Below are 114,451 nucleotides of genomic sequence, written 5' to 3' on the forward strand. Positions count from 1 at the left end.
ACTTTCTCCCCGCTGTGGGTGCTTGATTTTCCGCTGCTCGAATTCAACGAGGAGGAAAACCGCTACTTCGCCATGCACCACCCCTTTACCTCGCCCAAGCCCGAGGATATTGCCTTGCTCGACAACCCCGAAACAATTGGTCAGGTGCGCGCCAACGCCTACGACATGGTAATCAACGGCGTAGAAGTAGGGGGCGGCTCCATCCGTATTCACGACCGCACAGTGCAGGCTCGCATGTTCTCGCTGCTCGGCTTCTCCGATGAGGAAGCCCAAGCCCAATTCGGCTTCCTGCTCGATGCCTTCGAGTACGGCGCTCCACCCCACGGCGGTATCGCCTTTGGCTTCGACCGCCTCTGCAGTCTCTTCGGCGGCGCCGACTCCATCCGCGACTTCATTGCCTTCCCCAAGAACAACTCCGGCCGCGACGTAATGATCGACTCGCCCTCGCCGATTTCTGGGGGGCAATTGAAGGAGTTGAGTATTGCTACGGCGGTAGTTCCAAAATAAAGGCAGTAGCTAATGTGTTAAGAATGAGAGCGGCGCCTGCAGATGCAGGCGCCGCTCTCATTTTACTAAATACCCGTAAAAGGATAAAATTTGCCCCCCAGAGCCCAAAAATGCTATCTTCGGCACTATAGCCCGCAAGCCACACCTATCCCATGCAGATTCTGCGCAAAACTCCGCTCGACCAAATCTTTGTCCTGGACATTGAAACGGTGCCGTGCGTGGGCTGCCACGACGAGCTGAATGACATGCTGCGCCTGCTCTGGGAACACAAATGCCACGCCCTGCGCCGCGATAAAGGCTGGCGCAGCAGCGCCGAGGAAGTAGAGCCCATGCCTTCCCACCTGGAGGCCGCCAGCTTGTTTGCCCAGGCCGGTATCTACGCTGAGTTTGGCCGGGTCGTATGTATTTCGGTGGGCTGCTTCAACTTTGATAAGCAGGAGGAAACCTGGCGCTTCCGCGTCAAATCCTTTGCCCACGAAGACGAGAAGCTGATGCTGCGCGAGTTTTCAGCGCTGCTGGCTCGTAAGCCCCAGTATTTGCTGTGTGCCCACAACGGCAAAGAGTTCGACTTTCCTTACCTGGGCCGCCGCCTGCTCATCAACGGCCTGCCGCTGCCGCCGCAACTGGATATTGCCGGCAAAAAGCCCTGGGAAGTCGCCCACTTCGATACCATGGAGCTGTGGAAGTTCGGCGACCGGAAATCCTACACGTCGTTGCCGCTGCTGGCGGCTATGTTCGGTATTCCCACACCTAAAGACGACATCAACGGCAGCGACGTAGCCCGCGTGTATTATGATGAAAAGGACTTGCCGCGTATCGTGAAGTATTGCCAGAAGGATATCATCACGACGGCGCGCGTGCTACAGAAATTTCGGGGTGACGAGCCCTTCCATGATGATGCAGTAGTGTACGCCGACGAAGTAGGTGCCGTGATGCGGCGGTTGTAATAAGCAATGTCCCGAAAACCCCAAATTAGTATTGTCGTCATTGGAGGGCGCTGACCCGTAATGAGTGCTGATAACGCAGGTGAGCTACTTGGTAATCTGGATAGAGTTCAGCCTTTGAGGCGAATTGCCGAGATAGAATGGTTAGGTTTCTATTGATAAATTGATAGAATGCGAGAAAGATTATATGGTATTGGCATTCAATGTTTTGTATTTTTAGGTATGGAATATATTCCATAAAAATTTGTATTATTATACCTTCTTTCGTTTACATATTCCTGAATAGCTATGACTTACAACTTACTGGAAGCCGTTAAGAATTGCTTCACTACGGAGGCTATGCGGCAAACTGGGGTAGCTGCGGTAGGAGAGAGCGATGCCAGCATTGAGAGAGCGTTGTCGAGGGTTACTGCCTTGGTAATAAATAGTCTGACGGGCTTGGCTGAGCAGGCTGGTGGAGGCGAGGTGCTGTGGAGTATGGCCCGGGAGGCACATGAGCAGGGCGTATTGCGGCCGTCCAGTGGTCGGTTGATAGGTGGGGGCGGATGGCAAAGCCGGGGCGCAGAACTGATGAGATCCTTGCTTAGTGACCGCTACAGCAGCACAGTGGAGAGTGTGGCTGATGGCGCTGGTAGCCAGAATACTACCGTGAATAATCTGCTGGGATTGACCACACCCATCACGCTAGGGATATTAGGCAGGCATGCTGCTGAGAATGAGTTGGATGCGCAGGGCTTAAGCCAGTGGTTGCAGGAGCAGCGCCGGATGGTAGGAGCTATTCAGCCGGATCTAGTGCGTCCTCATGCCCCGCAGCCTCAGTCCCAAGCGCAGGGGCTAGGCCAGGCTCAGACGATTCCTCGGCCGAGCCCTATGAGTTTTGACGTACGTGATAATGGGACGAATTATAGTCATGAAGTTGTGGGGGTGCAAAACCGTCGTGTGGCAGCCATTGGCGATTATTACCAGCCCGAAGCCGCGCCGGCCAAAGCCTCCATCTGGTCATCCAATTGGCTGGGCCTGGGGATATTGTTGGTTGCAGTGGCGGCCGCTCTCGGGTATTTTCTGGGGCAAGACCGTATAAATCTGGGCTTCAATCGTCTGACTGGTAATACCGAAGAGGTTGCAGCGGTGCCCGCGGCTACGGCTACTAGCACCAGCACTTCCCAGGGGCGCTACGACGAGGCTACCGGCAACTATATCTACGACACGGGCCTTCCCACGCTGATTAAGATGGGCGATGGCACGCGGCTAATGGTAGGCTCTAACTCAACCGAGCACAAGCTGTATCAGTTTTTAGCGAGTGATGTTGCTCAGGTTGATTCGGTGAATCGGACGAAGGGATGGATAAGCTTTGACCGGGTGTATTTCGCGCCATCCAGCGCTACGCTCACGCCGGAGTCGCAGCAGCAGCTGCAAAACGTGGCGGCTATCCTGAAAAACTTTCCCCGCGCCAAAGTGCGCATCGGCGGCTACACCGATAACAGCGGCAGCTTTGCGGGCAATATGAAAATGAGCGAGGACCGGGCAAATGCGGCGATGGCCGTGCTCGTGGACATGGGCATTGATGCTACCCGAATCACCAGCAAAGGCTACGGCCAGAAAATCCCGATTGCCAGCAACGACACTGAGGACGGCCGCGCCCTCAACCGCCGCATCAGCCTGCGTGTTACCCGTAAGTAGAGCCTGAATTTTACCGTTCCGTAAAAAGCCCCCTGATTGAATAAGGGGGCTTTTTTATGGACAATCGGGCACTAAAAAGCCCCCCAGAAGTTATTATAGTCAACGGATGACGAGTATTTATCCGGCAACGTGAATCAGGCCGGACGACGCGGTATTCAGGTAGATAGAATGATAGGAATGAGTATTAACTGGAGCGAAATTCTGGCAAATATCAGTGTGTATGCGCTGCTGATTGGAGCCACCTCGTGGGTGGCCAAGGCGCTGGGCGAGCAATTTCTGAAAATGCGGTTTCGGGCCTACGAAAGGGAGCTGGAAAGCAAGTCGATTGAATTCAAGGCCCAGCTTGACCGCAGTTTGGAGCAGTTTCGGGCCGAGCTACAGCTGGCCAACACCAAAGACTCGCGCCTCCACGAAAAGCGAATGCTCGTGCTGGAAAGCCTTTACCAAAAAATTGTGAGCCTGAATGTGGCGCTGAAAGAAATGACAGCCACGCTGAAATTCATTCACATCGACGCTGATCAGGAGGAGGACGAGCGCATCAAAACCGCCAGCCAGGCTTACGACGCGTTCCTGAAGTATTACACGGAGAACAAGATCTTCTTTTCACTGGAGTCGTGTGCCCAGCTGGATGCGCTGCGCAACAGCTATTTCGATAGTATGCAGCAGTATAATGCGTCGGGATTTATAACGGGAAATAATGGTTTTCGTCCGGACTTTGGCAAGGCACAAATGGCGTCGGAGATAGTGCGCAAAGCCATTCCGGTAGTCATGCAGAATATCGAAAGTGATTTTCGGCAATTGTTAGGCGTTAGATAAGAAATCAGGTGGAGGTAAATAAAAAAGGAGCGACTAATGAGCCGCTCCTTTTTGATGGATTACAATCAATCTTTTATAAGATTCCGTTTACCAGGCCCGGCAGCACACCCAGTACAACCGTGAGTAGCGCCAGTATAACCAGCACTGCCGATTGGAAGCTGCCAACTACTATGGGCGCGGCGGTGTCATCGTCGGCGGGCTTCATGTACATCGCGATGATGGGCCGCAGGTAGTAGTAAATACCAACCATCGACATGATTACCGCGAAGATAACCAAGCCGATATAGCCTTTGTCTACAGCTGCGCCGAAGAGGAAAAACTTGCCAAAAAAGCCCCCCGTGAGCGGAATGCCAGCCAGGGAAAGCATAGCAATGGTCATCACGAAAGCCAGCAGCGGATTAGTGCGGGCCAGGCCATTTAAGCCGTCGTAATCTTCACGCTGGCGCTGGTCGTGCACAAGCTTGAGCACCCCGAAGGCAGCGACAGTGGCGATGGAGTACGCTAGGGAGTAAAAGAAAATGCCGTTGGCAGAAAGTCCGCTGAGTGCGCCATTAAACGCTACCAAGCCGATAAGCAGATAGCCCGCGTGCGAGATGCTGGAATAAGCCAGCATGCGCTTCACGCTTTGCTGGGCCACGGCCCCCACGTTGCCGATGAGCAGCGTAAGGGCGCACATAGCCACAATAGTAGGAATCCAGAAGCCCTGAGCGGCGGGGAAGGCCTGCACCAGCAGCTTCAGAAATGCCGCGAAGCCAGCCGTTTTCACGACGGTACTCATGAAAGCCGCGAAGAAGGTGGGCGTGCCTTCGTACACATCCGGCGTCCAATAATGGAAGGGCGCCGCCGACACTTTGAAGCCTATACCAATGAGCATCAGCAAAATGCCGATGTAGAGCATGGGGCGCAGCGAGTCGTTGGCTGGATTTGTAACGGCCGTGCCGATTTCGCTGAGCTGGAATGCACCGGTAGACCCATACACCAAGGCAATACCGAAGAGCAGAATGCCGGTGGCAAATGAACCCATCAAAAAGTACTTCAGCGAGGCTTCGTTGGAGCGCACGTTGCGCTTATCGGAGCCAGCTACCACGTACATGGAAATACTCAGAATTTCGATGCCCACGAACAGCATGAGCAGGTTATCGTAGCTGACCATCATAATGGCCCCCACGAGTGAGAACAGCAGTAAGGAGTAGTACTCAGCGAGGTTGGCCTCGTTGTCGCGCACGTATTTCTGGGAGAACGGGAGCAGCAACAGCGTGGTAAGCACTACAATGCCCGTGAAAGCGACCGAAAACCGGTCGATGGTGAGCATGTTGTTGAAATACGACTGGGCCGGCGCGTTCCAATCATACAAATTAGCACCGAAGACGATCAGCAGAATAACCATAGCTGCGGGCAGCAGCATGCGGTTGGAGCGCAGAAAGCCTAAGAATAGATTGGCGATGCCAAGAACGGAGAGTAATATAATAGAGGCCATTGGCAGGATATAACACCAATCTCCAGCGTTGCTGTCCAGTTGGTGAGTCGTTGAATGAGGTCGTTCAAGAGAGGCGAACGACACTTAGAGCATAACCGCCTGTTTACCGCTGCATTAAGCTCAGAATCCGAATCACGCTGGGCTCTGACATTTGCAGGAAGGTATTTGGAAACAAGCCAATCCAGAAAATCATGAAGATCAAGGGTACTAGCACGGCTAGCTCCGCTCCATTCAAGTCGCGGAAGGCGGCAGTGAAGGAAGTAGCCGGGCCGAGCATGACGCGCTGGAACATGCGCAGCAAATAAACGGCCCCCAGAATGATGGTGATGCCCGCTACCGCGCCTAGCCAGTTGTTGTACTGGAATACGCCCGCTAGCAGCAGAAACTCACCTACAAAACCACTGGTCAGAGGCAAGGCCACCGTGGCCAGCAGCACTACCAGAAAGCTTACCGAAAGCAGGGGTGTGGTTTGTGTGAGGCCACCCAACTCGGGGATGAGGCGGGTGTTGGTGCGGCGCTGGATGATGTCGGCAATGAAGAACATGCCCACCACGTTCACGCCGTGGGCCAGCATTTGCACCACGGCGCCCTGCAAACCCATTTGGGTAAGCGAGAACACGCCAGCCGCCATCAGCCCGACATGGGAGAGGGAGGAATAGGCAATCAAGCGCTTCATGTCGCGCTGCCGGATGGCAATGATAGCGCCGTAGATAATGCCGATAACGGCCAGAATCATCACCAGCCAGCCCCACTGACTTACGCCCAACGGCGTAATAGGTAGCAGCCAGCGGAGGCAACCATAAATACCCATTTTCAGCATAATGCCCGATAGCAGCATCGTAGCCGGAGCGGGCGCTTCGGTGTAAGTATCAGGCTGCCAGGTATGGAAGGGGAAGATGGGCATCTTTACCGCGAAGGCAATGAAAATCAGCCAGAACAGCCACGACTGCTCCGCAGCGGTTAGGCTTAGGTCGTAAAAAGCCTGTAGGTCGGAGGTGTGCGCGGCCAGGCCGTTGGCGACGGGGCCGGTCTGGTAGTAGAGGTAGACGAAACCAGCCAGCATAAACAGTGAGCCGATAATGGTATACAGGAAGAACTTGAAGGTGACAGCCACACGTCGTTCTCCGCCCCAAATACCTGCCAGAAAATAAATTGGAATAAGGGCCACCTCCCAGAAGAAGTAGAATAGAAACGCGTCCATAGAGGTGAATACTCCAATCAGACCGGTTTCCATGAACAGCACCAGCGCGTAGAAAACCGAGGCATTCTTATAGTCGTGGCGAAAGGATGCCAGCAAAATCAGCGGCACGAGGAAAGTGGTGAGCAGCACGAGTAGCAAGCTCAGCCCGTCCATCCCGACGTGAAAGTTGATACCCGCCGAAGCAATCCAAGGCAAGTTCACTTCCAGCTGTTCAGCATTGCTGGCATCGAAAGTAACTGCTGCGTAAACCGCTATTACGAACTCTAGTAACGCCGCGCCAAAAGCAAATACACGCCCGGCGTTGCCTTTAACAAAGTGCAGCAGCAAGGCGGCGGCGAGGGGAAAGAAAAGGAGAAGAGCTGTGAGCATTAGCTACTGTACTACTGTAAGGTGCGAGTTGGTTACTAATAAATTATTTAATATTCTGCATTATATTTAACTATTTATTATAAATACTAATAATACTTAGATGCTTCTTGAGTTAAAGTATAGTTTAAGAATTTACTTGCCATCATTTTTCTTCTAACTTTTAGAATAGATTTAATCGGCTCAACTCTTGATATGTATGTAAATATTTTGCTTTTTCTTATGTAATCTATCTCGCTTTGGTCTCCTGCAGGCTGTGTTGGGTAAGGAAGTACAACTCGAACTTTATCGATCATTTTATTCCAATAAAAATGAGGCCAGGCATCAGCCGCAAATCTTATAGGTAGGATATTGTTTAAAAGTCCTCTAGCTGCTTTATTAGTAATAATATAAGCTCCAGCCCCACCCAAAGCATGAATGTCAATGGGATGATTTAACGTATATCCATTTCCTAATTCTTGTTGATTTTGAGTAGAAAAGATTGTCTTCATATACGTATTTATAGAATAAAGTAATATGACTTCATTTTTCAATTCTAGGCTGCTAATCGTATGCATGATACCGGGCAAATCTTTGGATAACTCAACATCATCCTCTAGTACTAAAGCACACTCTAAATTTTCTTCTATTATTCTTTTATAAACACTCAAATGACTCAATGCGCAACCATAAACACCTCTTCTTAATAAGTAAGGTTTCTTAGCTAATTCTTCAAAATCGCATACTGTAGATAAATACTCATCGGTTAAAGTACTGCCATCAATGCCTTCAACAATTTCATAAGAAATTTGAAGTTCTTCTAATTGTCGGATCATGAACTTCTTTCTGTTCTTAGACCGCTCCAAATTAATGAGGAATGCTTTCATAAGATTATGATCTGTACTACTCATTCCTTAAAACTTGCCAAAATTCAGGGCCAGAATCAGCACGATACCGATTACCATTAAAATCAAATACACGCCAATTGTGCCGGTTTGCACGAAGCGCATTAATTGCCCCCCACCGAGCGTCAATCGGCCTAAGCCATTCACAATTGGATCAATGATGCCTTGCTCAACGAAGCGGTAAAGCCCACGCGACAGGCCCATGATGGGACGCACGAAAAGGGCATTGTATAGCTCATCGATGTAGTACTTGTGGTACACTAAGCTCTCGGGCGCCGAGCGTTGCGCCTCGTCCGCCACGGGGCGTACGCCGCGGGAAACGTACTGGATATAGGCGAAGATGATACCGAGCACGCCGGCCGCTACGGAGGCGCCAATGAGCATGAGTTCGGTGCTGTGATCAATCTCGCCGGTGAAAGCGCCCGGATTAATTTGCCGGGAGTACGTGAAGATAGGGGCCAGGAAATCGGCGAGGTAATGTTTGCCCCCCAGGAACATAGGTGCGCCCATAAAACCCCCCACAGCTGCCAGAACAGCCAGAATAATTAGCGGTAGCGTCATCGAGGCTGGCGACTCGTGCAGGTGATGCTTCTGCTCCTCCGTGCCCCGGAACTCGCCGAAGAAGGTGAGGAAGAGCAGGCGGAACATGTAGAAAGCCGTCAGGAAAGCGGTAAACAAGCCCACGGCCCACAGGAGCTTGCTGTGCTCGTAGGTGTGGGCCAGAATCTCATCTTTGGAGAAGAAGCCCGAGAACGGCGGAATGCCCGAAATAGCCAGGCAGCCGATAAAGAAGGTGATAAAGGTGATGGGCAAGGCTTTGCGCAGGCCGCCCATGCGGCGAATGTCTTGCTCGTTGCTCATGGCGTGAATCACGGAGCCAGCGCCAAGGAACATCAGCGCCTTGAAGAAAGCGTGGGTCAGGACGTGGAACAGGGAGGAAGTGTAGCCCATTACGCCCAAAGCCAGGAACATATAGCCAAGCTGAGAAACTGTGGAATAGGCCAGCACCTTCTTAATATCATTCTGCGCCAGACCGATAGTAGCCGCAAACAGAGCCGTTGCCAGACCAATGATCCCCACTACCTCGAGCGTGGCCGGAGCAAGAGTAAACAGCACGTTAGCCCGCAGCACCATGTAAATACCCGCCGTTACCATGGTAGCGGCGTGAATCAACGCTGACACAGGTGTGGGGCCGGCCATGGCATCAGGCAGCCAGGTATAGAGCGGCAGCTGAGCCGATTTACCCATCGCGCCTACAAAGAGGAGCAGGGTAATGGCCGTTAGGATGCTGACGGTGTAGGGCCCGAACTGGCTGAGCGCGGCCTTCTGGAATACCTCAGCGTACTGAACAGAGTCGAATGTGAGGTAGATTAGGAAAATGCCGAGCAGGAAGCCTAAGTCACCTATGCGGTTGATAATGAATGCTTTCTTGGCGGCGTTGTTGTAATCGTGGTTCTTATTCCAGAAGCCAATGAGCAGGTAGGAGCAAAGCCCTACGCCTTCCCAACCAATAAACAGAATCACAAAATTGGCCCCCAGCACCAGCACCAGCATGCTGAAAATGAACAGGTTCAGGAAGCTGAAGAACTTGCCCACATTCTCATCATGAGCCATGTAGCCAATGCTGTACACGTGAATCAGGAAGCCCACGCCCGTTACCAGCAGCAGCATGATTAGGCTGAGCTGATCGATTTGATACTGAAATGGAATACGCATTGAACCTACCGTAATCCAGTCGAAGAGCTGCACAGTGTATTGGCGCTCGAAGGTGGTAAACAGGTAGATCGAAATTAGGAAAGAACCTAACACCGTAGCGCTACCGATCAGGCCAGCCACGGTGGCGGACAAGCGCTTGTTGAGCAACCCATTAATCAGGAAGCCCAAGAAGGGCAACAGCGGAATAAGAACGTACAGCAGCGTGGGGTGAGGAGCGCCGTAATTGGGTAAAACGAGTTCTTGCATAGGAGGTATGCTTATAAGCAAACACCTGTCGTTGTTATTCTGAGCTTGCGAAGGATCTTATGACCCAAGAACCACCTATTTTGGTGAGGTAAGGTCTTTCGCAAACTTAAGATGACAACGACGGGCGGGTTATATTACCACTTCAAACGGCTGAGCAGATTGACGTCGGTATTCTGAAAATTCCGATAGATCATCACGATAATGCCTAAGCCCACCGACACCTCGGCAGCGGCTACAGCCATGATGAAAAACACGAAAACCTGCCCGTTTGGGTCGGCGCGATAAGCGGAGAAGGCGGTTAGCAAAACGTTCGTGGCATTGAGCATCAGCTCGATACACATGAAAATAATAATGGCATTGCGCCGCGTGAGCACTCCAGTTACGCCAATGGCAAACAAAGCCGTGGCAAAGTAGACGTAATACTGAAGTGGGACGGTGCGAATGACTTCCGGGATGGTCTGTTCCATGCAGTTGGGCTAGCCGACAAAGCAAAAAGCCCCCCGAAGCTCGGCCGGGGCTAATTAGCTGGCAAAGGTATCCTGAAAATTGGAAAACGCACACTCTATAAGTAGGTAACCCGAAGCTCGACCATGCTTTAGGTGTTGAGATAATGGAGTTGAAATAAGTAGCCAGACCTTCTACTAATGTTTCGGCGCAATCGATGGAAAAAGCTCCCCAATGCCTACCCGTCGGGCAAAGGCCCTAAGCAGTAGGATAGGGGCTACTAAATAAACGCCCGCGGAGCGGCACAAAACCACGTCTTAGCCCTACTTTCAGCGAGCCTCACAGATACTTTGGCTGCCATAAAGTATTTTGCTATTTCATCCGTCTGTCTCGGCAGAATGGAAACGCTACCTCTCACGCTTGATGCGACGCTGGCAATGACCGCAGGCCACCAGGACCAGCAGATACAAGAAGCCGTGCGCGCACAGCGCGGCCGGCTGCTGCAGTTCATCCGTCGCCGTATCCCCAACGAAGCGGAGGCTGAAGATGTACTGCAGGACGTCTTTGCCGAACTCGTCGAAAGCTACCGCCTGCTCAAACCGGTAGAGCAAGCTGCGGCCTGGCTATTCCGGGTGGCACGCAACAAAATCACCGACCTCTATCGTCGCAAAAAGGCTGTTTCGCTAGAAAACGAGCTTGTCAGCGGCTTTGATGATGAGAATGACTCCTTGCTGCTCGCGGATGTGCTACCTGCGCCTGATGACTCACCGGAAAACCGCTTGCTGCGCGAAACGCTGATGGAGGCGTTGGCGGAAGCCCTGGAAGAATTGCCCCCCAAACAGCGCCAAGTGTTCGTGTGGCATGAGCTGGAGGAAAAAACATTCCGCGAGATGGAGCTTGAAACTGGCGTTCCACTTAAGACCCTGATTTCGCGCAAGCACTACGCAGTTCAACACCTGCGCAAGCGCCTGCAAAAACTGTACACTGAGCTATTTGCCGACTAAAAAGCCCCCCAGAATATGCTTATTCTTATAAGCTTCTTTTCGGTGACAAAACATACTTCATAAAACCACCCCCATGAATCGTTCATTCTGGCTGCTACGCGGCCTCAAGTTTCTCTTCTTTGCCACTCTATTTGTGGCCGCCGCTGGCTTCGTAACCATGAGCTTGTGGAACTGGCTGGTGCCGGTGCTATTCAATGGGCCTGCTATTAGTTTCTGGCAAACACTTGGTTTACTTGTACTCTCTCGCATCCTCTTTGGCGGCTGGGGCCGTGGCGGTCATGTCGGAAGCTGGGCACAGCGTCGCGAAGCGTGGCGCCAAAAAATGGAGACGCGCATGGCTCACCTCACACCCGAAGAGCAGGAGAAGTTTCGCCAGAAGATGCGCTCCAGCTGCGGCCCGTCGTGGATGCGGCGAAAGGAGGCTGAAGAAACCGCCACAGCTACCACAGCACAGTAGAAAAGCACAAAAAAGCCCCCTGAAATTTCAGGGGGCTTTTTTGTGCTTGGTTTTATGTGAGCTTACTCCAAATCTCCGCCGGCTGCCCAGCGCAGCGTGGCCTGGGTTTGCGCGTATTTGGCTTGCAGCTCGGCCAGTTTTATCCGGGCACTGACGAGTGAGGCTTCGCGGGAGTTGAGCAGGAATACGGAGCTTTCACCGTTTTCGAAGCGGATTTGTTCGCCGTTACGCAGCTTTTGTGAGTTCTCAACCACTTGCTCCTGCACGCGAAGCTGCTCACGCAAAGCTTCCCAATCGTTGGCAACGGTGCGCACGGTGGTTTGTACTTCCCGCGTGTCCTGCTGCAGATCCAGTTCGGCTTCGCGGCGCTTTAATTGGTTAAGCTGCAGCTTGCTCCGCTCTTGGCGCAGCAACAACGGATATTGGAAGCTTAGGCCCAGCTTATAATTGTTGGCAAAATAGGTATTCGTCCATTGCATGTCGCCCTCCGGTTGGAAAGGCTGACCAGTTCGCAATAAGTTGTAATCGACAGAAAGCTTGGGCAATAGTTTGTTCGACAAGAGCCGGCGTTCTATACCCAGCTGATTGAGCTTAGCCCGAGTCTTGGCCAACTCAGGATGTATCTGGCTGGCCAGGTTTACAAGCGCTTGCACCGAATCGGGGGACAATGAGCGCCAGGCGGTGGGGGCGGGTAAGGCTTCTGGGCGGGCAGTGGGGGGTAATTCCCGTGGCTGATTCTGCTCATCCCACAAATAATTGCTAATCAGAAGCGTCACGTTTTGCCACTGCACCCTTGCCTGTACTAGTTGCGCCTGTCGGTTCTGAAGCTCAGTCAGTGCTTCTACAGAGTCGATTGCAGCCAAGTCGCCCTGCCGGACTCGCTCGCGTACGGCCCTGAATCGTACCTCAGCCAGCTCGGCATTGAGGCGTAATAACTCTAAGCGCTGATGGCTTAAGCTCCACTCCCAGTAATCCTTCGCCGCCGAAAGCAGAAGCTTGTTGAGCGCGCCACGGCGTTCGGCTTCCGCCAGCCCTACCAAGGCCTGCGCTTGCCGAATGGCCGCCCTTCGCTCATCAATGAGCAAGCCCTGCGCCAGGGGCACCGATATGCCCAAATAGCTCAGGCCGCTTTCGGGCGTCCGTATTTGCTGGCTTACGTAGGTGCCCACATTGCGCTCAAAGCCAGCTTTTACATCGAAGCCAAACCACACAGGGACCTTTAGAGCATTGTCCCAGGTGTTAAAATAATCCTTGCTTCCCAACGTCTTGCCGTAGTATTTGCTGCTCACGGATGGATCGAGCAGGCCGCGGGCGTAGCGAATTTCCTGCTGGGCGCGCTCGGGCAGCAAGCCAGCTTGCCGAGCCACCGGGTGCCGCAGCGTGACGTGCGTAAACAAGTCAGTGAGCGTAAAGACAAGCTGCGTTGTATCGCGCGGCAATGGTTGCGCCGTCGCCCGCCCTACTGGCAACAACCCAAGCCCAGCCGCAAGGAGCACAACCAGCGAAATGACGTAACGAACCATTAAATGCAAAGGAAATTTATGCGGTGGTAACAGAATACTTGGTATTAACTGTGGTTACTCTTCAGCCGTAACATATTTTTCGGTTTTATCTGCTTTCACCAGCTTGTCAGTTTCCTTTGGTTTTCCCACAAAATTCGGTGGGAAGCCATTCAGCTGGCGCCACAGTTCATACCAAATGGGCACATCGTCGAGCAAGGCCCAGCCATACACGCCGCTGCCTACTCGCAATGGCTCGGGCCAGGCCTCCGTGTCAGGATCGGGAATAACGAGCACGCGGTACTGTCCCTGACTATCAATGTTATCGATAACGGCTACCACGCCCCCGAAGGTGCCGAAGCTCGTGCCGGGCCAGCCCGAAAATACCAGTGCTGGCCAGCCATCAAACTGTAGCCGGACCTTGCGACCCACCGAAAGCAGCGGAATATCCATGGGCTTCACGTAGAGTTCGGCGGCCAGCTGGGGCTTCGATGGCATTACCGTCACGATGGGCTCGCCTTCTTTAATAATCTCTCCAAGGCCCTGCTTGAGGGCTCTTACTACGTAGCCGTCCTGCGGAGCTGTAATGCGGTAAAAAGCGTCACGGATGCTCAGATTAGCATATTCGTTGCGCATTTTGGCTATTTGCCCCTCCGTGTCGAACTGGTAGGCGGTAGCGCTTCGCCGGTCACTCTCAGACTTTGCTAGCTTATCTTGATACTCCGCGCCGAGAGAAAGCAGCTCCAAACGGGCATTTATCAACTCCTGCTGGCTCACTCCCAGCTTGTTTGCCACCGCCTGTTGCTTAGCCGTCGATTCCTGAAACTTAAGCCGGCGCTGCTCTACTTCAGTCAGGGATTTCAGACCCTGCTGGTAAAGTTTTTCCTGCCGGTCGAGCTGCTGACGCGCAATAGCAAAATCAGTGTTAGCAGCTACTAGCTCAGCACTATCGCTCAGCACTTTCAGGCGGCTTTGACGCACTTTGTTTCTCGCTTTGTCGAGGCTTACCCGCAGGCCTTCTCGCAGTGCTACCTGTTGCTGGCTCAGTGCAACTGCCTTTGCGCTGTTCTCACGTAGCGAACCTTCTTTGGCTGCCAGCTGCTCACGGGTCCGAAGGAGTAGATCGGGATCGAAATACTTGTCTTTTATTTCCGCAATATCGACCAAGGTATCGCCGCGTTGTACTAGCTGTCCTTCCTTTACACGCCAGCGCATAATACGTCCGGCAATCGTGCTGGGAACCGTTTGAGGCCGGTCTTGGGGGCGCAGCGTGGTGAGCGTGCCCGTGGAACGAATGTTTTGAGTCCAGGGCAAAAATCCGAACAGTATCACCAATATTCCCATGCCTAAGCACCAACGAGCCAGTACTCGGCCAGTGCGCGGCGTTTGCACCTGTGCAAACGAAGTGAAGCGTTTGGCTTCCGGGTGGGTTTCAGGAACAGAATACTCAGCGAAAGGCATAGTATGAAAACTGTAAAATTCGTTTCGAAGCTTGCGGCCAGCGGGAGTCTTGGGTGCTGATAAAAGCTGGTGGCAAGACTACATGGGGGGCATTTTTAAGCAACAAATAGCTCTTGTAACTCCGGCTGCTGAGCAATGACTGCATAGTCGCCGGTAGCAACCAGATGACCGTCGCGAAGCACGGCAACACGTGGGCAAAGTGCCAGCAGGCGTGGGTCGCTGGAGGCTAGAATCAACGTCCAGGGCATGTCGGGAGCCAACAGGCGCTTCAGTATCCGCCGCCGCTCAGCTGCTTCTACAGCGGGCAGAAAGTGGTCGAGCAGAAGCAGCCGGGGGCGACGCACCAAGGCGCGGGCCAATAGCAGCTTTTGCTTCACATTGTCAGCCAGCGGTGTGCCAGCAGTCAGGTAGGTGCCCAAGCCCTGAGGCCAGGCATGGAGCTTGTCGCGCAGTCCTACTAAGTCAAGCGCCCAGGAGATATCAATGGGCTGAATTTCAGGTTGATTAAGCGTTAGATTCTCCAGTACAGAGCCGCTGAACAAGTGCTGATGCGAAAAATTTGATCCCATCGCACGCGACAACGTTTCGGGGGCAAGGTCACGCAGGGCGATATCATCATAGGTGATCACGCCCTGGTAAGTATCAAGCAATCCGCCCATAATTCGCAGGAGCGTGGTCTTACCGGAGCCATCGTAGCCAGCAAGTCCTAAATGTTCGTTGGGTTGTAGGCTTAATGATACATCTTGTACAACCTGGCGATTCGCGTTCGGATACTGATACGTTACGAGGCGCAAATCGACTGCTACCCCACGATTACTGGCTGAAAAGGTAAGATTGGCCCCTGGCTGTTTTTTGATGCTGGGCAACTCCAGCACATGACCAATTTTATTGATCGAGGTGAGAGCATCGTAGAGTACATCCAGCTTGATCAGGATTTTCTCAACCGCTCCAATAGTCAGGATGATGACGATTTCAGAAGCTACAAACTGACCAATGTTGATTTCTTTGGCTACCAATAGCCAGCAGCCAATAGTTAGCAATCCAGCCGTAATAAGGGTTTTGAAACCAACAAAGCCTAAATACTGCGTCATCAACACCCGAAAGTGCGAACGTCGGGCCATAAGGTACCCATTGACGTGATCATCGGTACGGTCGAGAACCATGGCATGGCGTGGAGCCAAGCGAAACGTATGGACCGTCCGGGCCACATCTTCGAGCCAGGACACTACCCGGTATTTGTATTTTGACTCTGTTAAGCTCGTTTCCAGACCTTTCCTCCAGGTCAGGCGTAACAGTAAGCCCAGAATTAAAACCAGGAACAGACCAAAAACAATGAAGGCCGGATGGTAGAAGGATAGCAGTAGCAACCCAAACAGAATCTGGACACCAGCCGAGGAAAAGTCGATCAATAGAATAGCCAATCCTTTTTGCAGGGTAGGCGTGTCGAGCATCCTATTCATAAGCTCTGGCAGGTACTCATCGCCTAGAGCTTCGGTGCGCACGCGAGGCAGATGTACCGCGAAATCGAAGGCAATCCGAGCAAATAAGCGCTGCTGCAGAAACTCCACCAGATAGATCTGCATGATCTGAAGGCCTCCGACTATTACCGTTCCCACCGTGATAAAAGCGATGAGCACTATTAGAGAGGTGCTCACTGCTCCGCTCGATACAAAGCCGATTACACTCTGCACGCCAAGTGGCAATGATAAAGTAATAAGCCCTGCTAGCGCTGCATATACATATAGGTAAGCGATATCGCGCCGTTCAGCCAGCAGCAGCTGCCATAAGCGTTGGCCCGAGGTTGGTCCAGATGAATTTTCAGCCATAATGGAGACTGTTGAGTGATAATTACTTGCTTAGCACTGAAAAGGCAATGTTCTCCAAAAACCCTAGAATATCTTGCTTCGCCGTCTCAGGAGTAGGTGTATCGGCCAACGAAGGCAGGTGCTGAGAGAAAAAGAGCTGCTTGCGCGCTGACTCAAGCAACGTGCTTACCAAGGCGTGCGGATAGGGATAGTGGGGGGCAATTTCTTGGACCACGGCCGTGATGTCGGCACATAAGCTTTTGTATTCACGATAAAAGCCATCATGATTTACTTGGTCAACCTCGCGGGTAAGGTAGGTTTTAGATGCCTCCGCCACCACCACGCGGTATAACGCCGCCTCGTCTAGCTCGGGGGTTGCGGCATTATCACGGTGAGCATTGGTGATAATACCCAGGATGAGCCGGAGTCGGGCGTGCGGGTCGGTAACATTGTGCGTGTGAAATCGAATTTGAAACCGAAGCCACGCCCAGTGCCACGAAATAAGATAAACGAGCAAACGGTGCTTGTTTTCAAAGTATCGATACAGCGACGCTTCCGTGGAGCCTATCTGCTGGGCCAGCTTTTTAAAGGTGAACAGTTCAAATCCTAATTCGTCAATAAGCTGTACGCTCGTAGCTATGATCTTCCGGCCAAGATCAGTTTCATGTGGATCGCGCAAAAAAAGCTTCTCATTAAGCTCTGGACGCAGGGTAGTTAACATTCTGGGAGGAATGATTGTGATGTTCAGGTTATTGAGCTTTGCGCTGCCTGATATTCTTTTAAAAACCGCTCCAAGGCTATAAAAGCACTCTCTATACACCGCTAAGCGCAAATGTAACTAGTTACTCCGGATAATAGTTTTACTACCATTTATAATTAATGTGCTTTTAATCCTGATACTTCTGCTATGTTGAGTTGTGGTTGAATAGTTTGTCAGATACTGTCTTTATTGGGCAGTTAGCTCAAGCTTAAAAAGGGAAAAGCGACAACCGATTGTTCAGTTGTCGCTTTTCCCTTTTTAAGCTTGAGCTAGCCTATCTAGAAGTTTCGTTCGCCCGTTTCCCGTTTACCCAACATCATCGCACCAACCATTGCCACGATAAACAAGACTGATACCAACTCAAATGGCAGCATGTATTGCTTATACAGCACCATACCCAGCCGGTCTACCATTCCTATTTGCGAATCGAAAGTAGCCGTATCAGCTCCGCCGGGCTGGATGTCGCGCAAAGCAGCAACCAGAATGAGCAGTAAAGAACCACCAGCAATGGCGGCTGCTATTTTAGACAAAGCCGACTTATGAGGCTCCGTATCAGCGTTCAGGTTCAGAAACATAATCACGAACAGGAACAGCACCATAATGGCCCCCGCATACACAATGATGTTCACAGCCGCCAAAAACTGCGCGTTTAGCAGCAAGTAGTGCCCTGATATCGTGAAAAACGTCAAAATCAGGAAGAGGACGCTGTGAACCGGGTTTTTGGCCAGTACCACGCCCAGCGCGCTAAACAGCGCTACAAACGACAGAAAGAAAAAGAGAGGAGACATAAGCGAAGGTAACACCAAGTGAAATAGCGGCGCTGATTTCACTTGGTCGTTGAGTAATCGGGGCTGGGAGGCTTTTTTATCGTTTCCAGCAAGTTGCAACCCATTCGGCCGCGACTTTAGCCTAGGCCGGTTGCTGAGCCATTTTATTGCGTAATACCTCCGCCTGCTCGGGCGTCAGCTGAATGCCACGCTGAGAGCGGGCATCGGGCGACACCGGCTCCACCAAACGGTCCTTGCCGTAAATGAACTCGTCGCGCTCGAAGCGTGGGGGAGCCATTTTATCGGCTTGCAGGTACACGGCGGCTTTCGGGCAGGCTTCCTCGCAGAGACCGCAGAAGATGCAACGCAGCATATTTACCTCGTAGCTGACGGCGTATTTCTCTTCGCGGTAGAGGCCTTCTTCGCCCTTCTTCCGTTCGCCGGCTACCATCGTAATAGCTTCGGCGGGGCAGGCTACAGCGCAAAGGCCGCAAGCAGTACACCGTTCCCGGCCCTGCTCATCGCGCTTGAGCACATGCAGACCACGGAAAATGGGAGAGAACGGCCGCGTTTCCTCCGGGTACCGAATGGTAGCCTTCTTGGAGAAGAAGTGTCGCATGGTAATGCTCAGACCTTGGAAAATAGCCGGCAAATATGCCCGCTCGGCGAGCGTCATTGGCTTCTTTGCCAGTATCTTGGCTCTATTGCTTAAGGGTTGCATGATGGTTAGTTTCTTAATCCGAGAATATCGGATGAGCAGCTTGGGAGTCTACTTACGAGCCGAATTACTGCAACAGCCACCACTTCGGCACCTGTGGGATAATGTTGAATACAATTAGCCCCCCAGTAAGCAGAATATTGAAAATGGCCAGCGGAATCAGGATGGTCCAGCCCAGGCGCATGAGCTGGTCGTAGCGGAAGCGGGGCAAAGTCCAGCGCACCCACATAAAGAAGAAAATGAAGGAGAAAATCTTAACAAAGATGGCTACCACTCCCAAGCCCGTCACAATGTTGTGGGCCGTAACCATTCCCTGCGACTCAGCCAGAAAAGCGCGCAACTCATACTGGAATGGGAAGTTGAAGCCGCCAAAGTACAGCACGCTCATCACGGCTGAAGCCACAAACACGTTGATGTATTCAGCGAATAAGTACAGACCCATTTTCATTGAGCTATACTCAGTGTGGTAGCCGCCCACCAACTCAGTTTCGCACTCCGGCAAGTCGAAAGGAGTACGGTTGGTCTCGGCGAAAGCGCAGACGATGAAGATGATAAAGCCCAGCGGCTGCTTCACAATGTTCCAGAATTGCCACTCGCCAGGTACCGACTGCTGCAGCGTGATTTCGCGCAACGACAGAGTCTCGCTAATCATGAGCACCGCAATCAGCGACAAGCCCATGGCCAACTCGTAGCTGATGTTCTGTGAGGCGGCACGAATGGCCCCCAGCAAGGAGAATTTATTGTTGGAAGCCCAGCCGCCAATCATAATACCATACACACCCAGCGAAACCACGCCGAACACATACAGCATTCCAATATTTACCTCAATGCCTTGCAGCCAGATGATGGTACTGCCGAACTGCAAGTAATTGCCGAAGGGAATTACGGCAGATGCCATCAGCGCTGTAACCATAGCTAAGCACGGACCGAAAACGAAAAGCGCACGGTTAGAGCCAGCCGGGAAAAACTCTTCTTTGGTGAACAGTTTCACAGCATCAGCCAGTGGTTGAAGCAGGCCAAAAGGACCCGCCCGGTCAGGGCCGACCCGATCTTGCAGGAAGGCCGCAATAACGCGCTCCGCATAAGTAGAATACGTGGCGATGAGCAGCGAAACGCCGAACACTACCAGAATAACGAGGGCTTGCCAGCCCAGTGCGGGAAGTTCCATGTAGTATATTACTAGTTTCAGATACTAAAAGTGTATTACTCACCTAGAGATTCTACACAACTAGCACCTACTTAATTACCCAGTTTCAGGGGAGGATTTTGTTCTAAATCGCGCACTGAGCTCTCCGGCAAATCTGCAATAATCTGCGGGTTTACTACGGGCAACTCATAGTGATTAGCTGAAATTACCGAAGTCCGATCAATGTGCGCAGGACCTTCAATGGTCCAGTCGGCAGTTTCTTTCTTTTCGAAGCGGCACTCGTTGCAAATCCATTCCTTTACTTCGCCATACTCGTTTTTACGAGCCGTAATGCGCAATACGTCTTTGCCTTTGTACCACAGCACTACGTTGCCAGTGCACTTGGGGCAGTCGCGGTGGGCGTTCACGGGCTTTGTGAACCACACGCGCTGCTTGAAACGCCAGGTTTTGTCGGTCAGCGCACCTACTGGGCACACGTCGATAACATTACCGGAGAAGTCATTGTCGATGATGTTCTCAATGTACGTACCGATCTCGGAAGCGTCGCCACGACCTAGTACGCCATGCACGCGGCCTGGAGTGAGCTGGTCGGCAGTGTATACACAGCGGTAGCACAGAATGCAGCGCGTCATGTGCAGCTGAATCAGCGGACCGATATCAATCTTTTCGAAGGTGCGGCGCTCTTCCTCATAGCGGGTGGTTGATACACCATGCTCGAAGGCAAAGTTTTGCAAGTCACACTCACCAGCTTGATCACACACAGGGCAATCTAATGGGTGATTAATAAGCAGCATTTCTACGATGCCTTTACGCACGTTGAGCACCTGCTCGGAGGTCGTATTTTCTACCACCATGCCGTCTTGCACGGGCGTGATGCACGAGGCCACCAGCTTGGGCATCGGCCGCGGATCCTTTGTGGAGCCAGCCGCAACGCGCACTAAGCACGCCCGGCATTTGCCCCCCGAGCCTTTCAGCGGAGTATAATAGCACATGGCAGGCGGCACGATACCGCCGCCGATGGTGCGAGCCGCGTTGAGGATGGTAGTTCCGTCTGGAACTTCTACCTCGATGCCGTCAAAAGTTATTTTAGCCATTTCAAAGTCAGCGAAGATTGGCCTTAGATACTACAGCGTCGGGCTCCTGTGAGGAAAACGCTGAGGTGTGCAGAGGTCAAGTCTTGAATTGTAAATCTCTTTTTTGATCGTTGCTAGGCCAAAACGGCTTTGCCAGGGTAAACCGCGCCAGCGCGTGTGGCCTCCTGAGGATGCTTTACATGCCACTCAAACTCATCGCGGAAGTGACGTACGGCCGCCGCTACGGGCCAAGCTGCTGCCTCACCTAGGGGGCAAATTGTGTTGCCTTCAATTTGCTTAGCTACGCTTACCAGCAAGTCTATGTCGTGCATAGCACCGTGACCATGTTCTAGACGGTGCAAAACTTTTTCGAGCCAGCCTGTGCCTTCACGGCAGGGTGAACACTGACCGCACGACTCATGGTGGTAGAAGCGCGAGAAGTTCCAGGTGTTGCGCACAATACAAGTTGTCTCGTCCATGGCAATAAAGCCCCCCGAGCCCAGCATAGTGCCGGTTACGAAGCCACCATCGGATAAGGACTCATACGTCATCAGACGAGGCTCGCCAGCGGCAGTTTTCAAGATGAGCTCAGTCGGCAGAATTGGTACGGAAGAGCCGCCAGCTACTACTGCTTTCAGCTCGCGCCCTTTCCAGATGCCGCCGCAGTACTCGTCTGAGTAGATGAATTCCTCGACTGGTACACCAAGCTCGATTTCGTAGATACCTGGCTTATTCAAATGACCGCAAGCGGAAATAAGCTTAGTACCAGTGCTTTTGCCAATGCCGATTTTAGCGTACTCTTCGCCGCCTTCGTTCACAATAACCGGTACAGCAGCAATAGACTCAACGTTATTGACTACCGTAGGCCGAGCATATAAGCCCTGCACAGCAGGAAATGGCGGCTTGTTACGTGGATTGCCACGTTTGCCTTCCAGTGATTCCAGCAAAGCTGTTTCCTCACCGCAGATGTACGCGCCACCACCGGGGTGCACATGCAAATCCAGTGAGTAGCCTGAACCCAAGATGTTTTCTCCTAAGAAACCAGCCGCATACGCCTCAGCAATAGCTTTTTCCAGAATGCGCAACACGTACAACAACTCACCACGGATGTAGATGTAGCTAGTGCGCGCGCCCAAAGCGTAGCTGCCCGTAATCATGCCCTCAATCAGCAAGTGTGGTAGCTTCGACATGAGTTGACGGTCCTTGAAGGTACCGGGCTCCGATTCGTCGGCGTTGCAGACGAGGTAGCGCGGCACACCTTCGGGCTTCGCCAAAAAGCTCCACTTCAACCCCGTCGGGAAGCCAGCGCCGCCGCGCCCACGCAGGCCCGACTTCTTGACTTCCTCCACCACCTCATCGGGGGTCATCGTCTTGAGGGCCTTTTCCACGGAGCGGTAGCCACCGTGTTTGCGGTAGACCTCAAACGTGTCGATTCCCTCGACGTTTATATGTTCAGTTAATAGCTTGCGTCCCATGATTTCTCCAGCGTAAGGGGTAGGAGTGAAGGGTTAATTGTGTTTGTCCTCTAAGGGAATTCTGTGCTTAGAAGCTAAGCGTTGTTTTTCTGCTCTTCCCACGGCAAGATCGGCCGATGGATCATACTACGGAGTTCGTTCAGCATAGCGTCCACGGCTTCCGGTGTTTCGAGGCTCTCGTAGTATTTCTCCCGCACCTGCACCACCGGCGCAAACCCACAAGCTGCTAAGCACTCCACCATCTTAATGGTAAACATCCCATCGGGTGAGGTTTCGCCTACCTTAGCTCCCGTAATGCGCTCCAAGTTCTCAGTCAACTCATCTGAACCGCGCAACATGCAAGGACCTGTGCGGCAGATTTCCAATACATGCTTACCAACCGGCTTGAGGTTGAACATGGTGTAAAATGACGAAACCTCATACACCTCAATTGGCTTGAGGTCTAGCGTTTCGGCTACCAAATCCTGCACTTCAGGGCTTACCCAGCCACCAAACTCTGCTTGCGCAATGTGTAGCACCGGCAGCAGAGCCGACTTCTTGCGGTCTTCAGGATAGCGCGTGATGATGCGCTTAATCTCGGCTTGGGCAGCGGCCGAAAATTGAGGCTTAGCGGGAGCAGTCGTAACTTCCATAGGGGACAAATTCAGCAAAAACTACGCGTCCAGCTCGCCGGCAATTACGTTCATCGAACTCAGAATCACGATGGCGTCGGAGAGGCTGGTTCCTACTACCATTTCGGAGTAGGCTTGGTAGTAAATAAAGCAGGGGCGACGGAAATGCAGGCGATACGGCGTGCGGCCACCATCCGAAACTAGATAGAAGCCCAACTCGCCGTTGCCGCCCTCCACGGAGTGATACACCTCACCCACCGGCGCTTCAATCTCACCCATGATGATTTTGAAGTGGTAGATCAGAGCCTCCATGTTTTTGTACACGGCCTGCTTGGGGGGCAAATAATAGTGCGGCGCGTCGGCGTGGTATGGGCCTTCGGGCAGGTTATCAAGCGCCTGGTTGATAATGCGCAAGCTCTGCCAAATTTCTTCGTTGCGTACAAGGAACCGGTCGTAGGTGTCGCCGTTGGTGCCTACAGGAATTTCGAAGTCGAAGTCCTCATAAGACGAATAGGGGTTCATGACCCGCACATCGTAGTCGACGCCGGCGGCCCGCAGATTGGGACCGGTGAAACCATAATTCAGTGCTTTCTCCGCCGTGATTGGGCCTACGTTTACTACCCGATCCATAAAGATGCGGTTGCGGGTAAACATGCTCTCAAACTCACGCATTACGGCCGGAAACTCCTTCAGCCACTTGCGCAGCTTCTCAATAGCCACCGGCGAAAAGTCGCGCTCCATGCCGCCTACCCGACCCATATTGGTCGTGAGGCGCGCACCGCATACTTCCTCGTAAATCTCGTAGACCTTTTCCCGCTCCTGGAACACGTATAGGAAGCCGGTAAAGGCACCCGTATCTACTCCCAGAATCGAATTACAGATTAGGTGGTCGGTAATGCGGGCCAGCTCCATCATGATCACGCGCATATACTGCGCGCGCTTCGGAACCGTAATGCCTAGTAGCTTTTCCACCGTCATGTGCCAGCCCATGTTGTTAATGGGGCTGGAGCAATAATTCATCCGGTCGGTGAGGGGCGTAATCTGGTAGAATGGCCGCCGCTCGGCAATCTTTTCGAAAGCTCGGTGAATGTAGCCAATGGTCGGAACGCCGGAAATAATCCGTTCTCCGTCCATTTGCAAGATGTTCTGAAAAATGCCGTGAGTAGCAGGGTGCGTCGGACCCAGGTTCAGCGTCGTCAGCTCCTGACTGAAGTCGTTGAGGGTGGGCACGAGCTGGTTATGCTGTTGCTCGCGGGCTTCTTGATGAATCTTATGGGTGCCTTCCAGCGTGTCGTTTACTGCCATGATAAGGGTATCAGGGGCCTAGCGGCCGAAAAACAAGTCAGTTTTGTCTTCGCGGGTGCCATCCTCCAGTGGATACTCGCGCCGCATGGGGTGGTAATCCATATCCTCCACATTCAGAATGCGGATGAGGTTGGGGTGGCCCGTGAAGATGATGCCGAAGAAGTCGAAAGCCTCGCGCTCCATCCAGTTCGCCGTAGCGTAGACGTCGGTGAGCGTAGGAACGGCCGGATCGGTAATCGGGAAGAAGATTTTTAGCCGCAGGCGCACATTGTGCACCAAGCTGTGAAGATGATAAATCATGCCCAACTCTTGGCCTTCCTGCTCGGGATAGTGAATCCCGCACATGGTGGTCAGAAAGCTGAACTGCATGGTGGGCTCGCCGTGCAGTGTCTGAATGATTTCGTGAATCCGCTCGCGCGTAGTAGTGGCCGTAAGCAAGCCGTAGGGCTCTTCTACATCGGTGAAAGCATCTTCGCCGAATAGCTGATGCAGGGTAGTGAGTACCCGAGCATTGGTCAACTTATTAGGGTCGGTTTCAGCTACAGCAGCTTGAGCAACAGTGGATTCTTCGTTCGATTCAGCCATTTTTGAGAGGAACTAGAAATAGGGAGCAGGAGCATTCAACTTGCAAATGCTCCTGCTCCCTATTTCTTACTTGATATTATAGGAGGCCAACAGCGCCTGATACTCGGGTGAGTTGCGGCGGCGAATAGACTCGTTTTTGGCCAGATCCTGTACCCGCATCAACCCATCGAGCACTTGCTCCGGACGGGGTGGGCAGCCGGGCACGTACACATCAACGGGGATGATACGGTCGATGCCTTGAAGCACGGAATAGGAGTCAAAAATGCCCCCCGAGCAGGCGCAAGCACCCATTGCCAATACCCAGCGCGGCTCAGCCATCTGCTCGTACACTTGCTTCACAATGGGCGCCATTTTCTTGGCGATGGTACCCATTACCATGAGCAAATCGGCCTGACGGGGCGAGAATGATGGCCGCTCCGAACCGAAGCGAGAGATATCGTAGTGGGAGCCCATGGTGGCCATGAACTCGATGCCGCAGCAGGAAGTGGCAAAAGGCAACGGCCAGAGCGAGTTAGCGCGGGCAATGCCCACCACCTTTTCCAAGGAAGTAGCAAAGAAGCCTGCACCCTCGATTCCATCCGGTGCCTCTACGGTTTTGATTTCTGGAACTCGTATATCAGTCATAAGAAAGAGTCAATTTCAAGAATGGGATTACCCATCTGACGAACACTGGCAAAGAGGCAAAAGTTTGCCTCTTACCGCTCTGTCCAGCGTAATACGCCCTTTTTGATAACGTACACGAAGCCTGCCATGAGCAGCGCCAGGAATACAATCATCTGTAAAAAGCCTTCTGTACCTAACGAGCGGAAGTTGACGGCCCAAGGATACATAAAGATTACTTCCACATCGAACAGCACGAATAGAATGGCTGTTAGGAAGTATTTCACCGAAATCGGCGTGCGGGCGTTGCCCACCGACTCGATGCCGCACTCGAAAGAGCTGTCCTTAACGGCGCTCTTGCGGTTCGGGCCTACTAAGTGAGATACAATCATCGCAAAAGCGACAAAAGCTATAGCAAACCCAAGCTGAACTAAGATGGGCAGATAGTCAGAAGGCTGATATTGCGCAGCCGGAAGAGCAAGAAACATAGTAGCTAGATTAGGGCTAGAGGTAAATCAGCACTGAAAAGCAAAGGTAAGGCGTACGGGTTTGGGAACAAAGGTGAAGCTGCGCTTGGCGGAGAAAGGTAAAGAAGTGGCAAGTCTGCCGCTCAGTTACAGTTAGAACAGGTGCTAAGCAGAAAAGTGAGTTGACAGAAGAGAAAAGAATTATGGAATAAAAAAGCCCCCCAGAAGTACTTCTGGGGGGCTTTTTACAACTTAGATAGCAAGATTAAAAACCACCCTGCCCAGTCACGTTCAGGTTTTCACCTGTTTCAACGCCCAGGAAAGGATAGCGATAATCCACCGGCGTCACGAAGGTTTCCTTGATGGCGCGGGGCGATACCCAGCGCAGGAGGTTCAGCATAGAGCCAGCCTTATCGTTGGTACCGCTGGCGCGGGCGCCACCGAAGGGCTGCTGACCAACCACAGCACCGGTGGGCTTGTCGTTGATGTAGAAGTTGCCGGCAGCATTCACCAAGCGCTTCGAAGCCAAGTCAATAGCGTAACGGTCTTGGCCGAAGATGGCGCCGGTCAAGGCGTAAGGCGAAGTACTGTCCACCAAGTCGAGCGTTTCTTCAAACTTATCCGCGTCGTAAACGTGCATGGTTAACACCGGGCCAAACAGCTCTTCGCACATGGTCACGTACTTGGGGTCGTTGGCCACCAGCACCGTTGGCTCCACAAAGTAGCCTTTCGACTTGTCATATTTGCCCCCCGCAATGATTTCTACCGCTGGGTCTTGCTTCGCGCCGTCGATGTATTTGGCTAGTTTGTCGAAGGAAGCTTCGCTGATAACGGCGTTGATGAAGTTGCCGAAATCTTCCACGTCGCCCATTTTCATCGACTTCAGATCCTCCTGCAAATAGGCTTTTACCTCAGGGTAGAGATTAGAAGGAATGTACACGCGGCTCGCCGCCGAGCATTTCTGGCCCTGATACTCAAATGCTCCCCGGGAAATAGCCGTAGCTACCTGGCGTGGGTGTGCCGAGTGGTGAGCTAGAATAAAGTCCTTACCACCCGTTTCGCCCACGATGCGCGGGTACGACTTGTACTTGTGAATGTTCTGGCCAATCGTCTTCCAAATATTCTGAAAAACACCCGTGGAGCCGGTAAAGTGAATACCTGCAAAATCCGGGTGATTGAAAATTACATCACCAGCGGTCGGGCCATCCACATATACTAAGTTGATAACGCCGGCCGGCACGCCTGCTTCCTGGAACAGCTCCATGAGCACGTGAGCCGAATAAATCTGGGTGTTGGCGGGCTTCCATACCACCACATTGCCCATCAGCGCCGCTGAAGTAGGCAAGTTGCCGGCTATAGAAGTAAAGTTGAATGGCGTTAGCGCAAACACGAAGCCTTCCAGCGGACGGTGCTCCAAGCGGTTCCACATGCCGGGCGCCGACTCAGGTTGCTGCTTATAGATTTCCTGCAGGAAATGCACATTAAAGCGAAAGAAGTCGATCAACTCGCAAGCCGCGTCGATTTCGGCCTGAAAAGCGTTCTTGCTCTGGCCCAGCATCGTGGCGGCGTTCAGGCGGGCGCGGTAAGGGCCGGCCAATAGCTCAGCGGCTTTTAGAAAAATAGCGGCGCGGTGCTCCCAGGGCAACTCAGCCCACTCGCGGCGGGCGGCCAAAGCGGCTTCAATAGCTTGGGCTACGTGCGTGCCATCACCCTCGTGAAACTGACCCAACACATGCTTATGGTCGTGGGGGGGCGAAATGGTTTTGGTTTTGCCCGAGCGCACTTCCTGCCCGCCGATATACATTGGAATGTCTACCTGCTGCTTCTTCAGGTTTTTGAGGGCCTGCTGTAACTCGGCGCGCTCCTTGGAGCCGGGCGCGTAGCCTTTAACAGGTTCGTTAATGGGGGTAGGAACGTTGAAAAAGCCGTTGGCCATAGTTTTAAGAAATGATGGTTCGGTGGGAGTGGGCAAAGGTACTATACTACCGATACCTCACTAAAATTTGTGAATTGATGCTACCTCATTGCCTGATTCGGTAAGCTATAAATACGACAAGCCCAAGGCTTATAAGCAATTGCCCAACGCCTGAGAATGAGGCATTAGCGAAATCGGCTTGGCTGACAAAGAATCGGTTGTAATGAATAGGGATTTTTTGACCAACAGAAGCATCATTGAATTGCTGTTGCGTAACCCGCATCTGCGAATAAGTCGAATCGGAGAATGGGGTTGGGTAAACTAAGCTTAAGTAATACAGATCGTTCCGTTGACTATAATTAGCCGTTTTACTTATTATTAAAGCAGTGCTTTCAGGACCATGTACGAATTCCCAGCTTACATAACATCGGATTAAAGAGACTATCAAGAACAAGCAAGCACAACCAAAAGTCAATATTTCTGCGTCTGATAGGCGAGTGGGTGATTCCAATCGTTTGCTTGCTTTTCGCATATGTAATCAAAGAGTAGCTGGATTATAAGCTTGCTAGTAGCGCCAGCACTTGCTCCTTTAATTCTTCCTGAGAGCCATTGTTGTGGATAATGGTAGCGAAGTGTGGATAAGCATCCATCACCGTTTCGCTGGGGTGATTATCGTCGCGGGTGCCGTCGCCACGCTGTTGGAGCGGGTCGCCTTCTAAGCGCAACATTAGACCGCCGCGCTCCCGAATAGGGTCGGCTTCGTTGGCAAAACGTACATCAGGCACGATGACGAACTGATCCTCGGGTAGGCGGGCAAAGAAGGCTTTTACCCAAATTTCGGGCTCCCAGGCTCGTAGGGCGTGGCCTACTTGTTGAAGCATTTCGCCGCGGGTGCGCTCGAAGATGGGAAGCAGTTGCGCTTTACCATCTTGGTAGTAATAGGGGGCAATTGCCTCGCCAGCCAAGGTGGCGCACACCGCCTTGATGGCGTCGCCGAAGGAAAGAATCTGCCAGTTGCGCTCTGGCTGAAGTTGTTGGATGAGGCGAGCTACGGTATCCTTGCCGCTGCCTCGCTTCCCCGAAATGCCGAGTAAGTGTATCATATCAGCACAAAGGTAGACGGCATTGGGGGGCTTTTTCTTCTACAAAATCTCCTTTAGCTCGCTCAAACAGCTAATCTCATACGTCACTTCGTTAAAATGACGTCGCTTCTCGGGGTTGAAGTATACCTGATCGATGCCGGCATTAAAAGCGCCCAGCACGTCGCATTCCAGGTTATCACCAATCATCAGGCTTTCCTCAGCGCTGGCGCCGGTGCGTTCCAGGGCGTGCTCAAACATGCGCCGGTCGGGCTTGAGGAAGCCGCTACATTCGGAGGTAACTATTTCCTGAAAGAAAGGTGTGAGCTGCGAGGAGTCGAGCTTGATGTATTGAATTTCCTTAAAGCCGTTCGTTATCAAATGCAGGGTGTATTTGGTCTGCAAATACTCCAGCATGTCATAGGTGAAGGGAAACACCGCCGATTTAGTAGGAAGCAATTCGGTAAAGTGCTGGGAAATGCCCTCCGGCACGTCGGCTTCAGCCACACCTAGCCGTACTAACGTGCGCGTAAAGCGCGTGCTGCGCAACTGCTGCTGCGTGATTTTGCCCCCCTGATACAACCGCCACAGCGCATGATTGATGTCGCGGTAGCGGTCAATAAACTCCTCCACCGTGAAGGTGCCGAAGCGGCCCAAATCATAGTGGGTAAAGAGCGTACGCAGGGTTTCGTCGGCGTTTTTCTCAAAATCCCACAACGTATGGTCGAGGTCAAAGAAGAGGTGACGATAAGCCTTGGCTGGACGAAATGAGTGGCTGGGGGGCATTTTTAATCAAGTAGGAGTTTAGATACAACGCGCCCGTGTAGCAGATGTTCGCGCACAATAGCGGGCGCGTCGGCGGGCTGTACGTCGCCGTAAATGGCGCCTTCGGGATATGCGATGAGGGCCGCACCGCATCCTTTTTTGCAATGCTTGCACTCATCAATGCAGCCGGTGGGAAAGGCACGGTTGAGCTTTTTGCTGAGTCCCTGCTTTTTAATTTCCTTTTTCAGGGCTTTCACCACGTCGCGGCCTACCTCACTTTTTTGGTTGGTGCAAACGAAAAGGTGATGTTCGTATTTCATAAACTAAACTAGCTAAGCTCAACCGCCGCGCAGGCCAACACCCTTATGCTGGTTGATAGCCCGTCCAGCGGCGATTCTGAAGCTTGTACGCGGCCAACTCCCGATTCGACCAGAGCGTTTGGTAAATCTGCTGATCGCGCATCAGTTGAGGGTCTTTTTCCATGTAACCCAAAAACTGGTGAACCAGGTCCGCCATTTCGTCCTTTATAAAATAGAAGGCCCAATTGTCGAGTCGCCGAAAGCTGACCAAGCCCGCGTTTTTCAGATACAATAATTGGCGGGAGGTTTTGGTTTGGGTGAAGTCCAAGACCTGTTCGAGGTCGGAAATGCACATTTCCTGGTTGCGCCAAAGCAAATGCAGCATGCGCACCCGCGACTCGTCGCCGAGGGCCTTAAATAGTTGCTGACCAAATGCAACGCTGAAGTGTTTAAGACGCATCCTTTACCGAACAAAGCTGGGAAATAGCCCCCGCATAAAACGAAACAAATTTACAGCCCGTCCGGCTTCGACCTGTCAAAGAGCCGTATTATTGCAGTATAGCACATCCAAGTATGTCTGATAAGAGTCGAATTTATGTTGTGGCCACGCTAGGGCTGCTGTTAGTGCTTTTTTTTCTGGCACCTATGGCAGGCCACGGGCAGGGGCAACGGCGCGTAGTGCAGTTCTCAGGTATTGTGGCCACTGGTGATAGTTTGCTGGGTGTGCCGGGCGCTACCGTATTTGTTCCTTCGGCGGGGCGAGGCACGGCTACCAATTTGTACGGTTACTTCTCGCTACCCGTACTCACCGGCGACAGCATCGTGATTCGCTCATTGGGCTACCGCAATCAATACGTCATCATCCCGCCTGATTATCCGCGGCAGAGCTACTCGGTTATTGTCTCACTACAAGAAGACGTGACAGTGCTGCCAGAAGTACGGGTATTCCCCTACGCCACAGAAAAGGAGTTTAAAGAAGCTTTTCTAGCCTTAAAGCTACCTAAGGAGCGCGGTAGCAGTGCCGCCAGAAACCTGAGCCCCGACGTGCTCCGCCAGATTTTCAATAATGCACCCGTCACCAGTGCCGGCAACTACCGGCAGACCCTTCAACAGCAGCAGCAGGGCTACGACCGGCGCATGGGTATGGGCCAAACACCTCAAACCAACAATCCTTTATTGAATCCTTTTAGCTGGCTGAAACTAATCCAGCAGGTGAAAGATGGGGAGTTCAAGAAAAAGGAAGGCGTAGACTACTAAGCAGCTAGCTTGTTAGGGCAGTAAAAGCCCCCCAGGCCGTCATGCAGAGCGCAGCGAAGCATCTCACGTGCGGTCGTCAGAGTTAGTATTGCAACGAAGCGAGCGAGATGCTTCGCTGCGCTCTATATGACCGACTTTAGAAGAAAGAGCCCACCAAGCTCAACTGTCTGAAAAACAGGACAACCAGTAAGTGGGTTTTACTGTAAAACCATCCGTGCTGGTTCCACGTGGGAACTGGCCATTGAGTGCTCAACGCAGCACCTTATACCTTGTTTTTCAGTATTATGGATACGAACCTCCCGGTTTCTTCCCATCCGCGCGTCGTTATTATCGGCTGCGGATTTGCGGGTTTGCGGCTGGCGAAAGAATTGCGCCACGCGCCCGTGCAAGTTGTCGTCATCGACCGCAATAACTACCACAATTTTCAGCCGCTTCTGTACCAGGTGGCTACTGGCGCCCTTGAAGCGGATAGCATCGCATATCCAATTCGCAAGATTTTCGCGGGCCAGAAAAACTTTTTCTATCGCATGGCCGACGTGCAGCGCGTCGTGCCCGAGCGCAACTTGGTGCACACCAGCGTGGGCGATATTCGCTACGATTATTTGGTAATTGCCACCGGCTCACTTACCAATTTCTTCGGCATCGAGAGCATTGAGAAGAATGCCATGCAAATCAAGAGCATTCCGAATGCCCTGAATTTGCGCAGCTTTATTTTCCAGAACTTTGAGAAAGCGCTGCTCACCGAAAACCCGGAGGAGAAGCAGGCGTTGCTGAATATCGTAGTAGTCGGCGGCGGACCTACGGGCGTCGAAATCAGTGGCTCTCTGGCCGAGATGCGCCGCCACGTGCTGCCCAAAGACTACCCGGAACTGGATTTGCAGCAGATGCAGGTTATTCTGGTGGAAGCCGGACCAGCCGTGCTTGGGCCAATGTCGGTGAAGTCGCAGCAGGAGTCGAAGCGCTACTTGGAAGAGCTCGGAGTGATTGTGCGTTTGAATACGTCCATCAAACGGTTTGAAAACTGCCGGGCCTATTACTCCGATACCGAATATATTCCAACTGAAAACCTGATCTGGGCGGCTGGGGTGAATGGGGCCGAAGTACCCGGTTTGCCCCCCGAAGTTGTAGCCCGCAATAAGCGCATCAGCGTGAACCGTTGGAACCAGGTGGAAGGCTTCCAAAATGTCTTCGCCATCGGCGACGTGGCCAATATGGTGACGGAGGAGATGCCCCGCGGCATGCCCATGCTGGCACCCGTAGCGCAGCAGCAAGCCGAATTATTGGCCGAAAACCTCCAGCGCATTATGCGTAACGAAACGCCCAAGAACTTCGAGTATGTTAATAAAGGCGTGATGGCCATTGTGAGCCGCAACAAAGCCGTAGTTGACTTGCCCAAAGACGTGCATTTCAGCGGTATTTTGGGTTGGTTTACTTGGTTGTTTGTGCACTTGATGACACTTGTTGGCTTCCGTAATAAAGTCGTAGCCTTCGTCGACTGGGCGTTCAGCTACTTCAGCTCCGATCAAGCCCTACGCCTCATTATTCGGCCCTTCAGCCGCCGCGATGTGAAGGACGATCAGGGGAAGAAAAAGGCTGAGCACCAGAATGCTACACCGGAGTATAACCCGACGCCGCCCGCTATTCAAACGCCCGTAACAAGGTAGCTAAAAGGTAAATTAACATACGAAAAAAGCCTCCCAACGGAATGCTGGGGGGCTTTTTATTGCGAAACCTCTACTAAAGAGCGTAGTCGGCAAGCGCTTTACTTACATCATAAATGTTGCGGTCGTTGCGGAAGGTTTTGCTGATGGCATCCGTCTGGCCGCGCACCCAGATTTTTAGCTCCGCATCGAGGTCGAAGTGCCCGGTGGTTTCCATTGAGAAGCGCTCAATGCTACGATACGGCACACTCAAAAACTCCTTCTTCTTCCCCGTAATACCTTGTTTATCCACCAAAATCAGGCGCTTATTCGTGAAAATAAGCTGGTCGCGGATAATGACGAAAGCTTTTTCAACCCGCTCGTCAGTGGCCAGCAGGCGACTGAGTTCTTGTTGCAATTCCTGGGCGTCGCTTTCCGAAGCATTGCCAATTAATCCGTCGAGAAGTCCCATAATCGGTGTGGAGTTGGTGGAAGACGAAGCTACAACGAAAAATTACTTGACTAGAATAGTTTTACCAGCTGTGCAAAAGGAGTCAGTAACCATAACCTGCGGTGCAGTATACATTATTTTGTTAGCTGTACAGAAGCGCTCAACCTTCTCAGCAGAAGTTGCGGGCCTAAGTCGGATAAATAACTGTTCACCTCGGCGCAGAGTAGGGAGGTTCTGAAAGGTTTGTACCACATTGGCGTAGGTAGCAGGAACGGCGGCTGGTCCTGGAATAGGCGCTCCCATATCGCCACTAAAATAAACGCTTGTCCCGATCGGTAAGGCCGTATCAATCTGTAGCAAAAACGCGCCTTCGCAAGTCGTCCCTAACATCGTGCTGCTCACGCATTCATTGCTAAAGTTGTCCTCTTTTTCGCACGCTACGGTGGTGACTATAATGCTGGCATATAATAGAATGATATAGGCTTTTCTCATTGGGATTGGGCTAAATTTGCTTGTGTGCAGATAGGAGCCTGATACCAATACTTAGGTTGCAACCATAGCTCAACCTTGATACTAATTTGTATTCAGAACGTACTTCTTCAACCAAAAAGAGCCACCCAATTTTGGGTGGCTCTTTTTGGTTGAAATGTGAAACGCTTCCTAATTCGTGCCGCCACCTGTAGCACCGCTGCTTGCTGGCACTGCCTGCGTAGCGCTCGGCTGCTGTTGCATGGGGTTTGGCTGCGTGCGCTGCTGCTGCTCAAACAACTCGAAGCGGCTGGGGGCCAATTTGCGCGGATAGGCGTTGTTGCTCAAGTCCGTATCGGCAGTTTGCAGGAATGGGTCCAGCGTAAAGGCTATTACGGGCTTATCCGTAACGAATACTTTCGTCACTTGCTCGTTGTTTCGACGCCAGATTTCGGCCGGAATGTTTACTACTTCCTGCTTGCCATCCTCATAAGTCATTTGCACAACCACAGGCATCACTAAGCCGCCAATATTGCGCAAACCTACTTCGTAGAAGTGAAGTCCTTCGTTCAGACGCTTCTGCTGCTCAGGCTTCAGTTTCTTCACGTATTCTTGGTAGCGTTGCTTGTCGGCCTCCGTCGTGGCGATAGGGTCGTAAGAATTATAGAAGTCCTTAAGGCCGGGCTTCTCATCATCTACCAGCGTGCGCTTGATGTCCTGAAGGTTGCGCTGCTGAGACAAAGTCTTGGGCTCCGCGTTTAGCTCTTGACGCTTGCGGGCATTTTCAATTTCAGGGTTTTTGGAATCGACGGTGTACCACTTCACGCCTTCAATAGCGATATCAGTGCGGTCGTTGGTGTAGAACCAGCCGCGCCAGAACCAGTCGAGGTCAACACCGGATGCGTCTTCCATGGTGCGGAAGAAGTCGGCAGGCGTGGGGTGCTTGTAAGCCCAGCGACGCGCGTATTCTTGAAAAGCATAGTCGAATAGCTCGCGGCCCATGATGGTTTCGCGTAGGATATTCAGGCCGGTTGCGGGCTTGCCGTAAGCGTTGTTGCCGAGCTGCAATACCGATTCCGAGTTGGTCATAATCGGGGTTTGCAGGCTCTTATCCATGCGCATATAATCCACCATTTTGGCGGGCTCACCGCGACGCGAAGGGTAGTTACGCTCCCATTCCTGCTCCGAGAGGTACTGCATAAACGTGTTCAGCCCTTCGTCCATCCACGTCCACTGCCGCTCGTCGGAGTTCACGATCATGGGGAAGAAGTTGTGCCCTACTTCGTGGATAATCACCGAAATCAGGCCGTATTTGGTGTTTGCCGAGTATGTGCCATCCTTCTCAGGACGATAGCCATTGAAAGAAAGCATAGGGTATTCCATGCCGCCAATCGGGCCGTGCACCGAAATAGCTACGGGGTACTGATACGGAATGGTACGCTTGGAATAGGTCTTGAGGGTGTGCGCTACGGCTTCCGTCGAGTATTGGCCCCATAGCGGGTTACCCTCTTTCGGGTAGTACGACATGGCTACAATTGGCTTGCCTTCAATCTTCAGACCCATGGCATCCCAGATAAACTTGCGGGAACTGGCGAAAGCAAAGTCACGCACGTTTTTAGCGGCGAAATTCCAGGTCTTGGTGCCTTTAGCACGGCCTTTCTCGGCTTGCTCAGCCTCCGCCTGGGTCACAATTACAACTGGCTTTTTGGCATCCATAGCTTGGGCCAAACGCTTGCGCTGCGTAGCCGACAGTACTTGGTCAGGATTCTGGAGAGTACCCGTCGCGCCGACCACGTGGTCGGCGGGGGCCGTGATGCTTACTTTGTAGTTACCGAAGGGCAAGGCAAACTCGCCGCTGCCCAGAAACTGCTTGTGCTGCCAGCCGTTTACGTCGTCGTACACGGCCATGCGGGGGTGAAACTGGGCGATTTCGTAGAGGTAGTTTTTATCCTCCGGGAAATACTCGTAGCCCGAACGACCACCAAGCTTAAGCACGTCGTTGATGTTGTAACGAAACGCAATGCTGAACGTGAACGACTGCTTGGGCTGCAAAGGCTGGGGCAGATCCACGCGCATCATGGTGTGGTTAACCACGTGCGGCAGGGCCTTACCACCTTTCTGCTTTACCGACTCAATCTTAAACCCACCATCGAAATCGGCGCGGGCCAAGTAGTCCATGGCTCCAAACGACATGCGCGGCTGCAACTCAGCCGTCTGCGTAGAAGTGGTCATGGAATTTTTATCGTATATATTCTGGTCGAGCTGTACCCACAAATAGGTCAGCACGTCAGGCGAGAGGTTGGTGTAGGTAATATCCTCAGTGCCCGAAATGGCTTGCTTCTCGTCGTCGAGGCGCACCTTAATATCGTAGTCAGCGCGCTGCTGCCAGTACTGGGAGCCCGGTGCGCCCGAAGCCGTCCGAAACGTGTTGGGGGTGGGTAGCTCGGTGCCGAGCTGGGCAAATTTGTCGGTGCCGGAATTGGTGTTCTGGATAGAAGGCGTTTGCGCCATCAGCGGCGCGGCGCTCAGTCCAATGCCACCGACGAGCAAGAGAAGATTTCTCAACATAAAAACAAACAGAAAATCAGGAAGGAGGAAAGCAAATTTAAGGAAATCCACTTAATGAATCCGTAACATATTGTCTGCTAATAATACCGCAGCTCAGGGGCAGATTTGCCCCCCACAATACGCTCTTAGTCAGCGAAGTTCCCTAGCAGGAGAATAAGGGCAATACCGGCCGCGGCGCCACTGACAACCAGCACCCAGTCGCGGCGGACCGCCCGAAACACGCGTAGCACTACAAAGCCCAGCACTAGTATAAGGGCTACAATGAGCAATTGGCCAAGTTCAACGCCAATGTTGAAGGCCAGTAGCTCCAGCACGGGGCGCGTATTCTGCCCAAGTAGCTCGCGCAGATAGCTGGAAAAACCGAGTCCGTGTATCAGCCCGAATATGACCGCCAAGGCATTGGGTAACGTGAGAACAATAGGCTGATTGCGCTTGAAATCGCGCCCAGCTCGACTCATGTTTACAACACAGGTGAGCAGAATGGTAACAGGAATTAAGATTTCAATCAGGCTGGAGCTGTACTGCACGAAACCCAGCGTAGCCAACGCCAGCGTGATACTATGCCCGACGGTGAAGCTTGTAACCAAAGCCACTACCCGTCTCCAGTCACTGAGTACGTAAGGCGCGCACAAGGCCAGCAGAAACACTAAATGGTCGTAGGCCTGCAGGTTAAAGATGTGAAAAAAGCCGAGCTGCAGGTAAGTCGAGAAAACGGACATGCGGCAAAGCTAATATTTATTCTAACTATTGAATTTGGCAGCGGATGCGAAGGAACAGGTGAATATCCGAGAGAATAATGCTGCCGCTGCTACAGGTGAGCGCGCTCGGTAGCTAAATTTTTCGTGACCATAAACGGCCGTGGTAACTTACGCCACTTTACCATCCGCTTTTAGCTTCTTCCATGACAAAACAAATACGTTCGACGGCCCTTGCGGTCGGTTTCTTCCTAACAATGGGTTCAGCGGCCGCCCAAACGACTGTAACCCAGTCGACCATTTCTCCTTCCCAGGCTGATACTGTGCGGGCCGTACGACACCTATTCCAACGCCACCGCACCGGAGGCTGGATTTGGACCGGAATCGGGGGCGCCTTTGCCTTACGTATTGTGTCGGTAGCGGCGAGCAGCGGCGCCACGGATGGCTTCTCCAGTTCACCCAGTGGCACTCTCGTAGGGGTGGCAGTGCTCGGTGGTATTCCCGGAGCTGTAGGAGTTGGCAAGCTGACCCGCTTTAGCAAAGCCAAAGAAGAGCAAACCATATCCCTCTATGAGCAATCCAATACGCTGCCCCCTTATGTAAGGAAGCGGCTGAAGCGAAAGCATTTTGCTCGTTGAACTATTAATTCACAAAAAAACCCTCCGGAGTTATTCTAGGGGGCTTTTTTGTAAGAAGCAAACGTGGCTTTGCTTTCGCTGCCGCATCAGGCGTATCAAAGGTCCGGTTACTGGAAGTTAACCTTTACAATCTCAAAAAATGGCGACGTGGCTGTGTAAGGATAAAGCACGTAAGCGTCGGTGAGGCTGCGGCGCGTGATGGTGGTCGGACCAACGGGACCTGTTGCAAAGCTGCCCGTAGCGCGGGCTGTGGTCCAGTTGTCAGTGCTGTTGATTCGGAATACGGTTTGCTGGCCACCCGATACCACCAGGAGAGTTTCGGGTGTGAGTATTAACAGCCCATCAGCACCGACTAAGCTCTGACTAACGGTCACGCGCGTAAATGCTTCAGGGTTCTTGACAGGTACTTTAAACAAGGCGCCATCATTCGCTTTGGCCACCAACAGATACCCACCGGGATGAAATACAATGCCGTTTAGACCAAAGCCCGTACCACCACTTAGCTGCTGATTTTCCAGAAATACAGAAGCATTGCCTTGCAGGTCTACCTTATAGATAACAGGGGAGAAGCTGTCAGTAATGTAAGCATTGCCATCAAGGTCGATGGCTATATCATTGGCAAAATGCTGTTGCGTGGGTCGCAAGGCTCCCAAATCTACATACCTGGTCAGGGCCCCGCTGTTGAGATTAAAAATAGCCAAGGCAGCCAACCGACGCGTTGTAGCCGGCGTGGAGCGGCTGGTATTGCCTCCTCCATCTGATACGGCTGCGAGCAGGCGCTGGCGACCGGCATCGATATTGAGCCCGATAGTAGAAACTAATCGTGGATCATCCGCAAACGTCCGGTAGCTGCCGTCGTCCTTCACCGCGCCAATGCGTCCTTGTGTGCGAGAGCTAACAAAATAGCGCTGATTGAGCTCGTCGTAGCGTATTCCTTCCGGATGAACACGCGGCTCAGCAACGGTAATTTTAGCGGGCGTAAACGGATTCGGAATAGTGCCGTCTTCCTGCACGCAACCGGGCAGCAAGCTTGTCAGGCCAACAGCTAAGGCAGCCACACGAATAAAGCGAGGCAAAGCAGTTGTTCCTGCCTGCCTGAAAGAGAAGGAGTGAAGCATAGAAAGGGATGGTTAAAGGTCAATAAATCAATAGAATGACTATACGACCTTCAATGCATAACAGACTGACTAGAGCAAGATTATATACACTACTTGGATAAGCGTTACTAAGGCTGCCTATAATAAGCCGCAGACTAATAACCTTTTTCAGCAATAAGCCGCAGACTAATAACCTTTTTCAGCCTGAACATTAGTAGCCCGCTTATGCTTTATCTCATGCCGATAGAGAAATGGATAGTGGCGTGGTCTGCTTAGTGACGGTACTAAGTAGCGGTACTTAAATAAGGGTGGTTGCAATCTGAAACCTAACAAACCAAAGATGAGCCCATTAGTCATAGCAGCCCAGCTTATAATCGCCCTTTCGATCGTCGTGGTGTGGGTATTTCGCTTCGATAATATCGTCACGGAATTCAAGCAATACGGATTGCCCGATCTAGTACGCACCATGGTTGGGGCAGCCAAAATAGCCTTGGCTACTTTGCTGATTGTGGGTATCTGGTATCCTGATGTTGTGGTCGCTTCGGCGTTGGCAATGGCCTTTTTGATGCTCTGCGCGCAGGTGGCTCACATCAAGGTGAGAAATCCCTGGCATAAATATGTGCCGTCGTTTGTGCTGCTGCTGTTGTCACTTTTTGTGGCCGGCGCGTACGCAGGCGTTATCAGCGTTTAGGCCCGATGGAAATCATTGCTATTTGGCTGTCGAGTATCTCCTTCTTCTTTTTTGGAATCAGCTATTTCACCTCCCAATACCTTAAGGACGAATTCAAACGCTACGGTCTGGCTAAGTTTGGTCCCCTAACAGCAACGCTCCAACTCCTAGGCGCAGCAGGCTTGCTAGTCGGCCTGAAAGTCCCGGTAATTTTGTGGCTAGCATCTGGTGGTCTGGCCCTGCTGATGCTGCTGGGATTTGGCGTCAGAATAAAGATTAAAGATGGCTTTTGGCTATCGTTGCCCTCGTTTTTGTTCGCGCTGCTGAATGGGTATATTCTGTATAGCTCACTACCAATAGGCAGGTAAGGATGCAATGATAAGTTGCTGCATTAACCTGTGTAAGGATGCCTAGTATCAGTGTTTTTTTTATTTGATCCGCACAAAAAAGCCCCCCAACATATTGCTGGGGGGCTTTTTTATTCAAACTAACTAAGCTTATACGCCCGGAATTTCCACGTTCACATTATTGAAGTGAATGTGCCCGTCTTCCAGCACAGCTTCCACTACGGCGTCTTTGCTCACGCGGCCCGACAGAATGTCTTTCGACAGCTCATTCAGTACTAGGCGCTGTAATACTCGCTTCAAGGGGCGAGCACCAAACTGCGGATCGAAGCCTTGCTCGCCGAGGAAGTCGAGCACCTCGTCGGTAGCTGCCAGCCGAATGCCGGCTTCTTCCAGACGGTGCTGAATCTGCTTGAACTGGATGTCAACGATGCGGCGTATTTCCTTGCGCTTCAGCGGCTGGAACATCACGATTTCGTCGATGCGGTTTAGGAACTCAGGACGCATGTGCTGGCGCAGGCGCTCGATTACTTCCTCACGAGTGCGGTCCACTACTTCGTCGTGGTTGTACTCGTTCAGCTCTTTGAAATTCTTCTGAATGAGGTCGGCACCCGTGTTGGAGGTCATGATGATGATGGTATTCTTGAAGTTCGCCACCCGGCCTTTGTTGTCGGTGAGGCGACCATCATCCAGCACTTGCAGCAAGATGTTGAACACATCGGCGTGCGCCTTCTCAATCTCATCGAGCAAAATCACGGAGTACGGCTTGCGGCGCACGGCTTCCGTGAGTTGACCACCTTCGTCGTAGCCCACGTAGCCGGGAGGCGCTCCAATCAGGCGCGACACGGCATGGCGCTCCTGGTACTCACTCATATCGATGCGAACCATCGAGTTCTCATCGTTGAACAAGTACTCAGCCAGGGCCTTGGCCAGCTCGGTTTTACCCACGCCGGTGGTGCCCAGGAAGATAAACGAGCCGATAGGCCGCTTTGGGTCCTGCAAGCCCGCCCGCGAACGGCGCACGGCATCGGAAATAGCCGCAATAGCCTCGCTCTGACCGGCCACGCGCTTACCCAGCTCCTGCTCCAGATTCAGCAGCTTCTCGCGGTCCGATTGCAGCATCTTGCTCACTGGAATACCGGTCCACTTGGCTACTACTTCGGCAATGTCTTCGTGGGTCACCACTTCCTGGAGCATGGAACCGCCGTCTTTGTTGGCGTTGGCTTCATCCTGCAAGGTTTTGAGCTTGGCTTCGGCTTCCTGAATCTTGCCGTAGCGCAACTCTGCCACCCGGCCGTAGTCGCCTTGGCGCTCGGCTTGCTCGGCTTCTACCTTGAAGCGCTCAATGGCTTCCTTCTGCTCCTGAATGTTGGTGAGCACCGATTTCTCGTTTTCCCACTGCGCTTTCAAGGAGTCACGTTTGGCGGTCAGCTCGCTCAGTTCTTTGTTGAGCACGTTTTCCCGGTCGACGTTTTCTTCCCGACGAATGGCCTCGCGCTCAATTTCGAGCTGCATAATCCGGCGCTGCACTTCGTCCAGCTCCACGGGCATAGAGTTCAGCTCGATGCGCAGCTTGGCGGCCGCTTCGTCCATCAGGTCGATGGCTTTGTCGGGCAGGAAACGGTCGGTGATGTAGCGGCTGCTCAGCTCCACGGCGGCAATGACGGCATCGTCGGTGATGCGCACGCCGTGGTGCAGCTCATACTTCTCCTTGATACCGCGCATGATGCTGATGGCGTCCTCAATGCTCGGCTCATCTACCATCACCGCCTGGAAACGACGCTCCAGGGCCTTATCCTTCTCAATATATTTCTGGTATTCCTTGAGCGTAGTAGCGCCAATGGAATGCAACTCACCGCGCGCCAAAGCCGGCTTGAGCAGATTGGCCGCGTCCATGGCCCCCTCGCCGCCCGCCCCGGCCCCAATTAGCGTGTGCATCTCGTCGATGAACAGGATGATCTGGCCTTCGGAGTCGGTTACTTCTTTGATGACGGACTTGAGGCGCTCCTCAAACTCGCCCTTGTATTTGGCCCCCGCAATGAGCAAGCCCATGTCCAAGGACATGATGATCTTGTCTTTGAGGTTTTCGGGCACGTCGCCGGCCACGATGCGCTGGGCCAGGCCCTCCACAATGGCGGTTTTGCCCACGCCGGGCTCACCCAGCAACACCGGGTTGTTCTTGGTGCGGCGCGACAGAATCTGGAGCACCCGCCGGATTTCCTCATCGCGGCCAATTACCGGGTCCATCTTGCCGGTGCGCACCTGCTCGTTGAGGTTGCGGGAGTAGCGGTTGAGGCTCTGATACTGGTCCTCGGCGGTCTGGCTGGTTACTTTGCGGCCCCCGCGCAGCTCCTTGATAGCAGCCTTCAGGTCTTTCTCAGCAAAGCCGGCATCCTTCATCAGGGTAGCTACGGCGTCTTTGCCCCCCAGCAGCCCCAGCAGCAGGTGCTCCACCGACACATACTCATCCTCAAACTCCTTGAGGAAGCCGGTAGCCCGCTGCAAGGCCGCGTTGGCGTCATTCGATAAATAAGGCGAACCGCCACTTACTTTCGGATAAGCAGCTACAATAGCGTCGAGGCGAGGCATGAGGATATTCAGGTTCACCCCCAGCTTTTTAGCCAGAAATGACAGTACGTTCTCGTCGCTCTGGAAGAGGCCCTTCAGCAGGTGGCCCGTCTCGATGGCCTGCTGCTGATTGCCCCCGGCAATTTCAGTGGCCTTCTGCACGGCCTCCTGTGCCTTAATCGTATAATTATTAAAGTTCATGGCTGCTAGGTCTTTAGGTAGGCTTCGGGTTAGGAAGTTCTACGAGAGGCGTAGCAAACGAGGTGCAGAAGAGCTTTTACTGACTTTTTGACTGGGATTTAGAATGTAGAGCGGAACATAATATCGTCGAAACAGGCTGCGGTTACGATAGCAAGCTCGATTTGTTTTATAGTGAGCGAGCGAATATTTTCAGTTCTTTGATGAAGCGGAATTGCTGGATCAGCACTACTTCGAATTTGATTTAAAATATCTGAATTAAGATTTTTGCAATACTTGTACCCCTCCATTTTTCGATGAATTTTTACAGTCTCTTCTTTGTAATCACCATCATAGGTTCCTCTGTCTCCAAATCTTCCTGGGTCTCTATCATTATATTCCTCAGTGTAATCTTCTACTAATTTTTCTAAATAATTAGCTATTGATACGCTATGGCGTTCATATATGAGTTGTAGTAAACTTGCTAAATGTGCCTTGTTTTTTGACATCTCATCACTTATAATAAAGTTGCAAGCGTCCTTCAAAACCTGTGGTATATGATCCATGTAACTAATCTTTAATATTTCTACTAATCAAATTTTGGCCAATCTTGAGGGTTGTCCCAATGCACTAAGGAATCAGTATTTACTGCGCTTTGTAGAAATTGCAAACCCTCGTCTGTTAATTTGCCGACAGGCTTACTAGATATTTGATTATGTTTTTTAATTAAAAAAAGTCTTACAAGGTTAGATCTTTCATAACTCACTTTGTATTCTGTGCTTTCTTCATTATCTAAGCAAGAAGCAAAATGGGTATTTTTCATAGCTATATTTTGCGGATACTTACTAGAATTTTTAGTGTGTGTAATCATACACCTAATAAAAGTTTCTGAATCTATATTTTTTATAAATACAAAAGGGTGCTTTGAGTATTTTGATTTGAATCTATATATAAAGCCTTCTTCCATACTTAATTGTAGAATTAGAAACTGAGACAGAATGACAGTATTTCATCTAATCCCTCGACTAGCGTGAGCTTCTAGCTCGTGACTGGTCAAGATGTGGAAGTTGTACCTCCACTGGCGCAAAGCGACAAGCTACGCAAGAACAAGTCCGGCTGCAAGCAGCGAGAACGGTAAGAGGCGCAACCTCCCGGCAAAGAATGTCACGAGTTACGCTACGCTAAACTCGCGCCAGCAGAACCAGTTTCTGCAAGCACCTTCAGCCGCAGGTGTGACGGGTGCTGGGGGGCTTTTTATCTTGCAGGGAACAACCAGAATGCATGGGCTACTACACCGACGCGCCAGAGGATAATCTACTCGTCCTTACCGACAAGCAGTGGCTGAATGAGGAAGAAGCACGCGGTGTTGTGCGGGCCGAAGCGTTTCTTCTGGATCTGGAGCTGCCCCAACTAGTGCAAGTTTAGAACTCGTGACTATCAATGCGGTGGATGCTGTATCTCCACTCTCGCGCAGTGGCAAGCTACATCAGAACAGAAGCCCGTCCCAAATACCGGGGGCCTAGTCTCCATACCATTCAGATACGAATTACGTTGTGCTCAACTCGCACCAGTTAAAAAGTAACTTCTGTTTAGCTCAGCGGCGGCCGCAGCGGGGGCATGGCTGGCAGCACTCGAAACGGCCCTGGCACTTGGCAATACCTCTGTATCGAGCAAGCCCCAACGAAAGAGCTCCGGCAATTGCCGGAGCTCTTTCGTTGGGGCTTGCAGCAACCAGCTGGCGGTTGGGTGGCCAAAGCCGGCTTGAGCGGGTTTACTACAGCTGGATGCCTTGGGCCTGCATCTGTTTTTCGGCCGCGTTTTGGTTGGCCAGGTATTGGGCGTGCTGCTCGGGCGTGCGCTGGGTACCTAGGCTGGCCAGGTGCTGCTGTAGCTCGGCGGCGGGCATGTCGGCCCCGTACGAGGGGGTGCCCGGCTGCTGGCGCCACGACTCGTGCAGGCTGCCAGCGTCCACGGCGTCGAAGCCCAGCTCGTCGACCAGCGCCATTACCTTTTGCTTGGCGGCGGCATCGTCGCCGGCTACGGGCAGCGCGATGCGGCCGGGCGTGCCAGCGGGCTGGCCCTTGTTTTCGAGGTGGTCGGCGTAGATGTTGTTGAACACTTTCACGACGGGCCGACCCAGGTGCTGCTGCACCCACTCGCTCTCGGTCAGGTCGCCGCTTTCCAACTCGGGCATCTGGCCATCACGCAGCATGGGGTAGTAGTTGCTGGTGTCAATTACTGGCACGTCGGCGGGCACGCCCTCAAACAAGTCTTTGGGCAGGTCGGGAATGTTTTTCAGCGGAATGGTCACCACAATGATTTCGCCGTGGCGGGCAGCTTCGCGGGCCGTAACGGGGGTAGCACCGGTTTTTTGGGCTACGTCGGTTAGCGTTTCGGGGCCGCGGGAGTTGGCAATGTAAACCGAGTGGCCGAGGCTGGTGAGCCGTACGGCTAGGGCGCTGCCGATATGGCCGGCGCCGATGATTCCAATGTTCATAAGCAGAATTAGTATGTGGGCCGCTTATTGATTAAAACGACGCATTCTAAGACAACCTGCCTGGCAGGATTGTTTTGCTGGGGGGCTTTTCCGGCATGAGCTAGCTGCGTGGGGCATGGCTTCCCGGATGGAGCTGAGAAGATCCTGTTTCGCTCAGCAACTCTCGTGCGAGCCAGTACTAGGCGTGGCGCCTACCCATTGTTCCTACTGTCTACCCAGTTCAGTCAAGCTGGTCAGCTTACTACCAATGCTAAGCCCCAGCCCGCTGCTCATGCAGCTCGCTGGGGCTTTTTCACGGAACTCGTATAGGAGCAAAGATGATAGAATAGCGCAGGTACTATCCCTTTTTACTGGGCCGACTGCTTTTCACTCCTGTCTTACTGAGCAGAACGATACACTAGGTTATCAAGCGAAATGCGGTATTGCTTTGGGCTGTCATCATAACTAATAGTGTAGTGCGTAGGATAATAGCCTGCCCGCTCAACGAAAGCGGGCTGCCGGATTTCAATGGTCTCGCTACCCAGCGTCTGCAAGTAGGCGAGCGTAAACATGGGCTCCAGGAAAGTAATGTGCCCTTGGTAGCTGCCGTAAATGAAGGTTCTGGAAAACTTGCCGCCGGTAAATTCTGGCGCCCTCAGGTCCACGGAGTGCGCGCCCATGTTGGGTACCAGTCCGGGCCCCATCTGGTAGTCTTCCGGCAGATATCCCGGCGCTGGAAACACGTCGAAAACTGGCCCTTTATCCGTCACCGGCGCCAGAAAAGGAATACTGGCCTGCAAGGCCTGGGTTATCATGTAAAAATGCAGGTCGAAGTGGGGCAGGGTATAAATGCCGTCAGGCTCGTGTCCCTCTGGGTTCCAGCCGAAATCAATGTGGTCGAAGGGCGGTACGGCCACTTGATGAGGCAGTTGGAGCGTGTATTCAGTGGGATGGTCGCCTTGCGTCATCACCGATTTAGCCGACACGTCTATTCCTAAAGCAATGGGCTTTCTATCGGCATTTACTGTTACCCATGCTCTTGCCACTCCCCGGCCCATGGGCACGGCAGGGCCGTAGTAGGTTTTATCGGATTTGGCTAAGCTTTCGGTACGGGTACTGAGGCGGGGTGTAACTTCCTCTGGCTGGGAACAGGCAGGAACAATAAAGGCAACGCTGGCCAGCAGCAGCCCCCGGGTAATTAAGCTAGTTACAAAGTGAAGTTGCTTCATGGTTTGGTCTGTTATGCAGATAAAGATGAACTTCTATGTGCTTGCCACCACTGGCTTCCTTTTCAAGTCCTCTGCCTTAGCTGCGCAGGAGAAAAGACTGACCGCCATCAGTAGGCGTCTCATTGGGATGAAACCAACCAGGGGATGAAACCAACCAGGCATGGCGTGGCCCTGCTGCCCTACGCACGGAGGGCGGTTAAAGCTTTAGTCAGGAAGATGCTAGTGCCGCTGGTGCCCATCTGTGGCAACCACACACGAGAACAGAAAGTAGGTTCTGCTGCGATACCGGTAGCGCAGCAGCAAACACCGCCCTTTGCAAGAGGACAGTACCAAAGCTCATAGAATAAGCTCAACTACAATACCTAGGATAAGACCGATAACAATTATTATTTCTATCTAATGTACTATACTTTAACAAAATAGCAATAGTTTTAAGCAAATTATTTATTGCTGCTTTATGCTGCGCTAAACGCATGCTAAAGAGAGAAGGAAAGTTGCGCGTAGTGTACTTTAAGCACCCGTCAGCCGCCGTACGGCGGCTGACGGGTGCTTTAGGTGGGTTATCCTACAGCTTCTTTTTTCTTGCCAAATACTTTCTTACCTAGATGCACTATTTTTTCAACCACAAAACCAATCATTAGCCCGCCAATAGCACAGGACAGCGCCTTGGCAAGCCAGGCCACAATCGGCATATGAGCTAACGCCTCTTCCAGATCGTGCAGTAAATGAGCGGTAAATGGAATGCCGTGGGCGATGATTTCGGCCCCTACCCACAGCATGGCGGCAGTGCCCACATAGCTTAAGATACTCAGGAAGTGCGGCATAAACTTCACGATACCGCGCCCGAATTTTTGCGTAGTGGGGTGGAATTTATCTTGGGCCAGATGCACCCCTATATCGTCGGCTTTCACGATTAAGCCCACAAAGCCATATACCGCTATGGTGATGAAAACAGCTACGGCGGCCATTACGGCAATCTGGTTTACTACCGGCTGGTCGGTTACCTGGCTATAAGCAATGGCCATGATTTCAGCCGACAGGATAATATCGGTGCGCACGGCGCCGGCCACCCGTTCCTGTTCCAACTCCTCCGGCGTAATCTGTTTTAGCTGCTCGCTCTCAGCGGGCACGTCGGGGTGCTTGCTAAACATGGAGTGCACCTTCTCATACCCTTCGAAGCACAAATAAGCCCCCCCCAACATCAAGATGGGCGTGATGGCCCAAGGAGCGAAATATCCCAGCAGCAAGGCCGCCGGACTCAGAATCAATAACTTATTGATCAGTGACTTTTTCGCTATCCGAAAGATAATTGAAAGCTCACGGGATGGGTCGAGGCCCACGACGTACTTGGGTGTAACCGCCGTATCGTCGATGACAATGCCTGAAACTTTGCCGGTGGTTTTGGCTACCTGGGCAGGCACGTCATCTAAACTAGCCGCGCTCACCTTTACCAAAGCGGAAATATCATCCAGTAGCGCAAAAAAACCTGAGGCCATATTCTATGTGTTCGTTCCTTAATTCTCGTTTTTAGAGGGGTATGCGTTTCTGCGCTGCCCAGCTTGCCGGCAAGTTATAGCGATTTCGCCAACGGTGCACGACTGGGTTCTACTACGGTAATACTGTGCTTTCAACTGGCGCGAGCGTGTAGCGCATGACCAGCTGTGTAGCAAGCAGCAACGCCCCGCAACCTGTGAGGTTAGGGGCGTTGCTTGTTTCTAGGTAAATATGAGTTGTTAATACTTATTCATCTATCAATTCTGAGCACGTAATTTCATAACGTATAAAATCATCAGTCATAACATAGCCAGGCTATTATTGGGCGTAGCTTGCTGTCTTACACCACTATGCTACCTGTCGGTTTTGATTCGAGCTAGTGGCGCTGGCGCGGAGAAACAGCCAACCCGAAACGGCCCAAATTGCGGCAAACATTCCATTAGCGGCTAGAACAGTCGCTAGGTGTACCTGGGGCTCGGCGGTGTCAGGGGAGGGCGGCCAAACGAATAGCGCCAGTAGGGTGACCACCACATACGTCAGCGAGGCCGCAAACATTGCGTTGGACATGCCCCGTGGCTGGAAGCGCGCAACCATAGCCCCGATGATGGCGACGGCCAGCACCGCGCCAAACAACAGGTTAACGGGGTTATCTTCGCTCCCGACGAGCCCCACCACCAACTGCGCCCACACGAGTAGGAGCCCGGCTGCCACCGCCAAGCCGGCGGCTAGTCGATACGTAGTGTTGTCCCCCATCCGCGCAATCAGGACAAACGTGAGGCCCGCGCCAAACAGCAGGATGCCAGCGGCAACAAAATCCTCTGCGGTCCAGAGCATATTAGCCATCGTCAGCTTAGCCGTTAAGGGAATGAGCAGCAGGAGCCCGGTAACCAGCGCAACAAGAGAAATACTTTTTGTGAGAGTCATGAGAGTAAGAATTTGAGTTCGAGGGTGAAGAAAAACGCTGTTGTTGTCGGTGAATATTCTTTGCTGACGTAAGGGCAGCTACTATTTCTGCTGTTCCTGAAGCGCCTTGCGAAACGCTACCTCCGCTTTGCCGATGTCTTCGAGATAGCCCGCTCGGTCGAGAAACGGGGCTACTGAATCTTGGGCGTTTGCGCGTTCCCCTAATTTGCGCTTCAAGCTAAAAGCCCGTGCATGAGGAGTAAGGTAGATGTCAGCAGGCAGGCTCCGTAGTGTTTTGAAGGTGTGCTCAAAATCCTGCTTAGTAACTGAATCGTAGTTCCAATCAAACAGCGACGCGGGCATGGGCAGTGTTAAGCCGCCTACGTTGACTGCCAGTAGCTCCCGGTTGCCGTCGCGGACTGGGAACGACCAGGTAGTGCAGCCAGGCGTGTGGCCGGGCGTGAGATGGGCCGTGAGCTGGATAGGTCCGAGCTGAACTTGCGCGCCATCCTGAAACCGGTGGTCGACACGGGGCACGGGAAAGTCGATGAGACCCAGGTACACGAGCAAATTCACCGGAACCATGTTCCGGTCGCTGGCGCCACCCGACGCTACAATGTCGGCATCTGCCTCGCTCACCCACAATTTGGCCCCCGATGCTTGTTGCAGGGCTGCCAGGCCGCCTGCGTGGTCCAAGTGAGCGTGGGAGTTGAGCAGGATTTTTACATCCTTGATGGCAAAGCCGAGCGTGGCAATGCTCTTGAGAATCATCGGGACGGTGCCGGGGTAGCCGCCATCAATCAATACGTGGCCTTTGGGCCCGGTAAGCAGAAAGGAAGTAACATCCCGGGTACCCACATAATAGAGGTTGCCGGCAATGCGGAACGGTGCCAGTGGCAACTGCCCGCCGTTATCAGATGCCTCCTTCCACTTGGTAAACAGAAACACCATCACCGCAACCATAAAGGCACCAACTACTGTCAGGATTTGGCGCTTACGGCTCTTTCCTTGCGTACCTTTTTGGGCGGTAATCATGGAAGGAAAGCTGCGGATTTCTGGTAGGCGTTTGATACTCGTTAAAGGTGTTTCAAAAGTACTTTGTTTTTCAAAGTATGCAAGCAAATACTAAAAAAAATCTCCTTCGCTTATTGACTGGGCTGAATGCTCGCCCTACTTCATAGCCCGTACTACATAGCATTTTGCTGCGATTACCGCCGGTCAAGATGTATGTTTGGGCTTTCATACTCCTCCGTAGTCCACCCGCAACCATGCGCACAATTACCAGCTTAGCCGAATTAGAAAGCCTCGTAGGGCAGGAAATGGGCGTGTCAGCCTACCACACCGTCACGCAGGAGCAGATCAACCAGTTTGCCGCCGCCACCCTCGATCATCAGTGGATCCATGTAGACCCCGAGCGGGCGCTGGCCGAGTCGCCGTTCAAGGCTACCATTGCCCACGGCTACCTCACCGTAGCGCTGCTGCCGTATTTGTGGCAGCAGATTGTAGCTATCGAGAATCTTAAGATGCAGGTCAACTACGAAATTGAGCAGCTGCGCTTCAACCAGGCCGTGATCGTCAATAGCCAGGTGCGCCTGCGTGCTACGCTGCTTTCGGTGGCAAATCTGCGCGGCATTGCCAAAGCCCGTCTGCAGGTGACGCTGGAAATTATGGATTCCAAAAAGCCTGCGTACACCGGGGTTATTACTTTCCTGTATCATTTTCAGGAGCAGTAAAACAGCTGAGAAATCGTTGCTGAAAAGGCTGATAGGGCAGAAAAAAGCCCTCCACGCATGTGTTGTGAGGCAAGAATAGTCATGCCTTGATTAAAGCGTCAACAGAGACAGACGCCAGCCAATCGGGCAGCATCAGCCAATGCCAAGAATTTACTATATTTAAGTAGGCTCCCGCGTTTCACTTTCCGTGTTTTCACCCTGCATCTATGATGACTACTGACACATTATTAGGACCCCTGAAAAATGCTGAGCGCCACGAAATTGGTGGCGTGCAGGTGGATGTAGTACGTACCGGCAATTCGCGCGTGAAGCGGCTGGTGTACCCGGTCGGCTTTCGGTGGTCGAAGGACGTGAAGCCGGTGATTGGAACGGAGCTGTGCGAGCATGCTCACGTGGGCTTTCTGGCCGCGGGCCGCTTGGCTATTCAGTACAGAGATGGGGAAATAGAAGAATATATTGCCCCCCAGGTGGTAGCCATAGCGCCGGGCCACGATGGGTGGGTAGTAGGCGAGGAGCCCGCGATACTTATTCAGTTCGATTTTGAGGGCGAGACAGTGGAGCGCATGGGCCTGAAACGGGGCTAGCAAAAGCCGCCGATTCGGGAGTAGCAAGGCACTGGCCGAAGCGCGGCGGGTGCAGCAATTGATGAGTCTGCCATAAGCGCGAACCGCGCGATTGTTCCTGCTCTAGAAGGAGCTGTTGCGAGCACCTTTAGAGCCAACAATAGCGGGGCACAGCAGACGACGTATTTCGGTAGAACAGCACTATCCAACGGTAGCTAAGCTCATGAATACGCATAGACAAGACCACAGAAGCTGGAAAGACCGGCTGATGCACCCAACCTGGTGGGTGTATATGATGCTCATTCCGCTGGTATATTTCCTCTATTGGCTGATTGTGATATCCGGAGTGACGAGATAAAAGCTGGGGGGCTTTTTTACTAGTAAATACCAGTAAAAAAGCCCCCCAACTGCGTTTTGCACTGAAACTAGACCAGCAGCTTATCTGGGGTGATGGGCAGCTCGCGGAGGCGTTTGCCCGTGGCGTTGAAAATAGCGTTGGCAATAGCTGGCGCTACCCCGATGATGGCAATTTCGCCGATGCCTTTGGTGCCCAGGGCATTCACGTGGGGGTCGGGCTTATTCACGAACGCGACCTGCACGTCCGGGGAGTCGGCATGCACCGGCACGTGATAGTCAGCGAAGTCCTTGGTGATGTAGCGGCCAAACCGGTCGTCGATGACGGCGTGCTCCATCAAGGCCATGCCAATGCCGCCCACGGCGCCACCCTTCATCTGGTTGCCGGCCGTTTTTTCATTCACAATGGTTCCGGCATCCGCGCAGGATACCAGCTTGCTCACACGCACCTCACCAGTCAGGACATGGACTCGCACTTCGGCAAAGTGAACCGAGAAGGAGTACATAGAAAAGCTCTTAGAGGCATCGCCCTGGGGCTTCGACTCCACCGTTACAAAGCCCCCATCAGTCTGCTTCAGCAAGTCAGCGAAGGGGACGCGGGCATTGGGGTTGCCATTCAGCGTGAGGTAGCCATCGGCAAATAAAACGTCTTCCTTCTCGGTCGACGCAAAGGCCGCATTGCTAGAGGCCGCCATCGTGCGCAGCTTCTCCTTCAAGGCTAGGCAAGCTTCCTGCACGGCCGGGCCCACTGTGTTCACAATGGCCGAGCCTCCCTGCGTGGGCGCTTGCGCAAAGTCGGAGTTGCCCAACTCAAACTTGATTTTCTCGGGCGCTAGTCCTAATGTGTCGGCGGCAATCTGGGTCATGGCCGTGGCCGTGCCGGGGCCAATATCGGTGACGGCGCTTTGCAGCAGTACCGTGCCATTGGGCAGTAAGCGGATGTTGGCTTTGGAAGAGCCGCGATGCGCCCCGAAAGTGCCCACACCCATGCCGTAGCCGACGAGCCAGTCGCCGTCGCGCAGCGAGCCAGGCTTGAGCTGCCGCTTGTTCCAGCCGACGCGCTCGGCTCCGAGCTGGTAGCACTCCTTCAGAAATTTGCTCGACCAGGGCCGGTTTTTCTCGGGGTCCTGCTCGGTATAGTTGCGCAGGCGAAATTCCAGGGGGTCGATGTTGAGCAGGTGAGCCATTTCATCCATGGCCGACTCCAGAGCAAAGGCTCCGGTAGCCTCGCCGGGGCCGCGCATCCAGATGGGCGAGTTCACGTCCAGGGAGGCAATACGGTAGCGCGTGGTCAGGTTGGGCGACTCATACATCATGCGCGTCTGGGCCAGCGTTGCTTCCGTGAACTCCTCGAAGGTCGAAGTCTGACCGATGGCCTCGTGGGTGATGGCCGTGATTTTGCCGTCAGGCGTGGCGCTCATCCCCAGTTTTTGCCAGGTGTAGGGCCGATAGCCCACCATGGTAAACATCTGCTCGCGGGTGAGCATGAGCTTCACCGGCCGGTTCACGACCCGGGCCGCGATGATAGCGGCCGACTCATGCTGCCAGCTGTGCAGGGCGTTGCCAAAGGCGCCGCCCACATACGTGGCAATCACCTTCACGTTTTCTTCGGGCAAGCCCCACTCGCGGGCAAAGTCGCGGCGCGTGGCCATTGTGCCCTGGGTTTTGTCGTAAATCGTGAGGCGGTCTGGAGCTTCCCAGTGAGCCGTAATGGCCTGCATCTCCATAGGATGGTGCACTTCGGTGGGCACCACGTACTCGCTTTCCAGCTTGATGGCGCCGGTTTTATAGGCATCCACCTGACCACGCTGGTAGTCGTTCATGGGGTGCTTCGGGTTCTTCTTGGCCGAGGTTGGCAGGAAGGCCTGCGCCTTGTTTGCTTCCAGGTTGGTTTGGTGCTTTTCCTGCGCGTATTGCCCTTTTACCAGGCCTGCGGCGAAGCGCGCCCGCTCCAACGAATCGGCTACCACAATAGCAATGGGCTGGTCGTTGAAGCGGATTTTGTCGTCCTTGAAAATCTTGATGGGGCCGCCCACCGTGGCCGGCTGCGAGGGGTCCTTGCCCGCCGTGTCGAAGCCCGGCACCTTGGGGGAGTTGAAGTGGGTGATGACGGCTAACACCCCCGGCGCCCGTTCGGCGGCTTTGGTGTCAATGGACGTAATACGGCCCTTGGTGATGGTGCTGCCCACCAAGACGGCGTAGGTGATGCCCGGCAGCTTGTATTCGGCCGAGTAGGTAGCGGCACCAGTCACTTTCTGGCGGCCATCCACCCGGTTCATCCGCGCTCCGATTTGCTTTTCTGGCGTTTTCATATTCACGAGGGGGGTTAGGCGGCCGCGGCGGTTTTTAGGGCTTGAATAATAGCGTTGGGGGCCATTTTTAGCTTGTAAGCGTTGTGCTCAAAGGCCTTGGCGCCCTGCATGGCCACTGTCGCCGCCTGGCGGAAAGTTTCCTCCGTCGCGGGCTTGCCGATAAGCGCTTTTTCAGCATCCGTTAGTCGCCATGGTTTATGCGCCACGCCCCCCATTGCCAGCCGTGCATCTTTAATGGTGTTGCCATCCAGGCTCAGGGCCGCGGCCACCGACACCAGCGCAAAAGCGTAGGAGGCGCGCTCACGCACTTTCTGATAATGCACATGCTTAGTGAAGGGTCCATCGGGCACCTCCACAGCCGTAATCAACTCGCCTTGTTCAAGGTTGGTGTCGCGTTGGGGCGTGTCGCCGGGCAGGCGGTGAAAATCGTTGAAGGGAATGCGCCGGTCACCTTTCGGGCCGCTTACCAGCACCGTGGCATCCAGGGCCACCAGGGCCACGCTCATGTCGGAGGGGTGCACGGCGATGCATTTATCCGAGAAGCCAAAGATGGCGTGCATGCGGTTGAAGCCTTCCAGCGCCCCGCACCCGGAGCCCGGCTCGCGCTTGTTGCAGGGCAGAGCCGTGTCGTAGAAGTAGGGACAGCGGGTGCGCTGGAGCATATTGCCCCCCACCGTCGCCATGTTGCGCAGTTGGGGCGAAGCGCCGGCACTGAGGGCCTGAGCGAGCAGGGGCTGCCGTTCCAGCACCAGCTTATCCTCGGCCACGGGGCCGTTCAAAGCCAGGGCCCCAATGCGGAGGCTACCGTTCTGACTTTCAATTTTAGTGAGCGGCAGCCGATTGATGTCGATAAGCTTCTGGGGGGCCATTACGCCGCGCTTCATCAGATCGATGAGGTTCGTGCCGCCGGCAATAAACTGGGCGTTGGCGTCGCGGGCCAGGGCGTCGATGGCGGCTTTCTGCTTGGTCGGCCGCACGTATTGAAACTGATTCATAGTTGCTGCGCTTTAGACCTTTTGGCCGCCGTTTTTCACTTCCTGAATGGCCGCCACAATGTTGGAGTAGGCGCCGCAGCGGCAGATGTTACCGCTCATAAACTCCCGGATTTCCCCCTCCGAACCGGCATGGCCCTCGCGTATGCAAGCCACTGCGGACATAATCTGGCCGGGCGTGCAGTAGCCACATTGAAAGCCATCATGCTTCACAAATGCCTCCTGCATAGGGTGCAGATTGTCACCGTTGGCGAGGCCCTCGATGGTTGTGATCTTGCGGCCTTCCTGCATCACGGCTAGCGTGAGGCAGCTGTTGATGCGATTTCCATCGACATGCACGGTGCAGGCTCCGCACTGCCCGTAGTCGCAGCCTTTCTTGGTGCCGGTGAGGTGAAGCTGTTCACGCAGCAGATCGAGCAGGGTGGTGCGTGGCTCTACGGAAAGCTTGTGCTTCACGCCATTGACTTCCAGCTTCAGTGGTACTTTCTCGAAAGCCGCAGCTACTTTTTCGTCAAACTGCGCCGCGGCGGCCTGCACAATTGGGCCGGGCGTAAAAGTCATAGCCGTGAGCAGGGAGGACTGTTTGAGGAAGGTGCGCCGAGCCTCATTATGGGAAGCCCCGGGTTCGGCGGGGTTGATTTCCGGATTATCGTCTGCCATGATGTAGTCAGGTTAATAACTCAGCGCAGAAAGTTTGCTAACTGAGAGTGTATAAATTGCTCTGTATAAATCAAGGACGCCAGTAGCTAAGTAGCAACTTTCTGAGACGCGGAATCCATCAGTTGCTTGTCGGCGTCGCCAAACAGCTTAAGTATACTCTGAAGTAGCCAATTTTCGCTTGGTTCAGCCGTGAGTTTTACGGGGGAGGCTGGTAAATGGCTGAGTAATTTTCTATGAAAAAGCCCCCCAGTCTTAATTCAAGACGAAGCTGAACGCGTGCGTAGCGTTCTGGCCACACAAGCGCCCGCTGGAAACGAGAGGCGGGTAATCTACCAGCAAATGATAAGTAGCAGAGCAAGAGGGGCTGTTGCAAAACTCCCCTAGATAATCTACGGGGTCGCCTCGATGACTATCGGAGTCTAACGGGTCCCTAGTGCTCCCCTAGTGGGGCGGGGGTGAGGCTCGAATAACCGGTGTTCAGCCTACGGCCAGCGTTTTGCAACATGATTAACTTTTAGAGAATATGCCATTGAAGAAATTCTGCATTTGAGCGGCATAAGGCACCCCATATCTGGCAAAAGTTGCTCTCGTTGTTGCATCTGGTTTCCAATCGAAAAAGGCGTGTCCTGCATCTTCCACCTGAATATAGCTTGCCGGCTGCCCGGCTGCTTTTAACACATCGTCATAGCGCTGCACCATGGCGTGATCTGCGATCAGGTCTTTTGTACCACGTACTATGAAGTGCGGAAGAACCCGTTCACCAGCTTTTGAAACATGCCTTGTTGGGGAACTATATTCTTCATCGGTCACGGGTGCCAGCCATTCCACAATTCCTTTTTCGGTATTCGGGATAATGTATAGTTGCTGCATGCCCTTCGCCGGGCTAGCCCCATGCCAATGGGTCACATTTGGCGGGCACTGCACCACGTCCCCTTTTTTGAGGGTTTGACGGATCTGGCCCTTTATCTGGTGGTATCCCTCCCCGTCGGTGATCACCAGGATTTGCCCGGCCGGGTGGGTGTGCCAGTTGCTTCTGGCCCCAGGCTCAAAATAGACATTACCCACCACCATGTTAAGCGTAGAATCATTAGCTACAAGGCCTGTATTCCAGGCTTGGCCGGTAAAGTTTTCCGCCGGTCCCAGTTCACCTTTCGGGAAGATGGCCTGCAGCTCTTCTTGTGAGGTAGTGCCCTTCGTTGGCTGTTGACAATGGCTCAAGAACATCAGTACACCTAAGGCTGCAACTGTTACTTTGATCGTGCTATGCTGCTTCATAAAATATTATTTGGGGTATGGCGTATGTATGATCTACACCTTAAAAAGCGCCTGGCCAGTAAAGCTTCGCCGGTCTGCTTCATTGCTCCAGTTCATAGGTCACCGTTGCATTTGCGGAGCCCAATGCGGCAGCAAGGCCGCTAGCGTCATGGATGCGTCCTAGCCTGGTGTACCTGTAGGAGGTAGAAAATCCTTTGTAGAAAAGCACCAGGGTATTCGCACCATATAGCATCAACTCACCGCTTTGGATGGCGCCGGGATTGGAGGCATTGGTTGGCAGGTTGTACGGTAGGTCAACGTACTTTTCGTTTCCGTTCAATTCCACCATGTCAATGGTCATCGGCAACTTCGCTGTGAAAGCCGTTGCGGTAGCATTGTCATTGAGCGTGGCCGTAAATACGCTCTGACCAATTGTTATCCGTATGGTCATATTCCCACTATTTGGGGTGTCTGGCTCCACAAGCTCTTTCTGATTACTAATACAGGCAAATAGATTCGAGCTGATGAGCAGTAGAAGGAAAAGAGGGGCTATTTTCATAGGGAAAATGACGCAGGCATTGGGGTTTCTGGAGCACAAGACGGAGATGCTGATTTAATGCTTCCATTTTAGGGCTGTTTGCAGTGGAAATCGCTCCGAAGTAGAATTCTCTGAGGAATGCCGTTAGTTCACCAAACGGGGTTGCTTCCAGCCTGTCCTACAAATCGACATGGCTGCCCTTTGGAATGACTATCAGTACTGTAGGCTTGGCTGCTGTGTGCCTATTCTATGTCCCTAAGGATTTTGGCGGGTATGCCGCCTACAACGGTGTTGGCCGGAACATCCCTTGAAACTACTGCCCCCGCCGCCACGATGGCATTTTCTCCGATGGTGACCCCAGGTAAGATGGTGGCCGCCGCGCCTATCCAAACGTTTCGCTTAATATGAATGGGCTTTGGCACGAGCGACAGCCTGTCGCTGGAGGATAGCGGATGGCTTTCCGAAAGCAACTTCACACCGGGCGCCAACAGCACATTATCCTCAATGGTAATGCCCCCCAAGTCTAAAAAGGTGCAGCTAAAGTTGATGAATACCTTCTTTCCAATTTTAGTGTTCTTCCCGTAATTGATGTATAAGGGTGGAAATACAGCCGTTGATGCATCAATTTCACTTTCCGTGATCTGACCCAAAAAGTTTCTGATCTCATCCGGGTTGCTGGAATTATTCATTCTTTGAACCAAGCCCATCGTAGCATAGGATGCTTCCAGCAATCGGCCACTCTGCGAATCATTCGGGTTGATTTTTTCTCCTTGCCTCAATCGTTCAAAAATATCTTTATCGGAAGTTTTCATGCTGTATCGAATTGATAATTACAAAGTTAAGAGGGTATCAATTCTCAATTGTTACACATTATTCTGCAATAATGTCAAATATCACCTATACTAGCAGAAGGCCTCCATACAATGCAATGCCACAGGAAGCACAGCCGAAAGTCATTTTATTAGTGATATCTGATAAGGACGACTTTCCCAGTCATTTCGAAAGGCTTTACCATACCCACTTATTCTGTCATCGCGGAAGCATCAGGTTTATGTTCAATGATCAGCTGATGGAATGCGAGAGAGGGCAGTTTTTGTTTTGGTTTGCCGAGAGCAGACTTTCAGGTTTGCAGCTTTCGAAAAGCTTTAAGGCAACAGTATTGCTGGTGGAAAAAGATTTTTTGAACAACAACATGCCCGACCAAGGCTGGAGTATTAATGCCCTGTTGCATTCCAGGGTTTATCCAGTCAAAACACTGCACGGCAAAAATGACAGGCAGAAAATCCTTTCGAACTTTAAATGGCTGAGTGACCGCGCTTCGGAAACTGATCATCGCTTTTACGACGAAGCCCTGAACTTGCAGATGCAGCTGTTTATTCTCGACATGTGGCACATCTTTGCCAACGAGTATGAAAGACGGAAGCACACCCTGCAAACCGGAACCTTGTATGAGCGATTCATGCAGTTGGTACAGGAGTATTGCTTAACTGAGCGTGAGGTAGGGTTTTACAGTGATCAGTTGAACATCACTTCCAAATACCTCAACCAGATTTGCAAAAAGGCATCCGGTGTCACAGCCTCTGAATGGATTCAACGCTTCGCCAGGGAGCGCATCCTCCTCCTCTTGCAAAACAGAAACCTCACTATTTCCGGAATTGCCGATGAGATGGAATTTAGCAGCCGTTCGTTTTTTACCCGCTATGTGAAAAAGTTGTTGGGTGCTACTCCAAGTGAGTACCGAAGCAGATTGGACTAGAGGGGAAACTATAATCAGTGACAAGTCATCAGCCGCACCTCCGATACCTTGCAATGTACTTCAATAATGTTAGAGCAACGGATTCCCAATGCCCCGGCAACAAGAAGCAAGAAATTGCTCCCTCCGCTTAACATAAAAACGGTTGTAATCGACTTGAATTAGTCATAATAGTGAGCATATCACAGCGTAGGATTCTTTCTAGAACAGTCCGGGAAAATTAGTGGCTGTTGCACAACTCCCAGCAGTGGGTCTGGCCACAAGAATTACCTAGAAGTTAACATCATCTACTCTATTCATTATGCCTGCGTACTATATTGGCTGCTCTGGCTTTTCCTACCGCGACTGGAAAGGCGTTTTTTATCCTGAAGGTCTGCCGCCGCGTAAGTGGTTTGCGTATTACTGCACCCAATTCAATACGCTGGAGGTAAACGTGACCTTTTACCGCATGCCGAAGTTGAAGGTGTTCGAGACGTGGAACACGCAGAGCCCCGCCGATTTTCGGTTTGCCGTGAAAGCCCCCCGCATCGTAACTCACTACAAGAAGTTCAATGCCGAAGCCGCGCACGTGTTGGCCGATTTTTACGGCACCGTGCGCGAAGGCTTAGGCGAAAAGCTGGGGCCGATCCTGTTCCAATTGCCCCCCAAAGCCGCCTACACGGAGGAGCTGCTAGGCCGTATGCTGGAGCAGCTCGATCCTGATTTTCACAATGTGGTGGAGTTTCGGCACCCAAGCTGGTGGGAAGGCGAAATCCTACGGGAGCTAGGGCAGCGCGGCATCACATTTTGCGGGCAAAGCTACCCGGCAGCCTTGCCCGATGAAGTAATCGTGAATACGCCGCAAGTGTACTACCGCTTTCATGGCGTGCCGGTGCTGTACACATCGCCGTACGACGAGGCGTTTTTGCAGCGCGTGGCCCAGGAAATTCAGGCTGAGCCCACGGTGAAAGAAGTCTATATCTACTTCAACAACGGCATTGGCGGAGCCGGAGTGCTGAACGCGCAACAGCTACAAAAGCTACTAAATGTAGCGCCTGCAAGTAGCGCAAACCCGACTCTTGAGGCTAACTAAGAAGATGGGGGGCTTTTTTATACCTACAAGCATAGATAAACACTATTTATTGGCCGATTGCGCTTCCAGCTCAGTCAGGGCCTGCTCAATTTCGGGGCGGAGCTTGGATAAAGGCGAGTGAGCCAGCTCCTGCAAAGGATGCTTTTTGGCCAGCTTCTCGGCTACGAGGTAACCGATATAGTAGCCGGAGCGGGCAGGCGTAGGCGCTTGTTCATCTCGCCCACCTAAAAAATAGCGCGCATAATCTTCGCTGGAAGTAGAGCTTAATACCGCGTGCAATTCCCGGGCGTAGCGGGGCAAATCGGCTTGGGTGCGCGCAGGAGTATTGCGCGGCAGACCAAACAAACCGACGCCCGCAGCTTTAGGATTCAGAGCATGCGCCACGTAGGTAGCCAGCCCCTCCCGCCACAGGGCCGCGATGAGCTGGTCGTCTTCTTCCATAAACTGTGAGTGGTACACATGGAATAGCTCGTGGTCGAAGAATGGCTCGGGGTCGGCTTCGTCGCCATACACGTACGCCATCATATCGAGGCCAAACAGCAAGGCCTGCTTGCCTTCTATGGTGCGCGTGCCGCCATCAAAGCCCCCCAGCGAGTACATGAAATAGATGCGGCCGGTATAGTTCAGGTCGGGGAAGGTCTGGCGGAAGCGGCTTTCGTAGCGCGGCAGGTCCTTGCCAATTTGCTTCGACAGGCGCTCCACGATGGCTATTTTGGGCTGCACCAGAGCCAGTATCTTCGGGTAGCGTTGCGGCAGATCGTCGTCAAACGTTTTGTCAGGGCTGCCGCCGATTACCTTGTTATTGTACACTTCGGGATGAGGATTCGAGACCAGTTGCCGGAACAGCTGTACCTGCGTTTGCTCGTCTTTGCCCTTGGCTTGTTGCCAGAATTTCCAGAAGTCCGGCATCAGGTCAATGACCGTGTAGCTTGGCGCCGGCGTAGACAGGGTGCTAGCCGCTGGCAAAGAAGTACTAACTGAAACACTAGGGCTAACGGGAGGCAGTGCTGCTGAATGATGCAACCCAAGCAAAAGGCTGAAACCAACAGCGACAGTATTGACAACAGGAGTGGGAAGAAAAGAGAGCATAGCGGAGAGGATATACTGCTAAATTATCCTTTCAACTCACTTTAGTCAATACACGCGAGTGGTTTATACAGCTTGTTCAGCTCACCGCAGATCAGCCTAGCGCATGACCAGTCAGCTTCCTGTCAAAGGGAGCAAAAAGCAGCTGGAAATACAGTTAGCGCTTACTGAACCGGTGCGTCAGGAGCGGGAATAGATAAGGTCATTATCTTCTGCAACAAGGTGATCATGAGATGATACACTTCGCGCAGCTCGGCCGGATCTATAATAGCGGCGTCCTTGGTGAACATTAGATAAACTTCGGCGGCGGGGCTTTCGGAGGTAGGAGCCAAGGCCAGGCGCGCCGTAGAGTGGCGCAGCAGCGTTTGGCGCAATTCAGGGTCGGAAAGCAGCAGGTCGCGGAGCACCTCGGCGCTGTTGGTGGTGATGATAAAGGTGGCGTCCAGCTCGGGGTCGCCCAGCTCTATGTCGGTGAGGCCGAGTAGTTTGCCAATCTCATGCACCCAGTCCTGCTCGTGCATGGAAAAGCGCAGGGGCGTGTGGTTGGGGACTAAAGCGGTAAACGCAGTGGTTTCAAAACCGCCCTCAAAACCGCCCCCCAGGTCAATCTCGATGGCCATCCGCATGCGGTAGTCCGCCTGCACCAGCTCTACATCATATTCAAACAGCTCGCTTTGCTGCTGTATATCGGCAGTCACCTGCTGCCATAAGGCCTCCTCCGTATCGGCGGAAAAAATGCGCGGGGTATCGGTATCCATTATTTTCAAATAGTAGCTAGTGATGCGCAGGCTTGCGTGAGCCTTCGGCACAAATAAAAACGCCCCCCGGCCGAATTGGTTGGGAGGCGTTTTTAGCGGAGGGTTGGTTTAGCGTCTGGCACTTTGTAACTGCGTGTTCATCAGGGTAGCCAGCATGGAGTCGGGGAGAACCAGGCTGGAGAAAAAGTTGAATTTGGCGCTGACGGTGGGCAGCGAGCGGGCTTCGCCCTCCATCATGTCGTCGTAGCCGCCTTCGGCCACTTCGCGGGCCGAGGCAGGGTGGCTGGCGGCGCGGGTATGCTCGGCGTGGGCCACGTGGAAGAAGTTGGTATCGGTGGGCGGTGGGCACAGAATGGTCATCGTGACGGCCGATTTTTGCTGCTTCAGCTCGTGCTGCACGGCCTCGGTGAAGCTGAGTACGAAGGCCTTGGTGGCGGCGTACACGGCTTGACAGGGGCTGGGCGAGAAAGAAGCAATAGAACCCAGCTGCAAAATGCGGCCGTAGTTGCGCTCCACCATACCGCGCAGATACAGCTTGGTCAGGTGCACGAGCGAGGCCGCATTCACCTGAATCATGTTCAGCTCGGTATCCATATCAGTGTCGGTGAAGTAGCCGGTTTCGCCGAAGCCAGCATCGTTCACCAAGGCGTCAATTTGCAGACCCCGCTCGTTGGTTTCGGCAAATATCAGCTCCGGAGTTTGCGGATTGCTCAGGTCGAAAGGCAGCAGTACAATGTCAACACCTCCGAATTCCTGATGAAGCAGGCGGGCCGCCTCCTTAAGCTCATCGAGGTGGCGAGCAACCAGCACGACGCGGTAATCATCGCGTGCGAAGCACCGGGCCAGCTCGAAACCAATGCCGCTGGAGGCACCAGTAATTAAAGCGGTTTGGTCGTTCATGATTGAAAGGGGGTTAGGGTGAATTATTAAACCTTAAGATACTGATAAACAGACAAAGTAATTTGAGAAAGGTGGCTTGGTGAGGCGAGAATGTGCTAGTGTTTATCAACAGGATTTTGGCCTTTAATCCGCATTTCCTTGCTTCAATAGGCTCGGTTTAGGACAGGAAAAGGGAGATTAGATTTTTTGCGAATCGCGCCGCCTTTTCTTTTTATCCAACGAAGCGAGCAAAAAAGCCCCCCAGGCATTGGTTTGGCCTGGATATTTACTCCGTAATCCAGACCTGCATTTTCTGGATGGGAGCACGTTGAAAGCACTCCGCTAAGCCAACGTCTGACAACTCATTTTTGCGCAGCTCTTTGTAAGGCAGCGTCACGCAAAAGGCCTCATCGAACGGAAACGGCGCGACCTGCACTTGGGTCTTGGAAGCCCATTTGGTTTGGATCAGCTGGTGGTCGGTGAAGTCGAAGTAGTCGGAGAAGGGAATGCCGCCTTTGTACCAGGGGTGCTCGTGCTCTTTGTCTGCGCCCGGCTCGTTCATACATAGGTAGAGCGACAACCGGTCGAGGAATTTAAGCAGCTGCACATGAAAATCGAGGGTGGGCTGCCCCGAGGCATTGATTCCCAGCTGCCGCCGGAGCCGCTGCTGACGGCCTGCCTCTTTTTGCAGAAATTCTCGGCCCGCCGCTAGTTTGGCCATTTCAGGAAAGCCAGTATAGTGCAGGCTGGACAGCAGGCCCGCGTAAGGCGAAAGGTTTTCTAGTTCCGTGATGCCCTGCTCGTAGTGATGGAGGCGGGGCGCGGGCGGGAAGTCGAGAAAGGAGTAGGGCGCCTGCGTCTGTTCGTTCCAGAGCGGCTCGGCATCCAGCGGAATCCAGGCCCGGTCGTGCTCATACACGGCCAGCGTCACATCATCTCGCCGCGATGCATCGCCAAAATACACGCCCAGCCAATGATCGGCCATGACCCCGGAAATATGAGCGTGGTCGTGCTGGCCGATGCAGGTAAAGCTGGAGGGCGTTTCTCGAACAATCATAGTCAGGAGAAAAGCGAATGAATGACAGCAGGAGTGGGCTGTCGCAAGCCACGCGCGACGAGGCTGTCGGCAAGCAGAGCGCGTGGATGTAGTAGTAAGCTAGAGAAGAAACAGGGCAGTTGCAAGCGCTACCATAAGAGGTGCGCCAAACTATTTGCCGGTTATCAGGCTGGTGGCAAGCTCCATCAAGCGTGATTCAAGAGTAGTAGCTGGAGAGTTTGCAGTGTGCTCTATTGCAGATAATTACGACGTTTCGTAAATTAATAATACGTCATTCACTGCTGATCAAGAGAGGATTGTGTCGCTGATTTTGGGAACGCGCATTTGGCGGATTCTGAAAAAAGCCCCCCAGCGGCGCAAATGGCTGTGTAGCCTCCGGGCATGTCTCATTTTAACAAGGAGTTGTATGTTAAGATATACCATTTTTACCGGTCTTGTAGCGCTGGGAATAGGGGCTGGCTGCACCACCAAGGAGCAAACTGCCCGTCGGGTTTCACCGGCCTCGCAGCCCGTTACAGTTACCATGTGCGCGCCACCCGTTGTAGTGGATACGGCTTGGTACGCATCAGGCAAAAAAGCCCCCCAGCTGCCGGGTTTGGAGGGAATTGCCTTCCCGATTAGCTCTAAAAATCCGGAAGCCATCAAGTACTTCAATCAAGGGCTGATGCTGGCTTACGGGTTCAACCACGCCGAGGCAGCCCGCTCGTTTCACGAAGTTACCCGCCAGGATCCTACCTGCGCTATGGGCTACTGGGGCTTTAGCTACGTGCTAGGCCCCAATTACAACGCGGGCATGGAGCCCGATAATTTCAAGCGGGCCTATGAGGCGGTGCAGAAAGCGAAGCGGTTGGCGGCAACTGCCAGTCCGAAAGAGAAAGCGCTCATTGGGGCATTGGTGAAGCGCTACCCGCCCGCCCCGGTCACGGATAGGTCGAGCTACGACCAAGCATATGCGGCGGCCCTCAAAACGGTGTATCAGCAATTTCCTGATGACCCGGATATTGGGGCCATGTATGCCGAGGCCGTGATGAACCTACACCCGTGGGACATCTGGCAGAAAAACGGTCAGCCCCAGCCCTGGACCGCCGAAATTGTAAGCACTTTGGAGCAAGTGCTGAAGCGTCATCCAAACCACGCCGGCGCCAACCATTTCTACATTCACGCCACCGAGGCCTCCACTCATCCCGAGGCGGCCAATAAAAGCGCCGACCTGTTGACCCACCTGGTGCCCGGTGCGGGGCATCTGCTGCATATGCCTTCGCACACCTACATCCGCACCGGCGCTTACCACCAGGGCACGCTCGCTAATCTGGAAGCGCTACAGGCCGATAGCAGCTACACGGTCGCCTGCCACGCCCAGGGCGCTTATCCGCTGGCTTATCATCCGCACAACTACCACTTCCTGACGGCCACGGCTACGCTGGAGGGCAACAGCCGGCTGGCCCTGCGCGGAGCCGCCAAGCTGGCCGCCCATGTAAGCAAGCCGTTGATGAAAAACCCAGTGCTGGGGCCGTCATTGCAGCATTTTTACACCATCCCCTACAATGTGGCCGTAAAGTTTGGGCGCTGGGACGAGGTGCTGGCCATGAAAAACTTCGACACGACGATGGTGTATCCGCAAGCTATCCGGCACTACGCCCGGGGCATGGCGTGGGTAGGCATGAAGAACACCGTAAACGCGCGCCGCGAGCTAGAACAACTGCGCGTGCTCGGCCAGGATACCACTTTAAAGGCAGTTCTGTTTGGTATCAACTCCATGCGCGCCATTACTGAAATTGCCCAACGCGAGCTGGATGGCGCCATTTTACACGGGGAAGGCAAACACGCGCAAAGTATTGCCGTGCTTCGCGAAGCCGTAGCGCTGGAAGACGCGCTCAAATACAACGAGCCCCCCGATTGGTTTTTCTCGGTTCGGCACCAACTGGGCGCCGTACTGCTCGCTGATAAGCAATACAAGGAAGCTATTGCGGTCTATGAGCAGGATCTGGAGCGGCTGCCACATAATGGCTGGGCTTTGTCGGGGCTGTATCAGGCTTATCTGGGCGCAAAAAACAAGGCCAAAGCGCAGCAAACGAAGCAGCAGCTGGACGAAGCCTGGCATTGGGCCGATACAAAGCTGATTGCATCGGTAGCACAATAACTGCACGGGAGAAACAGGAGCAGCAATAAGAACGAAGACAGCGGCGTTGCTACATTAGAATTTTACTATATCCCGCTGTTTTATGGCTGACACTACCATCAACGGCCCCATCAAGCGCTGCCGCAGATTCACCAGCAAGCTTATTCCCGACATGACCCCTATGGTAGGGTTGGGCTTTATGCTGGTGACGTTTTTTATCATGGCCGCAGACTTTGCCAAGCCCACTCTAATAGAACTGGCAATGCCTGTGCGACCAAAGCCGACAGATGAATATTCATTTGCCTGCCACGGAAGTGTAGTCACTGTTATTATAGGGAGAAATCATCAAATACATTACTTCTTCGGGCTAAATAGCTTTGATTTCACCCCCGAAGTACATACGACAAACCTTGGCTCAGAAGGGCTGCGGCAAGTGCTGCTGAATTTACAGAAGGAAAGCTCGTGTCCCGTTGTGCTCATCAAGACAACCCCAGATGCCAAGTACAAGGATATGGTGGATGTACTAGATGAGATGAAAATCTCTAATCAGAAGAAATACGCGCTAGTTGATTTAGATGCAATAGATATTGAATTGCTGAAGTTGAAGGCTTTGTAAAGAAGCTAAAGTAAAAGTCAAAAAAAGCCCCCCAGAACTAATTATTAGGGGCTTTTTAGTAGTTGGGTAAATCAATGACGCTGTATGAGCTTGACCCTTGTTTCATCATTCCCCTTTCAGGTGCGAGCAATCACAACCGCGCAGCCTTGTTTCGATTGAATATTTGTCTGCAAGTGCTTTTCTGCCGTATTAGATTCTATTGGGGAGCTTTTTTTATGCCTCTCCACTCTCTCTAATCTGCTATGCAAAGCCAAACTATTCTTTTCGCCAGCCGCCCGAAAGGTGAGCCAACGACCGCTCAGTTTACCTTCAAAACCATTGATGTGCCGCCGCCCCAGGAAGGTCAGGTGTTACTCAAGGCGCTCTATGTTTCCGTTGATCCGTACATGCGTGGCCGCATGAACGAGGGCAAATCGTACGTGCCCCCGTTTGAGGTTGGCCAACCCATGGAGGGCGCTGTAGTTGCCGAAGTGGTAGAAAGCCAGCATCGGAAGCTGCCGGTGGGCAGCATAGTGCTGGGCTCATTGCCCTGGCAGGAGTACAGCCTGTCCGACGGGCGCGGCTTGCAGCCGATTCCAGCGGATCAGGCGCCTCTGAGCTATTACCTGGGCCTGCTTGGAATGCCGGGCATCACGGCTTATTTCGGGCTGTTGGACATCTGCCAGCCCAAAGCGGGCGAAACCGTGGTGGTATCGGGCGCGGCCGGAGCCGTGGGGATTGTGGTGGGGCAAATAGCCAAAATCAAAGGCTGCCGCGTGATTGGCATCGCCGGCTCCGACCAAAAGTTGGCTTACCTCAAAGAGCTGGGCTTCGACGAAACCATCAATTACAAAACCACCCCCGACATGGCCCAGGCCCTGGCCGCAGCCGCCCCCAACGGCGTGGATTGCTACTTCGATAACGTGGGTGGCACCATCAGCGACGCAATCTATAATCTGCTCAACAAGCATGCGCGCATTGCTCTGTGCGGCCAGATCTCGAACTACAATGCCACGGAAGTGCCCGTAGGGCCACGCCCCGAAGGTAAGCTGCTCGTGACCAGTTCCCGCCTGCAAGGCTTTATCGTCAGCGACTATCTGCCCCGGTGGCCGGAAGCTATGCAGCAGCTCTCACAATGGTATCAGCAGGGCCACTTACAATACCAGGAAACTATCACCGAAGGTTTCGACCAGCTGCCAGCAGCTTTCCTGGGCCTGTTTCATGGTGAAAACACAGGCAAAGCAGTTGTGAAGGTGGCAGACCACACAAGCAGATAAGCCGAATAAACCTGCTAAACAAAAGCCTAAAAAAGCCCCCCAGAAATACTTCTGGGGGGCTTTTTTAGGCTTTTATTCAATGCTGCTAATTAGTAGCCGCCGAATATGGCACGCCCATGTTCTGGAACATGAACGCCCATTTATCGGTCTGCTCGCTGATGACCTGAGCTGTAGAGCGGCCCGCGCCGTGGCCAGCTTTGGTCTCGATGCGGATGAGCACGGGCGCCGGGCCTTTCTGCATTTCCTGCAGGCGGGTGCCAAACTTGAAGGAGTGCGCGGGCACTACCCGGTCGTCGTGGTCGGCAGTGGTGACCAAGGTGGCGGGGTAAGCGGCGGGTTTCAGGGCGTGGTAGGGCGAGTACTTGTAGAGGTACTCAAACATCTCCTGGGAATCCTGAGCGGTGCCGTAGTCGTAGGCCCAGCCTGCGCCGGCGGTGAACTGGTTATAGCGCAACATGTCCATTACGCCCACCGCGGGGAAAGCAACTTTGCACAGGTCAGGGCGCTGCGTCATGACAGCACCTACGAGCAGGCCACCGTTGGAGCCACCCGAAATAGCGAGGTATTCTTTAGAAGTGTAGTTGTTCTTCGTTAGGTACTCGGCGGCAGCAATAAAGTCGTCGAATACGTTCTGCTTTTTGAGCTTGGTGCCGGCCTGATGCCAGGTTTCGCCGTACTCACCGCCGCCGCGCAGGTTGGGCACAGCATAGATGCCGCCGTTCTCCAGCAATACAATATTGGACGTGCTAAAACCGGGCGTAATATTCACGCCAAAGCCGCCATAAGCGTAGAGCAGCGTGGGGTTTTTACCATTCAGCACCAGTCCCTTTTTGTGCGTAATGAGCATGGGTACTTTGGTGCCGTCTTTCGAGGTATAAAATACCTGCTTCGACTCGTACTTCGACGGGTCAAACTTCACTCCAGATTTCTTGAAAACGGTGGATTTGCCCGACGCAATATCGTACTTGAAAATGGTGGGCGGGTAGATGTATGAATTGAACGTGTAGTACGTTACTTTCTCCTCTTTCTTGGCGTCGAAACCGTCGGCTGAACCTACGGAGGGCAGAGCGATAGAACGCTCTTTTTTGCCGTTCATATCGTACTGCTCAATCAGCGAAGTGGCGTCTTTCAGGTAGTTAGCGAAAATTTTTCCGCCGGCAGTCGAAACGCTGAGTACGTTTTTATTTTCTGGAATCAGGTCTTTCCAGTTGGCAGGTTTTGGGTTAGCAGCATCTACCGTTACGACCTTAAAATTAGGCGCGTTCAGGTTGGTGTAGATGTATAATTTGCCCCCCACATTGTCCAGTACATTGTGCTCATTTTTCTCGTCGCTTACCACCTGCACAATAGCACTATTTGGCTTGCTCAAATCCTGCATATACAGCTCGTTGCCGGTAGTCGTATTAGCAGCTGTAATGACTAGGAAACGCTCATCCTCGGTGAGGCTAGCGCCGATGTAGCGACGCGGTGTTTTGTCGCCGCCAAATACGAGTTTATCCGACGATTGAGGCGTGCCGAGCTTGTGGTAAAATAGCTTGTGATATTGAGTGAGGCCGGCCAGCTGGCTACCCGCCTTGGGCTTGTCATAGCTGCTGTAGTAAAAGCCGTCGTTGCCTTTCCAGGCCAAGCCAGAAAACTTCACGTCTTTCAGCGTGTCACCGACAATCGATTTGTCGGCCGTTTTCAGCACGATAACCTTGCGCCAGTCGGAGCCGCCTTCCGAGATTTGGTAAGCGGCCAGGCTGCCATCTTTTGAGAAGTTAATGCCCGCCAGCGAGGTGGTGCCGTCTTTCGAAAACTTGTTGGGATCGAGGAATACTTCGGGCGTGCCACCCTCGCCAAGCTGGCGGTAGAGCACAAACTGACTTTGCAGACCCGTGTTTTTTGAGAAATACATGTACTTCCCTTCCTTAAAAGGAGCAGTGTATTTCTCGTAATTCCACAGCGTTTCGAGGCGCTTGCGAATAGCGTCGCGGTAGGGAATTTGGGAGAGATAATTCTGGGTTACTTTATTCTGCTCTTCCACCCACGCCTTAGTGTCAGCAGCCTGATCATTTTCCAGCCACCGATAGGGGTCGGCTACTTTGGTGTTGAAATAAGTAGTGACGGTGTCTACTTTTTTGGTTTGCGGATAAGGCAGTGTTTTTAGAGTGCCTTGCGCGTACGCCTGACTACCGAGCAGCAAGGCAGCCAATGAGGGAAGAATTAGTTTCATTATGTGGAGGCTTGGTGAGCAATAACTTCCGGTAAAATACTGGATGTAAAGCAGTTTTTGCCACTTAGAAGTTTCATTCCTAGCTACAACCAGCAAAATAGCTGCGTAGCTGAACCTCTATACAGTTGAGGTAATCTTATCCATTTTCCCAGTTCAAGAGCTAGCTATTGCATCTGAAAACGAAGTAGGCAACTACTGCTACCAGAGCCAGCGAGCCGAAGCGAATCAGGAGGAATACCCAGGCGGGAAGCTCCGGGCCTTTGGAGTTTTTTAGCATAATGAAAACTGATTAATCAGCCAGTAGTTTCTGGTCTTTGAGCCAGTCAAAAATCAGCTGATCGACGGCTGATACGTGCGGGCGGTCTTGGTACGTGAGCCAGACTACTTCTTCAATCTCGGCGGCGGGCTGAAGGTGGCCGTGGTAGTGGGCGCCGTAGCAGGTCATGCGCACAACCACGTCTGGCGCGTGGCCGTGCGCGGGCGCTTCAAACGTGCCTCGGTACGCCAAGCTTTCCGGCATCAACTCGACTGTTAATTCCTCTCTGATTTCGCGCAACAGGGTTTGCTCATCGGTTTCGCCGGCTTCGCGCTTACCGCCCGGAATATAGTAGCGGTCTTTGCCATAGCTGCGCGTGCTTAGTAGTCTGCCCTCGTCTAGGTGCAGCCAGGCTATTTTATCGATTAAGGGCATGCTGGGGGGCTTTTTTACGTCGGAGCTAGCTTACTGCATTGACCATCGGCATGGTTTGGAGTAGCCAGTTGTACAGCTTGTCTACGTCGCTTTTGCGGAATAGCTCGGTGCCCGGATTCATGGTAGCCGCCGTGCCGCAAGCTACGCCCATACGTACCACTTCGCGTAGCGGCAGCCCAGCAGACAGGGCATGCACCATACCGGCCACCATACTATCGCCGGCCCCTACAGTGCTGCGTTTTTTGACGGCAGGCGCCGGTACGTGGTCCACCAGTTCTTGGGAAACGAGACAGGCGCCCTGCGGACCCATAGAAGCCACTACTAGCGTGCATTTGCCATCACCGATCAGCTCACGGGCGGCTCCGGCCACGCAGGCACTGTCCAGCTCAGGCAGGCGCACCAGCTTGCACAGCTCACCCAGATTGGGCTTAATCAGGTACAAGCCGCCGGCTTCCACTAAGCGCTCAAGAGCTGGACCGGAGGTGTCAGCCACCACTTTGACCCCCGCTTGATTGGCCGCCCGCACAATAGTCACCAGGAAATCGGGCTCGACGCCGGGGGGCAAACTGCCGCTGATAACCAGAAATTCGGGACGCGGCGAGATGGCCTTCAGCACATCCAGAACGCGTTGCTGCTCCGCCAATGACAACTCGCGACCCGGCATGCCAAAACGGTACTGCTGGTTGGAAGAATTATCGACTACGATAAAGTTTTCGCGCGTCCAGCTGACCGTCTCAATGAGTTGTTGTGCAATGCCTTCCTCCGTGAGAAGATGTTGCAGCAGCGAGCCAATGGGCCCGCCTGCGGGAAATACCGCCATCGAGTCGCTGCCCAAGCGCCGCAAGGCCCGCGACACGTTGATGCCGCCGCCACCGGGTTCAAATTTGGGCGCAGCGCAGCGCAACTTATGCTCAGGCACAATCTTGTCGACGGAAGTGCTCTTGTCTACCGTGGGATTTAGGGTGAGCGTAACTATAGATTTAGATTTCATGAGGAAAGAGTCAGGGCCAATTGCTTGCTCGAAAATACTTCGGCTAACAGTCACTACCCGTTTACTGACCTCAGGGCTTCGGGTTGCGCTATGCCTGTTTTCAAGGTATCGTAATCGCTTCTAACCTAGGTAGAAGCGCAGTGTTATGCCACGAGTTACTTCTGCTTGCGCATTTCGGCCTTAGCGGGCGGAAACTGGGGGTTCATTTCTTTTAGGGTGTGGTGCAGCGTTTTGGCTACTACATAAGCTTTGTACCAATTCTGGTCGGAGGGCACAATAATCCAAGGGCACGATTTGGGGCTGCAATGGCGGAAAACGTCTTCGTACACGATGCGGTACTCGGGCCATTGTTTGGCTTTTTCTTCATCGCCAGCCTCATATTTCCACTGCTTGGCCGGATCCTTCACACGTTCGGTTAGTCGCTCGCGCTGTTCCTTTTCCGATACGTGCAGATAAAATTTAAGTATCGTTGTGCCGGACTGCTGGAGCATTTGCTCAAATGCATTGATAGTCTCGAAGCGGTGTTTGGCTTCCTTGTCGTCCACTGTACCCAGCACGCGGGTGATGAGCACATCTTCGTAGTGAGAGCGGTTGAACACCTGAATCATGCCGTCGCGCGGGGCGTGGAGGTGCACGCGCCACAGAAAATCGTGGGCCAGCTCGTCGGCGGTGGGCGCTTTGAAGGAGTGCACATTCACGCCCTGCGGATTGATGCCGCTGAATACCCGCCGAATCAGGCCGTCTTTGCCGCTGGCGTCCATGCCCTGCAATATTACCAGCACGCTCCGGCGGTTTTCGGCGTACAGCCGGTACTGAAGCGCATCCAGATCCTGCTGCATGCGCTCCAGCTCACGCTCGGCGTCTTCTTTGTAAATGCTCTCCGGTGCCTGGGAGGAAACCTTAAGCAGGTTGTAAGCAGCAGGAGTTTTCATCGGATGGAGGTGGTGCAATTGCTTGTGTGGGTACGCGCAACTAGCTCAGGTGCTAAGCTGAACCCTAACAACTCTGGCTTTTTGCTCAACGTAGGCTTGGGCAGGTCGCTAGGGTAGTGGTGAAGTAAGCGTAAAAAAGCCCCCCAGATGAAAAACTTTTTTGTTGGGTTGCTAACGTGGGCGTTATGGCTGGTCAGTTCTGCTGCCTGGGCCTGTCGCGTTTGTCGGCCCCGCGTGCAGGCCACCATTCACACCCCCGAGTACACTGGTAATCTACTGCTATTGCTTTTACCAATCGGCATTCTGCTGGTGGGCGGCATCGGGCTCTACTTTGCCGCCGATATCAAACGCTATTTTTTAACCCCACCTACGCATGGCTGAACACCTACACCGAACTCCACTAATTGCGGCCGGAGTACTGATGGGCGCTGGCCTGGGGGGCTTTGTAGATGGCATTCTGCTGCACCAGATCTTGCAGTGGCACAACATGCTCTCCGCTAAATATCCCCCCAACACGCTGTTTACTGCCAAAGCCAATATGTACTGGGATGGCATGTTTCACGCCGCCGTGTGGGTGATGACGGCTGTGGGGCTGCGCATGCTTTGGGCCGCCGGTCGCCGACCCGATGTGCCGTGGTCCGGCCGCACATTTGGGGGCGCATTGGTGCTGGGCTGGGGCTTGTTTAATGTGATTGAAGGTATAATCGACCACCAGCTATTAGGCCTGCACCACGTGCGCGAGTACGTCGACGACAAATTGCCTTGGGACTTAGGTTTTCTGGCCTTTGGCGCCTTGCAGATACTACTTGGTTGGCTGTTAATTAAGGCGGGGCAGACAGATACAGCCGTGCGTGGAGAGCTATAACCTAATATAGTCTCAACCACACTCGCCCGGACTACCTCTCGCCCGTCATGCAGAGGCGGAGCCGAAGCATCTCGCGTGCTGATGCGGGAGTGGTAACCTCACATCAGCACGCGAGATGCTTCGCTGTGCTCGGCATGATACGAGAATTGTAGGTCGGGTTCGTTAATAAACTGCATAAATTATTACTGTATAAATCAATACGTTATGCTTGCTTGGCACATCGGCTGTTCGGGCTACCATTACCGTTCTTGGCGGGGCGTTTTCTATCCCGAAAAGCTGCCGATGAAACGGTGGTTTGACTACTACAGCCAGCACTTTCGGACGCTGGAGCTGAACGTGACGTTTTACCGCTTTCCGCAGCTATCCTTCCTAGAGAATTGGTGCCAAAGCAGCCCCGCCGACTTTCGCTTCGCCGTGAAAGCTTCCCGCTTGATTACGCATTACAAACAGTTCAACGACGTAGCACAGTTGTTGGCTGATTTCTACGGCACGGCGCAGGAAGGCTTGCGCGAAAAGCTTGGGCCGATTTTGTTCCAACTCCCGCCCCGCCTAGCGTATTCCGGTGAGCGGCTGCACCGTATTGTGTAAAGCCGGCACCCCAAGTTTACCAATGTGCTGGAGTTTCGGTACGCGAGCTGGTGGATTGGGGAGGTGTACCAAACCCTGGCCCGCCGCGGCAGCAGCTTCTGCGGACGCAGCAGCAGCTGCGGACAAAGCCACCCGCTCCTGTCCGTTGAAATAGTGGCTAATACGCCGGTGCTTTACTACCGCCTGCACGGGGTGCCCGCGCTGTATCACTCGCCCTACTGCCCGGAAGCCTTGCAGCGGATAGCGGCCGAAGTAGCGGCTGCTACCCACGTGCAGGAGGCATATCTATACCTCAATAACGACATTTGCGGCTCGGCCATTGCCGATGCTACATGGCTGCAACAGTACGTGGGCGCAGGGCGCTGAGAGCTACGCCAATCTTGACGCCTGCTGGGAAATAAAAGCCACGATGACCATAATTGGAGGAGCCGGAGCGGTATTTATTGCCTTCACTACCTGATTCAGCGTGGCTGTCGCGCCAGCCAAGACCTACGAATAAGTCGACGAAAACGGGGCCGGGGGGCAAAGGTGCTTGGTAGCCTACCTGTACGGACGCGCCATAGCGCGTGAGCTTGGTATTAGAATGTACGGGTCCGTATTCAAGGTAAGGCAGGTCGCCGGGCCCTGGCACTTCGCGCCAGCCTTCCCCGCGCAGCTTCATTTCAAAGTATTGCACATGCGGCCCGTAGCTGACGTAGAGACCCGTTTGGTAGGCAGCTTTGCCGGGCAACACATACAACCGATGCTGGGCCTGCACCCCAACGCCGCGCACCGATTCTTCTTGGTTCGTAGGAGCTGGTCCATCATTGGGGCTGCCGGCGGGGCCGCTGTAGAACTGAGGCGTAAGCGTGAAGCTTTGATTCGACTGGCGTGCGCGTTGAAGCTCAGCCTCCAGCCAGTAGCCACTCATTACCAAGTGTTGAGGCGCAACCTTAAGCGCTAGTGAACGGCTGGGGGGCAAATTTTGCCCCCCAGCCGTAAAACTTAGCCCCAGCATACCTAGCACCAGCAAGGGGCCACCCCAGCGAGAGGCTGGGGGGCAATTTTTAGCGGTAGCGTTCATTACGGCTTAGGCGTGATAGGTAGCAAGCTCAACTGCTGTAATTGGGCACCGGCATAACTGTATTGATACAGGCCCTCGGAGCCAATAGCCAACAGGTTGCCACCGTTAGGAATTACATCAGTTACGGATACTTTGTAGTGCTGCTTTTGCGTGAGTAGCGGTGCTTTGCTTGTATCGAAGGTTTTTAGACCATCGAAGTCGCATACGAAGAGCTGGTTGTTATCCACACCCAGACCTTGCGGACCAGTCATCCCGTAGGAGCGGGCCAGCGTTGGTTTGCTCAGGTCGGTTAGGTCAATAACTTGGAGCTGGTTGGGGCCGCCCCCGCAGAACCGTCCGCTGCGCAGCGTAACGTAAGCATAGCGGTCATCGACCACCACGGGGTCGCAGCTCACGACATGCTGATAATACGATACCTGGCGTGGGGCCTGTGGCGTGGCTACATCAAAAATATACATGCCGCGCTGGGTGCCCAGAAAGAGGTAATGGTCTTTGGGGAATATGGTTTCGACGCCAATTTGCAGGTTTACTTTCGGGCCCGCAGTAGGCGTAGTGGGCGTATTCAAGCTGAAGAGGCGTAGGCTTTGCTCATCAACAGTGTATAGCGTGTTGTCGAGCACTGCAAACCGGGCCAGCGAGCCAGCTTTGCCGGTACCGCCGGCGCTAGGAGCCGAGTTAAATCTGGCCCCATCATTGGACGCACTCAGTGGCCCGAAGTTCCACCACCGGGGAGAGGAAGCATAGTCAAGAGTGTCTGTTCTTTTCTGCCAGCCTACTACTACTGTATTTTCGGGGCGCCCGGTGGCGGCACAATCCGAGTGTAAGGGTAGGGGCTCGGGCATAGGCAACTCGCGGAAAGCATCGCGCACGCGACTGGTTACGCGCACTGCCAACGGGTTGCTGATATCAATGGTAACCAAGTCAGGACCGTTGTCGGCGTAAAGCAGGTTGCCTTTGATAGCAATGTCTACGTTGCCCGGAATGCGCAGAAAGCTGACGATACGCGGGTTTTTGGGGTCCTGATTATCAATTACGTGTACGCCTTCAAACCGCTCATTCACATATACATATTGGTCTTTCAGATAAATTTTGCCGGTGTTGTGCATGGCCTGAGGCGGCCTCGCGGCTACCGACTGCTCCAGCACCGACCGCGACATCAGCTGGGGGCAATACGCCATCTGGATATAGCTAGTGCCAAAACGAGCGTCTATCATTTGCCCCGGTAGTGGCTCTTCAGCGGAGTCGTCGGAGCATGCGCCCAAGCCAAGTAGCAAAGCGCAACTAAGCAGGTAATTGTAAAATCTGGCCATTGCAATAGGTAGCTTAATGTGAAAGAATGAAGTATAGAATCGAAGCGCAAAAGCGGAGCCGCGCCTTCATTTAGTGGAGCCACTAGGGTATAAAAAGGTTGCAATGGTTTTTGCGAAAAAATGAATGCTATGCTAAGGTGTTCCTCGCTCGCGGTCATTTATGTCATGCTTCGCTACCGCTCTGCATGGCTGGCAATTAGAAAAACCAGGCAAAAAAAGAACCGCGCCATTGGCGCGGTTCTTTTTTGTAAAAGCTGCAACGCGTCGTGCTTAATTCACGGGTGCGGCCGGCGCTTCTTTCACATATTTATTCAGCCATGAATCCATTTCCCACAGCATGTGCATGATGGACTCGCGGGCCGCGTAGCCATGCGACTCAAATGGTAACACGACGTAACGGGCCGTAGCGCCGTGACCTTTCAGGGCGTTGTAAAACCGCTCACTTTGGATGGGGAAGGTGCCGGAGTTATTATCGGCCTCGCCGTGAATGAGCAGAATAGGCGTCTTGATTTTGTTAGCAGCCGTGAAGGGCGACATCTTATCGTATACCTGCGGCGCCTCCCAATAGGTGCGCTCTTCGGCCTGAAAGCCGAACGGTGTGAGTGTGCGGTTGTAGGCGCCACTGCGGGCAATGCCAGCTTTGAACAAGTTGCTGTGAGCTAGCAAATTAGCGGTCATAAAAGCGCCGTAGGAGTGACCCATTACGCCCACGCGCTTATGGTCAACTACGCCCAGGCGCTGGCCCTCTTCAATGGCGGCCTTTGCGCCGGCTACCAATTGCTCGATGTAGGTGTCATTAGGCTGCGCATCACCTTCGCCCACAATCGGAATGGAGGTGTTTTGCAGCACGGCATAGCCTTGCGTTACCCAGAAAATAGGGGAGCCCCACGTCAGACGAGTAAAGGTGTAAGGGGAGCCTTTTACCTGGCCAGCGGTGCTTTTGTCCTTGTACTCCGCGGGGTAAGCTTCGAGCAAGGTTGGTAGCGGACCGTCGGTTTTCTTGTAATTGGGGGGCAAATACAGATTTGCAGTGAGTGGCAGGCCATCGGCGCGCTTGTACTGGAGAACTTGCTTTTTGAGCGTGCCCAGTGCGGGGTAGGGGTTCGGAAAACTAGTCAGCGCCGTTAGCTTGTTTTTCTTCTTCGCATCGCGCAAAAAGTAGTTCGGAGCCTGCTCCACCGATTCGCGCCGCGTAACCAGCAGACGCTTATCAACATCAAGAATATCAACGGGCACCTCATAGAAAGGAGCCTCCGAGCGCCACCAACGCTCTGTTTTGCGGGTTTTTAGGTTCAGCTGATCCACAAAAGGCCGGTTGCCTTCGGGCGAAGCGCCTTCACCGAGCAAGTAAATAGTCTGCTTATCAGCGCCGCCAAGGGCCAGCACATAACGGCCAGCGGCATTTGGCTTCATATAAGGTGTGCCAGGGTCGTTGTAGGTGTCTTGGGAGGAACGATCGAAGAGGACGGTGGGGGCCGCTTTGGTGGTTGGGTTAAATACCCAAGTCATCACTTTGCGGTCAGACCAGCGGCCGCCGCTTACTAGCGCCGTCGTGTTGTTGCCCCATCTGATTCCCCGGTAACGCAATGGCAAATCAACTACTTCCTTAGGCGCCGCGCTGAAGGGCGCGTCTAAAGCCAGCACTTTGTCACGGATGGGGGCCTCCTTTTTAGGGTCGCCGCCGTCCTGCGCTTCTACCCAATAAATAGTAGCCGGAGCGTCGTCGCGCCAGTCATGGTTGCGTGGGCCCGTAGGCACGGCATCGAAGCTGGTGGGCACGTTGTCGGCCAATGGCAAGTCAGCTATCGACTTTACCAGGTTGCCCGATAAATCCAGCACATCCACCTTCACTGGAAAATCACCTACTGTGAGCTGGTAGGAGTAAGGCCGGTGGCGGGTTTCTACCAGAATATACTTGCCGTCGGGTGAGGGCGAAGCCCCCTGAATCACACCGGGCTGACCCAGTGGCTGGGTTTTGCCATCTAGGCTCACTTTCATGAGCTGAGTAGTGGCGTAGTAGTCGAAAATCTTCTCGTCAGTGGGGTTTTTCAGCAAATCTTGGTAGGTGCGGGCAGCAGCAGTGCGGCCTACATTTTCCTGCACGATAGGTCCCGTAGGCGCAGCCGTAATATCGGGTACCTGGCCCCGGTTGGCGGGCACAGTGCGGGCAATCAGGGTTTGGTTGTCGGGCAGCCAGCGGTAGGCAGTGCCAAACACGCTGTTCAGGCGCACACCCGGAATCTGGCTGGCGGTAGCGGTGGCTACATCTAGCACCCAAAGCTGAATTTGCCCCCCAGCGGCGGCCGTGGCCTCCGTGGTGAGGGCGAAGGCAATCTTGCTGTCATCCGGCGACCAGCTAACCTCGCTGATTTTGGCCGGCGTGGGCAAACCTTTCACCGGGATTTCGGCTCCGCCCGAAAGGCGCTTCAGCTTCAGAGCGGTCGAATAGCTCACGCGGCTGGGCCCATTAGTGCGCGGATTCAGGCGCAGGCCCGCAATCCGCAGTTCTGGTTGGGACAGGTCGGCGATGCTGGGCAAGTCCTGCACGTCTAGGAGCAGCATCCACTTGCCATTGGCGGCGATGCTCACGCGGGGCGTTATGGGCGCGTCCACCAGATCGGCAATGGCCTTGGGGGGCGTTTGGTACGTCAAGTCCTGCGCCTGCACCGACAAGTGGCTGAGGAACACGACTCCTAGAAAGAAGAGTTTTTTCATGGATTGAAGGGTTGGATTGGCAGTCGTAAGATAAGAAGGTTTGGCTGCCTCGCCCCCAGCTCCTCTCCTAGGGGAGAGGGGATCCTAGCATCAGTCGTGCTACGCAGCGCTTTCGGCTATTGCCTCAAGCACTACTACCGTTGTGGCATTACAATGAAGGTTACTGAAAGTGCCCACTTGATTCTTTTAAATAATGGTAGCAGTTGCGGAGGCGGTAGCCGACGCTGCTGCGCAGGCCGAGCGGCTGGCTCCCCTCTCCCCTAGGAGAGGGGCGGGGGTGAGGCCCAGGCAACTATAAGTGTCTAAGGCGCATCTTTCCCAAACCTTCACTTAAAAAAAGCCCCCCCACGGCCTATGAGTTTCCAACGGACGAATAACCTGCTTGGCTGGCTGCTATTTGCCAGCGCCCTCACGGTATATGTGCTCACGTTGGAGCCGACAGCCAGCTTCTGGGATACCAGCGAATTTATTGCCAGTGCCCATCATTTGCTGGTGCCGCACCCGCCGGGCGCGCCGCTGTTTTTGCTGCTGGGCCGGGTGTTTTCTTTGTTTTCCTTCGGTGATGCAACGCTGGTAGCAGGCCTTATTAATGGGGTTTCAGCCGTGAGCAGCGCCTTTACGGTGCTGTTTCTTTTTTGGACTATCACGCTGCTGGCGCGCAAACTGGTGCAAGGCCAAGCGCCTAGCCGTGAGCTTTTGGCAAATGAAAAGCTGCTGATTCTGAGCGCAGGCGCGGTGGGTGCGCTGGCCTTCACCTTCTCTGATACGTTCTGGTTCAACGCTGTAGAAGCCGAAGTGTACGCCATGTCCACGCTTTGCACGGCCTTCGTGGTGTGGGCTATGTTGAAGTGGGAATCCCGCGCTCATGAGCCTAATTCTGATCGGTGGCTGATTCTGATTGCCTACGCGGTGGGTCTATCTATTGGCGTGCATTTGCTCAATTTGCTGGCCCTGCCGGCCCTAGGGTTTATTTATTATTTCCGCTGGAGCGCCAACCCTACCTGGCAAGGCGGGTTGCTGACCCTGGTGGTCAGCGGGGCTATTCTGGGGGGCATTTTGGTTGGTGTTATTCCCGGCCTACCGTCCTTGGCCGGCGACTTCGAAGTGTTTTTTGTGAACTCCGTGGGGCTACCGTTCAACTCCGGTTTGCTAATTTTTCTGGCTGTTTTTGCGGCGCTCATTGGGTTCGGCTTTCGCTACGCCGCGCGCACGCAAAACCAGATCTTAAACACGGCTATGTTGGCTTTCGTCTTTATTCTGATTGGTTACTCCTCGTATCTGATTGTGCCGATTCGCTCGGGCTTCAACCCCACTATCGATGAAAATAAGCCCGACGATGTGCTCTCCTTCGTCAGCTACCTCAAGCGCGAGCAATACGGCGACCGGCCTTTGCTCTACGGTCCGCAGTTTAACGCTCAACCTATTGCCCAAGTAGAAGGCGCGCCGCGCTACGAGCGTCAGGGTGATAAATACGTCATCCTCGAGCGGCGCATTGAGAATGTGTATGCCTCGGAAGATAAAACCTTACTGCCTCGCATGTACAGCAACCGTCCAGGCCACATCAGCGAATATCAGAAATGGGTAGATGTGCAGGAAGACGCAAAGCCTACGATGGCCCAAAATCTGAGCTTTCTGCTGCAATACCAGCTAGGCCACATGTACTGGCGCTATTTCCTCTGGAACTTTATGGGCCGTGAAAGTGACGTGCAGCAAGCTGGCGCATTGTGGCCCACCGCCACAAAAAATGGTCTTCCACAACTCCTGGCTGACAATAAAGCCCGCAACAATTTTCTGCTATTGCCTTTGCTGTTGGGTGGTCTGGGCCTAGTGTACCAAGTACGCCGCGACGGTCGCAAAGCCTTGGTGTTGGGGCTGCTGTTTGGGCTAACGGGCGTGGCACTTGTGCTGTATCTGAACCAGCCACCTATCGAGCCGCGGGAGCGAGATTACGCGTTTGTTGGCTCGTTTTACGCTTTCGCTATCTGGATTGGTTTGGGCGTATTGGGACTGCACGAAGTACTGCGGTATCTGCTGCACACGCCCAACCTACGGGTAGCTACGGCCATGGTGCTGGGCTTGCTGGTGCCGGGTATTATGGCTGTGGAAGGCTGGAACGACCACGACCGCTCCGGCCGCTACAGCGCAGCCGACTCGGCCCACAACCTGCTTAATTCCTGCGCCCCCAATGCTATTCTCATCACCTTCGCCGACAACGATACCTTCCCGCTTTGGTACGCGCAGGAGGTGGAAGGCATCCGCCGCGACGTGCGCATTGCCGTGCTCCAGTACCTGCCCACCGATTGGCATATCGGGCAACTGCGGCGCCAGAGCTACGACTCGGCTCCGGTAGCCCTGACGCTGCCCCAAACCAGCTACCAATCGGGCACCAACGACTACCTGCCTTACGTGGCTAATCTGGCAGTGCCGGCTGTAAATGTGCAGGAATTTATGCAGCTGGTGCGGCAAAATAGCCCCCTGCTGCAAGTCCAGACGCAAGGTGGCCAAGAGCTATTGTCGTACCCCTCCGACCGGTTTTATCTGCCCATCGATAAGGATAAAATCAAGCGCCTAGGCATCGTTCCCAAGGATAGAGAAAGCCAGCTGGTCGACCGTATGGAGTGGAGCGTGGGCAAGCAGTACATGGATAAAAGCAAACTGGTAATCCTGGATATTCTGGCTACAAACGACTGGAATCGGCCGGTGTATTTTGCGAATGCCGTGGCCCAGCAGGAGGGCATGGGGCTGGAGCCTTACCTACAGCTGGAAGGCATGGCTTACCGCATTTTACCCTGCCGCAATCCCGACCCGAAGCCCCAGCGTGTGGGCTACGTAGCTCGCCAGCTTACCTACGATTCGCTGATGAATAAATTCGCGTATCGTAATCTGGACAACCCAGACGTGCTTTATGATGAAATCAACCGCCGCACCCTGGCCCAATACCGCGACAAATTCGGCCAACTAGCGCAAGCTTACCTGCGGGCAGGAGAATTAGGGAAAGCAAAAGAAGTAGCGCTGCGCTGCCTACAGGTGATGCCCGATGCTGCGATTCCTTATGACCTGTACACGCCCGAGCTGGTAGCGCCACTCGCGGCAGCCGGCGAAAAGCCCCGCGCCGACGAAATAATGGATACGCTCACCAACCGCACGCAGCAGGCTTTGGCGTACTACAGCACCCACGACGAGCAGGCCTTATTTGAGCAGGAAATAGGCACTAACCTAATGACATTGCAACGCCTCTATCAAGCCGCTGCCGATACCGGCGACCAAGTGCGCATCGCCCGCGTAGTAGCGCTGGCGGAGCAGTATGGCGGCAGATAATTAATTCAACCAGACGCTAAATACCGTCCGGCGCTCTGCCACGGTTTCGAGGCTGAAGCGGAAACCGTGTTGGAGCAGAATATCGCGAATCATGGTCAGGCCGATGCCTTGGCCGTCGCGCTTGGTGCTGAAAAACGGCGTGAACAAGCGGCGTTGCACGTCCGGCGCGATGCCGGGGCCGTCGTCTTCTATTTGTAGCAGTGGCGGCTGCAAACGGGTGCGAATGGTGATGTTGCCATTTTCACCGATGGATTCGAGTGCGTTTTTGGTGATGTTGATGAGCACCTGCTCAAGCTGTTGGGCGTCGAGGTCGGCGCGGAGCGGCTCGGGGGCCAAATCCCAGTGCCAGGTTACGTGGCGCCGCTCGCTGGGCACCTGCATGAGGCGGTGAATATCGTGCAGCAGCTCGTGCATGTCGCAGGGGCGCCGGGTGGGTACAGGCAGACGCACGAGATTGGCAAAGCTGGCTATGAAGTTGGCCAAGTGAGTATTGCGGGCAATGGAAACGTCCAGGGCTTCGCAATAATCGGGGCGGTCGGAGGGAGCGAGCTGGGGGGCGTAGTGGTGGAAGCTTTGCAGGATGGAGTTGATGGCGCCAATGGAGTTATTGATTTCGTGGCTCATCATCCGAATCAGCTTTTCATAAGCCTGTTTCTCCTGCCTGATTAGCGCCTGGGTCAGCTCTTCCAGCAAGATAAAATAGCGCACAAAGCCCCGATCCAGAAAGTGAGCCGTGGAAGCGCGGTAGGTCTGCAACCCCGAAAGCTGAATTACCTGGGGCTCATTTGGCTTCAGCTGGCTTAAAAAAGCCCCCCAGTCGCCGGCCAAGTTGGCGGGGCGCTGGCCGAGTAGCTCCGGGGTAGTTTGTCCGAGAAAGCGTTCGGCGGCCGGGTTGGCGGCTTCTATTTTGCCATCGAAATCTAAAATCAGAATGCCTGCTGGCGAGGCCTGAATGAGGCGCTCCAACAGGAAGCTTTTCTCGTGCTGCGCCACGCGTTCCTGGCGCAGCTCGTCGATCATGTGGTTGTATACATCGATGAGCTGGTCCATTTCGCGCTGGCCAACGGGCACAAATTTCATGGAGAAATCTTTGGCCCGAATGGCCTCCGTGCCCGCCGCAATCAGCTGAAACGGGCGCACAAACCCGCGGTACAGCTGCGTGGTAAGCACGATAGAAACGATAAGCAGCACCTCCGTGGCCAGAAATAGCTCCGTGTTCGTGCGGATATACTGAGCCGCCAGCACAATCAAAACTCCGTGAATGATGACAACAAAGAGGAGGAATTTGACGCGCAGGGTCATAGAAGAAGCAGAAAATCGAACGCCAAGCTAGAGTATTTCAGCCAGAGCAAGAAGGGCCAATCAGGAAGTATTCCTCTTCAATCAAGAGTGACTAAGCATAGTTGCTAGCCCGACACATTGTTGATGAGACCGTCATGCAGAACGCAGTGAAGCATCTCGCGTGCTGACGAAGGATTACTAACCTCACTTCAGCGAGCGAGATGCTTCACTGCGTTCTGCATGACGGTCTTATTTGCATGACGTTCAGGATACCTGATAACGATGCGGCAAAAACTAGACTGCATCAAAGGGTATCCCAAACTTCTCTAGACGGCGATACAGGGCGCCCCGGCTTAGTCCCAAGGCTTTGGCTACGCGGCTCACGTTGCCGCTGTAGTGCTCCATCGACTTACGAATCATCTGCGACTCCAACTCGTCGAGGGTCATGGTGCCGACAGGGGGCAGTTCGTTGCTTTCGGTACTTCTGGGGGGCATTTTTTGAAAATGCGCCTGGAAATCCTCGGGGCCCAGCTCGTCTTTGCCGCTTACTAATACGGCTCTTTCCACCAGGTTTTTCAGCTCCCGAATATTACCGGCCAGAGGCAGCGTGCGCAGCCAGTGCAGAGCGGCCGTACTGATACGCAGGGCTGGCCGGTGGTAGGTGGTGCGCAGGTTCTGGACAAAGAAATTAACCAGCAGCGGAATATCATCAGGCCGCTCGCGCAGGGCGGGCAAACGCACGGTGATGAGGTTGATACGGTAGAATAAGTCTTCGCGGAAGCGGCCCTCGCGCACCAGCTCAGCCAGATTACGATTGGTGGCGCAAATCACGCGGATATCGAGGGTGCGCGGGCGACTGTCGCCGAGTACTTCGTAGGTGCGGTCTTGGAGTACGCGCAGCAGTTTTACCTGGCTGCTTAGGTCCAGTTCCCCAATTTCGTCCAGGAAGATCGTTCCCTTGTTGGCCAGCTCGAAGCGGCCCACGCGGTCGGCTTTGGCATCGGTAAAAGCCCCCCGACGGTGCCCAAACATCTCACTTTCAAACAACGACGCCGAAATGCCCCCCAGATTCACTTTCACAAAGGGCTTGTCGCGGCGGTGACTGTTGCGGTGAATGGCCTCCGCAATCAGCTCTTTGCCGGTGCCGCTTTCACCTTCAATAAGCACAGAAGCATCGGTGGCAGCTACCTGGCCCACGCTGCGCAACAAGTGCAGTAGCTGAGGATCGGTGCCGACGATGTTGGCAAAATCGTAGCGCTTGTCTAACTCCCGACGGCTCAGCGTTTCCTCTGTAGCTGGCGCATCCTGCAAGCTCAGAATCGTGCGAATCGTTTGAAGCAGGGCGTCATTATTCCAGGGCTTCGTAACGAACTCCGCCGCGCCCGCTTTGATGCCTTCCACGGCCAACGAGATGGAACCCCAGCCCGTGATGAGAATAACCGGCACCTGGGGGGCAATTTTCTTGACCAAACCCAGCAAGGCAAGCCCATCCTGCCCACTCGTATCGAGCGAGAAGTTCATATCCATGAGCATCAGCTGGGGCGCCGACTCCTGCAAGCTTTGCAGCGCCTCCGCCGGCGTGGCCACCCCTTTGGTCTGGTAGCCAGCCTGCTTCAGCAACAGTCCCAACGAGGTGCGCACGGCCACATCGTCATCAATAATCAGAATCATAGCGCAGAAAGGCGAAGAACGAGGTTCGGGCGGAAATTTGAAAGCGACGAGGTTATCAAAACCCAAGTTGCGAAGCCCGCGGCATCCGCCGGGCACAACCATATTCTGGGTTTACTCTTCGCGCAGGGATACCGCAGGCTGAATACCAGCGGCTATGCGGCTGGGCTGCCAGGCGCAGATAGCAGTGAGCGCGAAGATGATGAGCGTAGCCAGCAACATGGCCTGCAAGTACACCCCCGAAGCTACCCCAAACACACCCAGCAAGGGAAATTGCACGGCCAGGCCCAGACCCAGAATCACGCCCAGCGTAGTGACGACCAGCATTTCGCTCAAAAATTGCCCCCCAATGCCGGCTCCGGTAGCTCCCAGCGCCCGGCGCAGACCAATCTCGGCCTTGCGCTGGTTGATGTTGTACCAGAGCACGCCAAACAGCCCCAGCGCCACATTCAGAATCAGGAAGCCGCACACCAGCCCGAGCACGATAAGCGGCGTCAGCACGAATTTTAGCTTCGACACGCGGCTCTGCTCCAGCGAGTTTACCGTCACCGACCAGCCCTTGGTCACGTTGCTGATTTCCTTGATCAGTTGCTGCTCTAGCATGGCGCCGCTGCCGGGCTGCACGCGCAGTAGCAATACGGGTAGCTCGTAAGTCGACACTTTCTTCGTCATATCGTAATCGAGGGCGCGGCGGCGAAAGCTCATGGGTGCATCTTCGGCAAAGTCGCTCGCGGCGCGGTAGCTGTCTACCACACCTACTACCTGCCACTCTTTTTTGCCTTTCTCGTCGGTAAATATTTGACCTACTGCTTTTTCATTGGGAAACGCAGCGTTTTTGAGAGCAGTATTGATAACGATAGGTGTGCGCGTGCTGGCCGCATCGCGCCGGTCGAACCAGCGGCCTTCCACTACATTAAGCTTCATCACGTCCCGAAAATCGTCGTCGGCGTCGTAGTTATCGTTAAAAGGCATCTGTTTGCCTTTGTAAGAATAAGCGCCGTTTATCGTGCTAAACGAGAAGGGCGTATTTGAGCTCGTTTTGGTCACACCAACCACCCCTTTGGCTGCTTTTAAACGCTGCATGGTAAGCTGCAGCTTTTGGTTGAAGGCGGTAGTATCAGCACCGGGGTTGAGGTTAATTTCCCATACATTCTGAGAGTCGAAGCCCATGGGCTGGCGATAGTTGTACACGTTGTACACCAGCAAGCTGCTCACTACAAAGAGCACAAAAAAGGACAGCAGGATTTCTACAATCAGCAGCAGATTAGACCGCTTGCGGTTCCAGATCAAAGTAAACAGATGACGTATCATGGCAGGATGAGGCTAAAGAAATACGATTAGTTCGTGCCGCCTTTCAGGGCTTGAATGGGCTGCACCCTCGACATTTTGAAGGCCGGATACACGCCCGACAGCACTCCAAAAAACACGGCGGCCAGCAGAGCCCAGGCAAACACGCGCAGGTTGAGCGTGAGTTGAGCGTAGGGAATAAAGCTGGAGTCGCTGATAAACTCCAGGGCGCCGTAAGCTAGCAAGAGCCCAACCATTGCGCCCAGTAGCGTCAGAAAGATATTCTCGATCAGAAACTGCCCCACCAGCGTAGTGCTGGTGGCTCCGAAAGCCTTGCGCACCCCAATTTCGGAGCTGCGCTCCATAATGCGGCTCAAATTGATGTTCACTAGATTCAGCGCTGGCAACGACATGAACAGCAGCGCCAGGCCAAAAACGATGAAGTAGAAGAGAGTTACTTGGTCTGATTTTGATTCACCCTGCCCCAAGAACTGGCGGGTAAACGTGGCCAGCAGGCCGTCGGCGTGGGTGTTCAGACTCTTTACCTCGGGGTTCGGATTGACAACGTGCTTTAATACCTGCTGATATTCCGCATCTATGGCTGCTAGGTCGGTGCCTTCCGGAGCCAGTATGGCTGCGAAATATTCGCCCCCCAGCTCTGGGTTGCGCAGGTCAGCTTTGGTAGTGGTCATGGGGGCCCATACTTCGGCGTAGGAGTTGAAACGAAGCACTGGCACGTCGCTCACCACGCCAATTACCCGAAACTTGCTCTGGTCTACTTCAATGGTGCGGCCCACTACGCCCTTGGCCACGCCGAAGTATTCGCGGGCTGTGGTTTCCGAAATAACCACCACGCGGTTAGCATCGCGCAGGTCATTAGCATTGTAGGGCTTGCCTTCAAGAAAGTTAAAATCGAAGACCTCCCAGAAGAAATTGTCGGTAAACTTCAGGTCGAGTTCCAGCTTCTTGTTGCCGACGTAGCTAGGCGTGGCATGAAACATCGAGTAAAACGACATTTTCTCGGGCGTCTTCATCGGGCGCACATACTTTTCCAGAAAGTAAGGGCTAGGCGGAGTGTTCATTTGCCCCCCATCTTTGAAGCGCTGGCTTATAAACGTTATAAAAGCCATGCGCTTAATGCGCGACTCCGGCGCGTGAGCCCCTTGGGCATTGTCGGCCATGGCCACAATCACCAGCAATACCATCAGCGTAAAGCTGATACCGAACAGGCTGATAAAGGTGAAGAACTTGCGCCGCAACAAGACCTTCCAGGCGATTTTTAGATAGGAGAGAAGCATGGCTGTTAGAATATTAGTAGGCGGTCATGCAGAGCAGAGCGAAGCATCTCGCGTGCTGAGGTTGTGTTAGTAATCCCGCTAAACACGCGAGATGCTTCGCTCTGCTCTGCATGACGTTCTTTTAAGTTGAGTTAGCCGACTTGGCTACCGTCGAAAAAGCGAATCAAGCGCTCCGTTTTTAGGGCCTGGTGCTCGTCGTGGGTTACCATCACGATGGTGGTGCCTTCCTCGCGGTTCAGGGTCAGGAGCAAGTCCATAATTTCCTCGCCCATCACCGAGTCGAGGTTGCCGGTAGGCTCGTCGGCCAGGATGATTTCGGGGCGGCCCGCCAGGGCGCGGGCAATGGCTACGCGCTGGCGCTGCCCGCCCGAGAGCTGACTGGGAAAATGGGTGGTGCGGGCGCTCAAGCCTACTTTGTCGAGGGCTTCGTGGGCCCGCTGGCGCCGCTCTTTGCCCCCCACGCCGGCGCGGTAGAGGAGGGGCAGCTCCACGTTATCGAGCACCGAGAGGTCATTGATCAGATGATAGCTCTGAAAGACGAAGCCGATTTTCTGGTTGCGAAGATGCGCCAACTCCTTGTCGGAGTACGACTTCACGGGGCGTCCGTCCAGTTCTAAAACGCCCCCCGTGGGCTCATCTAGCAGCCCAATGATGCTCAGCAGCGTGGATTTGCCGCAGCCCGACGGTCCCATCACCGACACAAACTCACCCTTGTTGATGCTGAGGTTCACGCGGTTCAGCGCCACCGTTTCGATGGTTTTGGTCTGATACACTTTCTCAATGTCGGTGAGCTTAATCATGGGCGGGGCGGTAGCAAAAGTGGATGAAGGTGAAGCGGGACGAGGCTGTGTGGCAGTGGAGCTCATGGCAAAAGCAGGTGAAGTGTAGCGGAGATGATATAGAATCAAGACTGTACTGTCCGGTTATGAGTCATTGGATGTCCGGCTTTTACCATAATAGCCAAGCGTTGTGCCAATAGTATATATTATTGTAAATCAGTATGTTGTATAGTAAAATAGGTATCGTGCTCTCGTAAATAGTGTCCAGAAATGGACAAGGTGTTCGGATATGAGGTGACGCGTGTGCGTTTTTAGCAAGCAGTGATAAATTGATGTTTATCAGCAAATAGATAAGCTTCGTAGCATATTGTTTTTTATTTATAATAATTTATATATTACTTATAATTCAATTTCACCCTAATTCCACCCTTATGCCTACTACCACCAGCATCGGCGCCGAAATTCGGCGTGCTAATGACATATTCGAAGCTAGTTTTGAACGGGGTGATGCCGCCGCTATTGCTGCCCTTTACACTCCCGATGGTAGCCTGCTGCCAACGGGTATGGAGCCTATTCAAGGCGCGGCCGGTATTCAGAGCTTCTGGCAAGGAGCTATAGATATGGGTATTAAGCGAGTGAAGCTAAAAAGCCGGGAAGTGGAAGAGCTGCAAGACACCGCCATTGAACTTGGGACCTACACGCTGTTTGGCTCGGATGGACAGCAAATGGATCAGGGCAAATACCTGGTAGTCTGGAAAGAGCAAGACGGCAAATGGAGGCTTCACCAAGATATCTGGAACACCAGCATAGCGGCAGCCGCTCAGTAGCATAGTATTAGTCAGTTAATAAGCCCGCGGGGTTGGGTGAACCTGAGAAGCTACTGTTTCTCAGGCTCACCCAACCCCGCGGGCCTTACTTTATGCGTGGCGTAACTCGCCTGTGTGTATCAGTGGCTCAAATACATGTCCTTAGGTCTTCTAGGACAGAATGAGTGGTTGTTCGGAGCCGCTCGCCTCGTTATTTGGTAGCCACTAAGGGGCGTTGCAACTCAAAATCATAAAGCGTCAGGGCGCGCAGGCGGTAATAAGCCACCCAGCCAGCCCGTAGCGCAATGATGTAGGCACGCTTGGCCTGGTCTTTCTCAGACAAGGCAATGTTCAGATCTGTCAGGCTATAGCGGCCGACCTGGTAGGTGGCGCGGGCAATTTCGTAGCGACGCTGCGCCAACGTATCGGCGCGGGCGGCCAGGGCTAGTTGCTCACTTAGGGTACCCAACTGGGCGGCTTGCGAAAGCACCGTTTGCTCAAAGGTGGCCTGGCTTTGCTGCACGTTGCGCTGCACCTGCTGGCGCGTCAGCTCGGCGGTTTTGATAATGGATTTCTGCCGGCCCCAATCCACAAGCGGCATCGAGAAAGCCAGCCGCACCTGCTGCTGATTTAGCGGGTCTTGGTAGCTGTCGAGGAAGCGGTCGGCGCGGTTTACGTAGCCCAAATTGGCGGTCAGGCTGGCTTGCAGACCGGTGGTGCCTTTGGCGCCCGCCACGCTGCTATCGGCTTGCAGCAACTGGCGCTGGTAGGTGAGCATTTCGCTGCGGTTTTGGCGGGCCAGATTCAGCGCTTTATCAGGCGCTACCACGAGCAGGGCCGGAGCGGGAGGCACTTGCAGGGAAACCGCAGTGCCGCCAATGCTGGTGTAATTCTGCAGCTCCAGGGCCGCATTTTGGGCATCCAGTACCGCCTGGCCTTGATTGCGCCGAGCCGTGAGCAGGTTTACTTCAAGCTGCAGTAGGTCGTTCTGCGACAGGCGACCAAGCTGGTAGCGCTCCTTGCCCATGCGCAGCATTTCCTCATTGGCGCGCACGTTCTGACCGGCTACTTCGGCGTTTACCTGCTGCTGCAACACATCAAAATAAAGCTCCGTGATGCGCTGGGCAATATTTTCGCGCTGAGCCACAAACTGCCTTTGCGACTCCTCGTAGCGGAGCGGCTCAATGCGGCGGGCCCAGTACAGCCGGTTGTAGCCGCCAATAGGTTGGCTAAGTCCAATGATGGCGGGCGTGGTGTTATAGCGGCGCTGCTTGCGGTCGAAGTCATCGAAGCGCTGCACATCGGAGCTGACGAAAATTTGCCCCCCAGTAAGCCCAATGTTCTGGCTCATTGTCACGGCCAGGTTGGAATTGTTGATGCGCACGGCCCGAAAGTCGGTGGTGCCGTCGGGCTGAATAACTGGGGCAATAACCCGGCTGAAATCGGGGATGGTACCTTGCAGCGACAGCTGGGGCATGTAGGCGGCGCGGTAGGTGCGCCAGCGCCAGTAGCTAGTTTCGCGGCTCGTTTGGGCCTGCTGGGCCACGGCCGATTGGTCGAGGGCCAGCTCAATTACCTGGGGAAGGCTGAGTTGCTGCTGGGCCTGAGCCGCAGGAGTAATGGCAATCAGCAAGGCGACACAAGTGGCGCGCAGACCGTGACGTAGGACTCTGGGGGGCATTTTTGAGCGTAGCATGACGCGTTATCGCTTGATGGTTAGCTCGCGGGTTTCGGCGTGATCCTTCATATCGGTCAGGATAATCTCGTCGCCGGGTTGCAGGCCGTTGGTTATCTGGACAAAGTCGAAGTTGCTGTCGCCGAAGGTTACCGTGCGGCGTTCGGCCTTATCGCCCCGCACTACAAATACTGCCTGCTCGGTGCCGCCCTGGTAGAACGGGCCATTTTTGACACGCAGGACCTTTTTGTGCGCTTTGGTCACCACATATACATCCACGCGCAGGTTGGAGCGCAGCAAGGGGTGGTGGTCATCATCAAGCTTGGCGTAAAACGTTACAACCCCCTTATCCACAGCTGGACTCACGGCGCTGATGCTGCCACGCAGGTCGGTGTCGTTTACCCTCACTATCACGGGGTCGCCCACGTGTAGGGCCTCGGCGTAGGCATCGGCGATGGTGGCGCGCACCCGGAAGCTGCTCAGGTCGGCTACGCGGGCTAGCACGTCGCCCTGGTTCACGGTGGCGCCAATGTCCTCGTTTACCCACGTTAGCACGCCAGGCTGCTGGGCGCTGATGTCGGCCTGGCCTAGCTTGCGGGCCAGCTCTGTGATGCTGCGGTCCTGAATCTGCATGGTGAAGCCCAACTCGCGGGTATCGGCGGCGTTAGCCTGGCGCTGGTTGCGAATCTGATCTTGCAGACGCTTCAGCTCCAGCTTGGCCAGGTGCAGGTTTAGTTCAGCCTGCCGCACGCTTTCGGCCGTGCCGCTCCCGATTTTCAGCAAGTGCTCTTCATCGCGAAGCGTCGATTCCTGGCTCCGAATCTTGACTTGCTGCACCTGAGCCTGGCTTTGCAGGTCGTTCAGGGTGCGCTCCATCGTTAGGTTGAGCTGGGTGCTTTTATTGCGGTTTTGCAGCTGCCCATCCTGTAGTTTGGCCAGTTCGCTGCTGGTTAGCTCCTTGTCTAGCTCCAGAATCGTCTGGCCGGGCTGCACCGCGCTGCCTACTGGCACCGCCACCCGGCGTACCGTCGATTGGATGGGGCTGGTAATCACCGCCTCCCGGCCCGGAATCACGAAGCCCGTGGCTGTCAGCGCCGCCTCCACGTCGCCAATCTCGACTGTGGTTGTGAGAATATCTTGGCGGTTGATGCTCGGCTTTAGTACACCCCGGAAGGCGACCAGCACCACAACTACTCCCAGCACCACGAGTCCGGCCAACAGCCAGGTGCGGCGAAGACGCTTGTTTTGCGTGGCGGGAGAAATAGCTCTGTCCATTTTTAGATAGAAATGAGATGATTTTCTACCTAGATAGCCAAGCGCTATGCCATTTAGTAAACTGATTGATTATTATATGTTTACATGGGTTGCAATGAATATGTACACCTAGAAAAGTGTCCATTTTTGGACAGAGTGTTCAGTATTGAAAAGATGAGTGAACAAGTTTAAACAGTATTGTCATCTTAAGGCACGAAGAGCCTTATCTCCGTTGCGAGAGTTGTTTGTTCTGAGGTGAGAAGGTCCTTCGTGCCTCAGGATGACAGATGATGAGAGCAATGAGAGGTAAGGCTAGCTTAGGACAACAAAAAAGCGGCAAGCCAATATGGCCTGCCGCTTTTAATAATTACTACCTGGGGGGGCTATTTCTGCTCGCCTTCAGGCTTAGGCGTTTCGTTAGCCTCTTCCGGCAAGACAAGGTCGAACTCGACGCGACGGTTGAGGGCGCGGCCAGCTGCGGTGGCATTAGTGGTAATAGGCTTGCTTTCACCGTAGCCACGTGATTCAATTCGCTCCGCAGGAATGCCTTTTGTCAGCATATAGGTGCGGGCAGCGGCGGCGCGGTCGTCGGAAAGCTTCAGGTTGTAGGCGTCGCTACCTTGGCTGTCCGTGTGGCCGGCAATGCTCAGGATATAGTCAGGATACTCGTTGAGCACCTTCACCAAATCCTCGAGCGTAGGGTAAGAACTAGGCTTGAGGACTGCCTTGTTAAGCTCAAACTGGATGAACTTGGTGGCAGCTTCGAGGCGCTTTTTGGTTTCAACCTTAATCTCTGGGCAGCCTCTGTTGGTAGCGGGGCCAGCAGAGTTGGGGCAGCGGTCCTGGAAGTCAGGCACACCGTCGCCGTCGGTGTCGAGCGGGCAGCCATTGGCATCTACTTTCACATTAGTCGGCGTATCGGGGCACTTGTCGTCAGCATCGGTTACACCATCATTGTCGGCATCGGGGCAGCCTTGCATTTCGGCTTTGCCAGGCGTATCAGGGCATTTGTCGTCAGCATCGCGGATACCGTCGCCATCCCGATCTGGGCAACCTTCGAGGGCGGGCAGGCCTTTTTCAGCCGGGCATTTATCCTGATAATCTGGCACACCATCACCGTCGCCGTCTATTGGGCAGCCATTCGCATCAACTGCTACGCCGCTGGGCGTGGCAGGGCACTTGTCTTTACGGTCGGCAATGCCATCACCGTCCTCATCCTTGGCTCGGCCGAAGTTGAACGTAACACCTGCGGAATGTTGCAGGTAGCGGTCATTCAGATCACCTTCATCCACGTTATCAATCGTGTTGGTTAGGGCGTAGATCTGGCCGGTCTGCACGAAGATGCCGAAAGAGGGCGAGAAGTTCAGGGCAATACCGGCTGCACCGTGCAGATAAGCGGCGTAATGGTCTTTGTTGCCCTGGAACTGCTCTCCGCCCACGCCCGTGTTGATGAACTTATCCGAGGAGGCAATCATCAAGCCCGGCGCTAAGCTCAAATAAGGGGCGAAGATGGCGTCCTCTTTCAACGCCCAGCCGTTGTTGAGCTTGAACTTGACGGGCACCCCAATCGTGGTCACGTTCGCGTCGAAGCGGCGGATGGGCAGGCGCAAGGGGTCTTTGGTGGAGAATTTCATGTCCCCGTAGTTAGCCGACAAACCCAAGTCGATGCCCGGCGTCAGGTAACGGGAGAGTGTGATGCCGCCCCCGTACTCAATCTTATTGGACTTGAACCACTCCGAGCCCAGGTCGCCGCGGTATTGTAGGGTGCTGCCGTAAAGGCTAATGCCGGTTTTGCGGTCCGCGCTTTGCGTGTGACCCTCAAGGGCCGATGCCAGCAGCGCTGCACCCGAAAGCAGCAATTTGGATAAAGTAGAGAGTAATCTCACAAGAATTAATTAAAAGGGAGAGTTTTATTGAATTAAGGCTATATACTTCCAATAACGAGTATGGGTTTCGGTCCTGTTGAATTGTTGAGCTTGATGCGTCTAGCGGGTATTCATCATTGCATGGTCCAGCCAGCGCCTTCGGGTAAAACCAGAAAAACGCTGTCGGCTAGGTTCTGGACGCGTAGTGCTTTGCGCAAATCCGTGACGGGCTCGGTCAGGCCATCGTCGGCGAGCTGGAAGGTGCCAAAATGGGTGGCAATGCTGCGGCGAGCGCCCAAATCCTGGTGGGCCTGCACCGCTTGGGCGGGCGAGATGTGAATGGGAGCCATAAACCACTCGGGCCGGTAGGCGCCAATGGGTAGAATGGCTAACTCAATTGGCCCCAACCGCTGTCCGATTTCCTTGAAAAATGGGCCGTAGCCGGTGTCGCCGGCATAATAGATGTTGCCGCGCGCGGCGCTCATCACCCAGCCTGCCCACAGGGTAGCGTCGCGGTCGCGCAGGCCGCGGCCGGAAAAGTGCTGGGCGGGCACGGCGGTGAGCTTTACCGTGGAACTGAGCGGCAAAGCTTGCCACCAATCCAGCTCGGTTACGTTGCCAATTTTCTCCTCGTCCAGAAACTCCTTAATTCCCAGTCCAACAAAGATGCGTGGCTGGTCGCGGGCGGCGAGGCGGCGCAGGGTATTTAGGTCAAGGTGGTCGTAGTGGTTGTGGCTGATGACGATGGCGTCGATGGGGGGCAAATCGTCGAAGCGCAGGCCGGGCGGGCGTAGGCGCTTGGGGCCAATCCATTGATACGGGCTGGTGCGCTCACTCCAAATGGGGTCCGTCAGCACGTTCAGGCTATCAAACTGCAATAGGAAGCTACCATGATTGACAAACGTGACGCGCACCTGCCCGCGGCCGACGCGGGTGGGCGGCTTGGGTCCGGGGGGGAAATTGGGCTGTTCGGGCCACTCGCCTTTGTCGCGGTTGAGCATCCATTTGAGCAACGGTCCCATGCCTTCCTGCGCTTTCACGCCGCCCGCATTCTGGAAGGTTTCACCATTGAAATGGTCGGAAACGGGGCCGCGGTATTTGGGGGCCGAAATGGAGCATCCTGCCACAAAGCCGCCGCCGGCCAGCAACACGAGTAGGCCCAAGGCCCAGAAGAAGTAGCGACGCAGCATAGAGGAGGTTGTAGAAAGCTCCTCGTTTTACCGGCTTGCGCGGCAAAGGTTTTGTTCGGCCACCAGACCCACTACAGATTGGGACAAGTGCGTAATTTGCCCCCCAACATGGCTGATGTAGCTTTTAATGGACCCGTACGCGGACGTTTGGCACCTACGCCCAGCGGCTATCTGCACCTGGGCAACGCCGTGAACTTTGTGCTTACCTGGCTACTCGTACGGCGAGCCGGTGGTAGTCTGCACCTGCGCATCGACGACCTCGACCGCGCCCGTTTGCGCCCGGCTTACCTGGAGAATATCTTCCAGACGATCCGCTGGCTCGGCTTGGATTATGACACTGGCCCCCGCGATTCGGAGGAGTTTGAGCAGGCGTATTCTCAGCTACATCATCTGGCTGAATACCAAGCTATGCTTGATAATTTGCGCTCGAAGCCGGGGTTGATCTATGCTTGCACTTGCTCGCGCACCAGCAATTTGCCCCCCAGCTCACTGGATGGTGAACATGGCTGCCGCAGCTGTCAGGCCACATTTGCTACGGCCGGCGGCGCCTGGCGCGTGCGTGTGCCAGCTACGCCTATTGCTGTAGTTGATGCGTGGCGCGGACCTCTACAGGTAGACTTGGCGGCTACAATGGGTGACTTTGTGGTGCGCAAAAAAGATGGCTTGCCCGCTTACCAAGTGGCTTCATTAGTCGATGACTTGTGCCTAGGCACTACGCTCATCGTGCGCGGCGAGGACTTGTTGCCCAGCACCGCCGCGCAGCTTTTTTTAGCTTCTCAGTTGTCCACCACGGTCGGTTTTGCTCACGCTCAGTTCATACATCACAGCTTGCTTTCCGGTGCTGGGGGGCAAAAGTTGTCCAAGTCGCAACAGCAACCCCTGGACCGGGGAATAGTAGGCGCAACCAATTCACCGCGAGTAGTCTACGCCACTGTAGCGGAGCTGCTGGCGCTGCCTAAAGCAGCCGGTAACTCTTTGGACGCTTTGCAGCAAGCGTTTACCGACTTCGGGGTTGAAAGCAAAAAGTAGCGAAGCGTATACCCAGAAATTGGATAACAAATCAAACTCAGACCGTCATGCCGAGCGTAGCATCCTGCGTGCTGACCCAAGATTACTAATTATGCATCAGCACGCGGGATGCTTCGCTGCGCTCGGCATGATGGACTAATAAGGAGAATTAGTGAATCTCCTTCTTAAACTGCTCAGCCCAATGATCTGCCAAGCGTGTAGGCTCCGGGAGCTTATAGCCGCGGGTGCAGGCTACGGCTAGGCGCGTTGCAGTGATTTGGTCGCAGCGGTGGCCGGGACTTACGAATACGGGCAGCACCCGGTCCTTGGTGCGCAGCACTTCCCCAATTAATTCGTCTTTGTCGAGCAGCGGCGACCGGCTGCCGGCCGTGGGGGCAGGCTCCTCAAATTTGCCGGTGAGCAGGCTTTTAGCCACGCCAAAAGTAGGTATATCGAGCAGCACGCCGAGGTGAGCGGCAATGCCCATGCGGCGCTTGTGCGCAATGCCGTGGCCATCTACCATAATCACGTCGGGTTTTTGTTGCAGCTTTTCGTAGGCTTTCAGTAAGTTGGGCGCTTCACGAAACGCCAGAAATCCAGGTACATACGGCACCGTTACGGGGCCTACATGATAAACTTTCTCCACCAACTCCAGCGAGGGGTAACGCAGCAGCACAAACACCGAAAGAATGGTTTCCGGTGTGGGAAATGAGGAGTCGCAGCCGGCAATGAAGGAAGGCTCGGCAGCCAATGGCTCTATTCGGACGCGGGCGCGCATTTCTTCCTGTTGCTGAGTCAGGTCGCGAACTACGATCGGGTCGGCGGGCGGGTGGTAGGGGCGGTACATATAGCGGGAGAGAGGCTGGGGGGCAAATTTCCCTTCTACGAATGGCCGGTGGAAAAGCTGACGAATGGTATTTCAACGCCAACTTTTTTGCGTACTATGAGCCAAATCCCGGTTGTTAGCTTAAATCAATTCGCACCCAGCCCGATTTAACTAGCTTAGCCGGGGGGCAAGTCGGTTGGGGCTGAAAGATAGTCTGATGAAAATCAGTGTGTTAGCAATGAATCTGGTCGCTTACATTATTTGAATTTCGTGAAGTCCTTTTCTATTCGCTTATACGCTTCTTACACCGATGCTGACCTGCTGCAAGCCTTGCGGGCAGATGATGAGGGTGCATTCGAGGAGATCTATAAGCGTTACTGTTATCGGCTGTTCACGGTGGCCTACCGGAAGCTCAAGCAGCGGGAAGAAGCCGAGGAGTTGGTGCAGGACCTGCTGGCCGACCTCTGGAGCCGGCGCGCCAGCTTACAGATCCAGCAGCTCGATCAGTACTTGTTTTCGGCCGTTCGGTACCGAATTATCAACTACATCAAATCACAGAAGCTGAAGTCGGGTTATGAGCTGTATTGTCAGCTTCACGCGTCACCCAGTACGGCTAATACCGAAAATTTCCTGGCCCTCAATGACTTGAACGACGCCTTGCTGGCCGGAGTGGAGAATTTGCCCGAAAAATCCCGGCAGGTATTTCAGCTCAGCCGCATGGAGCACTGTACCGTACCCGAAATCTCGGTGCGGGTCAACCTATCGGAGAAGACAGTGGAGTATCACCTGACTAAGGCGCTGAAGCTGCTGCGGAGCTACCTGCGCGATTTTTTGGTGTTGCTGCTTCCTTTACTTGCCTTTTTGCGATAAGATAAAATGCTTACTTCCAGTAATATAGCTGGTGATGGGTGATTTTGTGGTTGTTTTTTGTAAAAAAAAGCAGAAAGTGTTTAGGGTTGCTGGCTAGTTCGCTGACTAGATAAGTGGAAGCTTGCTAAATCCCTTATCTAGTGACTGAAGACGAATTTCACGCGTTGCTTCAACGCTACCTCGACGGCCGCTGCACGCCCGCCGAGCGGGCGCGTGTAGAGCATTGGTACAATCACCTGGAGGAGGCCGAAGGCGCCGCGCTGCTGAGTCAGAGTCAGGAAGCGGTGGAAGATGCCATTTGGCAACGTCTCCATCAGCACACCAAAGCCACCACTGCTTCCGAAACCCGCATACTGGTTCATCCGGCAAGTTTTTGGCAGAAGCCTCACATGAAGGCCGCCGCCGCGCTGGTGCTATTGGCGCTTAGCCTGGGGCTATTGCTGCTGTTTACCAAGTCCTCCCAGACGCGCCAGTCCCAGCCAACGATAGCGGTGGCCGACGGGTGGACCCGCCACCGCAACACGACCCGGCAGGTGCAGCAGTTCCGGCTGCCGGATGAAAGCCGGATCACGCTGCATCCGGGCAGTAGTTTGCGGTATCTGACTGCATTTGTGGGGCCCAAGCGGAAGGTATATCTACAGGGAGAGGCCTTTTTTCAGGTCAGCAAAAATCCCGCGCGCCCTTTCCTGGTTTTCACCCGCCAGGTGGTGACCACCGTGCTGGGAACGAGCTTCCGGGTGAAAGCCTACGCCGAGAGCAAAGTGGCCTCAGTAGCGGTAAGTGAGGGAAAAGTGGCCGTGCAAGCTCGCAAACCTGCCACGTCCGATACGGCGCCGCTGGCTACCCCAAGCATACTGCTGTTGCCCAATCAGCAGGTGGTGTACTCTGCTGTCAGTCGGCGGCTGAAAAAGGAACTAGTCGATAAACCCGTGGTGCTGGCGCCCCAGTCCTTTGAGTTCGAGGAACGCCCCGTGACGGAGGTGCTACAGGCCCTGGAAAAAGCCTACGGGGTTGACATAGAGTACGATAGAGCCACGCTGGCTGGGTGCACCGTCAGTATCACCTTCTACGACGAGCCCTTATTTGAAAAGCTGGGCTTGCTGTGCAAGTCGCTGGATGCCTATTACAGCCTGTCGGACGCGCAGATCATCCTGCACAGCAAGGGCTGTCAGTCGCCGCTGGGGGGCTAATTGCCGCCCGCATCTGCACACAATAAGCTAAAAGCTCTGAATTATAAAGTGTTAAGCGAACACTGACTGCCTTTTTACCTCCATTACCACACCACTAAATCCATTCCATGAAAAAGCTATTACACTTTTTTCCACCCTTCCGGTATCCCATAGGGGCGGCAGTAGTACATGTGTTGCTGCTGTGCATACTGGCTGGTACCGCAACAGCACGTCCAGCGGTGGCCCAGGCCGTTCTGGACCGCAAAATTACTTTACGGGTAGAAGCGCAAACGATTACTGAAACGCTTCATCAGATTGCTAAGCAGGCCGACATTCGCTTTGTGTACAGCCAACAGCTACTAAACGCCGAGCGGAAAGTGACTGTACAGGCCCAAGACAAGTCCGTTTCAGTTGTTGTAGACGAAATACTGGCGCCTCTGAAGATCCAATATGAGGTGAATAATAATCGCGTGGTGTTGCGTCTTCCTTCTGGGTCACCTACCGCAAACGTTTCAGTAGTTGCGGACGTGACCGTTTCGGGGCGGGTAGTAGATGCCAAAGGGAGCGGCTTGCCGGGCGTAACGGTGGTGGTGAAAGGCACTACTACGGGCACCGGTACCGCCGCCGATGGCAGCTTTACGCTGCAAGCCCCTGAGAACAGCGTGCTGGTATTCAGCTACGTAGGCTACAGCCGTCAGGAAATACCCGTGACTAGTGCTACCAGCAACCTGACTGTAACCCTGGCCGAAGACACGCAGGCTTTGAGTGAAGTTGTGGTAATCGGCTACGGCACGGCCCGCAAGAGCGACTTAACGGGCGCGGTGGCCTCCGTCAGCGGTGCCCAACTCTCTCAGGTGGCCACTTCCAACCCAGTGCAAGCCCTACAAGGGCGCGCGGCAGGGGTAGAGGTAACCTCCAACAGTGGGCAGCCCGGCGCGGGCACTCGAATTCGGGTGCGGGGCGTGGGCACTATCAACAACAGCGACCCGCTGTACGTAGTGGACGGCATTCAAACGGGCGACATCGGTTTTTTGCTGCCCACCGACATTGAGTCGACCGAAATCCTGAAAGACGCCTCGGCCACGGCCATTTACGGCTCGCGGGGCGCCAACGGCGTGGTATTGATTACCACTAAACGCGGCAAAGTTGGCAAAACTCAGTTCAACGTTACGGGCTACACCGGCTTCCAGCAGATCCGGAAGCAACTCGACCTGACCAACGCTGCCGAGTACGCAACGCTGGTGACGGAGGCCTACACGAATAACAATAGCCCAGTGCCCGCCGACTACGCGCCGCGGCTGCAAGAAGCCATTCAGAGCGGAGCCACGGGCACCAACTATCAGGACCTGGTAACCCAGCGTGGTCTGATTACCAATTACAGCCTATCTGCCTCGGGCGGCACCGAGCAAAATCGCTTTCTGGTGAGCGGCAGCTACTTCCAGCAGGATGGTATTCTGAAAAACTCGGAGTTTAGGAAATACGTGATTCGCGTCAATGATGACCTCGTGCTGACCCGGCACGTGAAGGCGGGTGTCTCAGCCACGTTCACCAACTCCAACACCACGGGCAGTTCTGATGGTACGGGCAATACGGTTAACTACCGGGTGCTGGAGTACGCTACCCAAAACATTCCTATTCACAACCCCATCCTGCCAGACGGAGGCTTTGCGTACGACAACCTCACCAACGTGCCTAATGCGTTGCGTTACCTCGACGAACAAAAATTCAGCAAGACCCGGGCCAACACGCTGTTTTCCACGGCCTACGTCGATGTTGCGCTGGCCAAAGGACTGTCGTTCCGGTCTTCTTTCGGCATCAACTACAACAACTTCAACCCGAAAGCATACCAGCCTCAGTACTTCTTAGGTCCCTTAGATCAACGTGCCCAAAGCGCGCTGATTGAAACCCGCAACCAGAACATATCGTGGGTGTGGTCGAATTATGCCAACTATACCCTGGACCTCGGCCAGAACAGCTCCCTTTCGGCCACGCTGGGCCAGGAAGCGCAGCGCGGCTACGGCAACGGCATTTCCGTTACGGGTTTTAATGTGCCCGCTGACCCTACTTTGCAGTACATTTCGGCTAACCGCAGCACCAACAACGCCGTGCGCAGCTCCCAGTACGATGGAGGGCTTTTATCATACTTCGGCCGGGCTAACTACAACTTCCGCGACAAGTACTTGCTGACGGGCACCTTGCGCTTCGACCAGACCTCGAAGTTTCTGGCTCCTGTACGGACTGGTGTATTTCCTTCCGTGGGCGCCGCCTGGAACATTTCCAACGAGCCATTCCTGAAGGACGTAGCCATGCTATCGGCGTTGAAGCTGCGCGCTAGCTACGGGGCCGTGGGCAACCAGAACGCCGCGCCTAACTACGGCTACGCTTCGGTGGCGACCAACAACCAACTGTACGTGTTCAACAACGCCCCGGCGCCGGGCTTGGCCATCACCCAGCTCAACAACCCGAGTCTGAAGTGGGAAACCTCCGTCACCACGGACGTGGGTATTGACGCCGAGCTGTTTGACAGCAAGCTCTCGCTGACGGCCGACTATTTCATCCGGCGCACCGAGGACATGATTGCCCTGCTGCCCGTACCCGATTACGTGGGCCAAGCACCAGCCAGCGCCAATGTGGGTTCGCTGCGCAACCGTGGCCTGGAGCTGGCACTGAACTACCGCAACGAAATTGGGAAGCTGCAGTACAGCGTGGGCGCCAACTTCACCCGCATCACCAACGAAGTAACCGACTTGGGCGGGGCCAACCCCATTGCCAGCGGCAACGTGCTGGTGCAGACGGGCAACACGACGCTCACAGGCGTTGGTCGTGAGGTGGCCTATTTCTACGGCTTGCAGGTAGATGGCATCTTCCGGGATCAGGCCGAGATTGATGCTTACACGAACGCCACCGGCGGGCGGGTTCAGCCCGGCGCCAAGCCCGGCGACGTGCGCTACCAGGACGTGAACGGGGACGGTCAGATCACTGGCCTTGACCGAACGTATTTGGGCAGCGCTACGCCGAACTTTACCTTCGGCGGCACCATCAACCTGTCGTACAGCAACTTCGATTTCAAAGTGCTGCTCTACGGTGTACAGGGTGCGGAACTGGTCAATGGTGCGGCCTTCAGCTTGTCGAAGTCTACCAACTTAGTGGGCGTGTGGAGCAACTTTTACGCTTCCCGTCTCGACCGCTGGACGCCCTCTAACCCCAATAGCGACCAGCCCCGCGTAACCTCGGGCGACACCAACGGCAATGACCGCTTCAGCAGCCGCTACGTGGAAGACGGCAGCTACCTGCGCGCCCGCAACATGGAGTTGGGCTACACGCTGCCCAGCGACTTGGGCTCACGGCTTCGCCTGAACGGCTTCCGGGTGTTTGCTTCCGTCGATAACGTGTTCACCATCACTAAGTACACCGGCTACGATCCGGAAATCTCTACCGCCGGCTTCTTCAATAATCCCCTGGCCTACGGGGTAGATTATGGCAACTACCCGCAGGCACGCACCTACCGCCTGGGCTTCAACCTTCAGTTTTAACGCTTATTCTTAGTCTACAGATGATAGCCAAGATGAAAACCGTCCGCCTCGTAGCCTTTATGCTGCTGACCGGACTTTCCCAGGGCTGCGAGAGCTTCCTGGATAAAGAGCCCTTGGGTACTACCACTCAGGACACCCTGTTCCGCGATCCTACCAACGCTGTGCAGGCCGTAAACGGCATTTACGACGTCACTTCCTGGGACCAGGGACCTAAGTGGGGTAACGGCCCGTTCGTTGCCCAAACGTATGAGTGGATGTTCGGGGACGTGATGAGCGACGACGCCGAGAAGGGTAGCTCCCCCAGCGACTTTCCAACCCTGACAGAGCTCAAAACCTGGAACATTCCGCCCAGCAACCCCCCTGTCACCACCCTGTGGGTGCACAGCTTTACGGGCATTGCCCGCGCCAACACCGTGATCAACAACATTGACGCGGGTACCATTGATGAGGCGCTAAAGCAGCGGCTGAAAGGCGAAGCGCTGTTTTTGCGGGCTTATTTCTACTTCAATCTGGTGAAGCTGTTTGGGGGAGTGCCTCTATTCGAGCAAACGCCTAAGCCGACGGAAAGCACGAACGTTACTCGCGCCAGCATCGCTCAAACGTATGCATTTATCGAGAAGGATCTGAAGGCAGCGGTGGCCTTGCTACCCGAAAAGAGCGCCTACGCCACCGCCGATCTGGGTCGGGCTACGAAAGGTGCTGCCAATGCCTACCTGGCTAGGGCTATCATGTACCAGCTGGGCACCGTGAATGGTAACAACCACACCTGGCAGGAGGTGTACGATTTAACCAGCACAATTATCGCCTCGGGCCAGTACAGTCTGCTGCCTAACTACGCGACTATCCACCAGGAAATCGGCGAGAACAGCAGCGAATCGATATTTGAAATTCAGTTTGCTACCTCCAACGAAGGCTATGGCCCTATCATGGTGGGCACCACGAACAACATCTTCCAGAACAACCGCAAAACCTTTGGCTACGGCTTCAACAACCCCACCCAGAGCTTGGTGAACGAGTTTGAGCCGAATGATCCGCGCTTGGAAGCTACCATCATCAAAGATGGCGATGTAGTACTGGGCATTCGCAATACAATTGATAGGACGGAGAATGCCACAGGTTATCTGAATCGGAAGGTGGCAATTTTAGCTCCCAACAACAATGCTTCCGGTCCGCAGAACATCCGCAAGATGCGCTACGCCGATATTCTGCTCATGAAGGCCGAAGCTGCTGCCCAAACGAATCGCGGCGCAGAAGCCGTAGCGCTGGTTAACCAAGTGCGGCAGCGTGCCCGCAATTCCACCCGGCCTCCAGGCACCACGGTGGGTTCGCTGGCCTACGCGCCAGCCAATACGCCAGCCGGCACCCTGCCCGACCTGGCCCCCGGCCTCTCGGGCCAGGCCCTGTTGAATGCCATCTGGCACGAGCGCCGGGTAGAGTTTGGAGAAGAGTCGCTGCGCCTGTGGGACCTGATCCGGACGGGGCGCTACATGGCGAGCTTGCCGGCTGATGTCCGGGCCCGCGCCCTCACCCACGTAGCCACGGAAACCTCCGTAAACCCTGTGCCACTGGTGCCTATCTCACTTGAGGATGCCCAAACTTGGAAGCTGCCCCAGAATCCGGGCTATTAATCTGCTGCTTTGCCTGAACAGCGAAGCAAATTGACTAAAAAAGCCCCCCGGACTTGATAGCAAGTTCTGGGGGGCTTTTTTGGTGAGTAAAGTCACTAGCTCCTAACTGCATAAGTATCGATTGACACGTGAGTAGGTCCTTTAGAGTGCCAGCCTGTGGCCGAAAAGCGTTGTCGCCTCCCTGTGCTTCAACTCTGGCCGCTTGCCTGCGTTAAGCAATGTATCCGGACACTTTAGCCGCGAACCTCCCATGAGCAAAGCCGAACAACCAGCCAGCACGGGCTCCGGGCCCTTTTTTGAACGCTGCTACCAAGTTTCTTTTCAGCACTCCAACCTGTCGGCCGAGAAGCTATTTCACACGATTACCTGCGAAATGGAGCGATTCTCACCTGATCTGTTGGCCAATTTTGAGAAAACCAAAGGCAAGGATCATTGCCTTGCCGTGGGCGACGAGTTCAAAATCCGCATTCTGGGACCCTGGAACGGTAGCGTGCGCGTAACAGAGATGGGCGCTAATTACTTTGAGCTGGTTACGCTCGAAAACCATCCTGAGGCTGGCCGGATACGGTTTACCCTGCGTCAGCACCCGCACTTACCCGATACGCTGCAATTCGAAATTCACTCGTGGGCGCGCTCCCGCGACGGGCTGGTGGCTTTTGCCTACGACACGCTCGGGGTGGGCAAACAAGTGCAGGAGCAAACCTGGCGCACATTCTGTGAGCGGGTGGCTGACTATTGCGGGGGCTTGCCGCTGGGCCCGGTTTCGGTGGAAACTATAAAGCAGGACGACACCAAAACCGAAGTGCGACATGAAGGCTGAGACCAAGACTGCGCCGCCGCTTTGGGAGCTGCACCGTGCCCGCTTGGCCTCGTTCAATGAAGCTCAATATAATTTCGACCCCGAGCGCGCCCACGAGTACACCACTGCTACCGGCTGGCACGTAGATGATTACGCCACCGATTTGCCCCCCGAAGCCCCCGGTCCGCCCGCCGAGCACGGCTCCTGGACCGCCGCGCGCCAAGTGCTACTCAACTACACCTTCCCGCCGCCCGACCTGATTACCGGCATATTCGTGCCCGACGATCCGTTGGAAAAGCGCACGCTATTGCTGCGCGGGCAGTTTCTGTTCTTCACCTTTTGGTTTGGAGTGCGCGTGGGGGGCGTTTTCGACGAAACCCGCACCACCGATACTGGTCCGGAGCAGGTGTGGGGCTACAATTACCGAACACTGGAAGGCCATTTTGAGCGGGGTGAAATAAACTTCACTGTACATAAGCATTTGCAAACCGGTCGGGTTGAGTTTCGTATTCATGCATACTCACAGCTGGGGCGTATTCGTAACCCGTTCTATTGGCTGGGCTTTAAGCTGTTTGGCCGGATGTTGCAGCGCCGCTTTGCGCGTGAATCGATGCGGCGAATGCGCGAGCAGGTGGAAGAATCGTTGGCTAAAGCTCAGCTAGTAAATTAGCTTTCCACAATTTGTTTATAATCTGTTGATAACTAAGCCAAAAGCTCGTTTAAACCGAAGTGGACCGTCGAGCTGCTAAACTTCCCGCTCAGCAGTGAGTTATTAATTTTCGCTCTTTTTCAACTCTCCAAAACCAAGACCATGACCCAAGTAAAAGGTTACGCGGCCGAAACGGCCAATGCGCCCCTGACTCCCTTCAACTTTGAGCGCCGCGAAGTAGGCCCGCACGATGTGCAAATAGAGATTCTGTTTTGTGGCGTGTGTCACTCCGATGTACACCAAGTGCGTGACGAGTGGGGCGGCTCGATCTTCCCGATGGTACCTGGCCACGAAATTGTGGGCCGCGTAACGCAAGTCGGCCAGCACGTCAAGAAATTCAAGGAAGGCGACCTGGCCGGCGTGGGCTGTATGGTTGACTCCTGCCGCACATGTTCTAGCTGTGAACAACAGCTGGAGCAATACTGCGAAGTCGGCTTCGTAGGCACCTACAACGGCCGTGAGTACAAAACCCAAGAGCCTACGTACGGCGGCTATTCCAACCAAGTAGTAGTGGATGAAAACTTCGTACTGCGCGTATCTGACAAGCTAGACTTGGCGCGTGTAGCTCCGCTGTTGTGCGCTGGTATCACTACTTACTCGCCGTTGCGTCAGTGGAACGTAAAAGAAGGCGACCGGGTAGGCGTAATGGGCCTTGGTGGTCTCGGCCACATGGCCGTGAAACTAGCCGCCGCTATGGGTGCCGAAGTAACGGTACTTAGCACCTCGCCTAATAAGGAACAGGATGCGAAGGCACTGGGCGCTCACAAGTTCGTGGTGACCAAAGACCAGGAAGCCATGCAGGAAGTCCAAAACTACTTCGACATCATTATCAACACGGTTTCCGCGCCTCTCGACCTGAACCTGTATTTGGCTACACTGCGCCTCGATGGCACTATGGTGCTGCTCGGGGTACCACCGGAAGCGCCCCAGGTTCACGCTTTCAACCTCATCAGCAAGCGTCGCCGTTTGGCTGGCTCGCTCATCGGGGGTATTGCCGAAACCCAGGAAATGCTGGACTTCTGCGCTGAGCACAACATTATGTCAGACATCGAAATTATTCCGATAGACAACATCAACGAAGCCTATGACCGCATGGTTAAAAGCGACGTGAAGTATCGCTTTGTGATTGACATGGCAACACTGTAAAATCGCAGCTTGCATAAAGAAAAAGGGTCGCCATTGCTGACGACCCTTTTTCTTTATGCAAGAGGGAAGCAGTAGTTCGTGGTCAACAAGGGTCGTCCAACACACATCGTTGGTAGCTCGCTTGTAATGCGCCGCCTATTTACGCGATATATCACTTACATCCCTCATTCAACTAATTCGGCACGCCATGATTTATGCTTTCCCTATCTTCACAGATGACTGTAACCAGCCTCCAAAACAGCGAAAACGAGCCAACCGCTTTGCCTTGCTGCTTTTTACGGTTACTGCCTTAGCCGGATTGGCAATTAAATACTTGTCCTAGCCAAGCCTTACTGAGCGGTGAAACAGGTTCTTTTCCCTGAGTTAATACTCCTTCATCGACAGTAAAACGAACGAGTAGTACCCAAAAAAAGCCCTCCTGGCCATGCGGCCAGGAGGGCTTTTAAGTTCTTGGATAAGGACAAGTAGCACTGACTGGCTTTTTGTTTAGGTAATAAGTTAAGTATTGACATTTAGTCTGAAAGCTCAACCTCAACCGCTCACTCTCGAAACAGCTTTTTATCGGCGTAGAAAGTGCCAAACGGAACAAGTGAAGCCAGAAAAGCCAGCAAAGCCTTCTTAAAAGACCAGCCCAACTCGATAGTTGCCATAATTACCAGCAGCACATACAACACGAACAGCAACCCGTGCGCCATACCAACCATGCGTACGGCCTCGGGCAAGCCGGCCATATATTTTAGCGGCATTGCAATGCCGAGTAAAACGAGAAACGAAAACCCTTCCAAAAAGCCAACAACGCGCAGGCGACCAAGGGTAGAAGAAAGTAGAGCGAGCATAAAAATTTAAGTGTCTGGGGGCAAAAGTATGATGCAGCACCAGCCGAAGGGCAGCGCCGCTAAGCTTCGGCTTGGTGCGCGGCTAGAAGTGTTGGCGCTACAGCGTAGCGGCTTCCAAAGTGGGCGCTAGAGGTTGGGTTCTGCCTGGGTAGGCTATCAGCGCTTTTTCCAGGCAAGTCAGAGCGGCATTCAGCGTATCGAGATTGAGCACGTAGGCAAGTCGTACTTCGTCGCGGCCGCGGCCGGGGGTGGCGTAAAAGCCAGCGGCGGGCGTAAGCATTACTGTTTGATTCTCATACGAAAATGACTCCAGCAGCCATTGGCCAAAGAGCTCGCAATCGTCGACGGGCAGCCGGGCCATCACGTAAAATGCGCCGCCCGGCAAAGGGCACTCCACGCCGGGCATAGCGCGCAAGCGGCTCACCATCAGGTCGCGGCGGGCGAGGTACTCCGTTTTGGTAGCGTCGAAGTAAGTGGGGGGCAAATCGGTGGCCGCCTCGCCCAGCAGCTGCGCCAGGCCGGGCGGACTGATCCGCATCTGGGCAAACTTCAGGGCCACGGCGTACAGAGCCTTGTTTTTGGTAACAAAAGCCCCCAAACGGGCCCCGCAGGCACTATAGCGCTTCGAAATAGTGTCCAGCAATACCACGTGCTCGTCAACGCCCGAAAGGTGCAGGGCGCTTACGTAGGGCGAATCGTAGCAGAATTCGCGGTAGGCTTCGTCGGAAAACAGATACAGGTGGTGACGCAGGCAAATGTCGCGCAACTGCTCCAACTCTTCGCGTCGGTACACGTGGCCCGTCGGGTTGTTCGGGTTGCAGATGAGAATAGCCTTGGTGCGCGGGGTAATCACGCGCTCAAACTCACCAATGGGGGGCAGGGCAAAGCCATTTTCTATGTGCGCCAGCACGGGCACGATATGCACTCCAGCGGCAACGGTAAAGGCCGTGTAAGCACCATAAAAAGGCTCCGACATTATCACCTCGTCGCCGGGGTTCAGGCAGCTCAGCATGGCAAACAGGATAGCCTCGGAGCCGCCCGCCGTTACGATGATTTCGTCGGCCGTTACATCGATGCCGGCGCGCTGATAATACGCGGCCAGCTTCTGGCGATAGCTTTCGTGGCCGGCGCTGGCGCTGTACTCCAGCACCCGGATATTGGCTTTCTGGACCGCTTCCAGCACGGCGGGGGGCGTTTCTATATCGGGCTGACCGATATTTAAATGATGCACCTTAAGGCCGCGCTTCCGGGCCGCTTCGGCGTGGGGCAACAACTTCCTAAAAGGCGACACCGGCATGGCGTGGCCTCGCTTCGATACTTCCAACATGCCCAAAGATACGGCTGTAACTAGAATTGCCCCAGTATCTTGACTAACTTCCTATTTGTTAATCCTTCATTTAAACCACCAAAAATGCCCCCCACCGATACCCGCGAAGTCTGGTTGCGCGGCCCGCTGCCCGATGTGCCTCCTCTGCTCCAGCCCGTAGCTCACGCCCTGCTCCAAGCCCGCGAGGAAGTAACCAAACTGCTGCACGGTTTCCCGGAAACACTACTTTGGGAAAAGCCAGCGGGTGTGGCCTCGATTGGTTTTCACCTCCAGCACCTCACCGGCGTGCTCGACCGCACTTTTACGTATGCTCGAGGCCAGCAGCTTACGCCTGAGCAGCTGGAATCACTGGCGCAGGAGGGAAAAAGCCCCCCAGCAGGCTGCCTTGTACCAGAGCTGGTTCAGGCTTTTCACAATCAGGTAGAGCAAGCGCTTACCCAGCTTCGCACCACCGACGAGGCCACGCTAACGGAACCGCGCGGCGTGGGGCGAGCCATGTTGCCCTCTACGGTACTGGGTTTGCTGGTTCACGCTGCCGAGCACACGATGCGCCACGTGGGCCAGCTTTCCGTGACAGCTCGTGTTCTAAAACACGCTGCTGAAGCGTACTAAACAAATCGGCCGCCGCTGCACAGGAGCAACGGCGGCCGGTTTGGCTTATAATTAAGCGTTTACTTCTTATTGGAAGCCCTGATTGTTTTTACCTCCGCTGCGGATATGCCCGAGGCTTTATTGCCGAAGCTATTGCGCACATACGTCAGCACGTCGGCAATCTGCTTGTCGGTGAGGGCTTCGAAGGCGGGCATTACGCTGGCATACGACTCGCCGTCGATGTCTTCGCCCTCCAGGCCATTGAGTACCACTTTTACTAGCCGGGTTTTGTCGCCTAGCACCCAAGTGGTGCCGTTCAGGGGCGGGTTCATTCTTTCTACACCGCCGCCATCGGCCATGTGGCAGGTCAGGCAGTTCTGGGTATACACCGCTTTGCCCGCCGTAAGCGTAGCCGCCGAAACAGCAGCCGGTTTAGCAGCAGTGGCAGCTTTTTTGGTGGTTGGCTTGGCTTTGGGGGGCGTTTTTTGTTGAGCAACGGCCGACTGACTAAACAAAGTCAGCGCGCACACAACGATAATGATCTGCTTCATCAAAGGGCTTATTTTTTAGCGTAAACAATGCGGTAAATCGTGCCCTGCTTATCGTCGGTGACATAGAGCGAGCCGTCCGGACCCTGGGCTAGGCCGCAGGGCTTGTGGTCGGGCCGACCAGCAGCGGCTTTGTCGGGCGCACCGGCAAAGTTGTCCGCGAAAACCTCCCATTCGCCCGAGGGCTTACCGTCTTTGAAGGGCTGGAAGGCGATGTAATAACCCTTCTGCGGCTCAGGAGCACGGTTCCAGGAGCCATGGAAGGCAATGAAAGCGCCGTTGCGATATTTCTCTGGAAACATGGTGCCAGTATAGAATAGCAGCGCGTTCGGGGCTGTGTGGGCGGGGTAGGCGGCGGCGGGGTCTATGAAGTTGCCGGTTGCCTCTTTTTTGCCGTCGCCGCCGTACTCTGGGGCCATCATTTTCTTGCGCTGCACGTTGTCGTAGTATATGTAAGGCCAGCCAGCGTTGTCGCCTTTTTTGAGCGCGTACATGCACTCAGCTGGCAGCTCTGCCGACTGCTTCGTGTCATACAGTTCCGGGAAGTTGTCGTGAAGCTGGTCGCGGCCGTGCTGCATTACAAAGAGCTGGTTGGACTGCGCGTTCCAGTCTAAGCCTACCACGTTGCGCAGGCCAGTGGCGTAGCGCACACCATCGCCATAGGTTTGGTTGAGCTTGTCGGCTCGGAACTGCCAAATGCCCCCCGCTGAGTCCAGTATCGGGCAGTTGGGCCGGCCCAGCGAGCCTTTCTGCCGGTCTTTCACCTGGCAGGCGTTCGAATACGCTCCAATGTTAACGTAAATATTGCCCGCCTTATCCTGGGCTATTGACTTGCTTTCGTGCTGCCGCCGATTGATGAGGCCAGTAATAATCTTTTCGGGCTGGGTGGGGTTCGTTACCTCACCCTTGGGGCTGAGCTTGTACCGATACACGGCGTCATCGGAGGAAGCGTACAAAAAGCCGGGCACGCTGTAAATGCCAGTGCCGCCGTAGTTGCTGAAGCCATTCACCACTTCAGCTTTGCCACCGCTGGTTTCGCGGAGCATTAGAATGCCCTTACCTTCCTTATTTGGTCGGTTCAGTTTAACGTAAATCGTGCCCTGGGGCGTGACGGTAATGTGGCGGGTGCGGGCCCCGGTTTCGGCCACTTTCAGGGCGCCAAAGCCGGCGGGCAGCTTCAGCCCGGCGTTGTCGGGGTCGGCTACAATTTTATTTTCGGAGGTGAGCGCAAATAAGGATAGGCTCCCGACAAGGCCTGTGGAGAGCAGCAGGTATCGGGAAAAGTGCTTTTTCATGGATAGAGTTGGTTCAGGTTAGCGATATATACGGAATGCAGCGGCAAATAAACCATTTGCTGGCAGTAAGGTAACTGCATAAATGAAAACGGATACACGCAGGGCGGCTTGCTCATAAAAGAGCAGCTTATATGCTTCTAACCCTGAATAAAAAGCCCCCCACAGCTTCCTGTTGGCCTATCGGCTGGGTCGAGCCGAGCGCTTGCGGAAATACCTCAACAAGGCTGTGACTAGGGTGTGTATAATACATAGTATATTATGTACATTTTGAAGATGAAGTATATCCTAACGCTAAGTCTGATAACGTGTCTTTGTTTGCAAGCAAAAGCGCAGGATACAGCTTATGTACCACAACCAACAATTGCTGCGCAGGAGCAGCCTGCACAACGAACGCCATTCAGAAACAAGGTGGTCTATTTCGGGGCAAGCGTGGGGGGCAATTTGTCTGCTATGAACTTCAATAAAGGCTATCCGAGGCCAGCTGCTCCAGTTGAAAATCAATGGAAGCCGGGCTTTACTGCTGGTCTGCTGATAGGAATCAGGCTGAATGAAAAATTCGCTCTTCAGCAAGACTACCTGTGGACACGTATGCAGAGCAAGGAAACGAGCAGCGCCACAGCCTACGTCTTCGATTATCTCTCCTTGCCGGTCCTGATTCAATACACTGTTTTTCCACGCGTTAGCCTTTTGGCCGGGCCACAGTTTGATTTATTGATTCAAGCCAAAAAGCGTGTGAACGGCCAAACAGTAACTACTACACGCGACACGGAGGAGCGAAGTATTGGCGCTACAGCCGGCGTAGGAGTGAGGCTATTGAATACTTTAAGCTTCAGTGCCCGCTATATACATGGCATGAATCATATTGGTCTCAGGGAAAGTGCGGGTTTGCAGGAATTCAAGTTTCAATCAGTGCAGGTATCCGTTGTCGCTATTTTTTAATAGGACCACTACCTCACTGGTGCGAGTTTAGCGGAGCGTGACTCGTGACCAGCCATGCCGGGAGGCTGCGCCTACCCCGCTAGATATAACAAAGTCGCTCAGATTATCCAAGAGGCGCGGCCTCTGTTTGCCGCTGTGCGGCAGTGGAGGTACAACCTCCACATTTTGGCTAGTCACAAGCTATAAGCTCGCGCCAGTTGGAGGAAGATTTTAAAGTCATAATAAGGGGTAATTGAGTAATGGTTTAATTAAAAACCCCACGTCAGCTAAAGCCAACGCGGGGTTTTTGTTGATTGGCAAAAGCCAAGCTATTACATGTCCTTGATAATCTCGTCGCCAAACTCGCTGCATTTTAACAGCGTAGCGCCTTCCATCAGCCGCTCGAAGTCGTAGGTGACGCGCTTGGAGGCAATGGCGGTTTCGAGGCCTTTGTAGATGAGGTCAGCGGCTTCCTGCCAGCCCAGGTGCTCCAGCATCAGGGCGCCGGACAGAATCACCGAGCCGGGGTTTACTTTGTCCTGACCGGCGTACTTGGGGGCGGTGCCGTGGGTCGCTTCGAAGATAGCGTGGCCGGTGAGATAGTTGATATTGGCCCCCGGCGCAATGCCGATGCCACCCACGATGGCCGCCAGCGCGTCGGAGATATAGTCGCCGTTTAGGTTCAGGGTTGCTACCACCGAGTAGTCGGCGGGGCGGAGCAGAATCTGTTGCAGGAAAGCATCCGCGATACTGTCTTTGATCAGGATTTTGCCGCCGTCGAGCGCTGCTTTCTGCTGGGCGTTGGCTACATCCTGGCCCTGCTTGGCCGCTACGCGGTCGTACTGGGCCCAAGTGTATACTTTGTCGCCAAACTCACGCTCGGCCAATTCATAACCCCAGGTTTTGAACGCGCCCTCCGTGAACTTCATAATGTTGCCCTTGTGCACGATGGTCACAGAAGGCTTCTTATGCTCGATGGCATACTCAATAGCCGCGCGAATCAGGCGCTCCGTACCTTCTTTCGACACGGGCTTAATGCCAAACGACGACGACTCGGGGAAGCGAATCTTCTTCACGCCCATCTCATCCTGCAAGAATTCTAGCATTTTCTGAGCCTGGGGTGTACCATTCATGTACTCAATGCCGGCGTAGATATCCTCTGTGTTCTCCCGGAAGATAACCATGTCGGTCAGCTCGGGATGCTTCACGGGCGAGGGTACACCCTCAAACCAACGCACGGGGCGCACACACGCGTACAGGTCCAACTCCTGACGCAGTGCAACATTTAGCGAACGAATACCACCGCCTACAGGAGTAGTCAGGGGGCCTTTTATGCCCACCAAATACTCGCGGAAGGCATCCAGCGTTTCGTTTGGCAGCCAGTTACCGGTTTGCTTAAACGACTTCTCGCCGGCCATCACCTCTTTCCACATCAGCTGGCGCTTACCTCCATAGGCTTTCTCCACGGCCGCGTCAAGCACTCTCCGAGAAGCAGCCCAAATGTCTGGACCCGTACCGTCGCCTTCGATGAAAGGAATGGTAGGCCTGTCAGGGACATTCAGCTTGCCGTTTTTGATGGTGATCTTCTGTTCTGCCATTGTGTAAGAGTTGTCAGTGGTTAGTTGACAGTTATTGGTAGGTTGGAGTTTTTTACTGTGCTGGGGGGCTTTTTAGTACCCAAATATCTCTTTCAGCGTGAGCTGCTCT

At 54.0% G+C, this 114,451-nt stretch carries 103 protein-coding genes and 1 pseudogene (2 of these 104 only partly in view); 34 read left to right on the plus strand and 70 right to left on the minus strand.

Annotated elements, in window-relative coordinates; translation table 11 throughout:
* The 4 genes from aspS to H8B13_RS08410 all read left to right on the plus strand — a co-directional run.
* Positions 1-507 carry the end of an aspartate--tRNA ligase gene (gene aspS / locus H8B13_RS08395; RefSeq protein WP_187310373.1) on the plus strand. It extends 1,296 nt beyond the left edge of the window, so 507 of the gene's 1,803 nt are visible here — the last part of the coding sequence; its start codon lies off the left edge, out of view; the stop codon is at positions 505-507.
* 152 nt (positions 508-659) lie between these two features.
* Positions 660-1,454, plus strand: a complete 795-nt coding sequence (locus H8B13_RS08400) for a 3'-5' exonuclease (protein ID WP_222841379.1) — start codon at positions 660-662, stop codon at positions 1,452-1,454.
* A 285-nt stretch (positions 1,455-1,739) separates the two neighbouring features.
* Positions 1,740-3,131: an OmpA family protein gene (locus H8B13_RS08405; protein ID WP_187310374.1), complete on the plus strand. Its 1,392-nt coding sequence runs from the start codon at positions 1,740-1,742 to the stop codon at positions 3,129-3,131.
* Positions 3,132-3,260: 129 nt separating this feature from the next.
* Positions 3,261-3,947 (plus strand): hypothetical protein, encoded by a 687-nt coding sequence (locus tag H8B13_RS08410; protein ID WP_187310375.1) that lies wholly within the window; start codon positions 3,261-3,263, stop codon positions 3,945-3,947.
* A gap of 73 nt (positions 3,948-4,020) precedes the next feature.
* On the opposite strand, the gene H8B13_RS08415 is transcribed toward H8B13_RS08410, so the two are convergent.
* From H8B13_RS08415 to nuoK, 5 genes are all read right to left on the minus strand, one after another.
* The gene (locus H8B13_RS08415) at positions 4,021-5,430 is read right to left on the minus strand and encodes an NADH-quinone oxidoreductase subunit N (RefSeq protein ID WP_261990320.1); all 1,410 of its coding nucleotides are present in this window, start codon (positions 5,428-5,430) and stop codon (positions 4,021-4,023) included.
* 97 nt (positions 5,431-5,527) lie between these two features.
* On the minus strand, positions 5,528-6,994 hold the full coding sequence (locus tag H8B13_RS08420; RefSeq protein ID WP_187310377.1) for a NuoM family protein: 1,467 nt from the start codon (positions 6,992-6,994) through the stop codon (positions 5,528-5,530).
* 86 nt (positions 6,995-7,080) lie between these two features.
* Positions 7,081-7,881 (minus strand): glycosyltransferase family 25 protein, encoded by an 801-nt coding sequence (locus H8B13_RS08425; protein ID WP_315985117.1) that lies wholly within the window; start codon positions 7,879-7,881, stop codon positions 7,081-7,083.
* Between the two features lie 3 nt (positions 7,882-7,884).
* Positions 7,885-9,837 carry an NADH-quinone oxidoreductase subunit L gene (gene nuoL / locus H8B13_RS08430; protein ID WP_187310379.1) on the minus strand — a complete coding sequence of 651 codons (1,953 nt, stop codon included), beginning with the start codon at positions 9,835-9,837 and terminating at the stop codon, positions 7,885-7,887.
* Between the two features lie 134 nt (positions 9,838-9,971).
* Positions 9,972-10,304, minus strand: a complete 333-nt coding sequence (gene nuoK / locus H8B13_RS08435; protein ID WP_187310380.1) for an NADH-quinone oxidoreductase subunit NuoK — start codon at positions 10,302-10,304, stop codon at positions 9,972-9,974.
* A 375-nt stretch (positions 10,305-10,679) separates the two neighbouring features.
* Here nuoK and H8B13_RS08440 point away from each other — a divergent pair, with 375 nt between their 5' ends.
* Both H8B13_RS08440 and H8B13_RS08445 read left to right on the plus strand, forming a co-directional pair.
* Positions 10,680-11,285 (plus strand): RNA polymerase sigma factor, encoded by a 606-nt coding sequence (locus tag H8B13_RS08440; protein WP_222841380.1) that lies wholly within the window; start codon positions 10,680-10,682, stop codon positions 11,283-11,285.
* Positions 11,286-11,358: 73 nt separating this feature from the next.
* The gene (locus H8B13_RS08445; RefSeq protein ID WP_187310381.1) at positions 11,359-11,742 is read left to right on the plus strand and encodes a hypothetical protein; all 384 of its coding nucleotides are present in this window, start codon (positions 11,359-11,361) and stop codon (positions 11,740-11,742) included.
* Positions 11,743-11,804: 62 nt separating this feature from the next.
* On the opposite strand, the gene H8B13_RS08450 is transcribed toward H8B13_RS08445, so the two are convergent.
* The 19 genes from H8B13_RS08450 to H8B13_RS08540 all read right to left on the minus strand — a co-directional run bounded on the left by H8B13_RS08450 (position 11,805) and on the right by H8B13_RS08540 (position 30,533).
* Positions 11,805-13,265, minus strand: coding sequence for a TolC family protein (locus tag H8B13_RS08450; protein ID WP_187310382.1), 1,461 nt, complete (start codon positions 13,263-13,265; stop codon positions 11,805-11,807).
* A gap of 54 nt (positions 13,266-13,319) precedes the next feature.
* The gene (locus H8B13_RS08455) at positions 13,320-14,702 is read right to left on the minus strand and encodes an HlyD family secretion protein (protein WP_187310383.1); all 1,383 of its coding nucleotides are present in this window, start codon (positions 14,700-14,702) and stop codon (positions 13,320-13,322) included.
* A gap of 95 nt (positions 14,703-14,797) precedes the next feature.
* Positions 14,798-16,528 (minus strand): peptidase domain-containing ABC transporter, encoded by a 1,731-nt coding sequence (locus H8B13_RS08460; RefSeq protein ID WP_187310384.1) that lies wholly within the window; start codon positions 16,526-16,528, stop codon positions 14,798-14,800.
* A 22-nt stretch (positions 16,529-16,550) separates the two neighbouring features.
* Positions 16,551-17,228, minus strand: coding sequence for a TetR/AcrR family transcriptional regulator (locus H8B13_RS08465; RefSeq protein WP_187310385.1), 678 nt, complete (start codon positions 17,226-17,228; stop codon positions 16,551-16,553).
* 317 nt (positions 17,229-17,545) lie between these two features.
* Positions 17,546-18,055, minus strand: a complete 510-nt coding sequence (locus H8B13_RS08470; protein ID WP_187310386.1) for an NADH-quinone oxidoreductase subunit J — start codon at positions 18,053-18,055, stop codon at positions 17,546-17,548.
* A gap of 121 nt (positions 18,056-18,176) precedes the next feature.
* Positions 18,177-18,710: a NuoI/complex I 23 kDa subunit family protein gene (locus tag H8B13_RS08475; RefSeq protein ID WP_187310387.1), complete on the minus strand. Its 534-nt coding sequence runs from the start codon at positions 18,708-18,710 to the stop codon at positions 18,177-18,179.
* Positions 18,711-18,819: 109 nt separating this feature from the next.
* Entirely contained in the window at positions 18,820-19,920 is a 1,101-nt protein-coding gene (gene nuoH / locus H8B13_RS08480) for an NADH-quinone oxidoreductase subunit NuoH (RefSeq protein ID WP_187310388.1), read from the minus strand.
* A gap of 71 nt (positions 19,921-19,991) precedes the next feature.
* A complete protein-coding gene (locus H8B13_RS08485; RefSeq protein WP_166074202.1) occupies positions 19,992-20,993 on the minus strand; it encodes a 2Fe-2S iron-sulfur cluster-binding protein in 1,002 nt (333 codons plus the stop codon).
* 113 nt (positions 20,994-21,106) lie between these two features.
* A complete protein-coding gene (gene nuoF / locus H8B13_RS08490; RefSeq protein ID WP_187310389.1) occupies positions 21,107-22,447 on the minus strand; it encodes an NADH-quinone oxidoreductase subunit NuoF in 1,341 nt (446 codons plus the stop codon).
* A gap of 74 nt (positions 22,448-22,521) precedes the next feature.
* Positions 22,522-23,079: a complex I 24 kDa subunit family protein gene (nuoE, locus tag H8B13_RS08495; RefSeq protein ID WP_187310390.1), complete on the minus strand. Its 558-nt coding sequence runs from the start codon at positions 23,077-23,079 to the stop codon at positions 22,522-22,524.
* A gap of 21 nt (positions 23,080-23,100) precedes the next feature.
* On the minus strand, positions 23,101-24,363 hold the full coding sequence (locus tag H8B13_RS08500; RefSeq protein ID WP_133274064.1) for an NADH-quinone oxidoreductase subunit D: 1,263 nt from the start codon (positions 24,361-24,363) through the stop codon (positions 23,101-23,103).
* 18 nt (positions 24,364-24,381) lie between these two features.
* On the minus strand, positions 24,382-24,948 hold the full coding sequence (locus tag H8B13_RS08505; protein WP_187310391.1) for an NADH-quinone oxidoreductase subunit C: 567 nt from the start codon (positions 24,946-24,948) through the stop codon (positions 24,382-24,384).
* Between the two features lie 66 nt (positions 24,949-25,014).
* A complete protein-coding gene (locus tag H8B13_RS08510; RefSeq protein ID WP_222841381.1) occupies positions 25,015-25,572 on the minus strand; it encodes an NADH-quinone oxidoreductase subunit B in 558 nt (185 codons plus the stop codon).
* A 71-nt stretch (positions 25,573-25,643) separates the two neighbouring features.
* Entirely contained in the window at positions 25,644-26,036 is a 393-nt protein-coding gene (locus H8B13_RS08515; protein ID WP_166074206.1) for an NADH-quinone oxidoreductase subunit A, read from the minus strand.
* A 244-nt stretch (positions 26,037-26,280) separates the two neighbouring features.
* The gene (gene pruA / locus H8B13_RS08520) at positions 26,281-27,951 is read right to left on the minus strand and encodes an L-glutamate gamma-semialdehyde dehydrogenase (protein WP_187310392.1); all 1,671 of its coding nucleotides are present in this window, start codon (positions 27,949-27,951) and stop codon (positions 26,281-26,283) included.
* 533 nt (positions 27,952-28,484) lie between these two features.
* Positions 28,485-29,033 (minus strand): hypothetical protein, encoded by a 549-nt coding sequence (locus H8B13_RS08525; protein WP_187310393.1) that lies wholly within the window; start codon positions 29,031-29,033, stop codon positions 28,485-28,487.
* A gap of 39 nt (positions 29,034-29,072) precedes the next feature.
* Entirely contained in the window at positions 29,073-29,795 is a 723-nt protein-coding gene (locus H8B13_RS08530; RefSeq protein ID WP_187310394.1) for a YjjG family noncanonical pyrimidine nucleotidase, read from the minus strand.
* Between the two features lie 2 nt (positions 29,796-29,797).
* Positions 29,798-30,094, minus strand: a complete 297-nt coding sequence (locus H8B13_RS08535; RefSeq protein ID WP_187310395.1) for a (2Fe-2S) ferredoxin domain-containing protein — start codon at positions 30,092-30,094, stop codon at positions 29,798-29,800.
* A gap of 43 nt (positions 30,095-30,137) precedes the next feature.
* On the minus strand, positions 30,138-30,533 hold the full coding sequence (locus tag H8B13_RS08540; protein WP_166074211.1) for an ArsR/SmtB family transcription factor: 396 nt from the start codon (positions 30,531-30,533) through the stop codon (positions 30,138-30,140).
* A gap of 113 nt (positions 30,534-30,646) precedes the next feature.
* On the opposite strand from H8B13_RS08540, the gene H8B13_RS08545 reads away from it, so the two are divergent.
* Entirely contained in the window at positions 30,647-31,330 is a 684-nt protein-coding gene (locus H8B13_RS08545) for a carboxypeptidase-like regulatory domain-containing protein (protein WP_187310396.1), read from the plus strand.
* Positions 31,331-31,614: 284 nt separating this feature from the next.
* The gene (locus tag H8B13_RS08550) at positions 31,615-32,994 is read left to right on the plus strand and encodes an NAD(P)/FAD-dependent oxidoreductase (RefSeq protein ID WP_187310397.1); all 1,380 of its coding nucleotides are present in this window, start codon (positions 31,615-31,617) and stop codon (positions 32,992-32,994) included.
* Between the two features lie 73 nt (positions 32,995-33,067).
* Here the strand turns inward: H8B13_RS08550 and H8B13_RS08555 are convergent, their stop codons facing one another.
* The 4 genes from H8B13_RS08555 to H8B13_RS08570 all read right to left on the minus strand — a co-directional run bounded on the left by H8B13_RS08555 (position 33,068) and on the right by H8B13_RS08570 (position 37,176).
* Positions 33,068-33,442, minus strand: a complete 375-nt coding sequence (locus tag H8B13_RS08555) for a PH domain-containing protein (protein WP_166074214.1) — start codon at positions 33,440-33,442, stop codon at positions 33,068-33,070.
* A 42-nt stretch (positions 33,443-33,484) separates the two neighbouring features.
* Complete coding sequence (locus H8B13_RS08560) at positions 33,485-33,913, minus strand: hypothetical protein (protein ID WP_187310398.1); 429 nt, start codon at positions 33,911-33,913, stop codon at positions 33,485-33,487.
* 168 nt (positions 33,914-34,081) lie between these two features.
* Complete coding sequence (locus H8B13_RS08565) at positions 34,082-36,457, minus strand: M1 family metallopeptidase (protein WP_187310399.1); 2,376 nt, start codon at positions 36,455-36,457, stop codon at positions 34,082-34,084.
* A gap of 125 nt (positions 36,458-36,582) precedes the next feature.
* Positions 36,583-37,176: a HupE/UreJ family protein gene (locus tag H8B13_RS08570; RefSeq protein WP_187310400.1), complete on the minus strand. Its 594-nt coding sequence runs from the start codon at positions 37,174-37,176 to the stop codon at positions 36,583-36,585.
* A 182-nt stretch (positions 37,177-37,358) separates the two neighbouring features.
* On the opposite strand from H8B13_RS08570, the gene H8B13_RS08575 reads away from it, so the two are divergent.
* Positions 37,359-37,790 carry a hypothetical protein gene (locus tag H8B13_RS08575; protein WP_187310401.1) on the plus strand — a complete coding sequence of 144 codons (432 nt, stop codon included), beginning with the start codon at positions 37,359-37,361 and terminating at the stop codon, positions 37,788-37,790.
* 107 nt (positions 37,791-37,897) lie between these two features.
* Here the strand turns inward: H8B13_RS08575 and H8B13_RS08580 are convergent, their stop codons facing one another.
* Complete coding sequence (locus tag H8B13_RS08580; RefSeq protein ID WP_187310402.1) at positions 37,898-38,908, minus strand: SMP-30/gluconolactonase/LRE family protein; 1,011 nt, start codon at positions 38,906-38,908, stop codon at positions 37,898-37,900.
* Positions 38,909-39,227: 319 nt separating this feature from the next.
* Between H8B13_RS08580 and H8B13_RS08585 the strand changes: the two genes are divergently transcribed.
* Positions 39,228-39,578, plus strand: coding sequence for a DoxX family protein (locus tag H8B13_RS08585; protein WP_187310403.1), 351 nt, complete (start codon positions 39,228-39,230; stop codon positions 39,576-39,578).
* Between the two features lie 5 nt (positions 39,579-39,583).
* On the plus strand, positions 39,584-39,925 hold the full coding sequence (locus tag H8B13_RS08590) for a DoxX family protein (protein ID WP_187310404.1): 342 nt from the start codon (positions 39,584-39,586) through the stop codon (positions 39,923-39,925).
* Positions 39,926-40,054: 129 nt separating this feature from the next.
* On the opposite strand, the gene clpB is transcribed toward H8B13_RS08590, so the two are convergent.
* The 3 genes from clpB to H8B13_RS08605 all read right to left on the minus strand — a co-directional run bounded on the left by clpB (position 40,055) and on the right by H8B13_RS08605 (position 43,613).
* Entirely contained in the window at positions 40,055-42,670 is a 2,616-nt protein-coding gene (gene clpB / locus H8B13_RS08595; protein WP_187310405.1) for an ATP-dependent chaperone ClpB, read from the minus strand.
* A 98-nt stretch (positions 42,671-42,768) separates the two neighbouring features.
* The gene (locus tag H8B13_RS08600; RefSeq protein ID WP_187310406.1) at positions 42,769-43,212 is read right to left on the minus strand and encodes a hypothetical protein; all 444 of its coding nucleotides are present in this window, start codon (positions 43,210-43,212) and stop codon (positions 42,769-42,771) included.
* A 23-nt stretch (positions 43,213-43,235) separates the two neighbouring features.
* On the minus strand, positions 43,236-43,613 hold the full coding sequence (locus H8B13_RS08605) for a hypothetical protein (protein WP_187310407.1): 378 nt from the start codon (positions 43,611-43,613) through the stop codon (positions 43,236-43,238).
* 314 nt (positions 43,614-43,927) lie between these two features.
* Here H8B13_RS08605 and H8B13_RS08610 point away from each other — a divergent pair, with 314 nt between their 5' ends.
* The gene (locus H8B13_RS08610; protein WP_187310408.1) at positions 43,928-44,071 is read left to right on the plus strand and encodes a hypothetical protein; all 144 of its coding nucleotides are present in this window, start codon (positions 43,928-43,930) and stop codon (positions 44,069-44,071) included.
* A 349-nt stretch (positions 44,072-44,420) separates the two neighbouring features.
* Here the strand turns inward: H8B13_RS08610 and H8B13_RS08615 are convergent, their stop codons facing one another.
* The 5 genes from H8B13_RS08615 to bla form a co-directional block, all read right to left on the minus strand.
* Positions 44,421-45,143: an NADPH-dependent F420 reductase gene (locus tag H8B13_RS08615; RefSeq protein WP_187310409.1), complete on the minus strand. Its 723-nt coding sequence runs from the start codon at positions 45,141-45,143 to the stop codon at positions 44,421-44,423.
* A 377-nt stretch (positions 45,144-45,520) separates the two neighbouring features.
* Positions 45,521-46,351 (minus strand): hypothetical protein, encoded by an 831-nt coding sequence (locus H8B13_RS08620; protein ID WP_187310410.1) that lies wholly within the window; start codon positions 46,349-46,351, stop codon positions 45,521-45,523.
* Between the two features lie 560 nt (positions 46,352-46,911).
* A complete protein-coding gene (locus H8B13_RS08625) occupies positions 46,912-47,847 on the minus strand; it encodes a DUF808 domain-containing protein (RefSeq protein ID WP_187310411.1) in 936 nt (311 codons plus the stop codon).
* 346 nt (positions 47,848-48,193) lie between these two features.
* Entirely contained in the window at positions 48,194-48,769 is a 576-nt protein-coding gene (locus H8B13_RS08630; protein WP_187310412.1) for a hypothetical protein, read from the minus strand.
* An 81-nt stretch (positions 48,770-48,850) separates the two neighbouring features.
* Positions 48,851-49,783, minus strand: a complete 933-nt coding sequence (bla, locus tag H8B13_RS08635) for a subclass B3 metallo-beta-lactamase (protein WP_187310413.1) — start codon at positions 49,781-49,783, stop codon at positions 48,851-48,853.
* A gap of 233 nt (positions 49,784-50,016) precedes the next feature.
* Between bla and H8B13_RS08640 the strand changes: the two genes are divergently transcribed.
* Both H8B13_RS08640 and H8B13_RS08645 read left to right on the plus strand, forming a co-directional pair.
* Positions 50,017-50,481, plus strand: coding sequence for a MaoC family dehydratase (locus H8B13_RS08640; protein WP_187310414.1), 465 nt, complete (start codon positions 50,017-50,019; stop codon positions 50,479-50,481).
* Positions 50,482-50,687: 206 nt separating this feature from the next.
* Entirely contained in the window at positions 50,688-51,065 is a 378-nt protein-coding gene (locus H8B13_RS08645) for a hypothetical protein (RefSeq protein ID WP_222841382.1), read from the plus strand.
* Between the two features lie 404 nt (positions 51,066-51,469).
* Here the strand turns inward: H8B13_RS08645 and H8B13_RS08650 are convergent, their stop codons facing one another.
* The 6 genes from H8B13_RS08650 to H8B13_RS08675 form a co-directional block, all read right to left on the minus strand.
* Positions 51,470-53,710 (minus strand): xanthine dehydrogenase family protein molybdopterin-binding subunit, encoded by a 2,241-nt coding sequence (locus H8B13_RS08650; RefSeq protein WP_187310415.1) that lies wholly within the window; start codon positions 53,708-53,710, stop codon positions 51,470-51,472.
* Between the two features lie 14 nt (positions 53,711-53,724).
* Positions 53,725-54,705: an FAD binding domain-containing protein gene (locus tag H8B13_RS08655; RefSeq protein WP_187310416.1), complete on the minus strand. Its 981-nt coding sequence runs from the start codon at positions 54,703-54,705 to the stop codon at positions 53,725-53,727.
* A 12-nt stretch (positions 54,706-54,717) separates the two neighbouring features.
* Positions 54,718-55,362, minus strand: coding sequence for a (2Fe-2S)-binding protein (locus H8B13_RS08660; protein WP_187310417.1), 645 nt, complete (start codon positions 55,360-55,362; stop codon positions 54,718-54,720).
* Between the two features lie 507 nt (positions 55,363-55,869).
* Positions 55,870-56,637 carry a cupin domain-containing protein gene (locus tag H8B13_RS21015; protein ID WP_222841383.1) on the minus strand — a complete coding sequence of 256 codons (768 nt, stop codon included), beginning with the start codon at positions 56,635-56,637 and terminating at the stop codon, positions 55,870-55,872.
* Positions 56,638-56,716: 79 nt separating this feature from the next.
* Complete coding sequence (locus H8B13_RS08670) at positions 56,717-57,067, minus strand: cyclophilin-like fold protein (RefSeq protein WP_261990291.1); 351 nt, start codon at positions 57,065-57,067, stop codon at positions 56,717-56,719.
* Positions 57,068-57,396: 329 nt separating this feature from the next.
* On the minus strand, positions 57,397-57,966 hold the full coding sequence (locus H8B13_RS08675) for a sugar O-acetyltransferase (protein WP_187310419.1): 570 nt from the start codon (positions 57,964-57,966) through the stop codon (positions 57,397-57,399).
* A 71-nt stretch (positions 57,967-58,037) separates the two neighbouring features.
* On the opposite strand from H8B13_RS08675, the gene H8B13_RS08680 reads away from it, so the two are divergent.
* Entirely contained in the window at positions 58,038-58,910 is an 873-nt protein-coding gene (locus tag H8B13_RS08680) for an AraC family transcriptional regulator (protein WP_222841384.1), read from the plus strand.
* 298 nt (positions 58,911-59,208) lie between these two features.
* The gene (locus tag H8B13_RS08685) at positions 59,209-59,979 is read left to right on the plus strand and encodes a DUF72 domain-containing protein (protein ID WP_187310420.1); all 771 of its coding nucleotides are present in this window, start codon (positions 59,209-59,211) and stop codon (positions 59,977-59,979) included.
* Positions 59,980-60,021: 42 nt separating this feature from the next.
* Here the strand turns inward: H8B13_RS08685 and H8B13_RS08690 are convergent, their stop codons facing one another.
* The 4 genes from H8B13_RS08690 to H8B13_RS08705 all read right to left on the minus strand — a co-directional run bounded on the left by H8B13_RS08690 (position 60,022) and on the right by H8B13_RS08705 (position 63,759).
* Positions 60,022-61,068 carry a DUF2268 domain-containing putative Zn-dependent protease gene (locus H8B13_RS08690; protein WP_187310421.1) on the minus strand — a complete coding sequence of 349 codons (1,047 nt, stop codon included), beginning with the start codon at positions 61,066-61,068 and terminating at the stop codon, positions 60,022-60,024.
* A 161-nt stretch (positions 61,069-61,229) separates the two neighbouring features.
* Positions 61,230-61,823, minus strand: a complete 594-nt coding sequence (locus H8B13_RS08695) for a hypothetical protein (protein ID WP_187310422.1) — start codon at positions 61,821-61,823, stop codon at positions 61,230-61,232.
* 108 nt (positions 61,824-61,931) lie between these two features.
* Positions 61,932-62,723, minus strand: coding sequence for an SDR family NAD(P)-dependent oxidoreductase (locus tag H8B13_RS08700; RefSeq protein WP_187310423.1), 792 nt, complete (start codon positions 62,721-62,723; stop codon positions 61,932-61,934).
* A gap of 265 nt (positions 62,724-62,988) precedes the next feature.
* Positions 62,989-63,759: a DUF3891 family protein gene (locus H8B13_RS08705; RefSeq protein ID WP_187310424.1), complete on the minus strand. Its 771-nt coding sequence runs from the start codon at positions 63,757-63,759 to the stop codon at positions 62,989-62,991.
* 406 nt (positions 63,760-64,165) lie between these two features.
* Here H8B13_RS08705 and H8B13_RS08710 point away from each other — a divergent pair, with 406 nt between their 5' ends.
* The 3 genes from H8B13_RS08710 to H8B13_RS08720 all read left to right on the plus strand — a co-directional run bounded on the left by H8B13_RS08710 (position 64,166) and on the right by H8B13_RS08720 (position 67,750).
* Positions 64,166-65,899 (plus strand): tetratricopeptide repeat protein, encoded by a 1,734-nt coding sequence (locus H8B13_RS08710; RefSeq protein ID WP_261990292.1) that lies wholly within the window; start codon positions 64,166-64,168, stop codon positions 65,897-65,899.
* Positions 65,900-65,981: 82 nt separating this feature from the next.
* The gene (locus H8B13_RS08715; RefSeq protein ID WP_187310425.1) at positions 65,982-66,494 is read left to right on the plus strand and encodes an ExbD/TolR family protein; all 513 of its coding nucleotides are present in this window, start codon (positions 65,982-65,984) and stop codon (positions 66,492-66,494) included.
* 242 nt (positions 66,495-66,736) lie between these two features.
* Positions 66,737-67,750, plus strand: coding sequence for an NADP-dependent oxidoreductase (locus H8B13_RS08720; RefSeq protein WP_187310426.1), 1,014 nt, complete (start codon positions 66,737-66,739; stop codon positions 67,748-67,750).
* A gap of 85 nt (positions 67,751-67,835) precedes the next feature.
* On the opposite strand, the gene H8B13_RS08725 is transcribed toward H8B13_RS08720, so the two are convergent.
* The 4 genes from H8B13_RS08725 to H8B13_RS08740 form a co-directional block, all read right to left on the minus strand.
* Positions 67,836-69,965 carry a prolyl oligopeptidase family serine peptidase gene (locus tag H8B13_RS08725; protein ID WP_187310427.1) on the minus strand — a complete coding sequence of 710 codons (2,130 nt, stop codon included), beginning with the start codon at positions 69,963-69,965 and terminating at the stop codon, positions 67,836-67,838.
* A gap of 289 nt (positions 69,966-70,254) precedes the next feature.
* Positions 70,255-70,656 (minus strand): NUDIX hydrolase, encoded by a 402-nt coding sequence (locus tag H8B13_RS08730; protein WP_187310428.1) that lies wholly within the window; start codon positions 70,654-70,656, stop codon positions 70,255-70,257.
* Between the two features lie 25 nt (positions 70,657-70,681).
* A complete protein-coding gene (locus H8B13_RS08735) occupies positions 70,682-71,647 on the minus strand; it encodes a 1-phosphofructokinase family hexose kinase (RefSeq protein ID WP_187310429.1) in 966 nt (321 codons plus the stop codon).
* A gap of 155 nt (positions 71,648-71,802) precedes the next feature.
* Positions 71,803-72,579: a PPK2 family polyphosphate kinase gene (locus tag H8B13_RS08740; RefSeq protein ID WP_187310430.1), complete on the minus strand. Its 777-nt coding sequence runs from the start codon at positions 72,577-72,579 to the stop codon at positions 71,803-71,805.
* 147 nt (positions 72,580-72,726) lie between these two features.
* On the opposite strand from H8B13_RS08740, the gene H8B13_RS08745 reads away from it, so the two are divergent.
* From H8B13_RS08745 to H8B13_RS21180, 3 genes and pseudogenes are all read left to right on the plus strand, one after another.
* Positions 72,727-72,960: a hypothetical protein gene (locus H8B13_RS08745; RefSeq protein ID WP_187310431.1), complete on the plus strand. Its 234-nt coding sequence runs from the start codon at positions 72,727-72,729 to the stop codon at positions 72,958-72,960.
* Positions 72,953-73,444: a DUF2243 domain-containing protein gene (locus tag H8B13_RS08750; protein WP_187310432.1), complete on the plus strand. Its 492-nt coding sequence runs from the start codon at positions 72,953-72,955 to the stop codon at positions 73,442-73,444. Before H8B13_RS08745 ends, H8B13_RS08750 begins: the two co-directional genes overlap by 8 nt.
* A 282-nt stretch (positions 73,445-73,726) precedes the next feature.
* A pseudogene (locus tag H8B13_RS21180) lies at positions 73,727-74,398 on the plus strand (DUF72 domain-containing protein).
* On the opposite strand, the gene H8B13_RS08760 reads toward H8B13_RS21180, so the two are convergent.
* The 3 genes from H8B13_RS08760 to H8B13_RS08770 all read right to left on the minus strand — a co-directional run bounded on the left by H8B13_RS08760 (position 74,361) and on the right by H8B13_RS08770 (position 79,120).
* On the minus strand, positions 74,361-75,095 hold the full coding sequence (locus H8B13_RS08760) for a hypothetical protein (protein WP_187310433.1): 735 nt from the start codon (positions 75,093-75,095) through the stop codon (positions 74,361-74,363). The pseudogene H8B13_RS21180 and the gene H8B13_RS08760 overlap by 38 nt on opposite strands.
* On the minus strand, positions 75,095-76,405 hold the full coding sequence (locus H8B13_RS08765) for an LVIVD repeat-containing protein (RefSeq protein ID WP_187310434.1): 1,311 nt from the start codon (positions 76,403-76,405) through the stop codon (positions 75,095-75,097). The genes H8B13_RS08760 and H8B13_RS08765 overlap by 1 nt, the downstream gene beginning before the upstream one ends.
* Positions 76,406-76,675: 270 nt before the next feature.
* Positions 76,676-79,120, minus strand: a complete 2,445-nt coding sequence (locus H8B13_RS08770; protein ID WP_187310435.1) for an alpha/beta hydrolase family protein — start codon at positions 79,118-79,120, stop codon at positions 76,676-76,678.
* Positions 79,121-79,474: 354 nt separating this feature from the next.
* On the opposite strand from H8B13_RS08770, the gene H8B13_RS08775 reads away from it, so the two are divergent.
* Positions 79,475-82,438 carry a DUF2723 domain-containing protein gene (locus H8B13_RS08775; protein WP_187310436.1) on the plus strand — a complete coding sequence of 988 codons (2,964 nt, stop codon included), beginning with the start codon at positions 79,475-79,477 and terminating at the stop codon, positions 82,436-82,438.
* Here the strand turns inward: H8B13_RS08775 and H8B13_RS08780 are convergent, their stop codons facing one another.
* The 5 genes from H8B13_RS08780 to H8B13_RS08800 form a co-directional block, all read right to left on the minus strand.
* Entirely contained in the window at positions 82,439-83,740 is a 1,302-nt protein-coding gene (locus tag H8B13_RS08780; protein ID WP_187310437.1) for a sensor histidine kinase, read from the minus strand.
* Between the two features lie 273 nt (positions 83,741-84,013).
* Complete coding sequence (locus H8B13_RS08785; protein ID WP_187310438.1) at positions 84,014-85,390, minus strand: sigma-54-dependent transcriptional regulator; 1,377 nt, start codon at positions 85,388-85,390, stop codon at positions 84,014-84,016.
* Positions 85,391-85,501: 111 nt separating this feature from the next.
* Entirely contained in the window at positions 85,502-86,698 is a 1,197-nt protein-coding gene (locus tag H8B13_RS08790) for an ABC transporter permease (protein ID WP_187310439.1), read from the minus strand.
* A gap of 26 nt (positions 86,699-86,724) precedes the next feature.
* Positions 86,725-87,972, minus strand: a complete 1,248-nt coding sequence (locus tag H8B13_RS08795; RefSeq protein WP_187310440.1) for an ABC transporter permease — start codon at positions 87,970-87,972, stop codon at positions 86,725-86,727.
* A 131-nt stretch (positions 87,973-88,103) separates the two neighbouring features.
* On the minus strand, positions 88,104-88,772 hold the full coding sequence (locus H8B13_RS08800) for an ABC transporter ATP-binding protein (protein ID WP_187310957.1): 669 nt from the start codon (positions 88,770-88,772) through the stop codon (positions 88,104-88,106).
* 410 nt (positions 88,773-89,182) lie between these two features.
* On the opposite strand from H8B13_RS08800, the gene H8B13_RS08805 reads away from it, so the two are divergent.
* A complete protein-coding gene (locus H8B13_RS08805) occupies positions 89,183-89,578 on the plus strand; it encodes a YybH family protein (protein WP_187310441.1) in 396 nt (131 codons plus the stop codon).
* A gap of 190 nt (positions 89,579-89,768) precedes the next feature.
* On the opposite strand, the gene H8B13_RS08810 is transcribed toward H8B13_RS08805, so the two are convergent.
* The 4 genes from H8B13_RS08810 to H8B13_RS08825 all read right to left on the minus strand — a co-directional run bounded on the left by H8B13_RS08810 (position 89,769) and on the right by H8B13_RS08825 (position 95,541).
* The gene (locus H8B13_RS08810; protein WP_261990293.1) at positions 89,769-91,253 is read right to left on the minus strand and encodes a TolC family protein; all 1,485 of its coding nucleotides are present in this window, start codon (positions 91,251-91,253) and stop codon (positions 89,769-89,771) included.
* A 6-nt stretch (positions 91,254-91,259) separates the two neighbouring features.
* Positions 91,260-92,507, minus strand: a complete 1,248-nt coding sequence (locus H8B13_RS08815; protein ID WP_187310442.1) for an efflux RND transporter periplasmic adaptor subunit — start codon at positions 92,505-92,507, stop codon at positions 91,260-91,262.
* Between the two features lie 362 nt (positions 92,508-92,869).
* Positions 92,870-94,372, minus strand: coding sequence for an OmpA family protein (locus H8B13_RS21535; protein ID WP_187310443.1), 1,503 nt, complete (start codon positions 94,370-94,372; stop codon positions 92,870-92,872).
* 113 nt (positions 94,373-94,485) lie between these two features.
* Positions 94,486-95,541 carry an MBL fold metallo-hydrolase gene (locus H8B13_RS08825; protein ID WP_187310444.1) on the minus strand — a complete coding sequence of 352 codons (1,056 nt, stop codon included), beginning with the start codon at positions 95,539-95,541 and terminating at the stop codon, positions 94,486-94,488.
* 108 nt (positions 95,542-95,649) lie between these two features.
* On the opposite strand from H8B13_RS08825, the gene H8B13_RS08830 reads away from it, so the two are divergent.
* Positions 95,650-96,570 (plus strand): glutamate--tRNA ligase family protein, encoded by a 921-nt coding sequence (locus H8B13_RS08830; protein WP_187310445.1) that lies wholly within the window; start codon positions 95,650-95,652, stop codon positions 96,568-96,570.
* A 148-nt stretch (positions 96,571-96,718) separates the two neighbouring features.
* On the opposite strand, the gene nfi is transcribed toward H8B13_RS08830, so the two are convergent.
* Entirely contained in the window at positions 96,719-97,396 is a 678-nt protein-coding gene (nfi, locus tag H8B13_RS08835; RefSeq protein WP_187310446.1) for a deoxyribonuclease V, read from the minus strand.
* 249 nt (positions 97,397-97,645) lie between these two features.
* On the opposite strand from nfi, the gene H8B13_RS08840 reads away from it, so the two are divergent.
* From H8B13_RS08840 to H8B13_RS08870, 7 genes are all read left to right on the plus strand, one after another.
* Entirely contained in the window at positions 97,646-98,245 is a 600-nt protein-coding gene (locus tag H8B13_RS08840) for an RNA polymerase sigma-70 factor (RefSeq protein WP_187310447.1), read from the plus strand.
* Between the two features lie 140 nt (positions 98,246-98,385).
* Complete coding sequence (locus tag H8B13_RS08845) at positions 98,386-99,435, plus strand: FecR family protein (RefSeq protein WP_187310448.1); 1,050 nt, start codon at positions 98,386-98,388, stop codon at positions 99,433-99,435.
* 107 nt (positions 99,436-99,542) lie between these two features.
* Positions 99,543-102,947, plus strand: coding sequence for a TonB-dependent receptor (locus H8B13_RS08850; RefSeq protein ID WP_187310449.1), 3,405 nt, complete (start codon positions 99,543-99,545; stop codon positions 102,945-102,947).
* Between the two features lie 32 nt (positions 102,948-102,979).
* On the plus strand, positions 102,980-104,575 hold the full coding sequence (locus tag H8B13_RS08855) for a RagB/SusD family nutrient uptake outer membrane protein (protein ID WP_187310450.1): 1,596 nt from the start codon (positions 102,980-102,982) through the stop codon (positions 104,573-104,575).
* Positions 104,576-104,825: 250 nt separating this feature from the next.
* A complete protein-coding gene (locus tag H8B13_RS08860; RefSeq protein ID WP_187310451.1) occupies positions 104,826-105,395 on the plus strand; it encodes a DUF1990 family protein in 570 nt (189 codons plus the stop codon).
* Positions 105,385-106,044: a DUF1990 domain-containing protein gene (locus H8B13_RS08865; protein WP_187310452.1), complete on the plus strand. Its 660-nt coding sequence runs from the start codon at positions 105,385-105,387 to the stop codon at positions 106,042-106,044. Before H8B13_RS08860 ends, H8B13_RS08865 begins: the two co-directional genes overlap by 11 nt.
* Positions 106,045-106,185: 141 nt before the next feature.
* Positions 106,186-107,229: an NAD(P)-dependent alcohol dehydrogenase gene (locus tag H8B13_RS08870; protein ID WP_187310453.1), complete on the plus strand. Its 1,044-nt coding sequence runs from the start codon at positions 106,186-106,188 to the stop codon at positions 107,227-107,229.
* A gap of 539 nt (positions 107,230-107,768) precedes the next feature.
* On the opposite strand, the gene H8B13_RS08875 is transcribed toward H8B13_RS08870, so the two are convergent.
* On the minus strand, positions 107,769-108,065 hold the full coding sequence (locus H8B13_RS08875; protein WP_187310454.1) for a DUF3817 domain-containing protein: 297 nt from the start codon (positions 108,063-108,065) through the stop codon (positions 107,769-107,771).
* Between the two features lie 97 nt (positions 108,066-108,162).
* Positions 108,163-109,392, minus strand: a complete 1,230-nt coding sequence (locus H8B13_RS08880) for a pyridoxal phosphate-dependent aminotransferase (protein WP_187310455.1) — start codon at positions 109,390-109,392, stop codon at positions 108,163-108,165.
* Between the two features lie 84 nt (positions 109,393-109,476).
* Here H8B13_RS08880 and H8B13_RS08885 point away from each other — a divergent pair, with 84 nt between their 5' ends.
* Positions 109,477-110,004, plus strand: coding sequence for a DinB family protein (locus tag H8B13_RS08885; protein ID WP_187310456.1), 528 nt, complete (start codon positions 109,477-109,479; stop codon positions 110,002-110,004).
* Positions 110,005-110,063: 59 nt separating this feature from the next.
* Here the strand turns inward: H8B13_RS08885 and H8B13_RS08890 are convergent, their stop codons facing one another.
* Together H8B13_RS08890 and H8B13_RS08895 are read right to left on the minus strand one after the other, a co-directional pair.
* Positions 110,064-110,534 carry a c-type cytochrome gene (locus tag H8B13_RS08890; RefSeq protein WP_187310457.1) on the minus strand — a complete coding sequence of 157 codons (471 nt, stop codon included), beginning with the start codon at positions 110,532-110,534 and terminating at the stop codon, positions 110,064-110,066.
* An 8-nt stretch (positions 110,535-110,542) separates the two neighbouring features.
* Positions 110,543-111,826, minus strand: coding sequence for a PQQ-dependent sugar dehydrogenase (locus H8B13_RS08895; RefSeq protein ID WP_187310458.1), 1,284 nt, complete (start codon positions 111,824-111,826; stop codon positions 110,543-110,545).
* A 315-nt stretch (positions 111,827-112,141) separates the two neighbouring features.
* Here H8B13_RS08895 and H8B13_RS08900 point away from each other — a divergent pair, with 315 nt between their 5' ends.
* Positions 112,142-112,765, plus strand: a complete 624-nt coding sequence (locus H8B13_RS08900; protein ID WP_187310459.1) for a porin family protein — start codon at positions 112,142-112,144, stop codon at positions 112,763-112,765.
* Between the two features lie 311 nt (positions 112,766-113,076).
* On the opposite strand, the gene icd is transcribed toward H8B13_RS08900, so the two are convergent.
* Together icd and H8B13_RS08910 are read right to left on the minus strand one after the other, a co-directional pair.
* Positions 113,077-114,342, minus strand: coding sequence for an NADP-dependent isocitrate dehydrogenase (gene icd, locus H8B13_RS08905; protein WP_187310460.1), 1,266 nt, complete (start codon positions 114,340-114,342; stop codon positions 113,077-113,079).
* A gap of 72 nt (positions 114,343-114,414) precedes the next feature.
* Positions 114,415-114,451: the 3' end of a M16 family metallopeptidase gene (locus H8B13_RS08910; RefSeq protein ID WP_315985118.1), read on the minus strand. 2,939 nt of this gene lie beyond the right edge of the window; the window shows 37 of its 2,976 coding nt (coding positions 2,940-2,976); the start codon falls outside the window, past its right edge; it ends in the stop codon at positions 114,415-114,417.

This window comes from Hymenobacter sp. BT188, assembly GCF_014333585.1.
In the GTDB taxonomy this organism is placed as follows: domain Bacteria; phylum Bacteroidota; class Bacteroidia; order Cytophagales; family Hymenobacteraceae; genus Hymenobacter.

Excerpts from the sequence above, each read along its gene's own strand:
- H8B13_RS08400 (WP_222841379.1), top strand. The coding sequence starts at position 660 with ATGCAGATTCTGCGCAAAACTCCGCTCGACCAAATCTTTGTCCTGGAC.
- H8B13_RS08405 (WP_187310374.1), top strand. The coding sequence starts at position 1,740 with ATGACTTACAACTTACTGGAAGCCGTTAAGAATTGCTTCACTACGGAG.
- H8B13_RS08420 (WP_187310377.1), bottom strand. The coding sequence starts at position 6,994 with ATGCTCACAGCTCTTCTCCTTTTCTTTCCCCTCGCCGCCGCCTTGCTG.
- H8B13_RS08425 (WP_315985117.1), bottom strand. The coding sequence starts at position 7,881 with ATGAGTAGTACAGATCATAATCTTATGAAAGCATTCCTCATTAATTTG.
- nuoL (WP_187310379.1), bottom strand. The coding sequence starts at position 9,837 with ATGCAAGAACTCGTTTTACCCAATTACGGCGCTCCTCACCCCACGCTG.
- nuoK (WP_187310380.1), bottom strand. The coding sequence starts at position 10,304 with ATGGAACAGACCATCCCGGAAGTCATTCGCACCGTCCCACTTCAGTAT.
- H8B13_RS08440 (WP_222841380.1), top strand. The coding sequence starts at position 10,680 with ATGGAAACGCTACCTCTCACGCTTGATGCGACGCTGGCAATGACCGCA.
- H8B13_RS08445 (WP_187310381.1), top strand. The coding sequence starts at position 11,359 with ATGAATCGTTCATTCTGGCTGCTACGCGGCCTCAAGTTTCTCTTCTTT.
- H8B13_RS08450 (WP_187310382.1), bottom strand. The coding sequence starts at position 13,265 with ATGGTTCGTTACGTCATTTCGCTGGTTGTGCTCCTTGCGGCTGGGCTT.
- H8B13_RS08455 (WP_187310383.1), bottom strand. The coding sequence starts at position 14,702 with ATGCCTTTCGCTGAGTATTCTGTTCCTGAAACCCACCCGGAAGCCAAA.
- H8B13_RS08460 (WP_187310384.1), bottom strand. The coding sequence starts at position 16,528 with ATGGCTGAAAATTCATCTGGACCAACCTCGGGCCAACGCTTATGGCAG.
- H8B13_RS08465 (WP_187310385.1), bottom strand. The coding sequence starts at position 17,228 with ATGTTAACTACCCTGCGTCCAGAGCTTAATGAGAAGCTTTTTTTGCGC.
- H8B13_RS08470 (WP_187310386.1), bottom strand. The coding sequence starts at position 18,055 with ATGTCTCCTCTCTTTTTCTTTCTGTCGTTTGTAGCGCTGTTTAGCGCG.
- H8B13_RS08475 (WP_187310387.1), bottom strand. The coding sequence starts at position 18,710 with ATGACGCTCGCCGAGCGGGCATATTTGCCGGCTATTTTCCAAGGTCTG.
- nuoH (WP_187310388.1), bottom strand. The coding sequence starts at position 19,920 with ATGGAACTTCCCGCACTGGGCTGGCAAGCCCTCGTTATTCTGGTAGTG.
- H8B13_RS08485 (WP_166074202.1), bottom strand. The coding sequence starts at position 20,993 with ATGGCTAAAATAACTTTTGACGGCATCGAGGTAGAAGTTCCAGACGGA.
- nuoF (WP_187310389.1), bottom strand. The coding sequence starts at position 22,447 with ATGGGACGCAAGCTATTAACTGAACATATAAACGTCGAGGGAATCGAC.
- nuoE (WP_187310390.1), bottom strand. The coding sequence starts at position 23,079 with ATGGAAGTTACGACTGCTCCCGCTAAGCCTCAATTTTCGGCCGCTGCC.
- H8B13_RS08500 (WP_133274064.1), bottom strand. The coding sequence starts at position 24,363 with ATGGCAGTAAACGACACGCTGGAAGGCACCCATAAGATTCATCAAGAA.
- H8B13_RS08505 (WP_187310391.1), bottom strand. The coding sequence starts at position 24,948 with ATGGCTGAATCGAACGAAGAATCCACTGTTGCTCAAGCTGCTGTAGCT.
- H8B13_RS08510 (WP_222841381.1), bottom strand. The coding sequence starts at position 25,572 with ATGACTGATATACGAGTTCCAGAAATCAAAACCGTAGAGGCACCGGAT.
- H8B13_RS08515 (WP_166074206.1), bottom strand. The coding sequence starts at position 26,036 with ATGTTTCTTGCTCTTCCGGCTGCGCAATATCAGCCTTCTGACTATCTG.
- pruA (WP_187310392.1), bottom strand. The coding sequence starts at position 27,951 with ATGGCCAACGGCTTTTTCAACGTTCCTACCCCCATTAACGAACCTGTT.
- H8B13_RS08525 (WP_187310393.1), bottom strand. The coding sequence starts at position 29,033 with ATGATACACTTACTCGGCATTTCGGGGAAGCGAGGCAGCGGCAAGGAT.
- H8B13_RS08530 (WP_187310394.1), bottom strand. The coding sequence starts at position 29,795 with ATGCCCCCCAGCCACTCATTTCGTCCAGCCAAGGCTTATCGTCACCTC.
- H8B13_RS08535 (WP_187310395.1), bottom strand. The coding sequence starts at position 30,094 with ATGAAATACGAACATCACCTTTTCGTTTGCACCAACCAAAAAAGTGAG.
- H8B13_RS08540 (WP_166074211.1), bottom strand. The coding sequence starts at position 30,533 with ATGCGTCTTAAACACTTCAGCGTTGCATTTGGTCAGCAACTATTTAAG.
- H8B13_RS08545 (WP_187310396.1), top strand. The coding sequence starts at position 30,647 with ATGTCTGATAAGAGTCGAATTTATGTTGTGGCCACGCTAGGGCTGCTG.
- H8B13_RS08550 (WP_187310397.1), top strand. The coding sequence starts at position 31,615 with ATGGATACGAACCTCCCGGTTTCTTCCCATCCGCGCGTCGTTATTATC.
- H8B13_RS08555 (WP_166074214.1), bottom strand. The coding sequence starts at position 33,442 with ATGGGACTTCTCGACGGATTAATTGGCAATGCTTCGGAAAGCGACGCC.
- H8B13_RS08560 (WP_187310398.1), bottom strand. The coding sequence starts at position 33,913 with ATGAGAAAAGCCTATATCATTCTATTATATGCCAGCATTATAGTCACC.
- H8B13_RS08565 (WP_187310399.1), bottom strand. The coding sequence starts at position 36,457 with ATGTTGAGAAATCTTCTCTTGCTCGTCGGTGGCATTGGACTGAGCGCC.
- H8B13_RS08570 (WP_187310400.1), bottom strand. The coding sequence starts at position 37,176 with ATGTCCGTTTTCTCGACTTACCTGCAGCTCGGCTTTTTTCACATCTTT.
- H8B13_RS08575 (WP_187310401.1), top strand. The coding sequence starts at position 37,359 with ATGACAAAACAAATACGTTCGACGGCCCTTGCGGTCGGTTTCTTCCTA.
- H8B13_RS08580 (WP_187310402.1), bottom strand. The coding sequence starts at position 38,908 with ATGCTTCACTCCTTCTCTTTCAGGCAGGCAGGAACAACTGCTTTGCCT.
- H8B13_RS08585 (WP_187310403.1), top strand. The coding sequence starts at position 39,228 with ATGAGCCCATTAGTCATAGCAGCCCAGCTTATAATCGCCCTTTCGATC.
- H8B13_RS08590 (WP_187310404.1), top strand. The coding sequence starts at position 39,584 with ATGGAAATCATTGCTATTTGGCTGTCGAGTATCTCCTTCTTCTTTTTT.
- clpB (WP_187310405.1), bottom strand. The coding sequence starts at position 42,670 with ATGAACTTTAATAATTATACGATTAAGGCACAGGAGGCCGTGCAGAAG.
- H8B13_RS08600 (WP_187310406.1), bottom strand. The coding sequence starts at position 43,212 with ATGGATCATATACCACAGGTTTTGAAGGACGCTTGCAACTTTATTATA.
- H8B13_RS08605 (WP_187310407.1), bottom strand. The coding sequence starts at position 43,613 with ATGGAAGAAGGCTTTATATATAGATTCAAATCAAAATACTCAAAGCAC.
- H8B13_RS08610 (WP_187310408.1), top strand. The coding sequence starts at position 43,928 with ATGGGCTACTACACCGACGCGCCAGAGGATAATCTACTCGTCCTTACC.
- H8B13_RS08615 (WP_187310409.1), bottom strand. The coding sequence starts at position 45,143 with ATGAACATTGGAATCATCGGCGCCGGCCATATCGGCAGCGCCCTAGCC.
- H8B13_RS08620 (WP_187310410.1), bottom strand. The coding sequence starts at position 46,351 with ATGAAGCAACTTCACTTTGTAACTAGCTTAATTACCCGGGGGCTGCTG.
- H8B13_RS08625 (WP_187310411.1), bottom strand. The coding sequence starts at position 47,847 with ATGGCCTCAGGTTTTTTTGCGCTACTGGATGATATTTCCGCTTTGGTA.
- H8B13_RS08630 (WP_187310412.1), bottom strand. The coding sequence starts at position 48,769 with ATGACTCTCACAAAAAGTATTTCTCTTGTTGCGCTGGTTACCGGGCTC.
- bla (WP_187310413.1), bottom strand. The coding sequence starts at position 49,783 with ATGATTACCGCCCAAAAAGGTACGCAAGGAAAGAGCCGTAAGCGCCAA.
- H8B13_RS08640 (WP_187310414.1), top strand. The coding sequence starts at position 50,017 with ATGCGCACAATTACCAGCTTAGCCGAATTAGAAAGCCTCGTAGGGCAG.
- H8B13_RS08645 (WP_222841382.1), top strand. The coding sequence starts at position 50,688 with ATGATGACTACTGACACATTATTAGGACCCCTGAAAAATGCTGAGCGC.
- H8B13_RS08650 (WP_187310415.1), bottom strand. The coding sequence starts at position 53,710 with ATGAAAACGCCAGAAAAGCAAATCGGAGCGCGGATGAACCGGGTGGAT.
- H8B13_RS08655 (WP_187310416.1), bottom strand. The coding sequence starts at position 54,705 with ATGAATCAGTTTCAATACGTGCGGCCGACCAAGCAGAAAGCCGCCATC.
- H8B13_RS08660 (WP_187310417.1), bottom strand. The coding sequence starts at position 55,362 with ATGGCAGACGATAATCCGGAAATCAACCCCGCCGAACCCGGGGCTTCC.
- H8B13_RS21015 (WP_222841383.1), bottom strand. The coding sequence starts at position 56,637 with ATGAAGCAGCATAGCACGATCAAAGTAACAGTTGCAGCCTTAGGTGTA.
- H8B13_RS08670 (WP_261990291.1), bottom strand. The coding sequence starts at position 57,067 with ATGACCATACGGATAACAATTGGTCAGAGCGTATTTACGGCCACGCTC.
- H8B13_RS08675 (WP_187310419.1), bottom strand. The coding sequence starts at position 57,966 with ATGAAAACTTCCGATAAAGATATTTTTGAACGATTGAGGCAAGGAGAA.
- H8B13_RS08680 (WP_222841384.1), top strand. The coding sequence starts at position 58,038 with ATGTCAAATATCACCTATACTAGCAGAAGGCCTCCATACAATGCAATG.
- H8B13_RS08685 (WP_187310420.1), top strand. The coding sequence starts at position 59,209 with ATGCCTGCGTACTATATTGGCTGCTCTGGCTTTTCCTACCGCGACTGG.
- H8B13_RS08690 (WP_187310421.1), bottom strand. The coding sequence starts at position 61,068 with ATGCTCTCTTTTCTTCCCACTCCTGTTGTCAATACTGTCGCTGTTGGT.
- H8B13_RS08695 (WP_187310422.1), bottom strand. The coding sequence starts at position 61,823 with ATGGATACCGATACCCCGCGCATTTTTTCCGCCGATACGGAGGAGGCC.
- H8B13_RS08700 (WP_187310423.1), bottom strand. The coding sequence starts at position 62,723 with ATGAACGACCAAACCGCTTTAATTACTGGTGCCTCCAGCGGCATTGGT.
- H8B13_RS08705 (WP_187310424.1), bottom strand. The coding sequence starts at position 63,759 with ATGATTGTTCGAGAAACGCCCTCCAGCTTTACCTGCATCGGCCAGCAC.
- H8B13_RS08710 (WP_261990292.1), top strand. The coding sequence starts at position 64,166 with ATGTTAAGATATACCATTTTTACCGGTCTTGTAGCGCTGGGAATAGGG.
- H8B13_RS08715 (WP_187310425.1), top strand. The coding sequence starts at position 65,982 with ATGGCTGACACTACCATCAACGGCCCCATCAAGCGCTGCCGCAGATTC.
- H8B13_RS08720 (WP_187310426.1), top strand. The coding sequence starts at position 66,737 with ATGCAAAGCCAAACTATTCTTTTCGCCAGCCGCCCGAAAGGTGAGCCA.
- H8B13_RS08725 (WP_187310427.1), bottom strand. The coding sequence starts at position 69,965 with ATGAAACTAATTCTTCCCTCATTGGCTGCCTTGCTGCTCGGTAGTCAG.
- H8B13_RS08730 (WP_187310428.1), bottom strand. The coding sequence starts at position 70,656 with ATGCCCTTAATCGATAAAATAGCCTGGCTGCACCTAGACGAGGGCAGA.
- H8B13_RS08735 (WP_187310429.1), bottom strand. The coding sequence starts at position 71,647 with ATGAAATCTAAATCTATAGTTACGCTCACCCTAAATCCCACGGTAGAC.
- H8B13_RS08740 (WP_187310430.1), bottom strand. The coding sequence starts at position 72,579 with ATGAAAACTCCTGCTGCTTACAACCTGCTTAAGGTTTCCTCCCAGGCA.
- H8B13_RS08745 (WP_187310431.1), top strand. The coding sequence starts at position 72,727 with ATGAAAAACTTTTTTGTTGGGTTGCTAACGTGGGCGTTATGGCTGGTC.
- H8B13_RS08750 (WP_187310432.1), top strand. The coding sequence starts at position 72,953 with ATGGCTGAACACCTACACCGAACTCCACTAATTGCGGCCGGAGTACTG.
- H8B13_RS08760 (WP_187310433.1), bottom strand. The coding sequence starts at position 75,095 with ATGAACGCTACCGCTAAAAATTGCCCCCCAGCCTCTCGCTGGGGTGGC.
- H8B13_RS08765 (WP_187310434.1), bottom strand. The coding sequence starts at position 76,405 with ATGGCCAGATTTTACAATTACCTGCTTAGTTGCGCTTTGCTACTTGGC.
- H8B13_RS08770 (WP_187310435.1), bottom strand. The coding sequence starts at position 79,120 with ATGAAAAAACTCTTCTTTCTAGGAGTCGTGTTCCTCAGCCACTTGTCG.
- H8B13_RS08775 (WP_187310436.1), top strand. The coding sequence starts at position 79,475 with ATGAGTTTCCAACGGACGAATAACCTGCTTGGCTGGCTGCTATTTGCC.
- H8B13_RS08780 (WP_187310437.1), bottom strand. The coding sequence starts at position 83,740 with ATGACCCTGCGCGTCAAATTCCTCCTCTTTGTTGTCATCATTCACGGA.
- H8B13_RS08785 (WP_187310438.1), bottom strand. The coding sequence starts at position 85,390 with ATGATTCTGATTATTGATGACGATGTGGCCGTGCGCACCTCGTTGGGA.
- H8B13_RS08790 (WP_187310439.1), bottom strand. The coding sequence starts at position 86,698 with ATGATACGTCATCTGTTTACTTTGATCTGGAACCGCAAGCGGTCTAAT.
- H8B13_RS08795 (WP_187310440.1), bottom strand. The coding sequence starts at position 87,972 with ATGCTTCTCTCCTATCTAAAAATCGCCTGGAAGGTCTTGTTGCGGCGC.
- H8B13_RS08800 (WP_187310957.1), bottom strand. The coding sequence starts at position 88,772 with ATGATTAAGCTCACCGACATTGAGAAAGTGTATCAGACCAAAACCATC.
- H8B13_RS08805 (WP_187310441.1), top strand. The coding sequence starts at position 89,183 with ATGCCTACTACCACCAGCATCGGCGCCGAAATTCGGCGTGCTAATGAC.
- H8B13_RS08810 (WP_261990293.1), bottom strand. The coding sequence starts at position 91,253 with ATGCTACGCTCAAAAATGCCCCCCAGAGTCCTACGTCACGGTCTGCGC.
- H8B13_RS08815 (WP_187310442.1), bottom strand. The coding sequence starts at position 92,507 with ATGGACAGAGCTATTTCTCCCGCCACGCAAAACAAGCGTCTTCGCCGC.
- H8B13_RS08825 (WP_187310444.1), bottom strand. The coding sequence starts at position 95,541 with ATGCTGCGTCGCTACTTCTTCTGGGCCTTGGGCCTACTCGTGTTGCTG.
- H8B13_RS08830 (WP_187310445.1), top strand. The coding sequence starts at position 95,650 with ATGGCTGATGTAGCTTTTAATGGACCCGTACGCGGACGTTTGGCACCT.
- nfi (WP_187310446.1), bottom strand. The coding sequence starts at position 97,396 with ATGTACCGCCCCTACCACCCGCCCGCCGACCCGATCGTAGTTCGCGAC.
- H8B13_RS08850 (WP_187310449.1), top strand. The coding sequence starts at position 99,543 with ATGAAAAAGCTATTACACTTTTTTCCACCCTTCCGGTATCCCATAGGG.
- H8B13_RS08855 (WP_187310450.1), top strand. The coding sequence starts at position 102,980 with ATGAAAACCGTCCGCCTCGTAGCCTTTATGCTGCTGACCGGACTTTCC.
- H8B13_RS08860 (WP_187310451.1), top strand. The coding sequence starts at position 104,826 with ATGAGCAAAGCCGAACAACCAGCCAGCACGGGCTCCGGGCCCTTTTTT.
- H8B13_RS08865 (WP_187310452.1), top strand. The coding sequence starts at position 105,385 with ATGAAGGCTGAGACCAAGACTGCGCCGCCGCTTTGGGAGCTGCACCGT.
- H8B13_RS08870 (WP_187310453.1), top strand. The coding sequence starts at position 106,186 with ATGACCCAAGTAAAAGGTTACGCGGCCGAAACGGCCAATGCGCCCCTG.
- H8B13_RS08875 (WP_187310454.1), bottom strand. The coding sequence starts at position 108,065 with ATGCTCGCTCTACTTTCTTCTACCCTTGGTCGCCTGCGCGTTGTTGGC.
- H8B13_RS08880 (WP_187310455.1), bottom strand. The coding sequence starts at position 109,392 with ATGTTGGAAGTATCGAAGCGAGGCCACGCCATGCCGGTGTCGCCTTTT.
- H8B13_RS08885 (WP_187310456.1), top strand. The coding sequence starts at position 109,477 with ATGCCCCCCACCGATACCCGCGAAGTCTGGTTGCGCGGCCCGCTGCCC.
- H8B13_RS08890 (WP_187310457.1), bottom strand. The coding sequence starts at position 110,534 with ATGAAGCAGATCATTATCGTTGTGTGCGCGCTGACTTTGTTTAGTCAG.
- H8B13_RS08895 (WP_187310458.1), bottom strand. The coding sequence starts at position 111,826 with ATGAAAAAGCACTTTTCCCGATACCTGCTGCTCTCCACAGGCCTTGTC.
- icd (WP_187310460.1), bottom strand. The coding sequence starts at position 114,342 with ATGGCAGAACAGAAGATCACCATCAAAAACGGCAAGCTGAATGTCCCT.